The organism is Nonomuraea sp. bgisy101, from assembly GCF_057708945.1.
Genome location: NZ_JBYITD010000016.1, coordinates 1 through 111049, shown reverse-complemented (window position 1 = coordinate 111049; position 111049 = coordinate 1). Strand labels below are relative to the sequence as shown.

Genomic DNA, 111049 nt, shown 5'->3' with positions numbered 1-111049 from the left:
CGCTCTCCGCCTGGGCGATCACCTCGGGCGGGTAGCCCAGCAGCACCTGGTGGTCGGCGAACTCGTCCTCGTCGTCGACGAACACCCGCCCCTCCCGCGTGCGGACCACGTCGAGGTCCAGGTCGACCATCGTCACCTCGCCGTCGTTCCACTCGGGGACCGTGGTGACGTCGACGTAGACGTCCAGCTTGTGGCCCTCGTCGTTGAACAGCGCGACCCACCACTCGTTCCTCGGGAACAGCATCACGAACGCGCGCTCCCACACCACCGGAGGCCCGTCGCCCTTCGCCCCCGTCGTGCCCGCCTCGCATCCCACCCACACACCGTGTACGTCCTCGCCGAGCAGCCTGGCCGGGTGGTGCCAGTGGAGGGAGCCGCCGTACTTGCGGAATACGACCTTCATGTCCCCGACCGTACAACGAGCCCGCTTTCGTACGCGGCGATGACCAGTTGGGCCCTGTCGCGGGCTCCGAGTTTGGTCAGCAGGCGGCCGATGTGCGTCTTGACGGTGGCCATGCTGAGATGCAGGTGTTCGGTGATCTCGGTGTTGGACAGGCCGCGCGCGATCAGCGTCAGAACCTCGCGTTCCCTGCCGGTGATCCCTTCGAGCCCGCGCACCGAGGGGCGCGCGTACTCCTCGATGAGCCTGCGCGTGACCGTGGGCGCCAGCAGCGCCTCCCCCGCGGCGACGACCCTGATCGCCGCCAGCAGGTCGGCGGGCGGGGTGTCCTTGAGCAGGAACCCCGACGCCCCGGCCCGCAGCGCCGCGTAGACGTAGGCGTCGAGGTCGAACATGGTCACGATCAGCACCTTGGCCGTGTCGCCGATCCTGCGGGTGGCCTCGATGCCGTCCATCTCCGGCATCCTGACGTCCATCAGCACCACGTCGGGTCGGGTGGCCATGGCGAGCTCGACCGCCCGCGCGCCCGTGCCGGCCTCGCCGACGACGCCGAGATCGGGCTCATTGTCCACCAGCACTCTGAAGCTGCCGCGCAGCAGGACCTGGTCGTCGGCGATGAGGACGCGGATCATGCGTAGGGAATCGTCGCGGCCACGCGGAAGCCGCCTTCGGGGCGCGGCCCCGCCGAGAACGCTCCGCCGTACATCATGACCCTCTCTCTCATCCCGACCAGGCCGTGACCCTGGTGATCGCCCTTCTGCGGCAGCACCCCGTGTCCGGGGCCGTCGTCGGCCACCTCGACCCGCGCCCGCGCCCCGTCGGCCGCCACCGTCACCGTGCAGCGGGCGGGGGCGGCGTGCTTGACGACGTTCGTGAGCGCCTCCTGCACGATGCGGTGGACGGCCAGCCGTACGCCGTCAGGAAGCCCTTCCAGCCCCGACGCCGCCAGCTCGACCCGCACGCCCGCGAGCCTGGCGCGCTCGGCCAGCTCGCCGAGCTCAGGCACGGGACGCAGGTCCGGCGGCTCGGTGCGCAGCACGCCCAGCAGGTGACGCATCTCCGTCAGCGCGTCGCGGCTCGCGGTCTCGATCACCTTCAGGGCGTCGTGCGCCTCCTCCGGCCTGGTGCGCATCACATGGTTGGCGACGCCCGCCTTGACCGCGATGAGGCCCATGCTGTGCGCGACGACGTCGTGCAGTTCGCGGGCGATGCGCAACCGCTCCTCGGTGACCAGCCGCTCGGCCGCGCGCGCCGCGTAGATCCGCCGCTCGCGCACCGCCCGCCCCACCGTCCACGACCCGCCCAGCGCCGCGATTCCCAGGACGACGTCCCCCGCCCCGCGCGCCCAGCCCACCGGCGCGCCCGCCACGGCCAGCGCCAGGACGGCCACCACCGTGACGACCGCGATCGCGGTCGTCGGCGCCCTGCCCGAGCGGGACAGCGCCACCATGTAGAGCGCGTACGCGGGCGCGACGTAGGCGCCGCTCACCACGCCGGAGAAGCCGGCCGCCAGCGCCACCGCGAGGACCACGACGAAGACGCCCACCGGCCACAGCCTGCGCACCGCCAGCGGGGCCCCCAGCCCGAGCGCGAAGACCGCCTTGCCCCACAGCGGCACCGGCGCGTCGGCCGCGGACGTCATGGCCACCAGCGCGACCACCCAGCCGGCCACGCAGTCGAGCGCGATGAGCTGGCCGCGGGTCAGCCGTCTGGTGAAGTCCACGCCCAGCACGCTATCCGGCGGCCCGCCCGTGCCGCGTCATACCCAGGTCCGATGCGCGGGCCGCGGGCCGTACCCGACCGTGAGGAGGTGATCGAAGTGAGAGAACTGACCAAGAAGTACGGCGGGACGCGCGCCGTCGACCGCCTGACCTTCACCGTCGAGCCCGGGCGCGTCACCGGGTTCCTCGGCCCGAACGGCGCGGGCAAGTCCACCACGATGCGGGTGCTGCTCGGCCTCGACGCGCCCACCTCCGGCGAGGCCCTCGTCAACGGCCGCCGCTACACGAGCCTGCGCAGGCCGCTGCACGAGGTGGGCGCGCTCCTGGACGCCAACGCCCTGCACCCGGGAAGGAGCGCCTACAACCACCTGCTCGGCCTGGCCCTCACCAACGGGATCGGGCCCACCCGCGTCGCCGAGGTCCTCGAACGCGTCGGGCTCGCGGGCGTGGCCCGCAAGAAGGCGGGCGGGTTCTCACTCGGCATGAAGCAGCGGCTCGGCATCGCCGCCGCGCTGCTCGGCGACCCCGGCGTGCTGATGTTCGACGAGCCGGTCAACGGACTCGACCCCGACGGCGTGCGCTGGATCCGCGACCTGATGCGCTCGCTGGCCGCCGAGGGCAGGACCGTCCTGCTGTCCAGCCACCTCATGAGCGAGATGGCGCTGACCGCCGACAGGATCGTCATCGTCGGCAGGGGCCGCCTGATCGTCGAGTCCGCGATGAAGGACCTCACCGACGCCTACGACTCCCTGGAGTCGGCCTACCTCGCCCTCACCGCGGGCAGCGTCGAGTACGGGGCCACCCGTTGATCGCCTCGGAGTGGCTGAAGCTGCGCTCGGTCGCCTCCACCTACTACGCCGTCGGCGCCGCCGCGCTCATGGTCGTCCTCGGCGCCGCGTGGAGCCTCTACGTCGGCGCGCTCGCCGACGAGCGCGGCTCTGTCAGGGCAGCGGCTCCCGAGGAGGGTTTCCTGCCCCTGGTCCAGATCAGCTTGGCCGTGATCGGCGTGCTGGCCATCACCGTCGAGTACGGCACGGGCACCATCCGTCCCTCGCTCACCGCCGTTCCGCGCCGCAGGGCGCTGCTGCTGGCCAAGGCGGCCGTGGTGACGGCCACGACGGCGGCCACGGGGTTCATCGTGATCTTCACGACCTACGCCGTGAGCCATCTCGTCGCGGGCGATCGCGCGGTCGGCTACAACGCGGGCTCGATCGCGGACGACCTGCCGTCGCTGCTCGGGTCGGTGCTGTCGGTGACGGTGCCGGCGCTGGTCGGGCTCGGCCTCGGCGTGGTCACCCGATCGACCGCCGCGGCCATCGGCTCCGTCGTCGGACTGCTGTTCGTGCTGCCCGGGATCGCTCCCTACCTGCCGCCGCCCTGGAACGTCAGGATCGGCGCGTGGATGCTGCCGAACCTGGTGCCGCAGATCGCCGGGGACCGGATCTCCACCCGGCTCGAAGGAGTACTGCCGCCCGCGGTGGCGGTGGCCGTACTCGTCGGATACGCGGCCGTCGCGCTGGCCATCGCCTTCGTCGTCTTCGACAGGAGGGACGCGTGAAGGTGCTCGCCTCGGAGTGGCTCAAGATCCGCTCGATCCGGTCCAGCCACCTGCTCGTGCTCATCGGCCTCGGCGCCATCCTGCTCGCGGTCGCGGTGGCGTTCTCCGCGATCTCCATGTACGACAACGCGTCCCCAGCGATGCGGCGCAGCGCGCGGATCGCGGAACTCGAGGAGGTGGTGCTGATCGTCCCGCAGCTGTGCATGGGGATCATGGGGGTGCTGGCGATCACCTCCGAGTACGCCACAGGACAGATCAGGACCAGCCTCGCGCTCGTGCCGCGGCGCTGGCCCGTGCTGATGGCCAAGTCGGCGGTCGTGGGCGGCCTCGGGCTCGTCGTCGGGCCCGTCGTGGTGTTCGTGACGTACGCGGTGGCCAAGCAGATGCTGGAGGGGCGCTACCCCGTGGCGTCGTTCGCCGAGCGGTTCCCGACGCTCATGACCTCGTCGCTGACGGTGGCGGTGTTCGCGCTGGTCGGCCTGGGACTCGGCACCGTCCTGCGGTCCGCGGCGGGATCGATCGCGGTGCTCGTGGGACTGGTGTACGTGATCCCGATCGTGGTGGGCAACCTGCCCGAACCATGGAGCGAGCGGTTCGGGTCCCTGATGATCGGCGCGCTGCCCCGGGAGATCACGGGGGCCGACCTGACATCATCGGTCTACGGGGCCCTCCTGCCCCCGGTGGCGGCGGGGGTGGCGCTGGCGCTCTACGCGGTCGTCCCCCTGCTGGCGGGTGCGCTGCTCCTCCGCCACCGCGACGCCTGACCGCCACCGGCCGCAGCCCGCCCCCGGACGCGACCCGAGAAGGGGCCCAACGGGAAACCCCGGCCGCGGTCCATCGCGGACGTGCGCGTGGGCGGGCCGGGGTTTCGCGGAGCGGAGGTCAGACCTCGACGACCACCGGGATGATCATCGGGCGGCGGCGGTAGGTGTCGCTCACCCAACGGCCCACCGTCCTGCGGACCACGCGGCGGATCTGCTGCATGTCGACGACGCCGTCGGCGGCGTGCTGCTCGATCGCCTTCTCGATCACCGGGATGATCTCGTCGAACCGCTCAGGGTCGATGCCCGACCCGCGCGCGTGGATCTCGGGCCCAGCGGTGATCTTGCCGGTGTTGGAGTCGACCACGACCACCACCGACACGAACCCCTCGTCGCCCAGGATGCGCCGGTCCTTCAGCGAGGTGTCGGTGATCTCACCGACCGAGATGCCGTCCACGTAGACGTATCCGGCCTGCACCGCGCCGGTGATCTTCGCGCGGCCGTCGACCAGGTCGACCACGACGCCGTCCTCGGCGATCACGATGTGGTCGCTGGGCACGCCGGTCAACTCGGCCAGCGCGGCGTGCGCCCTCAGGTGCCGCCACTCGCCGTGCACGGGCATGAAGTTCGAGGGACGCGTCAGGTTGAGCACGTACAGCAGCTCACCGGCCGCCGCGTGCCCCGACACGTGCACCTTCGCGTTGCCCTTGTGGACGACGCGGGCGCCCCACCTGGTCAGCCCGTTGATGACCTTGTTCACCGCGGTCTCGTTGCCGGGCACCAGCGAGGACGCCAGCAGCACGGTGTCGCCGGGCGCGATGCGGATGGCGTGGTCGCGGTCGGCCATGCGTGACAGCGCCGCCATCGGCTCGCCCTGCGAACCCGTGCAGATCAGCACGACGTCCTCCGGCGGCCACATCTCGATGTCGCGGGAGTCGACGATCAGGCCAGGCGGTACGCGCAGGTAGCCGAGCTCGCGGGCCACGCCCATGTTGCGCACCATCGACCGGCCGACGAGCGCGACCTTGCGGCCGTGCTTCTCGGCGGCGTCGATCACCTGCTGGACGCGGTGGACGTGGGAGGCGAAGCTCGCCACGATCACCCGCTTGGTCGAGGTGCGGATCACCTCGTCGACGACGGGGGCGATCTCCCGCTCGGACGTGACGAACCCCGGCACCTCGGCGTTGGTCGAGTCGGACATCAGCAGGTCGACGCCTTCGGAGCCGAGCCTGGCGAACCCGCCCAGGTCGGTCAGCCGTCCGTCGCTGGGCAGCTGGTCCATCTTGAAGTCGCCGGTGTGCAGGACGATGCCCGCAGGCGTCCTGACGGCGACGGCGAGCGCGTCGGGGATGGAGTGGTTGACCGCGAGGAACTCGCAGTCGAACGGCCCGAACCGGCGCCGCTCACCCTCCGTGACCTGCACCTTTTCCGGCTGGATGCGGTGCTCGGCGAGCTTGGCCTCGATGAAGGCCAGCGTCAGCTTGGACCCGACGAGCGGGATGTCGCGCCGCTCACGCAGAAGGTACGGCACGGCCCCGATGTGGTCCTCGTGGCCGTGGGTCAGGATGAGCGCCTCGATGTCGTCGAGACGGTCCCTGATGTAGTCGAAGTCGGGCAGGATCAGGTCGACGCCCGGCTGCTCGGGATCGGGGAACAGCACCCCGCAGTCGATGATCAGCAGTCGGCCTTCGTACTCGAAGACCGCCATGTTCCGGCCGATCTCACCGAGACCGCCGAGCGCCACGATGCGCAACCCGCCATCGGGTAGCCGCAGCGGGGGGCCGAGTTCCGGATGCGGGTGGCTCATACGCTGCCCCCAGGTCGGTTAAATCGTGAGCTCAATATCTCCGTTCCTCCCCGTTTCCATTAGTCAACCAACTTCACTCCGCCGGCCACGAGACACGCTCGCAGCTCGGCGATCTGCTCTTGGGTGGCCTCCACCAGCGGAGGCCGCATCGGGCCGACAGGGCGGCCCGTCAGGTTGAGCGCCGCCTTGACCATGATCGCGCCCCCGGCGCGGTTCATGACACCGTCGATGACGGGCAGCAGCTGCCGGTGGACGGCGGTCGCCTGCGCGACCTCGCCCGCCCTGTGAAGCTCGATCATCCTGGCCAGCTCGGCGCCCACCACATGGCCCACCACGCTCACGAACCCCGCCGCGCCCACCGACAGCCACGGCAGGTTCAGCGCGTCGTCGCCCGAGTAGAAGACCAGGTCGGTGGCGGTCATCACCATGGAACCCGCGAAGAAGTCGCCCTTGGCGTCCTTCACCGCCACGATCCGCTCGTGCTGCGACAGCCTGATGAGCGTATCGGTATGGATGGGGACGCCGGCGCGGCCGGGGATGTCATAGAGCATCACGGGCAGCGGCGTCACGTCGGCGACGGCCGCGAAGTGCCGGTAGATGCCCTCCTGGGGCGGCTTGTTGTAGTACGGCGTCACGACGAGCAGGCCGTGGGCGCCGGCCTTCGCGGCCTGCCTGGCCAGCTCGATGGTGTGGTGGGTGTCGTTCGTGCCGACACCGGCGACGATGGTCGCCCTGTCTCCGACGGCCTCCAGCACGACCCGCAGCAGACGCTCCTTCTCCGCGTCGCTGGTGGTCGGCGACTCCCCCGTGGTTCCGCTGACGATCAGGCCGTCGTTGCGCTGCTCGTCGACCAGATAGGTGGCCAGTTTGCGCGCGTTGTCGTAGTCGACGGCGCCGTCAGCGGTGAACGGCGTGACCATGGCGGTCAGCATGCGGCCGAAGGGGGCTTCGGAGGTGCGTGAGGGCGATGCCATAGTGCGAACGGTACCCGGATTCCCTCATGTCCCGAACCCCGCCACCCCTATAACGCCATTTCCGAGCCCTTGTCCCGCTCTGCCGCGGCCTGGCGGCTCTCCCGCCCCGGAGCCGCCGGCCCGCCCCTCCCGCGAGCACCTCACCGGCCGCGCGCACCCGTCGCCTCGGGCGAAGACCGGATCAGCGCGTGCCTCCGCTCGCCGCGGATCCCCGGCCCGGCCGGTACGGCAGGCACCCGCGAGGCCACCGTGGTCACCGCCGACCGCCTGTCCATCACGCCGCTGCGGCAGGACTCCGGCGGGCCGCCGTCACGTCGTCCGTCGCTCAGCGTGACCGTTTTCCCGTGGGGAACACCTTTCGCCGGGATGACCTCCCCTTGGGACGCCTTCCGTCGGGGCGCCCGGCCACGCGCGCTCGGTGACGCGTATCCCTGGACAGACCTCAGCCACGTGACCGGGGTGGCGGCGGGGGCGGCTTGCCGTACGAGATGGGCGTTCTGGGCGGGAAGGGCCGCGCATGGAAGAGGTCGCCGATATGTGCTCGGGGGTACACACATCGACGACCTCTACCGGAAAATCGCCGCACCTTACGCCCGCGTTACAGAGATCTCAGAATTATTTTCCGACCTCCCCAAAGTTGGAACTCCAAGTCCATTCGATGACGGTGGGTTACCTGCCGAATACGGCAACATGGGGCAACGCCTCACAGCAACCCCAGGGATGGACTAGTGGCAAGTTCCGATCCGGTCTACCTGCGCGTCGTCGAAGACATTCGACGGCAGATCAACGACGGCACCCTTCCCCCCGGCGCGCCCATCCCCTCACGGGCGCAGCTGACCCGCAAGTATCAGGTCGGCGAGACCGCCGCCCGCCACGCGCTCCGCGTCCTGGCGAGCGAAGGGCTCATCTTCGGTCGGGTGGGTTCGGGACACTACGTCAGGGAGCGCCCGGACCTCGCTCCCCTGCATCGTTGGCGCTTCCATGATCACCAGGCCCCGTTCGCGGCCGACCTGCAGAGCCAGGGCAGGCGCGTCACGTGGGACTGGCACAGCGAACCCGTGGAGGCCACCCCCGAGATCGCCCAGCGCCTCCGCGTCGACGAGTCGACCACCCTCACCAGGACCCACTACGTGTTCCGCGGCGACGGCAAACCCCTCCAGCTCGCCACCTCCTACGAACCGCTCGAGTTCGCCCCCCACTCGGACGAGGAACGGCGCAGCCTGATCGGCCGGCTCTCCTCCTACGGGATCAAGGTGACCGAGATCATCGAGAGCGTGCACACCCGGGTGCCCCGCCCGGCCGAGATCGACGCCCTCGACCTCTCGGCCGGGGTCCACGTCCTGCATCTCAAACGCACCCACTGGGCGGGCGAACGTCCCGTGGAGACGAGCGACATCGTGGTCCCCGGCGACCGCTTCGAAATCGTCTACAGCATGGCCGTGCACCTGTAGGCCCGTCGTACCCGGGCGACACCCGGGCGGTGCCTCCCTCGCGCCGCCCGGCCCGGATTTGTCGGTGCCCGTTGATAAACCTGCAGGGTGCCGATCCGGAGGTGTCGATTGCGCGTCAAGGACTTGCCCGTCACCGACCGCCCGCGCGAGCGCCTGCTCGCCAGCGGTGCCGCGGCGCTGGCCGACAGGGAGTTGCTCGCCCTCCTCCTCGGCCACGGCACCAGGGAGAGCGACGCCGTCGACCTCGCCGCCCAGCTCATCGCCCACTGCGGCGATCTCGGCGAGCTGGCCCGCTCCGACGCCCACCGCCTCCTCGCCGTCCGCGGCGTCGGCCCTGCCAAGGCGGCCCGCATCGCCGCCGCCTTCCATCTCGTACGGCGAGCGCAGCAGGGCCCCGCCCGCGCCAGGATCACCTCGTCGGGCGATCTGGCCTCCGAGGCCGCGCCGTTCCTCCGCGGGCATCCCCGCGAGCGCCTCGTGGTCGTGATCTGCGACCCACGCGGCTCCGTCCTGCGCCGCGCCCTCATGACCGAGGGCGGCGCCGACCACACACCCGCCCCCATCCGCGAGATCATCACGACGGTGCTCACGTCGAGCGGCGCCGCGTTCGGCGTGGCCCACAACCATCCGAGTGGCTCCCTCGACCCCAGCGAATCGGACCTGGCCACCACCCGACGCCTCGCGGAGGCGGCCGACACGGTGGGGCTCCGCTTCCTCGACCACGTGATCGTCACCGACACCGCCTGGCGCCGCATCCCCCTACCCCAGCAGCCGGAAGCTCGCTAGAAGGCGGAGCCGCCGGCCGAACGCCCGAGGGGCCTCCGGGGACCTCACCCGAACCCGGAAACCCATCGACCCGTTCGCCCAGCGGACGACCACATCGTGCTCGGGCCTGGTGCACCCGGGTGGTCCCGGGCGATGAGGCGCAGGACCACCCGCCCGGCGCCTCCTGCGGCGGGCCCATGCCGGCGCCCGACCCGCCGGAGCGGCCTCGGCGGGGTGGTGACAGACACCGGTGACGACACCCCCGCCGAGACCGAGCACCTCGGGCAGCGAGCGAACATCCCACCCGAGGCACGATCCGAACCAGCACCCAGGTGGCCCCGCCGTCCAACGACGGGACCACCCTCGCACTGACTCCGGCAGGCCGCGCCTGACCCACCGGAGCCGACCTCCCGCAGAGGCGAGTGAGCAAAGGGGATAACCCCCACGGGAGACCCAGCACCCCCGGCAAGAGCCGCTGACTCCTGCCTGAGGCCGTCCAGGTGGTTCCGCAGCGCAGTACGGGACCACTGCCGGCAGGCAGGAGCCCACCTGCCGGAAATGGCCTGTCGCGAGGACGTGGGATCGCGAAACCCCGCGAGAGGCCGAGCGCCTCGGGCGGACGAGAGGACCACCCGCCCGAGGCACGACTGATGCCCAGAACCTGAGGTGGTCCCGCGCGACCCGGGCGCGGGACCGACCCCTACCGTCTCCGGAGGGCCGGGCCCAGCCCTCCGAAGTGGCCTCTCGCGGAAGCGACGAACATGGGATGACCCCCGCGAGAGGCCGAGCACCTCAGGGCGGCAGGGCACCACGCCTGAGGTACGACCACGATGGCCGCGGGACCCGCTTCAGTCCCATCGGCCGCGATGAACGCCGCCCTCGGACAGGCCGAGCATGGGCATCCACCATCCCCACGACTGCGTTCCTGACCGATGGCGTCCGCGCCGGGGTCGCTGTCGCGCGCCCGCCAGGTACGCGCGCCACGCCACCACCCGCCAGAACATGATCACCGCGCCTCCCCACGAAGCAGGCGCTCCCACAACCCCTCCACCTCGGCGCAACGCATCCACGGCGACTCGTGCACCACGGTCACGTCTCCTCCTCGGCTCAGGCGTCTGATGAACATGAGTCCTGCCGCCTGACACAGTTCGTAGAACACGGGCACGCAATCGCAGGTGTAGGACTTCACTCGCACTCGATCGGCTCGTGGCACCTCTATCGCCCAGTCGATCGGCTCGTACGCGTCCGTCAGTTGGGCGACGTGCCGACTGACGCAGACGACCTCTTCCCAGCCGTCCATCTTCACGCGAGAACAATACGTCTGGTCGTATCTCAATGTCTAGTGAGACGCAATGACTTGTCTAATCAGACGTAGCGTTATGCAACACCTGGTACCCGTTCGCCTAGCTTTCGTATGTGCTCGACTACGACGGAGACACTCACCTCTATCTGCAGATCGCCGAGATCATCAGGCAGCGCATCGACGGCCTGTCGGCGGGCCACCCCGTGCCGAGCGAAACCGATATCCAGAAGGAGTTCGGGGTGGCGAGGACGACTGCCCGCCGCGCCATTCACGTACTTCGCGAGGAAGGGCTCATCTACACCGTCCAAGGCGAAGGCACATTCGTCGGCAACCCGGGCGAAGCACCACGCAGCCCCCGAAAAAGCCCATTGTTCAGGCAGATCGCCGGCGACATCGAGGAGCGCATCAGGAGCGGCCAGTTGCAGCCCCGCCGACCGATTCCCGGCGAGACCGCCTTGGTACAGGAGTACGAAGTCGCTCGCGAGACGGTACGCCGCGCCATGGCGCTCCTCCGCGAGCAGGGCTGGATCTATACGGTCCCCGCGCGCGGAAGCTTCGTATCGCCACAGGAGTCGTGGCCCCAGACCTGACTTCACTCGACTGCTTGTATCGAAGCGTCTATTCTACGTCTGTGCTTGACCGAGACGGACCCGTACCTTTGTACAGGCAGATAGCCGACAGCCTGCGCGAGCGGATCGCCAGTGGCGCACTGTGCGGTGGCGACGCCGTCCCCAGCGAGACCATGCTGCAGACCGAGTTCGGCGTCGCACGAGCGACGGCCCGACGAGTGGCCCAGCAACTCAGGGAGTGGGGCCTGGCCCACACGGTCCAAGGGGAAGGGACGTTCGTGGGTGAGCCCGGCGTCCCGCACAAGCGGAGAAACCTCCCGCTCTACGAGGCGATCGCCGTCGAGGTCGCCCGGCGGATCAGGTCCGGCGAACTGCGTCCGAACACGTCCATCCCCAGCGAGAAACAGCTGATGAGGCAGTTCGGAGTCGCGAAGGTGACCGCCAGGGAGGCGGTAGCCAGGCTCCGTGAGCAGGGCATGGTCTTCACTGTCCCGTACAGGGGGAGCTATGTCTCGCCGGCGGAATCCTGGCCGCCTCCTGACGGCGGGGCAGGGGCTTCTGAAGCACAGCCGCCGGTAGTCAGAGGACGGGACGACGTCGACTCGATCAGTCCCCGCCATGCCCGTCAGCGGCCGGTGTGACCAGGTCGCGCACCAGCCGGGCACAAGGCGCACCCTGAGCCGGTCGCTTCTGGGCCACGCCTTGGGCGTCGACGTCTGCGACACGTCAGAGACGGCGTCCTGGACGGCGTGGGACCGTCTCAGCCCCCTCTGCGCCGCGCCACCGTCGGTGAGTGAAACCCGTCCGTCCATGGCACGTGGCAGACGTTCCCGGCTACTGCGCATGATGGCTGGGGGGCATGTCCGGCTGAGATCCGCCTGCCGGCGCTCGGCTGCCTGGCCCGGGTCTGCGTATCCGTCTCCCGCGTGCGGGCCGTCTGGGGCCGCCTTCCGGCTCGCCGCCTGCGGGCGGTAGGCCTGCGGGGACGGCTCGCCGCCTTAGGGCGGGCACGGCCGGTCGGGGCGTCGCCCGGCTCGCGTGAAAGCGGGGCGGGCACGCCGGTTGGGGCGGCTACGGGATCAGGGGTGGACGTGAAACAGCCCTGACCTCGGCTGGCGCCGAGGTCAGGGCGTCTGTCCGGCGGCTTGGATGCCAGGCCTCCGGTGGTGCGGTCACCGCCGGTCGTCCAGACCTGGACCCGTCCGGCGCGGTCACCGCTGGTGTCCTTACTTGGGTGACAGCACGCGTCCGTGGAAGGTCGGGTGGACGGTCTCCCAGTACCTCCAGCCCTCGACCCTGGACGGGACGTTGGCGATACCGGTGGCGACCCTGTTCACCCTGCAGTCCTCGAACTGCCGCCAGGCGGAGAAGCCCACGCGGTAGCCGAAGACGCGGTACCACAGGTTGCCGTACTTGCCCTTGCTGACCTCGTGGGTGTAGTCGTGGCCGGCCTCGACGACGTGCTCCTCGGCAATCAGCGGGTTCACATTGTTTGCCAGAGCGCGCACCAGCTCCTGCCGGTCGAACGTCGTGGTGATGTCGCTGGCCTTGATCCGCTCGATCTCGATCTCGAAGTACACGCGGTGCTGGCGCCTGACGGTGGCCGTCATCGTGCCACCAGGGCCGTCGACGAAGCGGGTGCGAGGGATGAAGAAGTTCCTCGGCCTGAAGTTGTGGAACCTGAAGAAGGCCCTGGGCCGGCACTTCCTATGAGCCTCGCGCCTCAGCGAGGGGCGGTTGCGGGGATTGGGGTCGGACGCCTCGACCTCCGAGGAGTCGAACTGGTCCTCCGTAACCGGGGACGCGAGGGCGGCCGAGCACAGGCTGGCGCCGAGGACCACGGAGACGGATCCCGCCAGAGCCAGGTTCGCCATCCTGCGCAGCGGCCTCTGTCGCGTCGGCAGCGTAGGTGTGACGGTGACATCTGTTCGGGGATATGGCGTGAACATAGAAATACCGTTCCTCTCGGAACGCGGCCCGTGGCCGCGACTAACTCGCTGGCCGGTTTACGGCCGAATGCTCGTTCGCTGAGTGACTCAACGTAACAATAAGGATGCTTACAGTCGTCGAGGGCTGTCTTGTGACGCCACGCCACGCCGGAGTCCCCTAAAAAGGGAAAGTGCCGGTGAAAGGTGTCTACAGCGCTCCGCTGCCGTTCTGGCCAGATATGGCTTGCGCGTGCGCGAGAGTGCCTGTCGCGCCGCCCGCATCGAAGCCGCCGGCCAGGTAAAGAGCGCGTCTGCAGTACCGCCCGGGTAAAGGGCGGTCCACACCGTGACGCTTGTCGGAACATTGCCATCAGAACGTCACGCACGCCCCGAGTCGGTACAGGAGCTCCCCGCGCGGAGGCGTGGCGAAATATCACATTAAGTAGCGCCTATGTCGCTCTATATGGCGAGAGGGTAATCCGATCGGCTGAAGGCTTTGAGTTTCCCTAGGCGACCGCCGAAGCCCTCGTTCATTAGCGTGGGAATCTGGTTCAACGTTGAATCGATGCCAGGCGCGATGCCGGTTCCGCTGCTCTATCAGCCCGCGCATCGCCAGGACGCCACTGATTCACACACCATGGAGTCATCCGTCATGATCAAGATCAGGAACGCTCTCGCGGTCGGGGCGATCGGGGCCTCAGTCCTCGTCGTGCCGGTGACGATGCCGACACAGCTCGCCAGTGCCGTGAGCGTGGCCGGGACACTCTCGGCCGCGCCCGTTCTCGCCTCCTCGGCCGGTCCCTGCGAATTCGCCAGCAACCCTTCCAAGTGCCGTTCCATGCTGGGCTACAGCCACGGCAACGGCATGGGCAGCGGCGGTCTCGGCGACAGCCTCGACGACAGCATCACCAGTCGCCGAAACGGCAGGGGCAACGACTGACGCTTCGCGTCCTCGGAGGCTGACAGAAAGGCCCTCCCCGGCCCGCCCGCCTGGACAGCCAGGAGTGGACTCCGCAGGTTCGAGAACCACGGCGGCCTCGCGTGGCCGTTCGACCGCGGCGGCTCGACACCGATACCCGGACCGCACCGCCCGGTCAGCGCCTCGATCCGGAGGCGGACGGCAACCGCACCCAGAGAGGGCCCTACCACCACCTTCGGCAGGCGCGTGGCGTACTCGCACAGCGCCTGCCGAAGCCATGGCACCCGTGACAGTGGAACCATCGATCGGATGCTCACCTGATCCAGCCCTTGGCATCGGCCCAGGGCATCCTGAAGATCAGCGGCCGGTCCGGTCCCGCGTGCCTTGAGGTGCCTGTCCAACATCCTCGACATACCGGATCGCCCTCGGGCCGCACCCGCGCCACAGCGCGACGCGCGTGGAATCACAAGGGTGCCGTCCGGGGGCCGCGTCGCGTCCGGGGACCCTGACCGGCCTCAGGATCCGGAGGCCACGCCCTCCGAGGCCGGACGGCTGTCGCCGTCGATCAGGCGGAAGGACATGCAGACGACTTCGGTGGTGTCGTGGACCTCGTAACCTGCGTCGGTCCAGAAGCGGCGATGGGCCTCGCCCCAGTGGTCGACCGAACGGTAACCCTCACCCTCCGAGTCGGCGAACTCCCAGGTCACCTCGTTGAAAGGGACGACCGTGACCGCCGTGACCTCGACCTCGGCCAGCTGTCCGCCGTTGTCGTCGACGAGGGCCAGACGTTCTCCGACGTGCTCGAGCTCCTCGTTCTCCGCTCGGTAGTCGTACTCCAGCAGGCCCGCCGTGCCGGTCTTGGCTTTGGACATGACCAGGTCGTTCAGCCAGGTGCGCATGTCACCTGGGGTTCCGAGACCCAGAATCCTGAGCCCGTCGATTCGCCCCCACATGATCCGCAGCCTACCCGGGCCCGGCGACCAAGATCCCGATTCCGACACACCGGTCGCGCCGGCCCCTGGACCCCGGATGACCGGGACGACAACTCATCCGCATCGCAGCGACTTGACGGAACATTGCCATCCCGGTCCGGCGTCCGCCCGAGTGGCCGCAGGGGCTCCCGACACAAGGCCATGACCACATATCGCTCTAAGTAATGAAATATCGCTCTACGTGGCGAAAGGGTAATATGCCCGACTCAAGGCTTTGAGGTTCCTTTGGCGACCGCCGGAGCCCTCGCTGGCTAGCGTGGACATCGACGCCGAACGCGATGCGGCGCCCCTGTGACCCTGGCCTCGTCCGGGGCGCGGCTGATCCACCCCTGGAGTCGTCAATGACCAAGATCAGAAACGTTCTCGCGGCCGGGGCGATGGGAGCCTCGGTACTCATCGCGCCCGTGACGATGCCGGCCCAGTTCGCCAGTGCCGAAACCGTGACGGGGACGCCCTCGACCACGTCTCTCACGTCCGTGAACGGCCCCTGCGACGACAAGCCGAACCCGGACAAGTGCCGCGCCCGGCTCGGCGACAACCACGGCGACGGAGGCGGCGGCTACTAGGGCCAGGAGAGCAGCCCTCCCGGCCCGCGTCCCATGGACAGCCGGGAAGGGCTTTCGCGCGCCGGGGCTCAGAAGACAGGGATGATGTCCTCGGGGTCGATGAAGTCGACAGGGACGCCCTCGATGTCCAGCTCGGGAATCGCGGGGAACTCGATCCCCCACCGTTCCACGATCGCTCGCACCCTGGCCATCGCCACGCGCCAGTTCTCCGCCTGCTCCTCGTACGACAGCACGCCAAGCCCCGCCGTACGCGCGTGGTCCATCAGCACCCGGTGGTTGGCGAGGAAGTACGGCGGCAGGTCCCAGAACCCCTCGGGCGGCTCCCACAGGATCATCGACAGGAAGACGAAGCCCGCCCGTAGCTGCCGGGTGATGAGGGAGCGGACGTCGTCGGTGAGGCCCGGCCACTCGTTCTCCAGGATCGTCATGCAGATCTGCAGATGCCGGGACTCGTCCCTGCCGATGCGCTGGAACATCTCACCGAACACGGGGTGCCGCGTACCCGACGCCATCCCCCTGAACAGCGTCGAGGCCGCCATCTCCCCCATCATGAACGACGTGAACAGCACCGGGAGCGAGTACTTCCCCACCGCCGCGGTGTAGCCGTTCCAGTAGCGCCCGCCGTTGTGGTACAGCCAGCCGATGTTGTTGTGGGCGGCCTTCTCCAGGTCGGTGACGGGGGTCCAGTCGAGGGGGCCGCCGGGCCACAGCTTGGCGATGGTGCGCTGGCAGCACTCCTCGTGGTTCATCTCGTCCCTGGTGATCGAGAAGAAGCACTTGCGGACCGGGTCCTCCTCGTGTTTCTCGAACGCCTGGATGGTCGCGCGGGCGAACACCGCCGGCCCCGAGGCGTCGAAGTTGGCGAGGACGGCGAACCAGTACATGATCCCCAGACGCTGCTCGACGGTGAAGTCGTCAGGGGAGAGCCCGTCCCATGGCAGGTCGGCGGGGTTCCAGACCATGCGCTTGGACTTCTCGTAGATAGCCGCCAGCTTCTCGGTCTCGACCCGCCACTCCATCGGATAGATGTTCGGCTGGGGGATCTCGGGCGCTGGCCAGAATCCGCCTTCGGGGATCGTGAGGTCGGCCATGATTTGTGACACCTCCTGCCCCCATCCTGCGCTGAGGTGTCACGTCTTTCAAGCACTATGTACGGCTCCGCTGCGTAACCGCCACGCAGACCAGGACGGCGAGCGCGCCGAGCACGGTGGCCACGCCGTACCGCTCCCCCATGAGCAGCCACGCCCACACCAGGGTCAGCAGCGGCTGGGTGAGCTGGGTCTGTCCCGCGCGGGCGATGCCGCCCTGGGCGAGACCCGCGTACCAGGGGACGAATCCGAGGAACATCGAGATGATCCCGACGTAGAGGAACCCGCCGACCGACGCGGGAGAGAGCACGATGGGCGTGGCGAGACCCAGCGCGACGGACACGGGCAGCGTCACGGGGAGCGAGATCACCAGGGCGTAGGAGATGACCTGCCATCCGGGCGTGGTGCGGGCCAGCCGGCCGCCCTCGGTGTAGCCCATGGCCGCCGACAGCAGCGCGGCGATCAGCAGGACGTCCGCGAGGGACACGCTTCCGCCGCCCTGGGAGACGGTGAAGACGGTGATCGCGACGGCTCCGGCCGTACAGGCGGCCCAGAACAGCGGGCGCGGGCGCTCGCCCGCGCGCCAGACGGCGAACGCGGCGGTCGCGGCGGGCAGCAGGCCGATCACCACGGCGGAATGGGCGGTGCTGGCGCCCAGGTGGAGCGCCAGGCCGCTGAAGACGGGGAAGCCGAAGACCACGCCCAGAGAGATGATCGCGTAGGAGCCCCACTGGGCGCGCGGCGGCACCAGCGGCAGGCGGGCGGCCTTGAGACAGGCCATCGCGACGAGCCCGGCCAGCAGCGCTCGCCCGATCGCCACCAGCCACGGGTCGAAGCCGCGCATCGCGAACACGGTGGCGGGAAAGGAGCCGGAGAAGGCGAGCACGCCGAGAAAGGCCAGGAGGGTGCCGCGCCGCGCGTGCTGGAGAGGGGCAGGAACCGTTACTCCAGCGGCGACGATAGCGCTATTGTTATCTCTCATGAAAGACGATAGCAGTATCGCCCAGGTCGCCGCGATGCTGCGCGAGGAGATCGCGGCGAGGCAGCCGGGAGACCGCCTGCCGTCCAGCCGCGAGCTGATGCGGCGCCACGGGGTCAGTCCCGTGACCGTGTCGAGGGCGATCGGGCAGCTCGCCGCCGAGGGAAGGGTCATCACCAAGCCGGGAAGCGGCGCCTTCGTCGCCCCACGGCCGACGCCGCTGAGGGAGGTCCCCGACCTCTCCTGGCAGACGGTGGCGCTCGGCGACAGGGTGATCGACGACTCGGGCGTCACGGCGCTGCTCACCGCGCCTCCCGAGGACGTGATCCCGCTGACCGGCGGATACCTCAACGCCGCGATGCGCCCCGACAGGCAGCTGTCCGCGGCCGCGTCGCGGGCGGTCAAGCGCCTGGACGCGTGGGCGGCGCCACCACTGACGGGCGTCGCCGAGCTGCGCGGCTGGTTCGCCAGGCAGGCGGGCGGCGAGGTGACCGCGGCCGACGCGCTGATCGTCAGCGGCGGGCAGGCCGCGCTCAGCCACGCCTTCCGCGCGCTGGCCGCCCCCGGCACGACCATGCTGATGGAGACGCCCACCTATCCCGGGGCGATGGCGGCGGCCAAGGCCGCTGGGCTGCGGACGGCGGCGGTGCCGATGGACGCGGACGGGGTCCTGCCCGACCTGCTGGCCGAGGCGTTCGCGGTGACGGGCGCGCGGGTCTTCTACTGCCAGCCGACGCTGCACAATCCGACGGGCGCGACGCTCACGGGCGAGCGCAGAGAGCAGGTGCTCCAGGTCGCCAGGGCGCACAACGCGTTCGTGATCGAGGACGACTACGCCCGCTACCTGACCGATCGCGCCCCCACCCCGATGGTCGCTCTCGACCGCTACGGCACGGTCGTCCACGTCAGCTCGCTCACCAAGATCCTCGCGCCCAGCCTGCGCCTGGCCGCCGTGATCGCCAGAGGGCCCGCCGCCCAGCGGCTGAGGGCCGGACAGCTCGTGGAGTCGTTCTTCGTGGCCAGGCCCCTGCAGGAGACGGCGCTGGAGTTCGTCAGCTCGCCCGCGTGGCCCCGCCATCTGGCCGCGGTCCACGCCGAGCTGGCCACGCGGCGCGCGGCGCTCCTCGCCGCCCTGGCCGCCCTGCTGCCGGACGCCGAGCCGCACCTGCTGCCGCGCGGCGGCAAGCACGTGTGGGTACGGCTGCCGCCGCACGTCGACGAGGCCGCGCTGGTCGAGGAGGCGCGTAGGAACGGGGTCCAGGTGAGTCCTGGCCGCATCTACTACCCCGCCGAGCCGCCGGGTCCCCGCCTGCGGCTCACCCACAGCGCCGCCGTCCACGTGGCGGAGCTGACCGAGGGAGTACGGCGGCTGGCCGACGCCTACGCCCGGTTGAGCTGATCAAGCGTTTACGATGGTGTCCCGTAACCGGACGAACACCCGCGCTTATCGAGCCAGGCGTCATCGCGAGCCCCGAATCACCGATACGGTGTAACACGTGCCCTCGAGATCCTCCGGTCGCGGGCACAACGGCAGGCGAAGGAGCGGGCCGAGATGGCAGACGTAGGCGTCCGGGCGGCCCGGCGCGAGGATGTGCTCCAGGTTGCGAACACTCAGATCCGCGCCTGGCGCTACGGCTATCGGGACTTCCTGCCCGAGGGACCTCTTGAGCAGATGACGGGTCCCGCGGCCGAGAAGATGTGGCTGCGCCAGTGGGACGAGGCGATCGTCGCGCCGCCCACGCGCATGCACCGCGTCCTCGTGGCCGTGGAGACCATCCTCGACACCGAGGGCTTTCCCGCTCTCGGTCTCGGCGGCGCCAACGCCCCCGCCACCCCGCGCGGCGGCGAGCGGGTGGTCGGCCTGGCCTCCCACGCCCCCGCCGAGGACCCCGACCTCGACCCGACGGTGACGGCCGAGATGCTGACGCTGCTGGTCGACCCGGACTTCGTCCGGCGCGGCCACGGCAGCCGCCTGCTCAACGCGACCGTCGACTACCTCCGCGAGGACGGCTTCCGTCAGATCGTCACCTGGGTGTTCGCCGAGAACTACGCGATGCTCGGCTTCCTGGAGTCGGCGGGCTGGGGCGAGGACATGGCCGAACGCGTGCTGGACATGGGCCGTCCGATCCGGATGGTCAGGCTCACGACGGACATCAGCTGATGGCGACTCTCAACCAGTGGGTGGCGGGCGCACGCCCCCGAACCCTGCCCAACGCGGTCGTGCCCGTCGTGGTCGGCACGGGCGTCGCGATAGGCGAGGGCAGCCCGATCTGGTGGCGCGCCGTCGTGGCGCTGCTGGTGGCGCTGCTCCTGCAGATCGGCGTCAACTACGCCAACGACTACAGCGACGGCATCAGGGGCACCGACGACCAGCGGGTGGGCCCGATGCGCCTGATCGGCTCCGGCGTGGCGGCGCCACGCCAGGTGCTGGCCGCCGCGCTCGGCTGCTTCGCCGCGGCCGCCGTCGCCGGCCTGACGCTGGTGGTCGCCACGCAGGCCTGGTGGGTGCTGCTGGTCGGCGCGGCGGCGATCGCCGCCGCCTGGTTCTACACCGGCGGCAAGCGCCCTTACGGCTACCGCGCGCTCGGCGAGGCCGCCGTCTTCGTCTTCTTCGGCCCCGTCCCCGTGATGGGCACCGCCTTCGTCCAGACAGGGCACCTGTCGTGGGTGGCGCTGGCCGCCTCCATCCCGATCGGCCTGCTGTCGTGCTCGATGCTCGTCATCAACAACCTGCGCGACGTCGTCACCGACGGCCCCGCGGGCAAGCGCACGCTGGCCGTGGTGCTGGGCGCCGAGCGCACCAGGGTGATGTACACGGTGTGCCTGGTCGCCCCGCTCGTGATCCCGCTGCTGCTGATCCCGTTCACGCCGTTCGCCGCGCTGCCGGTGCTCGCCGCGCCGCTGGCGATCGGCCCGGTCAAGACCGTCCGGTCGGGCGCCACCGGCCCCGCGCTCATCGGCGTCCTGCAGGCCACGGGCAAGCTGCAGATGGCCTACGGCCTGCTGTTCGCCGTCGGCCTGGCGATCACCTTGTAGGCGGATACAAACCGGCGAGCCGATCTCGTATGCGCGCATAAGCGCCCTGGTCAAACCCGCCTGGTTCACTGAATCCGGATATTCAGTGACTCCGGAAGGGACCGTCCATGGAGCAACGCGGGATCGAGCTGGTTCCTGCGGCGGAACGGTACGGCCGTCCTCGCGACCTGCTCTTCCTCTGGGCAGGCACGACGACGACCGTGTTCACCGTGGTCTACGGCACGATCGTGGTCGCGATGGGGCTGAGCTTCTGGCAGGCCGTCGCGGCCATCGTCATCGGCAACCTGCTGGCCTTCCCGCTGGTCGGGTTCAGCAGCATCCAGGGGATGCAGCAGGGCACGTCCACGATGGCGATCTCCCGCGCCGCCTACGGCAACAAGGGCGCCCGCGTGCTCGGCTTCTTCGGCTGGCTGAACATGGTCGGCTTCGAGGCGGGCGGCATGGTGATGATCACCCTGGCCGGGCTGACGCTGCTGGAGCAGGCGGGCGTCCAGAGCGACGGCCTCGGGCTGAAGGTGGCCATCGTGCTGGTCGCCGCACTCATCCAGCTCATCCTGCCGCTGATCGGGCACTCCGCCGTCATGAAGGCGCAGAAGTACCTCACCTGGGTGTTCCTGGTCATGTTCGTGATCATGGCGATCCTGGTCGCGCCCAAGGCGAACCTGTCGGCCGCCGGGTCGGCGGACTTCTCGACGTTCACGCTGGCGGTCATGCTGGTGATGTCGGGCGGCGGTCTGTCGTGGGCGCCTCTCGGCGGCGACTACTCCCGCTACCTCCCCGTCGACTCCTCCAGGAAGGCGGTGTTCGGCTACGCGTTCCTGGGCGGCTTCGTGCCGTACCTGCTGCTCATGGTGCTGGGAGCGGCCGTCGCGACGGTCGTGACCAACGCCAGCGACCCGATCTCCGGCCTGCCGGGAGCGCTGCCGTCCTGGTTCGTCGTGCCGTACCTGCTGCTGACGGTCGTCACGCTCTTCGCCGCCAACACCACCGACCTCTACTCCTCGGGACTGAACCTGCAGGCCGCGGGGATCAACGTCAAGCGGTGGCTGGCGGTCGTCCTCGACCTGATCCTGTGCGTGATCATCACCTTCGTCGCGATCACCTCCGACTCGTTCAACACGATGCTGAACGCCTTCCTCGGCCTGCTGGTGATCTGGCTGGCGCCGTGGGCGGGCGTGTACGTCACCGACTGGCTGCGCCGCAGGGGCCGCTACGACGCCGCGTCGCTCTTCGACGAGCACGCGCCCGGCCAGGTCCGCTGGTCCGGCCTCGTCGCCCAGGCCTTCGGCATGGTGGCCGCCGCGCTCTGGCTGAACTCCAGCGTGTTCGTCGGCTGGGTGTCCGGCGCGACCGGCGGCTCCGACTTCAGCATCTTCGCCGGCTTCGTCGTCGCCGGAATCGTCTACGCCGCCCTGGACCGCCGTCCGGTCCCCGTCAAGGAGCTCGCCCATGCATGACCTGCTCGACGTCGCCTACGGCCGCAGGCCCGCCGACACGATCATCACCAACGGCACGCTCGTCAACGTGCTGACCGGCGAGCTCTACCCCGCCGAGATCGGCATCAGCGGCGACAGGATCGCCGCCGTGGGTCCCTCCCTCGAGCGCGGCCCGCTGACCGAGATCATCGACGCGCGCGGCGGCTTCCTCGTGCCCGGCCTCATCGACGGTCACCTGCACATCGAGTGCAGCAAGCTGTCCGTGACCAGCTTCGCCAACCTGGTCGTCCCCTTCGGCACCACCAGCGTGGTCTCGGGCCTCGACCAGATCCTCGTGGCCGAGGGCCTCGACGGGGTACGGCAGGCGCTGAACGAGGCGGCCGCCACCAGCATGCGGATCTGGTGGGGCGCCCCCGCCAAGGCCCCCTACACCGTCCCGCAGTCGACCGTCGGCCACACCTTCGGCCCCGCCGAGCACCGCGTCGCCCACGAATGGCCTGAGTGCGTGGGCATCTGGGAGACCGTGCAGGAGATGGTCGAGCACGGCGACCCCGCCGTGATGGAGGCGCTCGAACTCGCCCACAACCGGCGGCTGCCGATCTTCGGCTGCGCGCCGCTGTCGGACGCCCGCCGTATCGCCGGGCTGGCCGCCGCGGGCATCAGGCTCGACCACGAGTCCTACAGCCACGAGGAGATGCTGGAGAAGCTCCGCCAGGGCATCTACGCGATCGTCCGCGAGTCGTCCGTCGCGCACTTCCTGCAGGAGAACATCCAGGTGGTCGCCAAGGTCGGCGCGCGCCGCGTCGCGTTCTGCACCGACGACGTCCACGCGGCCGACGTGCTGGCGGGCGGGCACATGGACAAGCTGGTCAGGATGGCGATCAAGGCGGGCGTGGACCCCGTCACCGCGATCCAGATGGCCACGGTCAACTGCGCCGAGATGTACCGCATCGACGACCTGGTCGGCAGCATCGCGCCGGGCCGCTTCGCCGACGTGCTGATCGTGGACTCCCTCGAGGACTTCACGATCAGGGAGGTGGTCGCGGGAGGCCGCCTGGTGGCCAGGGGCGGGGCCATGGTCGTGCCCGCCGTACCGCCTGCCAGGGGTGAGGTGCGGCCCTTCCCCGTGCGCGAGGTCACCGCCGACGACCTGGCGCTGCGCTCGGACGCCGACGAGGTCACCGTACTCACGCTCGAGTTCACCGAGCAGGTCTTCGTGCGCAGGCGGCGCGACGTCACGCTTCCCGTCGTCGACGGCGTCGTCGAGCCGTCCGTCGAACACGACGCGCTGCTGGTCACCGTCGTCGAGCGGTACGGCAAGACGGGCAACAGGCCCGTCGCCATGGTCAGCGGGATGGGCCTGCGCAAGGGGGCCATCGCCACCAGCGCCGCGCCCGACGACAACAACATCATCTGCGTGGGCGCCTCCCGCTCCGACATGGCGCTGGCGATCAACACCGTCTCGGCGATGGGCGGCGGTCAGGTCGTCGTCGTCGACGGCGCCGTCGTGGAGTCGCTGCCGCTGCCCGTCGCGGGCATCGTGTCCGACCTCCCTGCCGCCGAGATGGCGGTGCTGGAGGAGCGGCTCGACGATGTGGCACGCTCGCTGGGGTGCGCGTTGCCGGCGCCGCTGATGTACCTGTTCTTCCTGTCCATCACCGCCATCCCCGACTACGCGGTCACCGACCTCGGTCTGGTCGACTGCGTCAACCTCGAGATCGTGGAGGTCATCCGTTGAACGACTTCATCGCCGGGCTGCCGAAGTGCGAGCTCCACCTGCACATCGAGGGCACCCTCGAGCCGGAGCTCAAGTTCGAGCTGGCCCGGCGCAACGGCATCGCGCTGCCGTACGCGTCGGTGGAGGAGATGCGCGCGGCCTACGCCTTCGACGACCTGCCGTCCTTCCTCGGCGTCTACTACGAGGGCATGGGCGTGCTCCGCACCGAGCCCGACTTCTACGACCTGGCCATGGCGTACCTGCGCAAGGCAGCCTCGCAGAACGTCCGCTACGCCGAGATCTTCTTCGATCCGCAGGCGCACACCTCTCGCGGCGTCCCGTTCGACGTGGTGATCCGCGGCCTGCGCAGGGCGCTCATGGACGGCCACGCCCAGCTCGGCGTCCGCGCCCAGCTCATCATGTGCTTCCTGCGCGACTTCCAGGCCGAGTACGCCATGGCGACGCTGCTGGAGTCGCTGCCGTACAAGGAGTGGATCGTCGGCGTCGGCCTCGACTCCGACGAGAAGGGCAACCCGCCCGTCAAGTTCGCCGAGGTGTACGCGCGGGCCAGGCAGGAGGGTTACCTGCTGACCATGCACTGCGACGTCGACCAGGAGAACTCCGTAGAGCACATCCGGCAGTGCCTCGATGAGATCGGCGTCGACAGGATCGACCACGGCGTCAACATCCTGGAGGACCCCGAGCTGGTGCAGCGGGTCATCGACAAGGGGATCGGGCTGACGTGCTGCCCGATCTCCAACTCCATCGTCACGGACTCGATGAAGGCCACGGGGATCAGGAAGCTGCTGGATCTGGGGGTGCGGGTCACGATCAACTCCGACGATCCGGCGTACTTCCCCGGATACGTGCAGGAGAACCTGCAGGCTCTGGAGCTGTCGCGGGAGGAGCTGCTGCAGGTGCAGCGGAACGCCTTCGAGATCACGTGGCTGCCCCGGCACGTGAAGGACGGATACCTCGCCGAGCTCGAGGAGTACGCCGCCCGGTCCTGACGGCGCCTCGCGGGCTCGGCATCGCGCGATGTGATCGACAACCTCGGCGGCCGCGGATAGGTTACGTCGAGTAAGAGGGTTCCTGTCCGGAACCATCGCGGTTGGAGATCACCATGGGCGTCCTCGACCACACTCCGGCGGCGTGCCGGGCTCGCGAGATCCTCGACCGGGTGGGCGGCAAGTGGTCGCTGTCCGTGATCTCCCAGCTCGGCGCGGAGACGAAGCGGTTCACCGAGCTCAGCCGCGGCATCGAAGGCGTCAGCCATCGGATGCTGACCGTCACCCTGCGCGACCTGGAGCGCGACGGCATCGTCTCCAGGAGGGTCTACCCGGTCGTGCCGCCCCGCGTCGAGTACGCGCTCACGCCGCTGGGCCGTACCCTTCTCGACCTCGTCGGCGGGCTCGTCACCTGGGCGGAGGGCCACCTCGACGAGATCGACGCGGCCCGAGCCGCCTACGACGCCCGCGCCGAGTGAGTCAGCGGCCCAGGTAGGCGCGGAAGTCGATGATGGACGGGGGCGGCACCGGCTCGCTCTCGGTGCCCGGTGCCGGGCTCCGCTCCAGCAGCCGGGTGCCGACCACGGAGCCCGCGAACACGGCGTGGAGCCGTACCGTCCCGCCTGACGTGTTCCGGAACCCGTGGGAGACGCCCGCCGGCACCAGGATCACCGCCCCCGGCCCCACCGGCTGCCACTCCCCGTCGTAGAACGCCTCGGCCTCGCCCTCGTCGACGATGAGGACCTCCTCGTTCGTGTGCACGTGCACCGGGATGATCTCGTCAGGCGCGAGGAGCTCGAAGTTCAGGACCATGTCCTTGACGTGGCGGCCGTCGGGCCGGGCCGGATCCATCACCAACGAGTGCAGCGAGTTCGGCTTGTAGTTGTGCGGATCTTCGGGAAAGGGCCTGTAGTCCAGGCGAGTGACGATGCTCATGGCAGAAGTCTGAGCCCGGACGCGCTCCGCAGGTAGATCGCACTTTTTCGGAACCTTCTCACACCGGGGTAACCGCCACGGTGCTCCAGTCGTCCTGCCCGTGCCCCTGGGCCACCGCGGCCGAGAACACCGACAGCACGCTGTCCAGGATCGGGTGCGCGCCGCTCTGACCCATGCGGGCGGCGTAGTCCAGGTCCTTGCGCGCCCACTCGGCCGAGAAGTTGATCGGCTCGGGCGGGGCGATCACGCTCTGCCACGCCATCTCGGTGATGACCCCGCCGGGCCTGTCGACCAGGGCCCTTCCCACCTGCTCACGGTCCAGGCCCACGGCCGTGGCCAGCTTGAGCGCCTCCCCGAAGGCCGCCATGTGGGTCGCCTGAAGGGCGTTGAGCACCAGTTTGAACCTGGTTCCCGCGCCGACGGGTCCGAAGTGCCTGACCTCCTTGGAGATCGCCGCCAGAGCGTCCTCCAGCGTCGCGGGCATGGCGGGGTCGCCACCCGCGAGCATGACCAGGTTTCCGGTCCTGGCACCGGCCGCACCCCCGGTGACCGGCATGTCGTAGAAGGTCAGCTCGCGCTCGGCGCATGCGGCCGCCAGTTCCGCCACCCAGTCCACGGACAGGGTCGCCGAGGAAACGAGCACCGTGCCCGGCCCGGCGCCTGCCAGGATCCCGTCAGCGCCCAGCCACACCTGCCTGGAGGAGTCGTCGTCCGCGGTGACCTCGAAGACCACCTCGGCGCTCGTGGCCGCCTCGGCGGGGGTGGCGACCTCCGTCAGCCCACCCGCGCGACCCGGAGTCCTGTTCCACACCACGACCTCGTGTCCGTGCGCGACCAGGTTGGCGGCGATGCCGCTGCCCATGATCCCCAGCCCGACCACTGCGACTTTCGTCATCACGTCTCTCCTCGTTCTTCGGTACGGCAACAGTCTGCGCCCCGCCGGCGGGACGAGGCAGACCTGCCGAAGGGGTGCCCTGGCAGGGCACCCCACACAGGACCGGCCGGGCGGCATACTCGACGGGTGAGTGGTTTGGGAGAGTTTCTGCGTTCGCGGCGGGCCAGGGTGTCGCCGCAGGAGGCCGGGCTGCCTGCGACGACGGGCCGCCGCCGTACCGAGGGGCTGCGCAGGGAGGAGGTGGCGATGCTCGCGGGGGTGAGCATCGAGTACTACACCCGGCTGGAGCAGGGCAAGCAGAACAACCCCGGCAGACCGGTGCTGGAGGCCGTCGCAGGGGTGCTGCGTCTGGACGAGGACGAACGGCGGCACCTGTTCGAGCTGGCCCGCCTGCCGGTGGAGGCGACCGCTCCGGCGAGGCCCTCACGCGGGATCCGGGCGGAGGTCCGCCGCCTCCTGGACATCATCAGGCCGTACCCGGCCTATGTCCTCAGCCGCGCCAACGATCTGCTGGCCGCCAACGAGCAGGGGATGAAGCTGCTGCCCGGCATCGAGCAGTGGCCCGCGGCGGCGAGGAACACCGCCAGGTACACCTTCCTGCACCCCGACGCCAGGCGGGTCTACGGCAACTGGGAGGAGGTCGCGGCGGCGACCGTCGCCCATCTGCGGGCCGCCGCGGGCGCGCACCCCGACGCCGAGGAGCTGACCGGGCTGATCGATGAGTTGTCGGTGAAGAGCGGCGAGTTCGCGGGGCTGTGGGAGCGGTATGACGTGCGGGCCAGGACCAACGGGCGCAAGCGCTTCCAGCATCCAGTCGTCGGGCGGATGACGTTGAGCTACGAGGTGCTGACCGTGGCCCGCAGCGAGGGGCACCGGCTCGTGGTGTACCAGGCCGAACCCGGCACGCCCGACCACGACGCGATGATGCTGCTCGGCCTCGCGACCGCGGCGCCGTCCTGAACCAGCCCGAAGGGGACCGCCCCTGAGGCACGGCCGTCTCGGAGCACGCTCCGCGCACGTCACCTGCCGGGGTCGGCCTGGGTGAACGCCTGACGGCCGTGCACGAGCAGTTCGCGGACGGCGGGGCTGTGCCCGCCCTTCCAGACCAGGGCCAGCAGGGCGGGCGCCTCGACGTCGTCGATCGTGAAGGCCGTGAGCCGGTCGCGATACCGGGCGGCCATCGAGTCGCTGAGGATCGCGACGCCGAGCCCCCGGGCTGCGAGGTCGGCGATGGCGTCCGCGGCGCTGGCCTGCAACGCGATGGCCGGCTGGAGGCCCTGTGCCGCGCAGGCCTGGTCGAAGACGGTGCGCAGGCCGGTGCCCGGTGGCATGCACACGATCGGGTGGGCGCCCAGATCGCGCAGCGTCACTCGCGGCCGTGCGGCCAGGGGATGCCCGGGCGGGACCGCCACGACGAGCCGCTCGCTGATGATCGTCATCGAGTCGAGCCCGTCGGGGGTGGCGGTCGCCGTCCCGACGAGAGCCAGGTCGAGGGCGCCGGCGCGCACCCCCTCGACGAGCCGGTCGGAGTTGTCCTCCAGCAGCGAGAGCTCCACCCCCGGGTGTGCCCGGTGGAACGCGGCCAGGGCGTCGAACAGCGGCGTGATGGTGCAGCCGATGACCATCCCGATCGTGAGCCTGCCCCGGATCAGGTCGGCCACCTCCCCCACCGACTGCCCGACGGCTCCCGCGGCGGCGAGCGCGGCGCGGGCGTGCTGGAGCGCGGCCTTCCCCGCGACGGTGAGCGTGGCGTTGCGCGCCGACCTGTCGAACAGCTCGGCGCCGAGTTCGCGTTCCAGCCGGCGGATCTGCGCGCTGACGCCGGACTGGCTGATGTGCACCCGCTCGGCCGCCCGGGTGAAGTTCTGCTCCTCGGCGACCGCGACGAAGTACTCCAGCTGCCTCAGCTCCATAACTGTTGATTCTAGTTTCCATCAGAACCAGCTGTTGGACTTCTGGACCAGAGGGTGGCGAGACTGGGAGGCGCAAGCCCACCTCAGGAGGAAGTCATGCCGGAGTACGAGAAGGCCATGCGGCCCGAGGACATCACCCGCCTGTTCGTCGAACGGTCCAACGCCGGCGACGCGGAAGGAGTCGCCGCCCTCTACGAGGAGGAGGCGGTGCTGGCCTACCCGCCCGGCAGCCAGACCGTGGGCAGGCAGGCGATCCGCGCGCTGTGGGAGAAGGTGCTGGCCGGCCGTCCCCGCTTCGAGCCTGAACAGCCGCTCCCGACGTTGGTCAGCGGCGACATCGCCCTCACCTCGACCCCGCCCAAGGACGGGGCCGGCGCCCGAGCCCAGGTCGTCAGGCGCCAGCCCGACGGAAGCTGGCTGCGCCTGCTCGACCAGCCCGAATTCGTCCCACCCGCCCGTTGACACCCGCCCGCCCCGACGATCGAGGAGTGTGATCGTGGCGACGTTCGTTCTCGTTCCCGGCATGTGCCATGGCGGCTGGAGTTACGAGCCGCTCACCGAACGGCTACGGCAGCGCGGTCACCGCGTGTACCCGCTGACACTGACCGGACTCAGCGAGCGCGGCCACCTGCTGAACGCGGGAGTGAACCTCGAAACGCACGTCCAGGACGTGGTCGGCGTGCTCGAGGTCGAGAACGTCGAGGACGCGGTGCTGGTCGGCCACAGCTACGGCGGCATGGTGATCACCGGGGCCGCGGACCGTGTCCCCGAGCGGGTCGGCTCCCTGGTCTACCTGGACGCCGTCGTGCCGCGGCACGGCGACTCCTGCTGGACCCTCGTCTCCGACCAGGAGCGCGCCTGGTACATGGACGTGACGGACAGCGGCCACGCCGTACGGCCGCTGCCGTTCTTCGACCCGCGGGCCACCCCCCACCCGCTCGCCTCGCTGCTCCAGCCGATCCAGCTCAGCGACGACCTCGGCCGGTTCCGGCGCAGGGACTACGTCTACGCGGCCGGATGGGCGGGCGAGTCGCCGTTCACCCCCGTCTACCAGCGGCTGCGCGACGACCCGACGTGGACGACACACGCGCTGGACAGCAGGCACAACCTCATGCGGGACGCGCCCGACGAGCTGCTGAAGATCCTTCTCAACGGCTAGCGCATCCGCAGGGCGAGCAGGAAGTCCACGCGTTCGTCCCACGAGTTCAGGGACCGGCCGGTCAGCTCCTCGATCCGCTTCAACCGGTAGCGCAGCGTGTTGACGTGCACGTGCAACCGGTCGGCCGTCGCCGACCACGATCCCGACTCATCGAGGAACGTCTCCAGCGTCTCCAGCAGGTCCGTCTGGTTGGTCGCGTCGTAGGCCTCCAGCCGCCCCAGCAGCCGGGCCCTGAACGAGCGGCGCAGCGGGTCGGGGATCGCCGCCAGCAGCGTCCGGTGCGAGCTGACGTCGTCGCCGGTGACCACGCTGACCCTGTCCGCGCCGAGCGAGGCGAGGGAGCGGGCGTGCCTGGCCTCCTCGATCAGCCCGCTCAGCCCGGCGGGACCCGTCGTGACGCTGCTGACGCCGAGCGCGATGCGTTCCTCTCCCAGGCCCGCTTCGAGGATCCGCGCGCCCTTCACCAGGTGCTCGGTCAGCTCGGCCGCGCTGTTGCCCGCGAGAGGGACCAGCGCGACGGCCTCCTCCCCCGAGGCGGTCACGATGCCGGGGGCCAGGGGGCGGAGCAGCTCGTCGAGTACGGCGACGCCCGTCTCGGGCCCCCCGGCCGTGAGCGCGACGACCAGCAACCCGTGCTCGGTCTCCACGTGGAGGGTGTGGAGGCGGGAGACGACTCCCGGCAGGGAGGCGTCGCCCGACTCCAGCAGCCGCAGGAGCTGGTCCAGGACGCGGCGTTCGATGCGCTGGGCGGCTTCCAGCCGCGAGCGTTCGAGCGCGACGAGGGCGGCCAGCTCGACCAGGACGTCTTCGCTGTCGCCCGGCACGCCCTCCCCTCTGTAGGCGAGGAACCAGTTGGCGATCCGGTGGGGGGCGCCCTTGCTGATCGGGAAGACCGACAGGCGATCGAGCATGCCGGGCAGGAAACGCGCGGTCAGGAACGTGTGAGCGAGGCGGGCGCGCGAGTCCTCGTCGAGCGGCTGCGAGCCGACGATCACGCGTCCGGTCGGCGACATCACCCAGCAGGGCACGTCGAGCTCACCCGCGACGGCGTCGACCAGCTTGGTGAGGCTGCCGCCGTCCACCAGGGTGCTGGCCAGGCGCCTGCGCCCGCCGTACGGCCTGCGGGGAGTGGCGCCGAGCTCGGCGATCAGCGCTCGCAGGACGTGCTCGGTGACCCGGCTGAACGGCACGTCCACCGGCAGCGTCAGCAACGGGAGCCCCGCGGCGGCGCAGGCGTCCAGAAGGTCGGACGGCGGCACCTTCAGCCCCGTGCCGCAGACGAGCGCCGCCACCTCGCCCAGCCTGTGCACGAACGCGGTGGACGAATCGGCGCCGGTGTGCCAGGTCAGCTCCGTCAGCACCAGCTCACCGGGCTTGACGAAGCGCGACGGGTCGGGCAGGTCCGTGGTGGCGACGCCGCGCACCCTGCGGTCGAGCAGGTCGTGCCCGGTCAGCACCTTCAGTGCGAGGTGGTCGTCGCGGACGAGGTCCCTCAGCCGCATGGCCAGCTCTCCTGGCGCCACGCCGCGTCCCAGAACATCCACTCGTAACGGGCGGTGGTGACCGCCCGCTCCACCAGCCGTTCGCGCTCGTCCGCGGTCAGGGAGAGGCCGTCGAGCAGGTCGAGCACCCCGGCGACGGTGTCCTGGTAGTCCTCGCCGCCGTAGGTCTCGATCCACCACGCGTAGAGCGGGTCGGGCGAGGAGTCGGCCAGCAGCTTCTCCCCCACGCGGGCATAGATCCAGTAGCAGGGCACGATCGCGCCGAGCGCCTCGGGAAACGTGCCGAGCGAGCACGTCCGCACCAGGTACGAGGCGTAGCCGACGGTGGTCGGCCCGGCGGGCGACTTCAGCGCCTCGGCCACGTCGAGCCCGAACGCGGCCAGCAGCTCGACCACCAGGCTGTGCTCCACCTCGACGGTCCTGGCCGCGTCGGCGGCGAACCTGTGCACGGCGGCCGGCTGCGGCGACCTGGCGGCACAGGCGGCCAGGGCTCTGGCGTAGTCGGGCAGGAAGTGCGCCTCCTGCATGACGTAGTGGCGGAAGGCCTCGCGCGGGAGCGACCCGTCGGTCAGTCCTTCGAGGAAGGGATGCCGCAGGATCTGGCGGTAGATGCCGTCCATCGCCCGCCACAGTTCATCGCGAAACCTCACACTACGGGACGGTACATCACTATCCGTGGTGCGAGTTCGATGCCGAGCTCACGCTCGTGCTCGACGATGGCCCTCAGCTCGGGGCCCGGGTCGTCCATGACCGCGAACCCGTGCCGCTCGTACCACGGCCCGTTCCACGGCACGTCCCTGAACGTCGTCAGCGTCACGCCCGGCGCGCCCACGGCCAGCGCGTGGTCGATCACGGCCGACATCAGCCTGCCGCCGATCCCCTGCCGCATGCTGTCGGGGTGGACGGCGAGCTGGTCCAGGTGCACGTTCCCGTCCACCATGCTGATCATGGCGAAGCCCCTGCCCTCGACAAGCACTCTGCTCGGGTCGTCGCACTCCTCGATCATCGTCGTCCCGGGCGGGAAAACGATTCCGACCTGCGCGAACAGCCCGTCGGCCGCCCTCTCCACGTCGGCCAGGCCCGACAGTTCCCCCTTGTCCGCCCAACGCACCACCGACACGCACGCACCTTTCAGAGAATGCTCGAGTTTGGCATTAGTGTGATGATCGAGCCCGGCCGTGCGGGGCCGGAATCCCCTCCACAGAATGTGCCCATGCCTCGGCATGGGCACATTCACTTCTCACAGGTCGAGAAGGGGTTCCAGGCCCACGGTGAGGCCGGGCAGTTCGGCGATCCTGCGCACGCCCAGCAGCACGCCGGGGGTGAACGAGGCGCGGTTCATCGTGTCGTGCCGCATGGTCAGGATCTCGCCGTTGCCACCGAGCAGCACCTCCTGGTGGGCGATCAGCCCGGCCAGCCGCACCGCGTGGACGTGGACGCCGTTGACGTCGGCGCCGCGCGCCCCGTCCAGCTCCGAGCTGGTCGCGTCGGGCATCGGCCCCATCCCCGCCTTCGCGCGCGCCTCGGCCACCAGCTCGGCGGTACGGCGGGCGGTGCCCGAGGGGGCGTCGGCCTTGTTCGGGTGATGCAGCTCGACGATCTCGACCGAGTCGAAGTACTTGGCCGCCTGCTGGGCGAAGTGCATCATCAGCACGGCCGCGATGCCGAAGTTCGGCGCGATGAGGCAGTTGGTGCCGGGGAAGCGCTCCAGCCAGCCGCGCACGGTGGCCAGCCGCCCCTCGTCGAACCCGGTGGTGCCGACCACCGGGTGGATGCCGTGGGAGATGGCCCACTCCAGGTTGCCCATGACCACGTCGGGATGGGTGAAGTCGACGACCACCTGCGCGCCCTGCAGCGACTCGATCGGATCGTCTCTGTCGATCGCCGCCACGAGCTCCAGGTCACCTGCCGCCTCGACGGCCTTGCACACCTCGACGCCGACCCTGCCGCGCGCCCCGAGCACACCCACTCTAATCACGCCCCCCACCATAGCGGGGTCACGCCCGGTTCATCCTGTACGGCGAGCCGGCCCCGGCGTGACGGCGGGCACCGGAGTCCCGCTGGAGTGGCGTGGAAAGCGGAAGGCCACCGGGTGACCCCGGTGGCCTCGACCCCGCCGTGCCGTACTGACGCGGGCTCCACGCCCGCCGGCACGGCGGAAGGAACGCGCGCGACCGCTACGCGATCGCCGCGGAGAAGTCCTTGTCCGCGTACGGGCCGATGACCGCCAGCGTCAGCGGGCGGCTCAGGACGTCCTTGGCCACTTCCGAGATCTCGTCGGGCGTGACCGACTCGATCCGCGACAGCACCTCGTCCACCGCCATCAGCTCGTCGTAGACCAGCTCGTTCTTACCGATCCGCGACATCCGCGACCCGGTGTCCTCCAGCCCGAGCACCAGCCCGCCGCGCATCTGGCCCTTGCCGCGCAGGATCTCCTCCTCGGTGATCCCGTCGGAGACGACCCTGGCCACCTCGTCCCTGCAGATCTGGAGCACATCGTCGATCTTCGACGGCATGCAGCCGACGTAGATCCCGAACTGGCCCGTGTCGGCGTAGGCCGAGGTGTAGCTGTAGGCGGAGTACGCCAGGCCGCGCTTCTCCCTGATCTCCTGGAAGAGCCTGGACGACATGCCGCCGCCCAGCGCCGCGTTGAGCACGCCCAGCGCGAACCGGCGGTCGTCGGTGCGCGACATGCCGGTCGTGCCCAGTACGAGGTTGGCCTGCTCGGTGGGCCGGTCGAGCACCCGGACCTCGGAGCGGGCCTCCGCTCCTGGACCGCTGGTGCGCGGCGGCGCGCACTCGCGCGGGCCCGCGAGCGCCCCTGCCCGCTCGTACGCCCGCGCCACCAGCTCCACCACGTGCTCGTGCCGGATGTTGCCCGCGACGGAGACGACCGTGCGCGGCGGCTGGTAGTAGGCGCGGTAGTACTCGACGATCCGGTCGCGCCCGAGGGCGTTGATGGACTCGACGGTGCCCAGGATCGGCCGCCCGATCGGCGAGTCGCCGTACAGGGCGGAGGAGAACTGCTCGTGCACCACGTCGGAGGGGTCGTCGTCGTGCATGGCGATCTCTTCGAGGATCACGCCACGCTCGGACTCGACGTCCTCCTCGGTGACCAGCGACGAGGTGACCACGTCGGCCAGCACGTCGACGGCCAGCGGCAGGTCCTCGTCGAGGACCCGCGCGTAGTAGCAGGTGTACTCCTTGGCGGTGAAGGCGTTGATCTCGCCGCCGATGCCCTCGATGGACGCGGAGATCTGCATGGCGTCGCGCGTGGGGGTGCCCTTGAACAGCAGGTGCTCAAGGAAGTGGGTGGCCCCCATGTGCTCGGGGGCCTCGTCACGGGAGCCGATGCCGACCCACATGCCGACCGCGACGGAACGCACGGTCGGCATGGTCTCGGTCACCACACGCAGCCCACCGGGGAGGACGGTGCGCCTGACGATCCCGGCACCGTCCTTGCCGGGATGCAGTGTGGTCGTGGTCACGAGTTCCGGTCTTCTCCGTCGCCGGCGGGCTTGCGGACCCTGGTGCGGGTGCGACGGGGCTTGTCGTCACGCGGCTTGTCCTCGCGCGGCTTGTCCTCGGTGACGGGGGCCGACTCGGCGACCGGAGCGGCCTCCTCCTCGACGCCCGAGCCGGCGGCCTCCTTGGCGGCGGCCTCCTTCTCGATCACCTCGACCGGCACCAGCGAGAGCTTGCCACGGGAGTCGATCTCGGCGATCTCCACCTGGATCTTGGCGCCGACGCTCATGACGTCCTCGACGTTCTCGATGCGCTTGCCGCCGTGCAGCTTGCGGATCTGGGAGACGTGGAGCAGGCCGTCCTTGCCCGGCATGAGCGAGACGAACGCGCCGAAGGCGGCGATCTTCACGACCGTGCCCAGGTAGCGCTCGCCCACCTCGGGCATGTGCGGGTTGGCGATGGCGTTGATCGCGCTGCGCGCGGCCTCGGCCGACGGACCGTCGGTGGCGCCGATGTAGATCGTGCCGTCGTCCTCGATGGTGATCTCGGCGCCGGACTCGTCCTGGATCTGGTTGATCATCTTGCCCTTGGGGCCGATGACCTCGCCGATCTTGTCGACGGGGACCTTGATCGTGATGATGCGCGGCGCGGTCGGGTTCATCTCCGCCGGGGAGTCGATCGCCTCCTGCATCACGTCGAGGATCGCCAGGCGGGCGCCCTTGGCCTGCTTCAGCGCGGCGGCCAGCACGGAGGCCGGGATGCCGTCGAGCTTGGTGTCGAGCTGAAGGGCGGTGATGACGTCCTTGGTGCCGGCGACCTTGAAGTCCATGTCGCCCATGGCGTCCTCGGCGCCGAGGATGTCGGTCAGGGTGACGTAGGTGTCGCCCTCGCCGATCAGGCCCATGGCGATGCCGGCGACCATCTCCTTGAGCGGGACACCCGCGTCGAGCAGGGCCATCGTGCTGGCGCAGACCGAGCCCATCGAGGTCGAGCCGTTGGAGCCGAGCGCCTCGGAGACCTGCCTGATCGCGTAGGGGAACTCCTCACGCGTCGGCAGGACCGGGATGAGCGCCCGCTCGGCCAGCGCGCCGTGACCGATCTCGCGCCGCTTGGGCGAGCCCACGCGACCGGTCTCGCCCGTGCTGTAGGGCGGGAAGTTGTAGTTGTGCATGTAGCGCTTGGTCCGCTCGGGGTTGAGCGTGTCGACGACCTGCTCCATGCGCAGCATGTTCAGCGTGGTGATGCCCAGGATCTGGGTCTCGCCGCGCTCGAACAGGGCCGAGCCGTGGACCCTCGGGACCACGTGGACCTCGGCGTTGAGCGCGCGGATGTCCTTCGGACCGCGCCCGTCGATGCGGACACCCTCCTTGATGACCCGCTCGCGCATGAGCTTCTTGGTCAGGCTGCGGAAGGCGGCGCTCAGCTCCTTCTCGCGACCCTCGAAGTCCGGCAGCAGCTTCTCGGCCACCAGGCCCTTGACCCTGTCGAGCTCGGTCTCGCGCTCCTGCTTGCCGGCGATCGTCAGCGCCGCGGCGAGCTCGGACTTGACCGCGCCCTCGACGGCCTCGAGCGCGTCCTCCTGGTAGTCGAGGAAGACGGGGAACTCGGCCGTCTCCTTGGCCGCGACCTTGGCGACCTTGGACTGCGCCTCGCACAGCACCTTGATGAACGGCTTGGCCGCCTCGAGGCCCTGCGCGACGGTCTCCTCGGTCGGGGCGACCGCGCCGTCGGCGACGAGCTTGAGCGTCTGCCTGGTGGACTCGGCCTCGACCATCATGATCGCGACGTCGCCGTCCTCGAGGACGCGACCGGCCACGACCATGTCGAACGTGGCCCGCTCCAGCTCCGGATGCGTCGGGAACGCGACCCACTGGCCGTCGATCAGCGCGACGCGGACGCCGCCGATCGGGCCGGAGAAGGGCAGCCCGGCCAGCTGGGTGGACAGCGAGGCGGCGTTGATCGCGACCACGTCGTAGAGGTGGTCGGGGTTCAGCGCCATGACGGTCGCCACGACCTGGACCTCGTTGCGCAGGCCCTTGACGAAGGACGGGCGCAGCGGCCTGTCGATCAGGCGGCAGGTGAGGATGGCGTCCTCGGAGGGACGGCCCTCACGGCGGAAGAACGAGCCGGGAATGCGGCCCGCGGCGTACATGCGCTCCTCGACGTCGACCGTCAGCGGGAAGAAGTCGAGATTGTCCTTGGGGCTCTTGGACGCGGTGGTGGCGGACAGGACCATGGTCTCGCCATCGAGGTAGGCGACGGCCGAGCCGGCCGCCTGCCGCGCGAGCCGACCGGTCTCGAACCGGATCGTGCGCGTGCCGAAGGAGCCGTTGTCTATGACGGCTTCGGCGGTGTGGACACCCTCCACGGGGGACCTCCTAGATGAGTTGGTCTCCCGCGCCCTCTTTCACCGGCACCCTTCGTAAGGTGCAGCGCCGGTCTTCGATCGAAGCGCCCGGTCACGATGACCGGAAGCCACTACCGAGGACCGGCCCGCAGGCGTCGCGGGTCGCATGGTGCTGTAGCGGACGCGGGGGCTTTCAGTGTGTCTCGGATATTCAGTTGTCCGACACTAGGCGCGCCGGGAGCTATATGAGAAGGGAGCGGCGCCTGTGCGCCGCTCCCTTCTTAGTCTATCGGCGCAGGCCGAGCCGCTCGATGAGCGAACGGTAACGCGCGATGTCGTTGTTCTGCAGGTACTTCAGCAGGCGGCGCCGGCGACCGACGAGCAGCAGCAGACCACGACGGCTGTGGTGGTCGTGCTTGTGCGTCTTCAGGTGCTCGGTGAGCTCGCTGATGCGCTTGCTGAGCAGCGCGATCTGCACCTCGGGCGACCCGGTGTCGCCCTCGGCCGTCGCGTACTCGCCGATGATTGCCTTCTTGGCAGCGGTGTCGAGGGACACGGCTCTCCTTCGATCTACGGACACGCGTCGATGAGATGAGATAGCGAACGACCGTGCGTGCCTACAGTCGCCGCGAGAAGGCACTTCAGGGCAGCGCGCAGCGCCACCGTTACAGAGCCGACATGCAAGGTTACCATCGCGGTCCGTCCCCTGACACATCGTTCATGGGCGGCCGGCCATGGCGGAAATCGTCATGATGGTGTCCTTGCCGCCAGACCCCACCTCCGACCAGCCTGAAGATGGGCGAGCCGCCGGGAACCTCCCCGGCGCCGCGACACTTCATCAGGAGGACCACATGCGCATAGGCATCCTGCTCTTCGACGACGTGGAGGAGCTCGACGCGGTCGGCCCCTGGGAGGTGTTCGGGATGTGGTCGAAGCAGCGGCCTGACGAGGCCGACCTCGTCTCCTTCGCCCGAGAACCCGGGCCGGTCCGCGCCTCGAAGGGGCTCGGCCTGCACGCGCAGTACGGCTTCGCCGACGTCGGTCACCTGGACCTGCTGCTGCATCCCGGCGGCCTCGGCACCAGGCCGCTGGTGTCGGACGAGGCGCACCTGGCGTGGGTGCGCGAGATGAGGGCGAAGGTGCCGCTGATGACCAGCGTCTGCACGGGGTCGCTGGTGTTCGCCGCGGCGGGCCTGCTGAAGGGCCGTCCGGCGACCACTCACTGGGGCTCCCTCGACCGGCTCGCCGAGCTGGACCCCAGCATCGAGGTACGGGCCGACGACAGGTTCGTCGACGACGGCGACGTGGTGACGTCCGCCGGAGTGTCGGCGGGGATCGACATGGCCCTCCACCTGGTGGCCAGGCTGGCGGGAGTCGAAAGGGCCGCCCAGGTGCGGCGGTTCATTCAGTACGACCCGATGCCACCGGTCTGACAGGCACTGCCCGCGCCGACCGAGCACCTCCGCCCCTTGGGCGGGGTCTGTCCTGGCTGTCCGGGACAGCGGGTGGAGATCACCGCTGTCGCCAGTGTCCCGGACGAGCGAACGCCGCGGGGATGCGCGTCGCCGCGTCACCCCTGGCGGCGTCGAGCTGCGACTGCGTCAGGAACAGGCAGCCCCTGAGGTCGGCGCCGCCGAGGTCGGCGTTCCTGAAGTCGGCGCCGATGACGTCGGCCTCGCGCAGGTCCGCCCCTCTGAGGTCGGCGCCGATCAGGTAGGCGCCCCGCAGGGTCGCGCGGCGCAGGTCGGCGCCCCTGAGCTTGGCGCCCATGAGGTCCATCTTCATCTTGCGCCCCACCCGGCCACCGTGGTTGCGCACCAGCTCGCCTGCCCTCAGCAGCAACGGGCTGATCCGCGCGCGCAGCGCTCCCGTGTCGACCTTGGCGACGACGTCGGCGTCACCGCCGATCAGGCCCTCGATCTCGGCGGCGGCACCCGCCAGTTCCCCGTGCACGGGCTCGGCGGCCCGCCAGCCCAGCGCCTCGGTGACGTAGTAGAGCAGCTCGTGCAGGTCCCGCATGACGGGGAACACCTCGACGGCCCTGTCGGCGAGGCCCGACTGGGTGACCTGCTGGCCCGCGCCGAAGCAGTCGTAGACCGTGCACCCGGCGAAGCCCTTCTCCCGCAGCCGGGCGTGGATCCCGCAGCGGTGGTCGGCGCGCAGGTTGGGGCACGCCTTGCCCGCCGGCTTGTCGATCGCGAAGTCGGCCGAGGCCGCGAACGCGGGCACGACGCAGCACAACCCGGCGCAGCGCTCGCAGTCGGCGCGCAGCGTCGCCAGGGCCCGACGGCCGCCGGATCCGTCCACATGACCTCCCATAGGTCCCCAACGATAGTCCCGGCCGCGGAGTGCGAGTCCACGCGGAAGGGCGGGCGGGAGGCACCCGTGGACACCCCTGTCCGACCGGCCTCTAGCTGGTCAGGCGGCGGACCTCGTCGACGTCGGCGTGGATCTGGGCGATGAGCGCCTCGATCGAGTCGAACTTCGTGTTCCCGCGCAGGCGCGCGCCGAAGTCGACGGCCACGTGCATGCCGTACAGGTCGAGGTCGTCCCTGTCGAGCGCGTACGCCTCCACCGTCCGCGGCACGCCCTCGAAGGTGGGGTTCGTACCGACCGAGATGGCCGCGGGCCAGACGCAGCCGTCGTAGCCCGCGGGCAGGTTGCCGACCGCCACGCACCGCAACCAGCCCGCGTAGACGCCGTCCGCGGGAATGGCGGTGTTCGGCGGGGTCTCGACGTTGGCCGTGGGGAAGCCGAGCTGGCGGCCGCGCTGGTAGCCGCGGACGACGACGCCCTCGACCCGGTGCGGGCGGCCGAGGGCCTCGGCGGCGGACTCGACGTCCCCCGCCGCGACGAGCTCGCGGACAAGAGTGGATGAAACACCGGACACCAGGGGGATCTCCTCCACCGTGAAGTCGTACTTGTCGCCCAGCTCGCGCAGGGTCGAGGGGTCACCGGCCGCCCTGTGGCCGAAGGTGAAGTTCGCGCCGACCACGACCACCGCGGCGCGCAGCCGATCGGCCAGCACGCTCTGCGCGAAGTCGGCGGGGCTGAGGCGCGACAGGTCCATCGTGAACGGCAGCACGCACACCTCGTCCACGCCCAGCGCGGTCAGCAGCTCCGCCCTGTGCCTCACCGTGGTCAGCCGGCGCGGCTGGGTACCCGGCCTGACGACCTCGGCGGGATGCGGCTCGAACGTGACGGCCACGCACGGCAGGCCGCGCGATCGGGCGACGGCCACGGCGCGCTCGACCACTCGTCGGTGGCCGCGGTGCACGCCGTCGAACACGCCGATCGTGACGACGGATCTTTCCGACTCCTGCACGCCCGCGCCCCATTCGTCTCGTGGCGGATCAATCACCCTCAAGCGTGCCATGCCCCGCGGGGTGGTTCGCAACGGGGTGAGTACCGTCACCGCGCTCCCGTCGGGAACAGCGCAAACGGCCGCGCGGTACCATCCGCTGCATGTCCCGATACGCGCTGCTGATCCTGCCCGCCTACAACCGGGTCTACGGCGAGAGCTCCATCCGCCTGACCCACGGTGAGCTGGAGGTGTTCGCCGCCGTCTCCGACGTGGAGGAGACGCGGATCGGCGGCGTGCCGTACGTGACGTTCCAGGCCGACGAGCCCGACCTCGCGCTCCTGTCCAACCTGTCCTCCGTCTACGCGATCTTCGGCGTCGAGGGCGACCTGCTGAGGCCCATGGAGATGCGCCCGCTCGACCGGCTCTCCAGCGACCTCATCACCATCCAGAAGTACGCGGGCAAGACCAACGAACACTTCACCAAGCTGCTGCTCAACGTCACCGTGCTCGCCTCCGACTTCCCGCTGGACGGCCACCTGTCGGTCTTCGACCCCATGTGCGGGCGCGGCACGACCCTCAACCAGGCCCTCATGTACGGCTACGACGCCTACGGGATCGACGTCGACGGCAAGGACTTCGACGCCTACAGCGGCTTCCTCAGGACGTGGCTGAAGAACAAGCGGCTCAAGCACACCGCCGAGACCGTGCCCGTCAGGCGGGAGCGAGCGCTGGTCGGGCGGCGGCTCAACGTGAGCTTCGGGCTGTCGAAGGAGGCCTACAAGGCGGGCGAGACGCAGCAGGTGGCCGTGGTCAACGCCGACACCCTGCGCAGCCGCGAGTTCTTCAAGCCGCGCTCGTTCGACGTCATCGTGACCGACGCGCCGTACGGCGTGCAGCACGGCAGCAAGGGCTCCACCGGCCTGTCGCGCAGCCCCCTCGACCTGATCGCCAAGGCGGTGCCGGTCTGGGCCGAGCTGCTGCGGCCCGGAGGGGCGATCGGGATCGCGTGGAACACCTACGGCGGCTCACGCGACGACCTGGCGGCGATCCTGACCTCGAACGGACTCGACGTGCGGGACTACCCCGACTTCGCCCATTGGGTGGACCAGGCGATCGTCCGCGACATCATGGTCGCCCGCAAGCCGTGAGCTCCGCCACCGGGCCACGGCTCGCCTGAGAACCTCGGCGGCGACGTCCCGCCCGTGCGGCGAGGAATCAGCCGACGAAGACCGCCAGGGGCTTGGCCAGGCGCCCCTGCTCCTCCACCAGCGCCAGCAACTCGCCCTCGGGCCCGAATACCCCGATCGGCCCCTTGCCGAGCCCCGCCGAAGGCAGCCGCCCCCCGTGCGAGATCACCCGCGCCTCGTCGGCGTTCACGTCCCGCCGGGGGAAGGCCGCGGACACCGCCTCCCCGATCGGCAGCACCACGCACTCCCCTGCCAGCTCGTCGATCGTCTTGGCGAGGGACAGGTCGTAGGGCCCCACCCTGGTCCTGCGCAGGTACGTCAGGTGACCGCCGACCCCGAGGGCCGACCCCAGGTCCCTGGCGAGCGCCCTGATGTAGGTCCCGCTGGAGCACCTGATCGTGGCCCTGACCTCGGGTCCGTCGATGGACGTGACGTCGAAGTCGTACACGGTGACGGGCCGGGCCGCCAGCTCGACGTCCTCGCCGGCCCTGGCCCGCTTGTAGGCGCGCTCGCCGTTCACCTTGATCGCCGAGACCTGCGGAGGCACCTGCATGATGCGCCCGGTGAGCGCCTCGATCTCCTTGCGCACGGCCTCGGCCGTCACGCCGTCGGTCGGCGCGGTGGCCGTGACCTCGCCCTCGGCGTCGTCGGTGTTGGTGGTGACGCCGAGCCTGATCGTCGCCTCGTACACCTTCTCGGTCAGCGCCAGGTGCCCGAGCAACCTGGTCGCCTTCTCCACACCGATCACCAGCACCCCGGTCGCCATGGGGTCGAGGGTGCCGGCGTGCCCGACCCGTCTGGTGCCCGCGATGCGCCGCATCTTGCCGACCACATCGTGGGAGGTCCAGTCGGCGGGCTTGTCCACGATGATCAGACCGCTCTCGGCCATCTACCTTTTCCTCAGCAGTTCTCGAAACCGGTCCATCGTCACTTCCACGCTGTCGTGCGAGGTGAACCCCGCCGCGTAGGCGTGCCCGCCGCCGCCGAGCGCCGTGCAGATCGCGCCGACGTCCGCGCCGCCCTTGGAACGCGTGGACACCTGCCACACGCCGTCGTCGTCCTGTTTCAGCACCACCGCGACATCGGCCTCGTCGGTGCGGCGGATCACGTCGATGATCCCCTCCACCTCGTCGTACGGCAGGCCGTACGCGGCCCTGTCGGTGTGGGTGACGTACGTCCACACCAGGTCGTCCTCCAGCACCACGCGCTCGAGCGCCGCCCCGAGCACCTTCAGGTAGCCGAACGGAGAGCGGTCCCACAGCTCGCGGGCGATCTCGTCGGTGCGCAGCCCCGCCGCCACCAGCCTGGCCGCCATCTCGTGCGCGGCGGGCGTGGTCGAGGAGTGCCTGAACGACCCCGTGTCGGTCACCAGCCCCACGTAGAGCAGCGTCGCCATGTCGCGGTCGAGCGGCACCCCGAGGCGGCGGATCAGCTCCTCGGTGAGGACGGCCGTCGCCGCCACACCGGGATCGATGAGGCTGACGGTGCCGAAGCCGTCGTTGGAGGCGTGATGGTCGATGACGATGACCTCGCGCGCCTTCGCGGCGTTGACCGCCAGCAGACCCAGCCTGTCGAGCGTCGAGGAGTCGAAGGTGATCATCACCTCGGGCTCGGAGGGAAAGGCGGAGGGGACCGTGAGCAGGTCCTGGGCCGGAAGGAAGCGCAGCAGCCGCGGCACCGCGAACCTGCGGTCCCCGAAGGAGGCCACGACCCGCTTGCCCATCGCCTTCAGCGCCTTGGCCGCGGCCAGCATCGAGCCGAGCGCGTCTCCGTCGGGCGAGATGTGGCAGGCCAGCGCCACCTCGTCGGCGCCGCGGATCAGGTCGAGCGCCCTGTCCCATGCCGGCTCGGGGATCGCCTTCGCCGCGCCACCGGCAGGGCCGCCACCCGCCTGCGCGCTCACGCCCGCGCGCTCGGGGTCGCGGTCCTGGGACGCGGGGCGCGCCGCACCCCCGCCCGCCGCCCCCTGGGAGGGGCCGGCGGACGGGCGGAGGGTCTCGTCGCGCACGTCCGGCGTCACGTCGCGGAGTATCCCGCGCGGTCGGAGGGCTCGTCCTCTTCCTCGTCGAGCTCCGGCTTCCTGTACGGGTCGGCCTCACCCGCGTAGGAGGCGCCCTCGGCGCGCTTGGCGACCTCCTGGTCACGCTCCTTCGCCGCCGCGAACAGCTCGTCCATCTGGCGAGCGCTGTCGGGCAACGGGTCGTGCTTGAACGTCAGCGTGGGCGTGAAGCGGACGCCCGTCTGCCTGCCCACCTCCGAGCGGATGACGCCCTTCGCGCTCTCCAGCGCCGCGGCGCTGTCGGCCCGCTCGGCCTCGGAGCCGAACACCGTGTAGAAGACCGTCGCCTCCCGCAGGTCAGCGGTGATGCGCGTGTCGGTCACGGTCACGAAGCCCAGCCGCGGGTCCTTGATCCGGCGCTCCAACATCTCGGCGACGACCTGCTGGATGCGGTCGGCGAGCTTGCGCGCTCGTGCGGCGTCCACCATCTTCGATCCCCCTAGTGCTCGGTCAATCTTCGTCGTTGTAGAGCCGCTGCCTGGCCGACAGCAACTCGATATCGGGGCGGTAGGCCACCAACCGCTCGCAGGCGTCCATCACCTCACCGCAGTTGCCCGCGGTGGCGGAGACGACGGCGATGCCGATCTCCGCCCTGCGATGCAGGTCGAGATGGCCGGTCTCGGCTACCGCGACGCTGGGGAAGCGCCGCTGCACCTCGGCGACGATGGGACGCACCACGGATCGTTTCTGTTTCAGCGAGTGAACGTCGCCGAGCAGGATGTCCAGGGTCAGGGCACCGACATACATCGTTGGCAACCACCGCGAGTCCGTTTTCCGGTCGCGTGCGAGGCCGTCCGGACGGGCCGCGGTGGAAGGCCCTACCCGGTTCCTCGCACGCCCCGCACACCCGGGCCGTCCCCCGGTATGCGGTGCGGCGCCGTCCGTGCGCACACGATCGGCACCAGTATCGACAACGCTCCCACACGACCCGTTAGTCCGGTTCGCCTGGGTGAGACTGCACACCCCACCTACCCGTACGGCTCCAGCCGACGCGAGACCCACCCGCTCCGGGGGGACCCCCGCGCACACCGGTCCGCGCCGCCCTGGAGGGATCCAGGAAGGCACGGGTCCCGGCCGGCCCAGGGGGACCAGGAAGAGTGCGGAGCCCGGCGATGCCGGGCAGGCCCTGACCTGTGTCACCGGGACGCGCCGAAGCGCGCTCCGGGACACGGGTGGGAGGTCCGAAGGGACCCGGGCGTGCGAGGGGCGCCCGGCGAACACTCCGCCAGGCGCCCTACCGCGCGTTACACGCGCGGCTTCTCCCGCATCTCGAACGTCTCGATGACGTCGTCGAGCTTGATGTCGTTGTACCCGACACCGATACCGCACTCGAAGCCCTCGCGGACCTCGGTCGCGTCGTCCTTGAAGCGACGCAGCGACGAAACGGTGAGGTTGTCGGCGATGACGACACCGTCCCGGATGATCCGGGCCTTGCTGTTGCGCACGATCGTGCCCGAGCGGACCAGCGAACCGGCGACGTTGCCGATCTTCGGCACCTTGAAGACCTCGCGGACTTCGGCGGTGCCCATCTGGACCTCTTCGAACTCGGGCTTGAGCATGCCCTTGAGCGCCGCTTCGATCTCCTCGATCGCCTGGTAGATGACCGAGTAGTAGCGGATGTCGACGCCCTCGCGCTCGGCCAGGTCGCGGGCCCGGGGTTCGGGCCTGACGTTGAAGCCGATGATGACCGCGTTGTCGTCGGCGACGGCCAGGTTGACGTCGTACTCGGTGATCGCACCGACGGCGCGGTGCAGGACACGGAGCCTGACCTCGTCGCCGACGTCGATCTTGAGCAGGGCGTCTTCCAGCGCCTCGACCGAACCGGACACGTCACCCTTGATGATGAGCTTGAGCTCGTCGACGCGGCCCTTCTCGAGGTCGCTGAACAGCTCCTCGAGGGTGCGGCGACGGCTCGACTTCGCCATGTCGGCGCTGCGCTTGCGCGCCGCGCGCTGCTGGGCGATCTGCCTGGCCATCCGGTCGTCGGAGACGACGATGAAGTTGTCTCCCGCGCTCGGGACGGCGGTCAGACCCATCACCAGGACCGGGAAGGACGGCGTGGCCTCCTCCACCGGGTCGCCGTTGTCGTCGAGCATCGCCCTGACGCGGCCGAAGGCCTCGCCACAGACGATGGAGTCGCCGACGCGCAGCGTGCCGCGCTGGACCAGGACGGTCGCCACGGGGCCGCGGCCCTTGTCCAGGCGCGCCTCGATGGTGATGCCCTGGGCGTCCATCGACGGGTTGGCCCGCAGGTCGAGCTCGGCGTCCGCGGTGAGCAGGATGGCCTCGAGGAGATTCTCGATGCCGGTCCCGTTCTTGGCGGAGATGTCGACGAACAGGGTCGAGCCGCCGTACTCCTCGGCCACCAGGCCGTACTCGGTGAGCTGGGCCCGCACCTTGTTCGGGTCCGCGCCCTCCTTGTCGACCTTGTTGACCGCGACGACGACGGGCACGTCGGCCGCCTGGGCGTGGTTGAGCGCCTCGATGGTCTGCGGCTTCACACCGTCGTCGGCCGCGACCACCAGGACGGCGATGTCCGTGGCCTTGGCACCGCGGGCACGCATGGCGGTGAACGCCTCGTGACCGGGGGTGTCGATGAAGGTGATCTTCCGGTCTTCGCCCTCGTGCTCGGTGGCGACCTGGTAGGCACCGATGTGCTGGGTGATGCCACCGGCCTCGCGCGCCACCACGTTGGTGTTGCGGATGGCGTCGAGCAGCTTCGTCTTACCGTGGTCGACGTGACCCATGACGGTCACGACCGGCGGACGCGCGGCGAGGTCGCCCTCGTCGCCCTCGTCCTCGCCGAACTCGATGTCGAAGGCCTCGAGAAGCTCGCGGTCCTCCTCCTCCGGGCTGACGACCTGGATGTTGTAGTCGAGCTCGGCGCCCAGCAGCTGCAGGGTCTCCTCGTTGACCGACTGCGTGGCGGTCACCATCTCGCCGAGGTGCAGCATGATCTGCACCAGCGAGGCGGGGTTGGCGCCGATGCGGTCGGCGAAGTCGGACAGCGACGCACCACGCGGGAGCCTGATCGTCGCGCCGTTGCCGCGAGGAACCTGCACGCCGCCGATCGCCGGCGCCGACATGTTGTCGAACTCCTGGCGCCTCTGACGCTTGGACTTGCGACCACGCGCGGGACGGCCGCCGGGACGGCCGAACGCGCCTGCCGTACCGCCGCCGCGACCACGACCGCCGCCACCGGGACGACCGGCGAAACCACCGCCGCCGCCACCGGGACCGCCGGTGCCGGTGCGCGGACCCGCGCCGCCGCCACCGCCGGGACGGCCGGCGAAGCCGCCGCCACCGCCACCGCCGGGACGACCGCCGAAGCCGCCGCCACCACCGGGACGACCACCGCCGCCACCGCCGGGACGACCACCGCCGCCACCGCCGGGACGGCCTGCGCCGCCACCGCCGCCGGGGCCGGCAGGACGACCCTGCGGCATCATCATCGGGTTGGGACGCGGCCCGCCGGGACGGGGACCACCCGCACCGGGCCCGGGACGCGGACCGCCCGCGCCAGGTCCGGGACGCGGACCACCGGCGCCGGGACCGCCCTGGCCACGGCCGGCGGGCGGACGCGGCATGGCGCCGTCACGCGGCGCGCCGGCGCCAGGACCACCGGGACGCGGACCACGGTCCTCACGAGGACGGTCCTCACGAGGACCGCCGGGACGCGGCGGACGCTGGCCCATGCCGGTCGCGTTGGACGAGAACGGGTTGTTGCCAGGACGGGGACCCGGACGCGGACCCGGCTTCGGGCCCGGACGCCCACCCTCGCGCTGGCCGCCAGGTCCGCCCTGGCCACCGGGACGCGGTGCGCCGGACTGCTGACCACCGGGGCCGGAGGGACGGCCGCCCTGCTGGGCGGGACCGGGACGCGGACCGGGACGGGCCGCGGGACCCGGACGGGGACCAGGCGTCGGGCGCGGGCCCTCGAACCTGGGAGCCTGCGGGGCCTGAGGGGCCTCGCGAGGAGCCTCCGCGGGCGCGGCCTCCGGCTGCGTCTGGTGAGGCATGGGAACCGGCGGGCGCGGAGTGCCACCGGCGGGACCGGGGCGCGGCCCCGGCTTCGGAATCGGGCCCGGACGCGGGCTCGACGAGACAGGCGCCTCCGCGGCGCCGTTACCGGCCTGGCTGTCAGCCGGCCGGGGCGCAGCCTTCGGCGGCTGCGGCTTGGACGACGAACCGCCGCCCTTCGAGGGCTTGGATACGCCCAAAGCTTCGGTGAGCCTGCGGACTACCGGCGCTTCGATGGTCGAGGACGCCGAACGGACGAACTCTCCCATCTCCTGGAGCTTGGCCATGACGACCTTGCTCTCAACGCCGAACTCCTTAGCGAGCTCGTATACCCGGACCTTCGCCACTGCACTCCCTTACTCGGCCCGGGAGGCTGGCAGTGCCGTCCGGACCGTCGTTACCTTGACGTCTTCATCGCCGCGTGCTCATCAGGCGCTCATAGCAATCTGACTCCGCCCATCAACTCGGCGTCCTACATGACATGTGGTTCTCCCTCTAGGTGCGCTCGCAGTCGCGAGACGTCAAGCGGCCCCGGCACGCGAAAAGCGCGCGGAAACGCTCGGCGACGCTCGGCAAGCTCCAGACAGCTCAGGTCGCGATGCAGCGAGGCACCTCGGCCGGGAAGCCGTCCGTGCAGGTCAGGGACCACGTGGCCCTCGACAAGCACCAGATGGAGCAGCTCGGACTTAGCCGTGCGAACCCTGCAGCCCACGCATGTTCTCAGCGGGGCCGCCTGGCCACCATATTCCAGCTTACCGCTTGGACGCATCTACGGAACCGGCGGGATCATCCGCCTGGGTGTCAGGACGGATGTCGATCCGCCACCCCGTGAGCCTCGCCGCCAGCCGGGCGTTCTGCCCCTCCTTGCCGATGGCCAGGGAGAGCTGGTAGTCGGGCACTGTGACGCGCGCCACACGGCCTTCCAGATCGAGAACCTCGACATGCGAAACACGCGCGGGGGACAGGGCATTCCCGACGAACTCCCCAGGGTCCTCCGACCAGTCGATGATGTCGATCTTCTCGCCGTGGAGTTCGGTCATCACGTTGCGCACGCGCGAGCCCATCGGCCCGATGCAGGCGCCCTTGGCGTTGACGCCCGGCTTGCGGGAGCGAACCGCGATCTTCGTACGGTGCCCCGCCTCGCGCGCGACCGCCGCGATCTCGACGGTGCCGTCGGCGATCTCGGGCACCTCCAGGGCGAAGAGCTTCTTCACCAGCCCAGGGTGGGTGCGCGACAGCGTCACCGACGGGCCCTTGTGGCCCTTCTTCACCTGCACCACGTACGCGCGGATGCGCTCACCGTGCACGTAGTCCTCGCCGGGGACCTGCTCGTTGTGGGGCAGCACGGCCTCGATCTTGCCGAGGTCGACGAGCACCACGCGGGGGTCCTGCCCCTGCTGGATCACGCCGGAGACCAGCTCGCCCTCGCGGCTGGCGAACTCGCCGAAGTTGATCTCGTCCTCGGCGTCGCGCAGCTGCTGCAGGATGACCTGCTTGGCGGTGGTGGCCGCGATGCGGCTGAAGTTGCCGGGGGTGTCGTCGAACTCCCTGACGATGTCACCCTCGTCGTCGAGCTCGGCGGCGTAGATGGTGACGTGCCCGGTGGCGCGGTCGAGCTCCGCCCTGGCCTTGGCCGCGGCGCCCTCCGTGCGGAAGTAGGCGATCAGCAACGCGTCCTCGATCGCCTTCACGACCAGGTCGAAGGAGATGTCCTTCTCCCGTTCAAGGCTGCGCAGGACGCTCATGTCGATGTCCACGAGGCTTCCCCCTTAGCCCTCGTCGCCGTCGTCGAGGTCGTCTTCCTCGTCCTCGAACCGGCGGAATTCCACCTGTACCCGTCCTCGGGTCAGGTCCTGATAGTCGATCCTGCGCAGCGCGCCGTCGACGTCGATCTCCACGCCCTCGTCGTCGGCGCCGCGGATGCGGCCCTCGACCAGGCCGCCGTCGCGCAGATCCGCCTTGACCAGGCGCTTGGCAGCGCGTCGCCAGTGGCGCGGCTCGGTGAGCGGGCGGTCGACGCCCGGCGAGGAGACCTCGAGCGTGTAGGGCGACTGGCCCATGGTGTCGTCGCCGTCGAGCGCGTCGGACACCGCCTGGCTCACCTCGGCGATGTCGTCGAGCGTCACCCCGCCGTCCTTGTCGACGACCACGCGCAGCAGGCTTCGCTTGCCCGCCCGGGTGACCGTGACGTCCTCCAGGTCGAGACCTGCGGTGGCGACGACGGGCTCCAGGAGCTTCATCAGGTGGTCGCGGGATGATGCGCTGCCCATATCGACCTCCCTATTGTGTTGCGATCCATGACCGCCCGTGATGGCGGCCGCTCAGTCGACGACTGCTCAATAACCCTATCGGTACCAAGGCACGGAAAGAGCGCCACTCGACAGGGTCGGGCGGCGGAGACTCGTTGAGAGCGAGACCATATCGCACCACGGCACGGTCGGGCGGAACGCGCCAACGGCACGTGTCAGCCCTTACGATGCTGTGTGCCTTCCTCACCCGACCGGAGGTTCTCCTTGCGTCCCCTGTCCCGGCGTGCCGTGCTCGCGGGCGGCGCGGCGATGGCGGCGCTCTCCGGCTGTACGGCGGGGTCGCCCGAGCCCGCCGCCTCGAAGGCGCCCGACCCCGAACAGCTGCTGCTGCGCGAGCTGATCGCCGAGAAGGAACGCACGATCGGCCTCTACGCCGCCCTGGTGGGCGCGGACGGCGCGAAGCTGGCGCCGTTCAAGGAGCGTCACGAGCAGCACCTGGCCGCGCTGCGCGAGCGGCTTTCCGCCGAGCCGTCGCCGCCGGCCCCCGCCACGCCCTCCGTCAAGCCCTCGCCGTCGAAGAAGCCGCCGAAGGTGTCGCTGACCAGGCTGCGCGACACCGAGCGGAAGGCCGCCGCCATGCGCGCCCGCCAGCTCGGCACCGCCTCCCCCTCGCTGGCCCAGCTGATCGCCAGCATCGGGGCCTGCGAGGCCCTGCACGCCGTCGCCCTGCCGAGGTCGCTGTGAGGGCCGCGGCGGCCGACGACCTGGTGGCCATGAACAAGGCGCTGGCCGCCGAGCACGCGGCCGTCTACGCCTACGGCCTGATGGGCGCGCGCACCACCGGCGCGCTGCGGGACAAGGTGACGGCCGCCTTCGACGCCCACAGGGCCAGACGCGACCAGTTGCGCGCGCTCATCTCGTCGGGCGGCGGCAAGCCGGCCGAGCCCGAGGCCGCCTACTCGCTGCCCGTGATGCCGGACAACGCGACGGAGGCCGTGCGGCTGGCCGTCCTCGTGGAGGCGGGCGTCACCGCGGCCTACCTGGAGCTGGCCGCTGCCGGCCAGGCCACGACGCGCCGCATGGCGGCGCTCGCCATGCAGGAGTCGGCCGTCAGGTCGTACGGCTTCCGCCCCGCGATCGCCGTCTTCCCCGGCATGCCCCCGCGCGCGCCCCAGCCGCCCTCTCCCACGCCCGGCGGCTGACCCCAGGAGGCGGCTCACCGGAAGGCCCTTGCAGGGAGCTGTGGCGCGGGGCTCCTCTCACCCTGGGGACAGGTTGGAAACGATCGTCACGGGTAGCCGGGGGTGCGTCACCTTTCCCCCGATGGAGGCATTCATGGGCTGGAGCTTCAGGAAGTCCATCAAAATAGGTCCGTTCCGACTCAACCTGTCCCGCGGCGGCGTCGGCCACAGCTGGGGCAACAGGGCCTTCCGCGTGACGAGGACGGCCGACGGGCGGCGGACGCTGTCGGTGAACCTCCCCGGCGGCCTGCACTGGCGCAAGACTCTGGGGAGCGGCTCTCGCCGCTGATCAGGGAACTCATCCGTGGTGCCCTTCGTTTTCAGGGCACCACGGACTTTTCCCCAAGGAGGCTCGATGGGCTGGCACTACCGCAAGTCGATCAAGGTGGGACCGTTCAGGATCCACCTCTCTCGTCACGGGGTCGGCCACAGCTTCGGCAACCGCAGGTTCCACGTCAGCACCACTCCCGACGGGCGCCGCCACCTCACGCTCAGGCTTCCTGGCGGCTTCCACCTCAGCAAGTCCCTCGGCGGGCGCGGACACCGCCACTACCGGTACTAGCCACCGCCCCTACCGGCCTGAGGCGCTACCGGGCGCGAGGCGGGACAGGAAGGCGCGGACGAGGGCGACGATCTCGTCCAGGTCGGTCTCCAGCGCCCAGTGCCCGCCATCCAGCAGGTGCAGCTCGGCGTCCGGCGGGTCGCGCAGGTAGGCGCGAGCGGCGCCCTCGGGCATGTAACCGTCCTGCGGACCCCAGACGACCAGCGTGGGCGGCCGGTGCTCCCTCAGGTAGGCCTGGGTAGCGGGGCAGCCAGTCGAGGTTCTCCTTGAGCCCCTCCATCAGGCCGACGGCGATCTCACGGCGGGTGGGCGTGTCCATCAGCGGCCACGACAGCCGCCACAGGTCGGGGCTGATCCGTTCGACGAGATGGTCGGCGACCTCGCCGACGAACTCGTCCATGAACCCCTCCTGGCTCACCGCCTGCCCCAGGCGAACCGGTCCAGGAACGCGGCGTACCCGTCGAAGGTGTAGGGGAAGTCCGCGGGCGTACGGGGCGATGTAACGGCGGCCCGCCGAAGTCGCGCCGCAGCGGCGTGGTGGACGGGCGGCCACCGGTGACACCGGTGGCCTGGCCCGTGCCCGCCGTAACGGACGGGTCAGCTACGGCAGGCGGCGAGCACGCGCTCGGCCGCCTCCGCGAGCGGGATCTCCTCCTTGGTCCCCGTCGCGCGGTCGCGCAGCTCGACGACGCCCTGCGTCAGACCCCGGCCGATCACCAGGATGGTGGGCAGGCCCAGCAGCTCGGCGTCCTTGAACTTCACGCCGGGCGACACCGAGGGACGGTCGTCGACGAGGATACGCAGCCCGCGCGACTCGAGCTCCTCCGCGAGCTGGACGGCCACCTCGACCTGGTTGTCCTTGCCCGTGCCGACGATGTGGACGTCGGCGGGGGCGACCTCGCGCGGCCAGACCAGGCCGAGCTCGTCGAACTTCTGCTCGGCGATCACGGCCACGGCGCGCGAGACGCCGATGCCGTAGGAGCCCATGGTGATCCTGATCGGCTTGCCGTCGGGGCCGAGGGCGTCCAGGCCCGCGGCGTCGGCGTACTTGCGGCCGAGCTGGAAGATGTGCCCGATCTCGATGCCGCGGTCGATGGACAGCCCATTGCCGCAGCGGGGGCAGGCGTCGCCCTCGCGGACCTCGGCGGCCTCGATGGTGCCGTCGGGGACGAAGTCGCGTCCCGCGACGACGTTGGCGGCGTGCTTGCCCGGCTCGTTGGCGCCGGTCACCCACGAGGTGCCGGTGACCACGCGCGGGTCGACGAGGTAGCGGATGCCGAGGTCCTTGAGCACCTGCGGGCCGATGTAGCCGCGCACCAGGCCGGGGTGCTTGGCGAAGTCCTCGGCCTCGAAGATGGCGGGCTCGCCGGGGGCGAGGGAGGCCTCCAGGCGCTTGAAGTCGACCTCGCGGTCCCCGGGCACACCGATGATCAGCGTCTCGACCTTGTCGGAGCCGGGCGTGGTGACCTTGACGACGACGTTCTTGAGGGTGTCGGCGGCGGTGATGTTCAGGCCGTGCTCGGCGTTGACCAGCGACACGAGCGTCTCGATGGTCGGGGTGTCGGGGGTGTCGAGCACCTGGAGCGCGGGCTGTCCCTCGACCGGCCTGGCGGCGGGCGCGGTGGTGACCACGGCCTCGGCGTTGGCGGCGTAGCCGCAGTGGTGGCAGTTGACGAAGGTGTCCTCGCCGGTGGGCGTGGGCGCCAGGAACTCCTCCGACGCCGAGCCGCCCATGGCGCCCGAGGTGGCGAAGCAGATCTTGTAGTCGAGACCGAGGCGGTCGAAGGTGCGGATGTAGGTCTCGCGGTGCTGCTCGTAGGAGCGCTTGAGACCGTCGTCGTCGAGGTCGAAGGAGTAGGAGTCCTTCATCAGGAACTCGCGGCCGCGCAGGATGCCCGCCCTGGGCCTCGCCTCGTCGCGGTACTTCGTCTGGATCTGGTAGAGCGTGACGGGGTAGTCCTTGTAGGAGGAGTACTCGCCCTTCACCATGTCGGTGAACAGCTCCTCATGGGTGGGGCCGAGCAGGTAGTCGCCGCCCTTGCGGTCCTTGAGGCGGAAGAGCGTGTCGCCGTACTCGGTCCAGCGGCCCGTGGACTCGTAGTACTCGCGGGGCAGCAGCGCGGGGAAGAGCACCTCCTGGCCGCCCATGCGGTTCATCTCCTCGCGGACGACGCGGGTGACGTTCTCCAGGACGATCTTGCCGAGCGGGAGCCAGGAGTAGATGCCAGGGGCCACGCGGCGGACGTATCCGGCGCGGACGAGGAGCTTGTGGCTCGGCACTTCCGCGTCCGCCGGGTCGTCCCGCAGGGTGCGAAGCAACAACGACGACATGCGCAGCAACACGGCTACTCCTAGTTAGGGCCCGGATGTGAAGACCTACAGGCTACCGACTTTCGCCCTTCACAGGGCGAGGAGCGCCGCCGCGACGGCTCCCGCGACCACGCAGGCGATCGTGGCGGCGCGCGCCCTGCCCGCCATCGTGCGCCGCAGGGCGAGGACGCCGACCACGGCCAGAGAGCCGATGGCGATGGCGGGGACGGGCCAGAAGCCGATCTCCCAGTCGACCCCGCCAGGAGTGGCGCGGTCGATGACGTCGCCGAGCAGCAGCCCCGAGATGACGCCCGCGGCGAGGTCACCCCACAGGTCGCGCCTGCGGGTGAAGTAGGCGAGCAGCCCGAACACCACCAGCTGGACGAGCAGGAGGTTGACGCCGGCGGCGCTGCCGCCGATGGCCTCGAAGCGCAGGTCGCCGCGCAGCGCGCTGCCCGCTATGGCGGCCACCAGGGTGGAGACCGAGGCGAGGAAGGTGGTCAGCAGCGCCCAGCCGAAGCCCGTCGCCGTCGCGCCGACGACGACCGCCAGCGCGAGGTAGGCGTAGGGGTCGTAGACCCCCAGGCGGAGGCCGGACATGAGCACGCCGAAAGAGCCGACCACCAGTCCCCCGACGAAGGCGGCCAGCACATGGCGCTGGATGCCTCGCTGACGCCGATCATATTCGGCAAAATCAGCGTATTCGATAGCAATCTTCTCCATAGTTCGCTTATCAGACTATGCGGACATACAGGAAAAGTAAATTTGAGTCAACCGATGGTCAGGCTGGAAAATCAAGCAATCGCTTGGTTAAATCAATCGTTGTGAGCCTTCCCGAGCTGCGGGCCGTCGTCCGGTCGTTTCTCGCCGCCCATCCGGACGCGCCGTGGGCGCGTTTCGCCGGCGAACTCGGAATCGCGGGACTCGCCGTTCCCGAGCCTTTCGGCGGAGCGGGATACGGCATGCGAGAACTGGCCGTCGTGTGCGAGGAGATCGGCAGATCACTGTCGTCCCATCCGTTTCTCCAGACCGCCGTGATGGCGGCGGCCGCCACCGACGACCCCGCCCTGCTCAGGGCGATCGCCGAGGGGACGCGCACCGCCACCGTGGTGCTGCCGTCCGAGCACTCGTGCGTCCTGGAGGGCGAGCGGCTGAGCGGAGCCGCCCCCTACGTGCTGGACGCCGAGACCGTGCTCGTCTACGCCGGGGGGCGGCTGGTCGAGGCCGAGCCTTCGGCTCGCGTGCCGTACGAGACCATGGACGCCAGCCGCCCGCTGACCGCGCTGTCCTTCGACCACGTCCGCGTACGGCAGGCCGGCGACGGCGCCGCATGGGAGCGGGTGCGCGACCTGGCGGTCATCGCGCTGGCCGCCGAGCAGGCGGGCGGCGCGGCCAGGTGCCTGGAGGAGGCGACCTCCTACGCCAAGCTGCGCCACCAGTTCGGCCGCCCCATTGGCTCCTTCCAGGCGATCAAGCACAGGCTGGCCGACCTGCTGCTCGTGGTGGAGTCCGCACGGTCGGCGGCGTGGGCGGCGGCGGAGGAGCCGACGAGGGAGAACGCCGCCGTCGCCGGGTCCTACTGCTCGGAGGCCTATCTGAGGGCGGCGGGCGAGAACATCCAGATCCACGGCGGGATCGGCATCACGTGGGAACACGACGCCCACCGCCATTTCAAGCGCGCCTCCTCGGACGCGCAGCTGTTCGGCCCGCCCCGCTCGCACAGGGCGCGGCTGGAGATCGGCTAACCGCCGAGCAGCTCCTCCCACGGCCGCCTGGCGTTGGTGCTGCGGGTGGTGTCGAGCGCCTCGGCCAACCGCCAGAACCCGGGTCGCGCGTCGGCCCTCGACCTGCCGAGCGGGTCGACCGCCTGCAGCTCGAAGCGCACGCCCATCACGTCGAGCACGGCGGAGGAGGGCGTGCCGGGGCCCACCACCGTGACCAGGCTCCCGTCGAAACCGGGATCGCGGACGTGCTCGGCCAGGAGCGTGACCACCTCGGAGGCGTAGGGCCCGTCTCGCCACGAGATGTGCCAGCTGTGGTCGGCGCCGCGCCACCAGGTGAGGTCGCGGCACGACTCGATGAACTCGGCCTCGCTCGCCAGCGCGGCCATCACTCTGCCGAACGCCTCGAACCTGCGGGCGCTGGCCAGTGCGGGCTCGTCGTGAGCCTCTCCGGCGCGACGCAATCTCATGTCTGGGAGCGTGTCATCTTTCGACCGCCTCAGCCCCTGCTTTCGCCGCTTCTCCGCGCTCACGGACACTCACTCTGATCTCCCCGCGCCCTTCCCGCAAGTCCCGGTCTGCTGCTACGCTCAACCAAGCGAGCGCTTGGTTCTCTATCGGGAGGCGTGCATGCGGATCAGCCTGGGATACGAGCTGGAGGTCCGCGGTCGGACCCGCGAGGTCGAACGGCAGGCATTCCAGAACGTGATCGACCAGGTCGTCCTCGGCGACCGTCTGGGGTTCGACACCGCGTGGTTCGTCGAGCACCACTTCACCCGCGGCTTCTCCCACTCCTCCGCGCCCGACCTGGTCCTCGCCGCGATCTCCCAGCGCACCACCCGCATCCACCTCGGACTCGGCGTGGTGCTGCTGCCCTTCCAGTCGCCGATCAGGACCGCGGAGCGCGTGGCCACCCTCGACGTGCTCAGCGGCGGCAGGGTCGAGTTCGGCACCGGACGCGGCGCCTCACCCCTGGAGTACCAGGCCTTCCAGCGGCCGTTCGAGAAGTCGCGCCAGATCTGGGAGGACAGCCTGGAGGCGACACTGGACATCTGGCGGGCCGACGGCGAGCCGATCAGCAGGTCGAACGAGTTCTTCGAGATCCCCGACGTGGCGGTCTACCCGCGGCCCGCCCAGGTGCCCCACCCGCCCGTGTGGGTGGCCTCCACCTCCCTGGAGGGATACCTGGCCGCGGCCAGGCACGGCTACAACCTGCTCGGCATGACGATGCTCAAGGGCGTCGACGACGTGGCCGCCGACATCGCCCGCTACAAGGAGTGCCTCGCCGACAGCGGCTTCGACCCCGCCACCAGGCGGATCGCGCTGATGATCCCGTGGTACGTCGGCGACGCCCGCGACGAGGCCGCCGACGCGGTCCTCTGGTACATCCGCCGCCAGGTCAACCTGGTCACCCCGCCCGACTACTACGACGCCCGCCACGCCACCCACCGGGTGCTCGGCCAGCTCGCCGCGGGCATGCCCCCGGAGGAGGCCATGGCGACCCTCCGCGAGCACCTGATGGTCGTGGTCGACGACGTGGAGGGCTCGCGCAAGGCCGTGGCGCGCATCGCGGAGGCGGGCGCGACCGATCTGATCCTGCAGTGCCAGGTCGGCGGCCTGCGCCACGACCTGGTCTGCGACTCCATGAACGTCTTCATGACCGAGGTGATGCATTGACCTCTCCCCCGCCTGAGGGCGGTGGATCCCGCCGACCGACCGCCACCGACAAGACCAGGAGAGTGAAGTGTCCGTTCGTGCCGCGTTTCCTCCCCGTCCCGAAGGACGGGACCTCCACGCTGTAGGTGATCAGTGAGCCGGTGGCTGACCCGTGACGACCTGGTGCCGGGGAGGGCCACGGGGCTGCTCCACCTGGCGCCCGACGCCTCCTTCGGCTTCCCGCTACGTCCCGAGTTGACGGCGCAGGCGCTGAGGACGGCGGGCGTGGGCGAGCGGGACAGGGTGGTGGTGGCGCTGGCCGAGCCGGCGGGAGGCCTGTGGGCAGCGGCGGCCGCCGAGGTGGCCGAGGCCGCCGCCTCGGTGGGTCCGCGCGGCAGGATGCGGCTGCACCGGGCGCTCCAGGCGGTCGGGGCCACGACGCTGGTCGCCACTCCCACGGGCGCGATGGACTTCCTGGCCAGGCTGCACCTGGAATTCCTCCTTGACCCCCTCGATCTCGGGCTGAGAACCGTCGTCCTGACCGGCGAGATCGCCAGCAAGCGGACACTCGGCCACCTGGCGGCCGAGTTCGACGCCAGGGTGAGCGAGGTCTACTCCAGCCCGTTCTCCGGCGGCGCGCTCGCCTGGCGCGCGGCCGAGGACGACCCGCTGACCCCGCTGGCCGACGGCGCGCTGGGTTTCGGCGCGCTGGCCAAGGACTCCGTGACCGACGGGGGACTCGCCGAACTGGTCGTCACGCACGGCGAGGCCACCATGCGCACCGGACACGTGACGTCCGACGGCAGGCTCGCGCACACCGTCGGCGACCACGTCCTGGTGCGCGGGGTGTGGGTCTCGCTGCCGAGAATCGAGAAGGCGCTGTCGAAGATCGACGGGGTGTCGGGCTGGGAGCTGGCCGTCAGCAGGCAGGGCACGCTCGACGCCGCCACGCTCACCGTGACCTTCGGCAGGGAGAGCCTCGTCAAGAACCCGATGTGGCGCTCACGCATCCAGCAGGCCCTCGCCGCGCTCACCCCGATCTCGATCGCCGTGGAGGTCTCGCCCGACGTGGCCGAGAACTCCTCGCCCGGGGTCGTGACCGACCACCGAGGCCACCACCTCGGCAGGGACCGCGCTCTCGTATAGGAGCACGCCATGCAGTGGGAAACGATCCCCCGGATGCTGCGCGACCAGGCGGAACGCCACCCCGACGCCCCCGTCACCCTCGAGTTCGGCATGGCGGCCCTGCGCGAGCGCGCCCAGACGGTGGCGCGCGCGCTCATCGCCCAGGGCGTGCGTCACGGGGACAGGGTGGCGATCTGGGGACCCAACGACCTGTCGTGGGTGGTCAACGCCTTCGGCGTGTGGGACGCGGGCGCGGTGCTCGTGCCGATCTCCGCCCGCGCCAAGCGGCTCGAGGCCGCCGAGCTGACCCAGAAGACGGGAACGTCGCTGCTGATCAGCGGGGAACGTCTGCCCTCCGTGCGCCCCTTCGAGGAAGCGGGGCGGGCGATGGCGAGCGTGCAGGAGGCGGAGGTCAGGGCGCTCGCCGTACGAGGGGAGGACCTGTGCGAGATCATGTCCACGTCGGGCACGACGGGGACGCCCAAGGGCGTCATGCTCGACCACACGCAGGTCCTGCGCGGCTACTGGGACTGGTCGGAGATCGTCACGCTGCGCGAGGGCGACAGGTATCCGGTGATCGCCCCCTTCGCCCACGGCTTCGGGCTCAACGCCGGGCTGCTGGCGTGCGTGCTGCGCAGGGCGACGATGATGCCGGTCGCGACGTTCAGTCCCGACGCCCTGATGACGCTCATCGAGTCGGGGAAGATCACCGTCCTGGCGGGGCCGCCCACACTCTTCGCCCGGCTCCTGGACGAGCTGGACAGGCGGCCGCACGACGTGTCGTCGCTGAGGGTCGCCATCTGCGGCGCGGCGGCCGTGCCCGCCTCGCTCGTCACCCGCCTGGTCGAGCGCGTCGGGCTCGACCGCATGATCAACGCCTACGGACTCATGGAGGGCACCGTCGTCTCGATGACCAGGCACGACGACCCCGTCGACGTGATCGCGGGCTCGGCGGGCCGGCCGGTGCCGGGCATCGAGGTGAAGATCGTGGACGCGATGGGCAAGGAGGTGCCGCAGGGCGAGCGCGGCGAGATCCTGCAGCGGGGCTACGGCGTGATGCGCGGCTACTGGGACGAGCCCGACAGGACCGCCGAGGTGATCGACGCCGACGGGTGGCTGCACACCGGCGACATCGGCGTGCTCGACCCGGTGGGCAACCTGACGATCGTCGACAGGAAGAAGGAGCTCTACATAGTCAACGGGTTCAATGTCTCGCCCGCGGAGGTCGAGTCGCTCCTGCTCAAAGAGGGGTCGCTGGCGCAGGCGGCGGTGATCGGCGTGCCGGACGACAGGTCGGGCGAGGCCGGCTGGGCCTACGTGGTGCCGAGGGCGGGCGCCGACGTGAGCGAGGAGGGGTTGCGCGCGTGGGCGAAGGCCAACATGGCCGACTACAAGGTGCCCCGGCGGGTCTTCGTCCTCGACGAGCTGCCCGTGAACGTCAACGGCAAGCTGGACAAGATCGCCCTGCGTGAGGCAGCGCGACACGGGTAGGAACTCCAGTGCGCCTTTTCGTCAGGAGCCGCCATGCTGCGCCTGCTGGCCGGGGAGGCCGCGCGCAGGTTCGGGGGGCGCGTAGCGGTCGACTCCGGCACCTCCCGCCTGTCCTTCTCCGAACTTGACCGCCTCTCCGACCAGGTGGCCGCGGGACTCGCCCACCGCGGTACGCGCATCGGCGACGTGGTCGCCCTCGTGCTGCCCGACGGCCCCCAGTTCGCCGTCTGCTACGTGGCCGCCGCCAAGATCGGCGCGGTCGCGGCGGGCGTCGACCCGCGCCATCCCCTGAGGGTGCGCCTGCTCGCCGCGCTCGACCCGATGATCGTCGTCACCATGCCGGGCCTGCTCCCCTCCCTGCCGGGGCTCGACGTCGTGACGCTGCCCGGCAGCGGGTACGGCACGCTGGCGAGGAACGAGGCCCCGCCGCCCCCGCTGCCCCCGGACCCCGGACGGCCCGTCGTGATCACCTACACCTCCGGCAGGACGGGCCCGCCCAAGGCCGCGGTCTTCGGCGAGCGGCAGCTGGAGGCGATCAGGGCGCACGGCGCGGGCGTGAGGTGGGGCAAGGGCGACTCGCGCGTGCTGTGGCATCCGATGGGTCACATGGCGTTCGCGACGCGCCTGCCGGTCTTCCTGCAGACCGGCAGGACCACTCACGTGCTGCCGCGCTGGGACCCCGAGGCGGTGCTGCGCCTGGTGTGCGAGAAGGAGCTGCGGGTGCTCCACGGCACGCCCGCCCAGCTGGCCGCCATCCTGGAGGTCAGCGGCGCGCCGCCGTCGCTGGACCTGGTCCTGTCCAGCGGAGGGCCCGCGGCGCCTGAGCTGATCAGACGGCTGCGGGAGCGGTTCGGGGTGCCCGTGTGCAACCGCTACCTGTGCACGGAGGCCGGCCTCGGCCTCGGCACCCGCCCCGGCGACCCGCCGCAGGACGCGGAGCTCACCGTCGGAAGGCCGCGCACCGGCGTGGACCTGTCCGTCCGCGATCCCGCGGGCCGACCGCTGCCCGTGGGCGCGAAGGGCGACGTGCTGCTGCGCTCCCAGGCGGTCATGAGCGGGTACGTCGGAGACGGCGAGCCTGGAGTGTTCGCCAAGGACGGGTTCGTCAGGACAGGCGACACGGGATTCCTCGACGAGCTTGGCCGCCTGCGTCTGGTAGGTACAGAATCACGGACATAGCGTCGCCACCGAGGAGGCAGCGTGTCGTTGCGCGTGGCAGTCGTCGGATCGGGCCCCGCCGGCATCTACACGGCGGAGGCGCTGGTGAAGCAGTCGGCGGATCCCGTCGATGTGGACGTGCTCGAACGGCTGCCGACGCCGTACGGGCTGGTGCGTTACGGGGTGGCACCCGACCACACCTCGATCAAGTCGATCGCCAACTACCTCAGGAAGGTGCTCGAGCTGCCTCGGGTCCGGTTTCTCGGCGGGGTGACGCTCGGTTCCGAGGTCTCCGTGGAGGACCTGCTCGCCTGCTACGACGCGGTCGTCTACTGCACGGGCGCGATGGTCGACAGGAAGATGGGCATCCCGGGGGAGGACCTGCTGAGCAGCGTCGCCGCGACGGACTTCGTGAACTGGTACTGCGGCCATCCCGACGTCTCGCCCGAGGCGTTCGAGCTCGACAGTCCCGAGGTCGCCGTGATCGGCGTGGGCAACGTGGCCGTGGACGTGGTGCGCGTGCTGGCCAAGACGGCCGAGGATCTGAGGGCCACCGACGTGCCCGACGACGTGCTGGCCCGGCTGGCCGACAGCCAGGTCAAGGCCATCCACATGATCGGGCGGCGCGGCCCCGAGCACGCCAAGTTCACGCTGAAGGAGCTGCGCGAGCTGGGCGAGGTGGCCAACGCGGACGTGTGCGTGCGCCCCGACGAGGCCGTGGTGCTGGGCGGCGACTTCCCGCGCCAGATCAAGGGCAACATCGACGTGCTGCGGTCATGGTCGGAGCGCTCCCCCGTGGGCCGCCCCCGCAGGCTGGACGTGCGCTTCTGGCTGCGCCCCGTGGAGATCCTGGGCACCACCAGGGTGGAGGGCCTGCGCCTGGAGCGGACGAGGCTGTCGGAGGACGGCAGGGTGGTGGGCACGGGCGAGTTCGAGACGCTGCCGGTCGGGATGGTGCTGCGTTCGGTGGGCTACCAGAGCGTGCCGCTGCCCGGTGTGCCGTTCTCCACCGAGACGATGACGGTGCCGAACCTGGCAGGCAGGGTCCGCGACCGCGAGTACGTGGCGGGCTGGCTCAAGCGCGGGCCGACCGGCGTGATCGGGACCAACAAGTCCGATGCCGCCGAGACCGTCCGTACGCTGCTGGCCGACGCTCCTTCGGGCGCCGTCGCCTCGATCGACGAGTTGCTGGCCGCACGTGGCGTCAGGCCCGTCACCTACGAGGACTGGCAGGCCATCGAGGCGGCCGAGGCGGACCTCGCCAGGACGCTCGGCAGGGGTGAGCGGGTCAAGCTGGTCGGGCTCGAGGCGATGCTGGCGGCCTGCGGCCGAATTGCAACATGAGTACCGTTCACCTTTAGCGGACCGGCGGGTTAGGGTCCACCATGCGCCGCTCACTCGCCCTCGTGACCCTCGCCGCTCTCCTCACCGCTCCCCTGCCCGCCGAGGCCTCCCGCACCCCCGGAAAGATCACTGCCGACGGCCGGACCTACCTCACCGACGACGACGGCCGCGTGATCAGGCTGCGCGGCTTCAACGCCGGCAAGTACCCCACCGACAGGGTCACCGAGGACGACGTCAGGGCCATGGCAGGCAAGGGGCTCACGTTCCTCCGGCTGATCGTCCAGTGGCAGTACATCGAGCCGCGGAAGGACGTCTACGACCAGGAGTACCTCGGCTACGTCGACCGCGTCCTCGGCTGGGCCGACAGGTACGGCCTGCACGTCATGATCGACATGCACCAGGACGTCTACGGGCCGAGGTTCGGCGGCCACAACGGCATCCCCGAGTGGGCGACGCGCGACGACGGCCTGCCGTTCGAGCGCAACCCCGGCGACTGGTTCCAGGACTACTTCCAGCCCGCCGTGATGGCCGCCTTCGAGCACCTCTACGAGGACGCCGACCTGCGCGCCGAGCAGGTGGAGATGTGGCAGACGCTGGTCAGGAAGGTCTCCTGGCACCGTTCCCTGCTCGGCTACGACCTCTTCAACGAGCCGTTCGGCAGGTTCCTGGAAGGCGAGGACCTGGTCACGGCCTCGGCCAGGATCGAGCGGACCCAGCTCGCCGACATGTACCGCCGCCTGATCGCGGGCATCAGGGTCCACGACAGGAAGTCATGGATCTTCGTGGAGCCGACGGTGCTGGTCGGCGAGGGCGTTCCGACGCAGCTGCCGAGGTTCGACGACCCGAAGGTGGGCTACGCCCCGCACATGTACTCCACCGGCGTCGAGGCGGGCGGCGACTGGGATCCGTCCAGCGGCTTCATCGAGCGCTACGAGGCGGCCATCGGACTCTACCCCGCCGCCAACCAGATGCCGGTGATCGTCGGCGAGTGGGGGCCGCCCAACAGCCGCCTGCCCGGCAACCGGCGGCTCGTCAGCGGTTCGGTCGCCGCGATGAACCGCTTCTCGACCGGCTGGGCGATGTTCTACTGGTGCAGGTCGGACTCCGGCGGCTACTGCCAGCTCGACGGCGGAGGCCGCACGGCTCCGGGAGCCGAGCCCGCCCTCGGCGCCTACGCGCGCCGCGTCGCGGGGCTGGCGGTCGCCGAGTCCTACGACGCGGCCGCCAGGACGCTCACGCTCACCTACACCACCAGGCGCGGCGTGCACGCGCCGACCGAGATCGCGGTGCCGCGAGAGTTCTTCCCCCGCGGCGTGCGGGTCAAGGTCTCCGGGGTCCGCTCCGCCGTGACGTCGCAGCGCGACGGCCTGCTGAAGGTGGCAGTCGGCGCCCGCCCCGGCACCGCCGTGACCGTGACAGTGAGCCCTCGATAACGTGTGACGATGCGCATCACCGTCGACGGTTTCGAGGACGTCCACCGGGTCCAGCAGGCCCGCTATCCCGTGCTGGAGCCCCGCTGGCAGCCCGTGCACACGATCTACGTTCCCGCCGACCTGTTCTCGTCCTCGACGCCGTCCTCGTGGGGCGGCCAGGCGCTCGATCTGATGAAGGCGCACCTGCCCGACGCCGCGGCCATGGCGGAGGTGTTCGAGCTCCCCGCGGGCCTGGCGGCCGACGTGCACGCGCGCGTGGCCGCCAAGCTCGCCACCGAGCCCGTCGAGGACCTGCGCGTCGACTTCGAGGACGGGTACGGCGTGCGGCCCGACGCCGAGGACGGCGACGCGGTCGCGGCCGCCTCGGCGCTGGCCCGCCTGCACGCCGAAGGCGGTCTGCCACGCAGGTGGGGGCTCAGGGTCAAGTCGTTCGCCGACGGCGACCCCGGCCGTTCGGTCCGCACGCTGGAGCTGTTCCTCACCGAGGTGGTCACGCGGGCCGGCGCGCTGCCGCCGGGCTTCACGCTCACCTTCCCCAAGGTGCTGATGGAGGAGTACCTGGGACAGTTCTGCGAGGTGCTGGCCGCGCTGGAGAGTCGGCTCGCCCTGCCCTCGCCGGTGCGGTTCGAGATCCAGGTCGAGGCGCCGCAGACCGTCATGTTCCTGCGCGCCGACCTGGCCGAGTCGCTCGGCGGCCGGCTCGCGGCGGCGCACTTCGGCGTGTTCGACTACACCGCGGCGCTCGGCCTGCCGCCGCACGAGCAGCGGCTCGACCATCCCGCCTGCGACCACGCCCGCCACGTCATGCAGACCGCGTTCGCAGGGACGGGCGTCGAGCTGTCGGACGGGTCGCTGGCCGCCTCGCCCGCCTCCGCCTCGACGGAGGACGTGCACGCGCTGTGGCGCAGGCACGCCGCCCTGGTCAGGCACTCGCTGTCGCACGGCTTCTACCAGGGGTGGGACATGCATCCCTCGCACCTGGTGTCGCGCTTCGCCACCGTCTACGCCTTCCATCTGGCGCACTACGACGCCCACGCGGCCAGGGTGCGGGCGTGGGAGGAGCGGAGGGCGGCCGACGGCGGCGTGCTGGACGAGCCGGCCACGATCAAGACGCTCGTGGCCGCGCTGCACAGGGCCGACTCGGCCCTCAGCCCGGCCTCCCCGAAGGCGTAGCGGGTCCCGAAGGTGTAGCGGGTCCCGAAGGCGTAGCGGCTAGATGTCGCGGTCGATCAGCGCGCGCCACTGGGCGACGAGATGGGGGTCCACGGGGGCGGTCCACGCCGAGCGGACGGCGCTGCCCACGTGGAAGGCGCGCACGCCGTAGTCGAGCAGCGTCGGGATGTGGCGCAGCTTGAGCCCGCCGCCGGCGAGGATCAGTCCGGCGTCGCCCGCCTCGGCGCGCGCCCGCAGCACGGGGAGCCCCTCGGTGACGCCCGCGGGCGAGCCCGAGGTCAGCACCGTCGCCAGGTTGGGCAGCAGCCGGACCGCCCGCCACGAGGCCTGCACGTCCGCGGCGTGGTCGACGGCCCGGTGGAACGTCCACGGCAACGGCGAGACCGCGTGGATGAGCGTCTGCGTCGCCTCCAGGTCCACGACGCCCTCGGAGGTGAGGAAGCCGAACACGAACCCCGCCGCGCCCGCCTCTGCCAGCTCCTTCACCGCGGAGACCAGCTTGTCGAGCGACTCGGGGGTGAAGTTCGCGTCGGCGCGCAGCATGACCATCTGCGGTAGCGCGCACTCTCGCGCGATCGAGGCGACCGTCTCCGTCGCAGGGGTGAGGCCGTCGGCGGCCATGTCGGCGACGACCTCGACACGGTCGGCGCCGCCCTCTTCCGCGGCCACGGCGTCACGCGCGTCGAGCGCGATCACCTCAAGCAAGGATCCGGTCATGAAAAAGAGGTTATCGCCTAATCTGCCCTCCTCTCGGCATGGAGGAGGGCAGTGGTCATTTCTGACAATTCATGTCAGGCCAGGTCAGACGTCGACAAGATCGAGCGTGCGGAACAGACCCTCCGCGACGCAGGTGCGCACCTCGGCGGGGCGCTGGAACAGCGCGCCTGAGGCCCGGTGCGGCAGGTCGACCGTGCGGAGATGGCGGAATCCGCGGCGCCGGTAGTACTGCTGGAGCCGCGGGTTGTCTTTCGAGCAGTCGAGCCGCAGCCAGTCGAGACCCGAGGCGGCGACGGCGCCACCCGCCCAGTCGAGCAGCGCGTCTCCGAGGCCCGTGCCCGCGGCCGCGCGGGAGACGGCCAGCTTGTGGACGTAGAGGGCCGAGGCGGGCTCGTCGGCCTGCGCCCAGAACTCGGCGTCGGCGTGACCGTCGAGCGCGATGGTCGCGACGGTCTCACCGAAGTGGCCTTCGAGCAGGTAGAGGACCTGTTCCTCGATCAGCGGGACGATCCGCTCGGGGCCGAAGCCGCCGCGCGGCCACTGCCGGACGCCTTGGAGATGGAGCCATTCGGCGGTGTCGGCGAGGAGGGTGAGGACGCCGGGGAGGTCGTCGGGTACGGCCCGCCGGAGGGTCAGCGGGGGAAGGAGGATGTTGGAGTGCATGTTTCTGCCCTTCGTTCCGATGGGTGACGGAGTGAACACGGAACGTGTCCGCTCGGTGGCACACGGCTTTCATGGCGATATTTCAGGGAAAAATGCAATTTGGGGGAGTATGCACAACTCCACCGTGCCCAGCGCGGAAGAGTGACCCGCGCCGCACGGACGGGATCACCCCCAAGCGAGCCTGGTCTAGCGGAGACCCAGCTCGTATCGGATCAAGTGCTTGTCCGCCGGGAGCACCGACACCGCCACACGCACGGGCGTGTCGGCGCGGTCGTAGCCCACCCTGATGTAGACGACGACCGGGGTCCCCAGCTCCAGCTGGAGGCGCTCGGCCTCCTCCTGGTTCGGCATCCGCGCCATGATGTCGTCGACCACCCTCACCTGTCCGTGGCCGAGCTCTTCGAGCACCCTGTTCGCCCCGCGGGCGATGTCCCCGGGCCTGGCGATCTCCGAGGTCTGCACCAGGGCCAGCGGGAAGTAGGAGTCGTTGGTGTTGTACGGCTGGCCGTCGACGAACCGCAGCCTGCGCCTGACGACCGCCAGGTCGGTGTCGCCCAGCTCCAGACGGCTGGCGATCTCCTCGACCGGACTGACGATCTGCACCTCGATCGTCTGGCTCGGCTCGCGACCCTCCTGTGAGACGGCGTACGCGAATGCCTCCCGCACCTCACCGCGCGGCTGCGGAGCGAGCTCTCGCTGCGGATACATCAGCAACGGCCGGCGATCCCGCACGACCGTGCCGCGCCGGGGGGCACGCGTGACCAGACCCTCGTTCACCAGCTCGCCGAGGGCCAACCTGACGGTATTGCGGCTTACTCCGTATTTGTCCTGAAGATGGGCTTCTGTGGGCAATTGCGCCCCGGGGCCGAGGTCGCCGGAGTAGATGGCCCTTCGCAGATCCGAAGCCACCTGCTGGTACAGCGACGACCGAGCCACTTTCACCCCTTTTGTTCCAACAATTTAGACGATCTGGTTCTAGCTAGCTACAACCCCTTGACCGGAGCGCCTTGACAGCCGCATCATCCATTCGTTGGTACAAATCCATCGAAAGGTCGGGCGAGGGGGGTGACGGCCGGTGTTACCGGTCCGCGCGGGTACGCCGTACCTGCCCTGGCACGACCCCCGCGAGGCAACACGTTTACTGCGTTACGCGTTGCATCGCCAGGGGTTCACCCACACCTACCAGAGCAATGGGAACGGCATGTCGGTGTTATCCGTACTGACCGAGTTGACCGTGTGGTGCAGGGACGGCTCGTTCGAATGGAACGAGGAGGGAGAGACCGTCACCCACCCGATCGACGACCCGGTAGGAGCGGCACTCCGCATCGCCGAGCACTACCGCCACCCAACTTCAGACGGTCACTCCCCCACCCGCTCCGTGCGCGAGCACTCGGCGTAGGACCCCATCCCTCGCCGGGGTCCTGGGTCGACGCGCACGGTACGGAGACGCGTCCTGGCGGGTCCCCCACGCCCGCCAGGGCGCGTTCTCTTTGCCGACCATCCCGCCGCCTGGTCAGGCGGTCCACTCGATCAGCGGCTCGCCGGTGAGGAGCGCCCGCACCCGCTGTCCCCGCCGCGGCTCGCCCTCGCCCCGCCAGGTGCCGTACAGCACGCAACCCGGTGCCTCGGCCAGCCGCACCCGCACCACCGTGTAGGGCGCCGGCGCCCGCCAGTGGCTGACGATCCAGCTCTCCACCAGCCCTTCGGGCACGAGCGGCGCCCACGACCACCCCTCGGTACGGCAGCCCGCGCAGAACGCCCTGGCGGGAAACCTGAGCAGCCCGCACGAGGAGCACCGCTGGACCGCGAGCACCCCCTTGGCCACCAGCTGCCACCACTCGGCCGAGTCCCTGTCCACCCGCTCACCCCTTCCGCAGGATCAGCGCCGAGGTGGCCGGCAGGATGTGGCCTGGCTGGGCCGTGGACAGCGCCACCTCGGCCCCGCGCACCTGCCGCTCGCCCGCGTCACCCCGCAGCTGGGAGACGGCCTCGGCGATGTGGTTGAGCCCGTGCACGTATCCCTCGGACAGGAATCCGCCGTGGGTGTTGACCGGCGGCCCCTCTCCCGAGGCGGCGTAGGGGCCGCCCTCGCCCTTGGCGCAGAATCCGTAGTCCTCCAGCTGGACGATCACCGAGTAGGTGAAGCAGTCGTAGAGCTCGGCCACGTCGACGTCGCCCGGGCCCACGCCTGCCATGCCGTACAGGCGGGGGGCCAGGGCGGCGGCGGCGGTCACGGTCGGTTCGCCGGGGGCGAGGAAGGAGTCGCCGCCTCCCCATGCGGCGCCGGAGATCAGCACCGGCCGCCTGCGCAGGTCGCGGGCGCGCTCGGCGGTGGTGACGACCACCGCGCACGCGCCGTCGGTCTCCAGGCAGCAGTCCAGCAGGCGCAGCGGCTCGGCGATCGGGCGGCTGGCGAGGTAGTCGTCGAGGGTGATGGGGGTGCGCATCAGCGCGCGGGGGTTGGCCACGGCGTGGGCTCGCTGCCTGACCGCCACGTGCCCGAAGTGCTCGGGCCTGGTGCCGTACTCGAGCATGTGGGCGCGGGCGTACATCGCGAACTGCTGCACGGGCGCGCCGTAGCCGTAAGGGGCGAGGTACTGCGTCTCGGGGCTGGGGTTCGGCGCCGTCCCCATGCGGAACTCGGACCTGGCGTTGATCGCCCGGTAGCAGACCACCGTCTCCGCGATGCCCGCCGCCACCGCCAGCGCCGCCTGGCCGACGACGGCGTGCGAGACGCTGCCGCCGCCGAAGTGGTCGAGGTGCCAGGTGGGCGCGGTGATCCCGAGCGCGGGGCCGACCACGGAGGGCGCGGCGGAGTCGCCCACCCTGTGGGTGGCCAGGCCGTCCACGTCGCCGGCGGTGAGGCCCGCGTCCTCGAGCGCGGCGAGCACGGCCCTGCAGGCCAGGGTCAGCGTGCTGACGCCCGAGTCCTTGGAGAACGGCGTGTACCCGACTCCCGCGATCGCGGCCGCATCTCTGAAATCAAGCAAGCGCTTGGCCACGTGCTCGACGCTATGCCGCGCACGAAACGGCTGTCAACGCGTTGACAGGCTTTCGGGGAGACGCCTACCGTCCAAGCAAGCGCTTGGTAAGATACAGTGGTGGACGAGGAGGCGCCCATGAGCACACACGCTGCCCGGCTGATCGCGCCGGACGGCTGTGACGGCAGGCCGCATGGCGCGCCGTACCAGCACGGCACCACCAACGGGAACACCCCCATCGCAAGCACCTCCGTGGGAGGGCCAAACGGGGCCGCCAAGCACTTCAGGTCGGTGCTGAGCAGGTTCGCCACCGGCGTCGTCGCCATCACCGCCCTCGATCCCGAGAGCGGCAGGCCGAGCGGCCTCGCGGCCAACTCCTTCACCTCCGTCTCACTCGACCCGCCGCTGGTCGCCTTCTGCGTGGCGCACACCAGCACCAGCTGGCCCAGGCTCCGCGCGGCCAGGACGCTGACCGTCAACGTGCTCGCCGAGCACCAGCAGCCGGTGTGCGCGCAGCTCGCGACCAAGGGCGGCGACAAGTTCGCGGGCCTCTCCTGGACCCGCTCCCCCGGCGGCAACCCCTTACTCGAAGGCGCGCTGGCCTGGCTGGAGTGCTCGGTCGAGGCCGAGCACCCCGCGGGTGACCACGTGATCGTCGTGGCCAGGGTCCACCAGCTCGACACCCACGCCGACGGAGGCCCGCTGCTGTTCTTCCGCGGCGGCTACGGGCGATTCGCCTCATGACGCTCAGGCAGGAGGCCAGGGACTGGCTGGAGTCGGCGCTCTCGGCCGAGTTCGCCCACGCCCGAGGGCTCGGCGGTCCGGGCCGCGAGCACGAGGGCCACGACGTACGGCACGCGTGGGAACGCCACCTCGGCAGGGCGGGCTGGACGTGCCTGGCCTGGCCCAAGGAGTACGGCGGGCGCGAAGCCTCCCTCGAGGACCAGGTCGCCTTCCACGAGGAGTACGCCAGGGCCGACGCCCCCGCCAGGGTCGGCCACATCGGCGAGGGGCTGATCGGCCCCACGATCCTCGACTTCGGGTCGCGGGAGCAGAAGGACCGCTTCCTGCCCCCGATCCAGCGCGGCGACGAGCTGTGGTGCCAGGGCTACTCCGAGCCCGAGGCGGGCTCCGACCTGGCCAACGTCCAGACGAGGGCGGTGCTCGACGGCGGCGAGTGGGTCGTCACGGGTCAGAAGGTCTGGACGTCGCTCGCGCACGTGGCCGACTGGTGCTTCGTGCTGTGCCGTACCGAGCAGGGCTCCGCGCGGCACCACGGGCTGTCGTACCTGCTGGTCCCGATGCGGCAGGACGGTGTCGAGGTTCGCCCGATCAGGCAGCTCACCGGCACCGCCGAGTTCAACGAGGTCTTCTTCGACGGCGCCAGGACCGCGAAGGGCAACATCCTGGGCGCGCCGGGTGAGGGCTGGCGGGTGGCGATGGCCACGCTCGGCTACGAGCGCGGCGTCTCCACCCTCGGCCAGCAGATCGGCTTCCAGCGTGAGCTGGCCAAGGTCGTCGAGGCGGCGCGGCGGACCGGCGCGCTGGACGATCCGCTGATCAGGGACGAGCTCGCCCGGTCGTGGCTGGAGTTGCGGATCATGCGCTTCAACGCGCTGCGCCCCGACGCCGAGCCGTCGATCGCCAAGCTCTACTGGTCGCAGTGGCACCAGCGCCTGGGTGAGCTGGCCCAGGCGGTGCTGGGCAAGGAGGGCCTGGTGGGCGAGCTCGGCGACCTGCAGCGCCTCTACCTGTTCAGCCGCGCCGACACCATCTACGCGGGGTCGAGCGAGATCCAGCGCACCATCATCGCCGAACGCACCCTGGGGCTGCCCAAGTGAAGTCACACGGCCTGCTCGAAGGAAAGGTCACGCTGGTCACCGCCGCGGCGGGCACCGGCATCGGGTACGCCACCGCCAGGCGCTGCGCGGAGGAGGGGGCGATCGTCGTCATCTCCGACCGGCACGAGCGGCGGCTGCGGGAGGCGGCCGAGGCGCTGACCGAGCACGCGGGCGCCGAGCCGCTGGCCGTACCGTGCGATGTCACCTCGGAGGCGCAGGTGCGCGCGCTGTTCGAGGCGACGGTGGAGGCTCACGGGCGGCTGGACGTGCTCGTCAACAACGCGGGGCTCGGCGGCACCGCCGAGCTGGCCGTGATGACCGACGAGCAGTGGCACGCGGTGCTCGACGTGACGCTGACGGGCACGATGCGCTGCACGCGCGCGGCGCTGCGGCACATGATGCCGCAGGGCTTCGGCGTGGTCGTCAACAACGCCTCGGTGGTGGGCTGGAGGGCGCAGCGCGGCCAGTCGCACTACGCCGCGGCCAAGGCGGGAGTGATGGCGCTGACCAGGTGCGCGGCCGTGGAGGCCGCCGAGCACGGGATCAGGGTCAACGCGGTCGCGCCCTCACTGGCCATGCATCCGTTCCTGAGCAGGGTCACCACGGAGGAGGTGCTGGCCGAGCTGGTGGACAGGGAGGCGTTCGGCAGGGCGGCGGAACCGTGGGAGGTGGCCAACGTGATCGTCTTCCTCGCGAGCGAGTACTCCGGCTACATGACGGGAGAGGTGGTCTCGGTTTCGAGCCAGCGCGCCTGATATCTTGCCTCGCATGTTATCGTGAAGGCATGAATATGACAGAGCCCATGTTCCTGGCTCTGACGGCGCTTCTCGACGAGCCCCGCCACGGCTACGGCATCGTGCAGGAAGTGGAACGGCTGTCCGAAGGCAAGGTGCAGCTCAAGATCGGCACTCTGTACGGCGTGCTCGACAGGCTCGCCTCCGACGGCCTCGTCGAGCTCGATCACGAAGAGGTCCAGTCGGGGCGGCTGCGCCGCTACTACCGCCTCACCGACGCGGGCGAGGACGCGCTCCAGGCGGAGGTCGCCAGGCTGACCGGCACCCTCCAGGCCGCCACCGAACGGCTCAGCGCCCGCGGGCGCTCCTTCACCGCACGACCCTCGATCGCCGGAGGTTCCGCATGACCCTGCTGGAGCAGCGCTACCGCTTCGTGCTCAGGATGCTGCCCGCGTCCTACCGGGCCAAGCGCGAAGAGGAGATGGTCGACGCCTTCCTCGACAGCACCGGGCAGGTCCGCGACGAGGACAACGCCCGGCCGACGTGGCGCGAGGTCGCCTCCGTGGCCGCGCTGGCGATCCGGGTGAGGGCGGGCGGGCCCGGCGCCGCCCCCCGCTACCGGGAGATGGGAGACGCGGTCAGGCTGGTCGCCCTGCTCGGCCTGGGCTACCACGCCGTCCTGGGCTGGGAGGGCCTCATCAGCACGCTGTTCTCCTTCGGCATCGTGGGCGACCTCGACCCCGAGTACGTGATCACCGATCCGGCCGGGCAGGCGTGGGGGCTCGTGTCCGCGGCCGCGGATCTGGTGGGGGTCGCGGCCTTCGCCTCGCTCGCACTGGGCCGGGTGCGCGCGGCCAGGATCCTCACCTGGCTGAGCCTGCTGTATATCGCGGTCATGACCGGGATGGGTCTGTTCATGTGGGAGCGGACGATCACCGAGCAGGTGCTCTACCTGCTGGTCATGGCGACGCCCGGCGTGGCGCTGCTGATCGGCTACCACAACGACGCGCCGGTGCGCCGCTCGCCGCTGCTCGCGGTGCTTCCGCTGGGATTGACTGCCCTGCACGTCGCTGTCGGTTTCGCCACCACTCAGCGCCTGGCCTTCTACAACGGCGACGATCTGACCTGGATAGCCGCGTGGACCGACCTGTCCGGTCTGAGCGCGATCGCGATCGGGGTGGCCGGCGTGCACTGCCTCGTCCGGCGGGCCTCACCGCCTGCCTGGGGTCTGGCCCTGGCCGTGGTCGCGATGCTGCAGGGCGTGATGCGGGCGCCCTCGCTGCCCCTGGACGCCGAGAGCTTCGCCACGCAGCCGCTGGGGACCACGATGATCGCCCAGTTCGCGGCACTGCTGGTGCTGGCCGCCGCGCTCGCCGTCGTGAGCGTCAGGTCGCTGCCGCGCCCCACCTAGCCTGAGGGGGCGCGCGGGCCTACTGTGAGCTATGGCGACACAGAGCCGCGCGTCACACCTCCTCGAGGTCCTGACCACCGAGTTCGGCCCCTCCATCGAACGTGACCCCGCCGCGTTCCTGCGCAAGTTCAGGAAGATGGCGGGGTCGGCGTTCGCGTTCTACCGCGGCAGCGCGGCCGTCTTCTACGCCGACATGACGGGCGGCTTCGCCGACGACTCCTACCTCGACGGGCCGACAGGCCGGGTGTGGATCCACGGCGACCTGCACGCGGAGAACTTCGGCACCTACATGAACGCCTCGGGCGTCCTCGTCTTCAACGTCAACGACTTCGACGAGGCCTACGTCGGGCCCTACACCTGGGACCTGAAGCGCTTCGCGGCCAGCGTCGCCCTCCTCGGGTACGGCAAGGCCCTGTCCGACGAGGCGATCTCCCGCCTGGTCAGCGACTTCGGCGCCGCCTACCTGACCGAGCTGTCCGCCATCGCCAAGGGCGGCGACGACGCGATCGGCTCGCTGACGCTGAACACCACCAAGGGCGTGCTCCACCGGGTGCTGCTGTCGGCGCGGCTGCGCACCCGCGTGGCCATGCTCGAGGTCGAGACCGTGATCGACGACTACGACCGGCGTTTCGCGCTGATCGAAGGGCGCGAAGCGGTCTCGGAGCAGACCAGGGCGGCGGTGCTGGCCGCCTTCGCCGACTACCTCGCCACGCTGCCCGGCCACACCAACCCCGTCGAGCACGTGATCAAGGACGTGGCGCTGCGCAAGGGCGTGGGCATCGGCTCGGCGGGACTGCCCTCCTACAACCTGCTGCTGGAGGGCCACACGCAGGCGCTGGAGAACGACGTCATCCTCTACATGAAGCAGGCCCAGGTGCCGGCCGTGGCCAGGCACATCCACGACGAGAAGGTCTCGGCCTACTTCCGGCACCAGGGGCACAGGACCGCCGAGTCGCAGCGGGCCCTGCAGGCCTACGCCGATCCGTGGCTCGGCTACACCACGCTCGACGGGATCGGGCAACTGGTGGCCGAGGTCTCGCCGTACTCGGCCGATCTCGACTGGGACGACGTCAACGAGCCCCGCGAGCTGCTCTCGATCGTGGGCGACCTCGGGCGCGCGGTGGCGCGGATGCACTCGGTCGCCGACGACGAGTCCGCGCACGACCTGGTCGACTTCTCGACCGAGGAGGCGATCGTGGCCGTCATCGACGGGGACTCGGCCGGGTTCCTCCGGATGCTGGTGGACTTCGCCCACGCCTACGGCGCGCAGGCACGCCAGGACCACCAGACCTTCGTCGACCTGTTCAGGAACGGCAGGATCCCAGGGCTCTAGAAACCGACCGGTTGGTATGGCATGCTTCCAGAACATGACTCTGTTCTCGGTGGAAGGCAAGAAGGTCGTCGTCACCGGCGGCTCCAGAGGCATCGGACGGATGATCGCGGCAGGGTTCGTCGCGGCAGGGGCCACGGTTCACATCTCCGCGCGCAAGACGGCCGAGGTCGAGAAGGCCGCCGCCGAGTTGGGCTGCGTAGCGGTGCCCGCCGACCTGTCGACCCCCGAGGGCGTCGCCGCACTGGCCGAAGCGGTCGACGGTCCGCTGCACGTACTGGTCAACAACGCGGGCGCGACCTGGGGCGCGCCGCTCGAGGAGTATCCGGAGCACGCCTTCGACAAGCTGTGGGGCATCAACGTGAAGGGTGTCTTCTACCTGACGCAGCGCCTCCTTCCCCACCTGCGGGCCGCGGCGAGCGCCGACGACCCGGCCAGAGTGATCAACATCGGCTCCGTCGACGGCATCAGGGTGCCCGCGATGGAGAACTACGCCTACTCCGCGGCGAAGGCGGGCGTCCACATGCTGACCAGGCACCTGGCCAGGCAACTGGCGCCCGAGCACATCACGGTCAACGCGATCGCGCCGGGCCCGTTCGAGTCGAAGATGATGGCCTTCGCCCTGGACGATCCCGCCACCCGCGAGATGGTCGCCGCCGGTGTGCCGCTGGGCAGGATCGGCCGCCCCGACGACATGGCCGGAGCGGCGATCTTCCTGTCCTCGCGGGCGGGCGCCTACCTGACCGGCACGGTGATCCCGGTGGACGGCGGGATCACCGCCTGAGCCTAGAGACGGGCGAACCAGTCGAGAGGGAAGGGCGGCTGGGCGAGCGGGGCGACGGCCAGACGCATCAGCGTGAGCGGGTTGTCGTCACCCGCGATGCGGTTGGCGTCCAGCTCGCCGCAGAAGGTGCAGCGATGGATGATCTGCCATTCGCCGCCCTGTCTCACGTGGATGGCGATGGGCGCCATCCCCGCCGCGCAGTCGGCGGCGCGGTCGCCCGGGGTCCTGTCGACATGACGGGACCACAGGCAGGTGGGGCAGTGGTTGCGGTGGCGGGTGCCGGGGGCGTCCATGGGGACGTCGAGCCGGCAGTTGACGCAGCGGAACGAACTCTTACGAGGCAACGGAGTAGCGCTTTCGTGACGTTGAGGACGGGACATCTGTGCCGTCGCTCACCGCCATGCGGAGTCAGCCCCGCCGGCCGCTCCGGCGAGAAGGTGAGTCCGCTCGAGGGCGCGCGACGGCGACCTCGGTGCCCGCGGGCATCAACATCCCCCCTCGCGTCCGCTCGTGTGCCTGCTCGTCATCGGCAGTCAACCAATCCGCCGCCGCACCTCGCAACGGGTTTTCCGCGCGTCAGAGCAGCTCGGTGAGCGCCCTCGCAAGGTTGGCCGCCGCCCCTTCGGCGTAGCGCAGGAACAGGTAGGGCTCGGTGACCTCCAGCTCCATGAGCGCAGGGCTGCCGTCGGGGAGCCTGATGAGGTCGACCCTGGCGTAGAGGAGCTCGCCCTGCACCGCCGCGAGCACCTTCTCGGCGAGCTCGACCTGGTCGTCGGCAGGCGTGCGCGGCTCGGCACGGGAGTTGTCGGCGAGGCTCTGCCCGCCGGCGAGCATCGCGTTGCGCCGGACGGCGTGGCTGAAGGTCCTGTTGAAGTAGAGCAGTGACGTCTCGCCCTCGGCCTCGACCATGTCGAGGTACGGCTGGACCATCGGCGTGCGCCCCGAGGCCTCCAGCGCCTGCGCGTGCGCCTGCGCGACCGCCCTGTCGGTGGTCCTGATCGTGTCGCGCGCCCCCGCCGAGACCGTCGGCTTGACGACGTACTCGCTCCACTGCGGCATGCCGTCCGCCGACCAGTGCGTCGGCACGGTCGGCACGCCCAGCTCACGCAGGTAGGCCTTGTCGGTATTGGTCTCCAGGACCGCAGCCGGGTTGAGCAACCTGGTCACACCCGCCGTCGCCCTGGCCCATGCCAGGAACTCCTCGCGCCTGTCCAGGTAGTCCCACACCGAGCGCACGACGGCCGCGTCGAACGCGCTCCAGTCGGCCTCGGGATCGTCCCAGCGCACGGCCTGCCCGTCGATGCCCGCGGCACGCCACGCGGCGATGACGAGGTCACGCTCGTCGTCCCGGGAGTCGTCATCACCAAATGTCACATATGCACAGATAGTCACCCGAGGGATAGTACGCGGTAGGAAAACCGGCGCGAGCCGGGCCGTCGCCGACCCGGCTCGCACGCTTTCGGGGCCGGCTAGTCGACCCAGACCCTGATGCCCACACCGCTGCCGTTGGTGGCGGTGGCGGCGTTGCCGTTGATGTTGTTGACGTTGGTCGCGCGACGCGTGCCGATGTTGCCCGCATACACGTTGCCGAAGTTGTTGCCCGACTGCGACGCCTCGTGGTTGTGACTGCCGTTGCGGATGTAGGTGTCGGCGCTGGCAGGAGCACTCATGAGGGTGGCGCCGGCGGCCGCGACGACGATCCCGGTGACGCAGAGCTTCTTGAGCATGTCGACTTCCTTCCAGTTCAGGGGATGATGGAACGTTCCATTAGGCATGAGGAAGACGTGCCGCCTAGTAGAAGATGTATGTCACCGTGATGCTGCCGTCGGTGGCGGTGTTGGCGATACCGTTGATGTTGTTGACGTTGGTGGAATCGCTGCCGCCGTGATTGAAGGCCGCGACGTTCCCGAAGTTGTTGCCGGACTGCCAGGAGTCGCTGTTGCGGCTCCAGTTGCTGGTCCAGGTATCGGCGTGTGCGGGGGCCGCCAGCAGCGTGACGCCCGTGGCCGCTGCCAGAACGGCACCGGTTGCGCACAGCTTCTTGATCACTTCAGCTCCTTCGCCAGTGGGGGTCGTGGACCGATGCGCACCTTGGGCCCATGGTGCGCGACTGTCCGTTTGACTCCGCTTGACCGGGTGAGGTCAAAGCCAAAGCGATCATATAGCTGAGTGCATTCGATGTGTAGCTCTTAGTAATCAGAAGATTATTCTGTGGCAGACTCCTCGCCGCTCAGGCTTCTCCACCGGACGGCGGCCTCACGATCCGTAGACCGGCTCGGGCTCGGGTGCCCGCTCGAGCAGGGCGGTGACCGCCTCGCCCACCTCGGCGGGATCCCAGCGGCGACCCCCGTCCACGGCGGGTCCATGGCGCCAGCCGGTGGCAAGCCCGATCCTCCCGCCCTCCACCTCGAAGACCCGCCCCGTGACATGCCCGGAGCCGACGGAGCCGAGCCAGGTCACCAGCGGCGCGACGTTCGCCGGGTCCATGGGGTCGAAGCCCGCCTCCGGCCTCGTCATGGTGGCGGCGAACACCTCCTCGGTCATCCTCGTCCTGGCCGCGGGGGCGATGGCGTTGACGGTCACCCCGTAACGGCCGAGTTCCGCCGCGGCGACCTGGGTGAGCGTCGCGATGCCGCCCTTGGCCGCGGCGTAGTTGCCCTGCCCGACGCTGCCGAGCAGGCCCGCGCCCGACGAGGTGTTGACGACGCGGCCTTCCACCCGCTCGCCCGCCTTCGCCCGCTCCCTCCAGTGCGCGGCGGCGTGCCGCAAGGGGAGGAAGTGGCCCTTCAGGTGGACCCTGATCACCTCGTCCCACTCGTGCTCGGTCATCGAGACGAGCATGCGGTCACGCAGGAAGCCCGCGTTGCTGACCAGGACGTCCAGCCGGCCGTACGCGCTGACCGCCATCTTGACGAGCCTGGCGGCGCCGTCCCAGTCGGCCACGTCGTCGCAGTTGGCCACCGCCTGGCCGCCCGACTCGCGGATCTCCTCCACCACGTCGAGGGCGGGCGCGCCCGACCTGCCGCCGCCGTCGCGCCCGGTGCCCAGGTCGTTGACGACGACCTTGGCACCCTGCCTGGCGAACTCCAGCGCGTGCTCCCTGCCGATGCCGCGCCCCGCGCCCGTCACGATGACGACCCGGTCTTCACAGATCCTCGCCACACGCCCTCCTTGGTTATCGGGAGATTTCATCAGATGCGAGCCATTTCCAGGCAGGGGTCTCGCCGCCTCCGTGCACGAGAACCTGCGCGCCCGTGACGTAGCGGGAGGCCGCCAGCCACAGGCAGACCTCGCCGACGTCGTCCGGCTCGGCCATCCGCCCCGCGGGGATGGTCGCGTTGATGACGTCGATCCTGTCGTTGTAGTGCTCGGCGGCGTTCTCCGTCCTGGCCAGGCCGACCACGACCGTGTTCACCCTGACATCGGGAGCCCACTCGGCGGCCAGGCACGCGGCGAGGTGGTGCAGGCCCGCCTTGGCCGCGCCATAAGCGGAGGTGCCGGGGGACGGGCGGGTGCCGCTGGTGCTGCCGATCATGAGCACCGCTCCGCCCGCGGCGGCGAGCAGAGGGTGCGCGCGCTGGGCGACCAGGAGCGGCGCCGTCAGGTTCAGCTCGATGACGCGTGCGTGCAGGCGGGACGAGGTGCCCGCGACCATCGCGTACGGCGCGCCGCCCGCGTTGTTGACCACCACGTCGAGCCGGTCGAGCCCGCCGAACAGCCGCTCCAGGTCGCCGGGCTCTCGCACGTCCGCCTGGACGAACCGGGCGCCAGGCCCGAGATCCGGCGCTCCCGCGGGAGGGGTCCTGGCGCAGACGATCACGTCGGCTCCCGCGGCGGCGAAGGCGCGGGCGATCCCCAGCCCGAGGCCCTTGGTTCCGCCGGTCACCAGGACCACCTTGCCGGTGTAGTCGTAGGAGATCACGGATGCTACGGTACCAAGCAAGCGTTAGGTAACGACAGGAGCGTCATGGGAATCACGCTGCGGGCGGGACCGATCGCCGAGGTGGTCGTCGACGTCCCCCCTGTCAACGCGCTGCGGGTGCGGGACTGGCACGACCTCGCGCAGGCCGTCCAGGCCGCGGGGCAGGACCCCGGGACCAGGGTCGTGGTGCTGAGAGCGGAGGGCCGCGGGTTCAACGCGGGCGTGGACATCAGGGAGATGCAGGAAGACGAAGGTCACGCCGCGCTCGTGGGCGCCAACCGGGGGTGCTACCGGGCGTTCGCGGCCGTCTACGACTGCGAGGTGCCGGTGATCGCGGCCGTGCACGGCTTCTGCCTGGGCGGCGGCGTCGGCCTGGCGGGCAACGCCGACATCGTGCTCGCCAGCGAGGACGCCTACTTCGGACTGCCCGAGGTGGACAGGGGCGCGCTCGGCGCGGCCACCCACCTGGCCAGGCTCGTGCCGCAGCACCTCATGCGCGCGATGGTCTACACGTGCAGGAACGTCACCGCGCACGAGCTGCACGCGTTCGGCTCGGTGCTGCACGTGACGCCGCGCGACGAACTGCGCGCCACGGCCATGGAGGTGGCAGGACGGATCGCCGACAAGGACCCCTACGTGATCCGCCGCGCCAAGGAGTCGCTCAACGGCATCGACCCGGTCGACGTCAAGCGCAGCTACCGCTTCGAGCAGGGTCTCACCTTCGAGCTGAACCTGATGGGCGCGGGCGACGAGCACAGAGAGAGGTTCCTGCGGTGAGCAAGGTGATGACGGCCGACGAGGTCGCGGCCAGGATCGAGAGCGGCATGACCGTGGGCGTCGGCGGATGGGGGTCGCGCCGCAAGCCGATGGCGCTCGTCCACGCCCTGCTCCGCTCCCCCGCCACCGACCTGACGATCATCTCGTACGGCGGCGCCGACGTCGGCATGCTGTGCGCGGCGGGCAAGGTGCGCAGGGTCGTGGCCCCCTTCGTCACGCTCGACACCATCCCCCTCGAACCGCACTTCAGGACCGCCAGGCAGCGGGGCGCGATCGAGTTCACCGAGTACGACGAGGGCATGTTCATGTTCGGCCTGCTGGCCGCCGCGCACCGGCTGCCCTTCCTGCCGACGCGGGCGGGGCTCGGGTCCGACGTCATGCGGGTCAACCCCGAGCTGAGGACGGTGCGCTCGCCGTACACGGAGGAGGACCTGGTGGCGGTGCCCGCGCTGACCATGGACGTCGCGCTGGTGCACCTCAACAGGGCCGACAGGCGCGGCAACGCGCAGTACCTCGGCCCCGACCCCTACTTCGACGACCTCTACGCCAAGGCGGCCACGAGCTGCTACGTCTCATGCGAGCGGCTCGTCGACAGCGCCGACCTGCTGAAGGAGGGGCCGGTGCAGTCCCTGCTGATCAGCAGGTCGTTCGTGGCGGGCGTGGTCGAGGCCCCTGGGGGCGCGGGCTTCACCTCGTGCGAGCCCGACTACGGCAGGAACGAGGCGGAGCAGCGCAGGTACGCCACGACGCCGTGGCAGGAGTATGCGGCAGGAGCATCGCGATGAGCAGGGCTGATGTGTGCGTGGTCGCCTGTGCCGAGGCGTTCAGGGGCGACGGCGAGATCGTGGCGGCCGGGATCGGCGGGCCGATCACGTTGCTGGCCGCGCGCCTGGCCAGGATGACGTTCGAGCCCGACCTGATCACGACCGACGGCGTGTGCCTGCTGACCGGCGACGCGCCCGGCGTGGTGGAGGGCTGGCTGCCCTTCCGCGAGCACCTGTGGCTGGTGCTGAACGGCAGGCGGCACGTGTTCCTCGGCGCCTCGCAGATCGACAGGTTCGGCAACACCAACATCTCCTGCATCGGCCCGTGGGAGCGGCCCAAGGCCCAGCTCCTCGGCGTGCGGGGGGCGCCGGGCAACACCGTCTGCTGCCCGACGAGCTACTGGATCCCCAAGCACAGCCCTCGCGTGTTCGTCGAGCAGGTCGACATGGTCTCCGGCGTGGGCGGCCCGATGATCCGCAGGGTGGTGACGAACCTCGCGGTGCTCGACCTCCGCACTCCGGACGGGTCGATGCGGCTGGTGTCGGTCCACCCCGGTGTCGACGTCGCCGAGGTGGTCCAGGCGACCGGCTTCGACCTGGTCGTCCCGCCCGACGTGCCCACCACGCGGCTGCCGACCGACGACGAGCGCCGCGTCCTGGAGACGCTCGACCCCGGCAACCTGCGCGAGGCGCTATGAGAACCGCGCTCACCGACCTGGTCGGCTGCCGTTACCCGATCGTGCAGACCGGCATGGGCTACGTGGCGGGGGCCAGGCTCGCCGCCGCCACGTCGGGCGCGGGGGGCCTCGGCGTCATCGCCGCCTCCACCATGTCCGTGGCGGAGATGACGACGGCGATCCGCGAGGTGAAGGAGCGCACCGGCGCGCCCTTCGGCGTCAACATCCGCTCCGACGCCGGCGACGCCGCCGAACGGGTTGAGATCATGATCCGTGAGGGGGTCAGAGTGGCCTCCTTCGCCCTGGCGCCGCGCAGGGAGCTCATCGACAGGCTCAAGGAGGCGGGCGTCGTCACGATCCCCTCCGTCGGCGCGCGCCGCCACGCCGAGAAGGTCGCCGCGTGGGGAGTGGACGCGGTGATCGTCCAGGGCGGCGAGGGCGGCGGCCACACCGGTCCCGTCCCCACCACGCTGCTCCTGCCCCAGGTCGTCGACTCCGTCGACATCCCCGTGATCGCCGCCGGCGGCTTCTTCGACGGCCGCGGCCTGGTGGCGGCCATGGCGTACGGCGCGGCCGGCATCGCCATGGGCACCCGGTTCCTGCTCACCAAGGACTCCCCCGTGCCCGACCAGGTGAAGCGGCTCTACCTGGAGGCCACCGACACGATCGTGACCCGCAAGGTGGACGGGGTGCCGCACCGGGTGCTCGCCACGCCGTTCGTCGCCTCGCTCGAACGCACCCGCCTGCTGCGCGCGCTCGTCAACGCGGCGCGCTTCAGACGGCTGTCGGGCCTCGGCTGGGGACAGCTGGTCGGCGAGGGCCGCAGGATGCGGGCGGGCAGGGACCTGAGCTGGGCCCAGGTGCTGCAGGCGGCCAACACCCCGATGATGCTCAGGGCGGCCATGGTCGAGGGCCGCACCGATCTCGGGGTGATGGCCGCCGGCCAGGTGGTGGGCGTGCTCGACGACCTGCCCTCGTGCGAGGAGCTGGTCGAGCGGATCATGGCCGAGGCCGGCCAGGTGCTCGGGCGGCTCACACCACCGTGAGCCCGCGGGCACCGAGGATCGCGTTGGCCTGCGCCTGGTTGATGATCGCGCCGGACAGGGCGCGCAGCTTGGCGTCGTCGGGTTCGCCGAGGTCGGCTCCCCGCAGGTCGGCCTTGGCGAAGACCGTCTTCAGCACCTTCGTGCCGATCAGGCGGCAGTCGCTGAAGACGGCCTCGGTGAAGTCGCAGCCCGACAGGTCGGCGTCGTCGAACCTGATGCCCTCGAGCGTCTGACCGCGCAGTGAGCAGCCGCCCAGGTTGGCCATCGTCAGGTTCGAGCGCGCGAGAGTGAATCCCGTGCCCCTCGATCCGGTGAGCGACGCGCCGATCATGCGGCAGCCGCTGAAGGCGGCGTCGGTCAGCAGCGCACCGCCGAAGTGCGCGGAGGACAGGTCGACGTCGGTGAAGCCGGCGTCGAGCAGGTCGGCGTCGGCGAACCTGGCCCGCAGGCCTCCCCCGCCGGTGAACACCGCGCCGTCGAGGTCGGCCTTGCGGAAGTCGGTCTGCTCGAGCACGCACGACTCGAACCTGGCCCCGGCCAGCGACGCGCCCCAGAAGTCGGTCTCGGTGAGGTCGCAGTCGCGGAAGAGGTGCGTCTCGTCCGCCGTGAGACGGTCGGCCATAGAGAGGTGGGAGAGGTCCTCGCCGTCGAAGTTCACGACGTCACAGGCTACCCGTGATCACCTCGGCCGCGGCCTGCCCGCAGACGCGGGCCGAGCCGTATGTGGCGATGTGGACCGCGCCGAGGTCGGAGCGCTCGGGCAGGCCCATCTCCACCACCACGGCGTCGGCGCGGGCGCTGAGCAGGTGGCTGATCGCCTCGGACTGCCACGGGTAGCGGTGGGCGTCGCGGGCGACGATCACCAGCGGGCGGTCGGCGGCGGATCTGAGCAGGTTCTCCAGGACGGCGGCGCGCGACTCCTCGGCGGTGAGCCTGTTGACGGTGGTGCCGGGCAGGAGCTTGCTCAACGGCTCGCCCACGCCCCACGGCGTGCCCTTGTCGATGGCCAGGTTCATCTCGGGGGCGAACTCGACGACCTGTGGCGCGACGGTCAGCGGGAGGATGGGCGCGGAGGTCCTGCGGGTGACCCTGACGGCGCGGCGGGCGGCGATGAGGCCGATCTCGCCCTCGACCGCGTGGCCGTCGTCGTTCGCCCCGCCCTGGCCGTTCTGCGCGGCCCTGGTGGCCGCCGACCACGCCCCGAGTCCCGTGACCCTGCGCGCGGCATCGGCCAGGCGCTCCTCCGGCAGCCTGCCTTCCAGCACCGCGTGGGCGATCGCGTCACGCACCTCGACGGCCGTCACCTCGTCCGAGCGCTCGCCGCCTACGCAGATCGCGTCGGCGCCCGCGGCGATCGCCATGGCCGACGCCCCGCCCACGCCGTGGGCGCCGGAGACGGCCGCCATCTCGATCCCGTCAGTGATGATCATTCCGTCGAAGCCGAGTTCCTCGCGGAGCAGGGCGGTCAGCACGTGCGGGCTGAGCGTGGCGGGCCGCAGGTCGTCGTAGCGGGGCACGAGCAGGTGCCCCGTCATGATCGCTCGCACGCCTTCCTCGACGGCCGCGCGAAAGGGGAGCAGGTGCTCTTCGATGTCGCCCGCCACCACCGGCACGCTGTGGTGGGAGTCGACCGCGGTGTCGCCGTGTCCTGGGAAGTGCTTGGCGCAGGCCGCCACTCCCGTCGCCTGGAGTCCGCGGACGAAGGCCCTGGTGTGCCTGGCCACGAGCGCGGGGTCGGCGCCGAAGGCGCGCAGGCCGATGACGGGGTTGCCGGGGTTGGAGTTCACGTCCGCGGAGGGCGCGAAGTCGATCGTGATCCCCGCGGCGGCCAGGTCGCGGCCGAGGTCGCGGGCGAGCTCCTCGGTGAGCGCGACGTCGTCCACCACGCCGAGCGAGTAGTTGCCGGGCCTGCTGCTTCCCTTGGCGACCTCGAGCCTGGTCACCTCGCCCGACTCCTCGTCCACTCCGACCAGCGCAGCGGGGTTGTCCGCGTGCAGCGCCGCCGTCAGCTCGGCCACCTGGGCGGGGCCGGCGATGTTGCGGGAGAAGAGCACCACGCCCGCCAGGCCTTCGGACAGGCGGTGGCGGAGCCAGTCGGGGGGCGTCGTCCCGACGAATCCCGGGAGGACGACGGAGTCGGCAAGGCGAAGCAAGTCGCGGCCAGGCTTGGGCATGACCGAAATCTAATAGGAAAGTTTCCTATTTTCTAGAGGCATCTTCAGACGTCAACGCGTCTGATTCCACGGCCCTCCGTGACGAACTCGGCAAGTGTACGGACAGGGGCGTCCTTCCTGTCGACGAAGTCCACCCCTTTGAACGCGACGCGGAACTCGGCCTGGCTCACCGCCCCCGACAGGTAGCCGCGATGAGCGTCGAAATAGCGCAGGTGCGGGTTGGCGGCCAGCACGCCGGGACCGTCAGTGACCGGGGGGTTGCTGCTGATCGCGGAGCCGACGAACTCCGCCCCGACCGTCTGCCCCGCGGCGTCGACGACGTCACCGGCCCACGCGTTGTGCACGTCGCCGCTGAGCACCACCAGGTTCCGCGAGACGGCGGCGAGCAGGCGGGCGCGCTGCTCGGGGCGGCCGTCCCAGGCGTCCTTGCGCAGGTTCGGCGGCGGCCCGGGGACGAACCTGCGGGTGAAGAACAGCGGCTGCACCAGGACCCGCCACCTGACGGGAGTGGAGGTCAGCCTGGACAGCAGCCACGACTCCTGGGCGGCGCCCAGCATGGTGCCCGCGTCGCGGAACTGGCGCACGTCCAGGACCATGAAGTCGGCGACCAGGCCGTAGGTGCGCCTGCGGTACATCTGCAGCGCCCCCTCGCGCGGGCGCACGCGCAGCGGCATGTGCTCGTAGTAGGCCTGGTAGGCGGCGGCCCTACGTCTGAGGAAGCGGTCGGAGCCGTCGCCGCGCCCCTGATAGTTGTCCATCACCTCGTGGTCGTCCCAGGTCGGCACCCACGGGGCGGCGGCGTGGGCGGCCTGGAGGTCGGGATCGCGCTTGTAGGCGGCATAGCGGGCGCGGTACCCGGCGAGGGTGGTGGTCTCCTCGGGGGGATCGACACGGCGCACGCCCTGTGCCGGCCTGCCGTACTCGTAGATGTAGTCGCCGAGGTGGAAGACCACGTCCGGGCGCTCGGCCGCGAGGTGGCGGTAGGCGGTGAACCAGCCGTGCTCGAAGCGCTGGCAGTTGGCGGCCGCGAAGCGGACCTGCTGGGTGGAGGCGGCGTCGGGCGCGGTCCTGGTACGGCCCGCAGGACTTAGCTCCGATCCGGACCTGAACCGGTAGAAGTAGTCGGTCGCGGGACGTAATCCCTCGACCCTGACGTGGACGCTGTGGGCCCACGCGGGCAGGGCCTGCACGGTGCCCTGCTGGACGACTCTGGCGAACCGGTCGTCCTCCGCGAGCTGCCATCGCACCTCGACTGGATGGGACAGGCCGGTCAGCCTGGTCCAGAGGATCACACCGTCCGGTAACGGCTCACCCGACGCGACGCCCAGAGTGAACGGGTTGGGCATAGCCCGATGGTACGCACAGCGCTCAGGCCGCGACGGCCGCCTTGCGACGCTGCCACAGGCGGTCGGCCGCCAGCGCGCCGCCGCCGGTGAACGCCAGCGCGAGGCAGGCCGCGCCGAGGACGAGCGGGAGCTCGATGCCGCCCTTCTCGGCCAGGAACCCGTTGGGCAGGTGCACGAAGACGATCGCGCCCACCATGTCCAGCGCCAGCAGGACGCCGAACACCGGCAGCGCGGCGCCGACGATGAGCGCGATGCCGCCGACGACCTCCAGCACGGCCACGGCGGGAGCGGCGAGACCGGGCAGCGGAACGCCGATCTGCTCGAAGAACGCGGTGACGCCCGAGACGCCCATGGTGGTGAACTTCACCCAACCGTGGATCAGAAAGGTGACGCCGATGGCCAGCCTGGCGAGCAGCAGGGTGAGCGATTGAGCCATGGTTTACTCCGTCATTGTTGTTCGGATTTGAACAATCCCACTCTAGATGGTCGTTCAAATCTGAACAACTCATAGACTGGCGAACGTGACCGAGACACGATGGCTGGATGAGAGGGAGATGGCCGCGTGGCAAGCGTTCCTGATCGCCTCACACCTGCTGGAGAGGCGGATCGAGGAGCAGCTGAAGGGCGCGGCGGGCCTGACTCATCCGCAGTTCGAGGTGCTGACCCTGCTGTCGGCGGCCCCCGGGCGGAGGATGCGGATGACCGAGCTGGCCCGCGGCGTGGTGGTGTCCAAGAGCGGGCTCACCTACCAGATCTCCCAGCTGGAGAAGCGCGGCCTGGTACAGCGCACGAGCTCGCCGGGAGACGAGCGCGGGGTGCTCGCGGTGCTCACGGAGGAGGGTGCGCGGCAGCTCGCCGAGATCGCCCCAGGGCACGTCGAGGTGGTGCGCAGGTTCCTGATCGACCTGCTCACCCCCGAGGAGCTGGAGACGATGACCGCGGCCATGAGCAGGGCGCGGCAGGCCATGCGGCCATCGACCTAGCCGTCACAGGCGTTCGTGGACGGTGCCGTCACAGACGTTCGAGGATGGTCACGTTCGCCTGTCCGCCGCCTTCGCACATCGTCTGCAGGCCGTAGCGTCCGCCGACCCGCTCCAGCTCGTGCAGCAGCTTGACCGCCAGCACCGCACCCGTCGCGCCCAGCGGGTGGCCGAGGGCGATGGCGCCGCCGTTGGGGTTGACGATCGCGGGGTCGGCGCCTGTCGCCTTGAGCCAGGCCAGCACCACGGAGGCGAACGCCTCGTTGATCTCGACGGCGGCGAGGTCGGCGATGGACATCCCCGCCCTGGCCAGCGCGTGCTCGGTGGCGGGAATGGGCGCGTCGAGCATGACGATGGGGCTCGCGCCGCGCACCGACAGGTGGTGGACGCGGGCGCGCGGCGTGAGCCCGTGATCGCGTACGGCCCGCTCCGAGGCGACGAGCAGCGCCGCGGCCCCGTCGGAGATCTGCGAGGACAGCGCGGCCGTCAGCGACCCGTCGGGCAGCAGCGGGCGCAGCGCCGCCATCTTCTCCAGCGACGTGTCCCTGCGCGGTCCCTCATCCACCTCGACGCCCTCGTAGGGGATGATCTGCCGGGCGAACCTGCCCGTGTCGACGGCATGCAGGGCCCGCTCGTGCGAGGTGAGCGCGAAGGCCTCCATCTCCTGGCGGGAGATGCCCCACGAGGCGGCGATCCGTTCGGCGCCCGCGAACTGCGAGACCTCCTGCGAGCCGTACCGCGCCGCCCAGCCCTTGGAGCCGGAGAACGGCGTGTCGAAGCCGGGGAAGGACATGGCCGAGGAGATCGGGACCATGCTCATGTTCTGCACCCCGCCCGCCACGACCAGGTCCGCCGTGCCCGAGAGCACCGCTTGCGCCGCGAAGTGCAGCGCCTGCTGGGAGGAGCCGCACTGCCTGTCGACGGTCACGCCGGGCACCTCCTCCGGCAGTCCCGCGGCCAGCCAGCAGGTGCGGGCGATGTCGCCGGCCTGGGGGCCGACCGTGTCGACGCAGCCGAAGATCACGTCGTCGACCGCGGAAGGGTCGATGTCGGAGACCACCGCGCCGATGACGTGGGCGCCCAGGTCAGCGGGGTGCGCCCCGGCCAGGCCGCCGTTCCTGCGACCCACGGGGGTCCTGACCGCGCCGACGATGTAGGCCTCGCTCATGCCCGAATCCTAGCAAGCGCTTGGTTCGGTTCGGAAGTGCCGGTGAGCTGCGGGTGTTCTGTGAACAAGCGATTGCGCAAAGGCCCATAATGGAGGCGTGACAACACGAAAGAACCCGACCGCCGCGCCGCCGAAGACCAAGCGCGCCGCCGCGTCGGGATCGGCCTCGGAGCGCCGTGACCACCTCGTGAAGCTCGCCGCCGAGATCTTCGCACGCAAGGGCTTCCAGGCGACGACCGTTCGCGAGATCGCCAACGAGGCCGGCATCCTCTCAGGAAGTCTCTACCACCACTTCGACTCCAAGGAGACGATCGTCGACGAGGTGCTGTCCACCTTCCTCGACGACCTGATCGCCCGCTACCGGGCGGCCCTGGAGAGCGGCGGCGACCCGCGCACCGTGCTGTCGGAGATGGTGCGCATCGGGTTCGGCACGCTGGAGCCGCATCGCGCCGCGATCACCGTGATGCAGAACGACTGGAACTATCTGCGCCAGTTCCCCCGCTTCAACTACCTCGTCAAGGCCGAGGACGACGTGGAGCAGATGTGGGTGCGGCAGATCAAGGCGGGCCAGGCGGCCGGGCAGTTCCGCGCCGACGTCGACCCGAAGCTGACCTACCGCATGATCCGCGACACGATCTGGGTGGCGGTGCGCTGGTTCCGCCCCGGCGGCAGGCTCAACACCGCGGGCCTGGCCGAGCACTACATCACCGTGCTCTTCGACGGCCTGGCCACCGGCGAGCGGACCACCCAGCCGCAGGCATGAGCCTCCCGAAGGTGGTACGGCTGGCACTGCTGGAGGTCGCCGAGCCCGACAAGGCCCCGGCGATGCAGGCCTACATGAAGTCGCAGATGCCCTTCCTCGGCGTGCAGTCGGGGCCGCGGCGGGCCGCGCTGAAGAAGGTGTTCGCCGAGCACCGCATCGAGTCCGCGCCCGAGTGGCGGCGCTCGGTGCTGGAGCTGTGGCGGGAGGCCGAGTTCCGGGAGGAGCGCTACGCCGCGATCGAGCTGTCGGGTTTCCGCTTCTACAGGGACTTCCAGACGCTCTACACCGTCCCGATGTACGAGGAGATGGTCGTCTCGGGCGCGTGGTGGGATCTGGTCGACGAGATCGCCACGCACCGGGTGGGCGGGCTGCTGGCCGCCTACCCCGACGCCATGCGGCCGCTCCTGCTGGAGTGGGCGCACGCGGAGAACCTGTGGAAGCGACGCACCGCGATCCTGGCCCAGAACAGGTTCAAGGAGCGCACCGACACCGCGCTGCTCTACGCGTGCATCGAGCCGAGCCTGTCCGACATCGACTTCTTCGCCCGCAAGGCGATCGGCTGGGCGCTGCGCGAGTACGCCAAGACCAATCCGCGCGAGGTCGTCCGCTACGTCGAGGCCAAGGGCATCAGCGGCCTGAGCAGGCGCGAGGCGCTGAAGAACGTCACCGTGTCCACAGCGCCTGCTGCACCGTCTGGACCAGCGCCATCAGCTCGGGCGTGACCGCCTCGCCCTGCCATGCCAGCGTGTAGGTGAGGCGCAGGTCGGCGGCCTCCAGCGGGACGAACCTGATGTCGTCGCGGCGCACGGTCCTGGCGACCAGCTGCGGGATCGGCAGCAGCCCCACGCCCGCGGCGACCAGGTCGAGCGCCGCGCCGAAGTCGTCGTCGGCCACCTGCCGGTGCCTGCCGGGCAGGCCGGCCCACCGGCCGCCGGGGATCAGCACGTCACGGCCGCCGAGCTCGGCGGCCGTGACCCTGGACCGCCAGGCGTGGTCCACCGGTACGGCGAGCCTGTCCACGGTCACATGGAATCTGGCCCCCGTGACGAACCTGGGCGGCGCGGGCACGGCCACGATCGCCGCCGAGGCCTCCCCCTCGTCCAGCGCCCTGGCCGCCGCGCCCCGCCCCGCGGTGACGAGTTCGACGGCGATCCCCCGCCCCGCGAGCCTTCTGGCGACGCGGGCGACGAGCGGCCCCGCCAGCGGTGGATAAGCCAGATGAATGACCGGCCTGGCCAGTCGCGCCCCCTCAAGGCCGAAGGCGGTCACGCTGTCGAGCACCTGGTGCGCGTGGCCGAGCAGGGCCTTGCCCTCGGGAGTCAGCCGCACCGCGCGGGCGGACCTGTCGAAGAGCCGGAGACCCAGGGCCTTCTCCAGCCGGGTGACGGCCTGGCTGACCGCGGGCTGCGACATGCCGAGCTCGGCGGCCGCCCGGGAGAAGCTGAGCAGCGCGGCGACGCGCTCGAAGCACTGGATCTCCCTGAGCATAAGCAGCATCAATAGATGATGCACCGGAAGCGGCCGCGCGTGTTCGGTTGGCGCATGACTTCTTTTCCTTCGTCCACCGTGCTGGGTTACCCGCGGATCGGTCCCGACCGCGAGCTGAAGCGAGCCCTCGAGTCGTACTGGGACGGGCGCGCCACCCGCGCGGAGCTGGAGCGGGTGGGCGCTGAGCTGCGCGAGCAGACGTGGCGGCGGCTGGCCGAGCTCGGGCTCGAAGGGCTGCCGTCCAACACCTTCTCGCTCTACGACCAGGTGCTCGACACGGCGGTGATGGTCGGCGCGGTGCCGGAGCGCTACAGGGACGCCGAGGACCCCTACTTCGCGATGGCGCGCGGCACCCAGGGCCTGCCCCCGCTGCGGATGACCAAGTGGTTCGACACCAACTACCACTACATCGTTCCGGAGATCGGCCCCGGCACCGTCTTCAAGCTGGACGCCGCCAAGCCGCTCGGCGAGGTGCGGCAGGCGAGGGCGCTCGGGTTCGAGACGCGGCCCGTGGTGATCGGCCCCGTGACCTTCCTCCTGCTCTCGAACGCGCTCGACCGGCTCGACGACGTGCTCGGCTGCTACGAGGAGCTGCTGTCGGCACTGGCCGCGGAGGGGGTGGCGTGGGCGCAGTTCGACGAGCCCGCGCTGGTCGGGGATCGGACGCCGGCCGAGCTGGCGGCGGTGCGGTCCGCCTACGACCGCCTGGGCTCGACGGCGGCCAGGCCCTCGCTGCTGGTGGCGAGCTACTTCGGCGACCTCGGCGAGGCGCTGCCTGTGCTGGCGGCGACGCCGGTCGAGGCGATCGGCGTGGACCTGGTGCGGGGCCAGGCGCCCGCGCTGCCGGGCAAGACGGTGGTGGCGGGCGTGGTGTCGGGACGGGACGTCTGGCGCACCTCGCAGGCCAGGGCGCTGGCGGCGCTGCGGGCCGTACAGGCGGACGACGTGGTGGTGAGCACCTCGTGCTCGCTGCAGCACGTGCCGTACACGGTGGCGGTGGAGGACGAGCTGGAGCCGGGCCTGCGCGAGCGGCTGGCGTTCGCGGAGGAGAAGGTGGCCGAGGTGGTCACGCTCGCCCGCCTGTTCGCCGAGGGCGCGGCGCCCGGCCTGGAGGAGACGGTGACGCGGGCCCGCAGGGACGGCGTCGCGCCCGCCCGCCGCAGTCCCTATCCCGTGCGGGCCAGGGCCCAGGCCGGGCACCTCGACCTTCCGCTCCTGCCCGTCACCACGATCGGCTCCTTCCCGCAGACGAGCGAGCTGCGGGCGGCCCGCGCCGACAGGTCGCTGCCGGTGGCCGACTACGAGGCGCTGGTGGAGAAGGAGATCGAGCGCGCGATCAGGGTGCAGGAACGGCTCGGCCTCGACGTGCTCGTCCACGGTGAGCCCGAGCGCAACGACATGGTGCAGTACTTCGCCGAGCACCTCGACGGGTTCGCGGTGACCAGGCACGGCTGGGTCCAGTCGTACGGCTCGCGCTGCACCAGGCCGCCGCTGCTGCACGGCGACGTCAGCCGCCCTGCCCCCATCACCGTGCGATGGGCGACGTACGCGAGCTCGCTGACGGCCAAGCCGGTCAAGGGCATGCTGACCGGCCCCGTCACGATCGTCGCCTGGTCGTTCGTCCGCGACGACCTGCCGTTGCGCGAGGTGACGTTCCAGGTCGCCGACGCCATCGCGGAGGAGGTGCGCGACCTGGAGGCGGCGGGCATCTCGATCATCCAGGTGGACGAGCCGGCGCTGCGCGAGCTGCTCCCCCTGCGGGCCGGCGCCCAGGAGGACTACCTGGAGTGGGCGGTGGCCGCCTACCGCAGGGCGACCTCGGTGGCCGCCGACCGCACCCAGATCCACACGCACCTCTGCTACTCCGACGCCGACCAGATCCTGGCGGCCATCGACGGCCTCGACGCCGACGTGACCACGATCGAGTCGGCCAGGTCGGGGGCGCGGATCCTGAAGAACGTCGGCGGCTACTCCCGCGGCCTCGGCCCCGGCGTGTACGACATCCACTCCCCTCGCGTGCCGGCGGAGGCCGAGGTGGAGGCGCTGCTGAAGGAGGCGCTCGGCGTGCTGCCCGCCGATCGGCTCTGGGTCAACCCTGACTGCGGCCTGAAGACCCGCACCTACGAGCAGGTCGAGGCGTCGCTGGCCAACCTGGTCAGCGCGGCCCGCTCGCTCCGCGGGTCCGTGTGAGCGGCAGCGGGCCCACCACGTCGAGCCGCGAGACCGCCCTGGTGAGCGCCACGTAGAGGCGGTTCATGCCGCGCGGCTCGGCGGCGACGATGGCCTCCGGGTCGACGACCACCACATGGTCGTACTCCAGCCCCTTGGCCATGCTCGCCGGCACCGCGGTCACCCTCGCGCCGGGCTCGTCCACCGGCGCGAGGTCCACGCCCGCGGCCCGCAGCCGCGCCACCAGTCCGGGCAGCTCGTGGTCGGCCGCGATCACGCCGACCGAGCCCTCGAAGGCCATGGCCTCGGTGACGGCCGCCGCCGCCTCGCCGTCGGCCCGCATCAGCAGCCGTCCCTCCGACCGGAACGAGCGGGTGCGCGGCACGTTGGCGCCCAGGTCGTCGAGCAGCCCGTTGGCCAGCTCGACGACCGCGGCGGGCACTCTGAACCCGGTCGTCAGCGCGATCACGGTGGCGTCCGGCTTGCCCAGGCTCTTCAGCTGGTCGGCCCAGTCGGCCGCCGCCCACGGGGTGGTGCCCTGGGCCAGGTCGCCGAGCACCGTCAGCGAGCCGTACTCGCTCCTGCGGGCGATGGCCCTGCACTGCATCGGCGACAGGTCCTGCGCCTCGTCCACGATCACGTGCCCGTAGCCCTTCGGGTGGTCGAGCAGCCCCTCCAACTCGTCGATCAGCACGTTGTCCGCCGCCGTCCACGTCTTGCGCGCGCGGGTGATCGCCCGCCGTTCCTCGGGGGCGAGGATCCCCTCGGCGGGCCCGGTCGGGTCGGCGAGCAGCTCGGTCAGTACTTCCTCCGCCTTCACGTTCGGCCAGACGGCGTCGATCGCGGGCGTCGCTCCTCTGGTCATCGCGCGCATCCACGCCGCGGTCGCGGTGCGGCCGCGCAGCTCGGCCTGGCGTCTGATCAGTGCGACGGTCTGCGAAAGCACCCGCTCCCTCCCGATCCGGTACGGCAGCGCCGCCCGTCTCGCGTCGTCGACGATGCGCCGCAGGTCCTCCTGCTGGACCCGCCACACGAAGGCCCCGTCGCGCACGGTCACCGGCTCGGCCGGCTTGGCGATCCTCCCGTACAGCGCTTTTCTGAGCACCGCGGCCATGCGCTCGTCGTGTTTGACGACCGCGGCCTCGGCGGAGTCGGTGCCCTTCACCTGGACCCGCCGGAGCAGATCGTCCACGGTCGTCTGCTCGACGTCGACCTCGCCCAGCGCGGGCAGGACGGCGCCGATGTAGCCGAGGAAGGCGCGGTTGGGGCCGAGGATGAGCACGCCGTGCCGGTCGAGCCGCTGCCGGTGGGCGTAGAGCAGGTAGGCCGCCCTGTGCAGGCCGACGGCGGTCTTGCCGGTGCCGGGCGCGCCCTGCACGCAGATCGACTCCTCCAGCTCGGCCCTGACCAGCTCGTCCTGCTCGGGCTGGATGGTGGCGACGATGTCGCGCATGGGGCCGACCCTGGGCCGCTCGATCTCGGCGGCGAGGATCCTGCTGGCGACCTGCGCGCCGCCGTCGAGGTGCTCGTCCTCGAAGCCGGTGAGGGTCAGGTCGGCCCAGCCGTACCTGCGGCGCATGAGGATCCCGCGTCTGTCGCCCGCGTGGGCGCGGTAGAAGGCGGTCGAGACCGGGGCCCGCCAGTCGATCACGACGGGCGGGTGCCCGGTCTCTCCGGAGATGTGCCGGCGGCCGATGTAGTAGCGGTGGCCCTCCTCGACGTCGAGGCGGCCGAAGAACGGCGGTCCGTCCGGGGCCTCGCTGAGCTCCTTGGCCAGGCTCTTGAGGTGGCGGCCGAGCCGTTCGGCGCTGTAGCGGTCGCCCGCGACGGTCTCTCCCACGATGACGTTCTCGCGGGCTCCGTCGAGCATCCGCTGGAGCCCTTTTCTGCACTCGGTGACGTAGGCGCGCTCGCTCTCGAGTTCGGTCATGGAGATAGTGTAACCCGGTTAAGTTTTTAACCGGGTTACATCGGGAGGTGGCCGCCGCCCTGCGGGAGGGAGAGCAGCATGAAGGCCTGCGTGCTGGACAGCCCGAACGTGCGGAAGAAGCGGAGGAACATGCCACAAGGCTCCCGCCGAACCGGACATTGCGTCCAACACCATAACTTTCCGGATTAACGCTCTTTTGTTGTTAATCTCGGGAGGTGGACATCAACCCCCGGCTCCTGCGGGTGTTCGTCGCCGTGGCAGAGGAACTCCACTTCGGCCGGGCGGCCGCCCGGCTCTACCTGGCCCAGCAGGCACTGAGCCGCGACATCCGCCGCCTGGAGGAGCAGCTCGGCGTCGTGCTGTTCAGGCGGTCCACGCGCCAGGTCGAACTGACCGAGGCAGGCGTCAGGCTGGTGCCCGCGGCCAGGCGGCTGCTAGCCGTCCACGACGAGCTGGTCGCCGAGACGCGAGGCGCCGCGGGGCCGCTGCTCGTCGACCTCAACAGCCCCGGCACGCGGCTGCCCCGCCACCTGGTCAGGGCACGCGAGCTGGCGCCCGAAGCGGAGATCGTCGCGCGCTTCCACGGCGGGCTCTCGGCGGGTGCCGCGGCGATCGTGGCCGGAGACGTGGACGTGTCCTTCGGCCGCTTCGCAGGGCTGGCCGCCGAGACGCGGGCGCGCCTGGCACAGGTTCCCGTCAGGCTGCACCCGATGGCGGTGATCCTCCCCGAGGAGCACCCGCTGGCCCGGCTGAAGGAGGTGCCGCTCAGCGCGCTGGCCGGCTTCCGCCTCGACGTCATGGGCGGCAACCCCAACACCACCGAGTGGACCGATCTCGGAAAACAGCTGGCCGAGGAGTTCGGACTCACGCTCGCCGACCCGCACGCGTGCCCGATCGGGCTGGAGGAACTTCGCGTCTACGTGCGGCGGCACGGCGAGCCCGTGCTGTCCAGCGTCGGCTGGGGCGAGACGCGGGGAGTCGTCGTGCGGCCGCTGGTGGATCCCGTGCCGCTGTCGCTTGTCAGCCTGGTTCACCGGCCCGGGCTGCGGCATCCGGGACTGACCGCGCTCTTCCAGGCGGTGGCCGAGGAGGAGGGCTGGATGGACCGCCCCGCCGGCTCCTGGCTGCCCGCCGCGGACGAGGCGCTGCTCGGTCCGTGAACGCTCGCCGGGAACCGGCGGAATGGATCACACTGGAGACCGGCTCCCGATCAGGGACCTTCCGGCCACAGGAGAGCGACCGATCATGGAATTCAAGCTCGAGCTGATCCCCGTCCCCGTCTCCGACGTCGACCGCGCCAAGAAGTTCTACGTCGAGAAGGCCGGGTTCACCTGCGACCTCGACTTCTCACCCGGAGAGGAGTTCCGGGTCGTGCAGCTCACCCCGCCCGGCTCGGCCTGCTCCATCGCGATCGGCATCGGCGTCGTCGACACCGCGCCGGGCTCGGTGCGCGGCCTGCACCTGGTTGTCCCCGACATCCACGAGGCCAGAGCCGCGCTGGTGGAGAGGGGAATGGAGATCGGCGAGGTCGAGGACATGAGCGCGCCGGGCAAGCCGACCATCTCCTACGCGTGGTTCAGCGACCCCGACGGCAACACCTGGACGCTGCAGCAGCTCCCCTCCTGAATCCACGGCGGCGATATGGGTGTTTCGCCGGACTCCTGGGTAGCTGGCCGAGCATGAGTGAGACACCTGATGCCAGGTACACGGGGGAAGAAGCGGCCGAGCGCGTCGACAGGGCACTGAACGACGACGGGACACCGGACGAGGTGGACCAGCGCGACGCCCATGTGGTCGCGGAGGCGGAGGCGGCGCCGCTGCGCCAAGGACGTCCCGAGCAGGACGACGACGGGGACCCCGAGGAGGCCGCGCGCCGGGAGGCACTGTGGAAGGGATCCCCGTCGGAGCCCGGCGGGGGCGAGGTGCCCGAACCGCCGGACTGAGCGAGGCTACTTGAGCGCGCCGGCGGTCAGGCCCGTCTGGATCTGCCGTTGGAAGACGGTGTAGACGACGAGCATCGGCAGGATGGCGAGGGTCAGCGCGGCGAACAGCGCCGACCAGTCCTGGTCGTAGCCCGCGGCCGTGGAGATGTCGGCGATGCCCTGGGTGAGCACCCACTTGTCGCGCTCCTGCAGCAGGACCAGCGGGAGCTGGTACTGGTTCCACTGGCCGAGCACGTTGAAGATCGTGATGCTCACGATGCCAGGCCTGGCCATCGGCAGCATGATCTGGAAGAAGACGCGTGTGTGCGAGGCGCCGTCCACCAGGGCCGCCTCCGCCACCGCGGTCGGCAGGGTGCGGAAGAAGGCGGCGAGGAAGAACACCGTGAAGGGCAGGGAGTAGGCGATGTACACCAGCACCAGACCCGCGTGGGTGTTCAGGCCGATGAAGGGGATGACCCGCCCCATGTTCTGCACCACGAAGAACAGCGGGGTCAGCGCCAGGTAGACGGGGAAGGCCAGGCCGGAGACGAACAGCAGGTAGAAGCCGCGGTTGCCGCGGAAGGGATAGCGTGCCAGCACGTACGCCGCCATGGAGCCCAGCAGCATCGTGCCGAGCGTGCTGAACGACACGACGATGACGCTGTTGAGCATGTACTGGCCGATGTGGGCCTGCTCCCACGCCCTGGCGAAGTTGTCCCACCGGATCGAGGCGGGAAGCGACCACGCGTCACCGAAGATCTCGTCCTCGCTCTTGACCGACGCGAGGAAGGTCCACAGGATCGGGACGACCACGAGGACGGTCCAGACCAGCAGCGCCACGTGCGTGAGCGCCGACAGCGGCCCGAGTCGCCGCCGCCGTTCCACCTGGAGGCGCTTGCGCGATAGGTACATCAGTACTCGATTCGTTCCCGACGCGAGAGGCGCAGGGCCAGGATCGCGAAGCCGATGGTGAAGAAGAACATGACGACGCCGAGGGCGGAGGCGTAGCCGAAGCGGAAGTACTGGAAGGCGTTGCGGTAGATCTCGGCGGCCATGACGGTGGTGGAGAAGTCGGGACCGCCGTGCTGGTCGGTCATCACCCACACGATCGCGAAGACGTCGAGGGCGAGGATGCCGAGGTAGACCCAGGCGACCTGGACGGTGTCCCAGAGCAGCGGGAGCGTGATGCGGAAGAACAGCGAGAAGCGTCCCGCCCCGTCGATCTGCGCGGCCTCGAACATGTCTCCGGGGATCGAGGCGAGGCCGGCTGAGAAGAGCACGACGTAGAAGCCGACGGCCTGCCAGATCATCACGCCCAGCACGGACCAGAACGCGATCGACGGATCGGACAGGAAGCCGACCGGCGACAGGCCGAGTGACATGAGCGGGCCGTTGAGCATGCCGCTGCCGTCAGGCCTGAAGACCTGCTGGAACAGCACGGCGACCACGGCCACGGCAAGCACCTGAGGGAAGAAGAACACCACCCGGTAGAACTTCGAGCCCGCCACGCCCGCGATGCCGTTGCCCCCCACGTTCAGCAGGAACGCGAAGAACAGCGCGACGACGATGGTGATCAGGGGCAGCAGCACCAGCAGCAGCCCGTTGTGCCACACCGCCTTCCAGAAGATCCCGTCGTCGAACAGGCGCCGGAAGTTGTCGAAGCCGACGAACCGCGGCGCGGCGGAGACGCCGCGCCAGTCGGTCATCGCGATGTAGAACGCCTGCAGATACGGCGCGATCACGTAGACGAGGTAGAGCGTGACCGGCGCCGCGAGGAAGGAGGCGATGAAGAGACGGCGTCGCAGCATGTCAGCGCGTGTACTTCTTGATCGAGGAATCCTTCTTGATCTCGTCGGCCTTCTTCTGGATGCGCTCCAGGTACTTGTCAGGGGTCAGCCCGCCGCTCATCAGCTGTCCCGTGGCGGCGATCGCCTCGTCCTTGAGCTGGGCGTACCAGGTCTGCCAGCGGTAGTAGACGGTGTTCGCGCCGGCGGCGGCCACGGCGTCGGACGCGCTCTTGGCGCCGGGCGACAGCGCCCTGCCGTCACCCGCGCCCTTGACCACCGAGACGGTCCTGACCAGCTCGCTGAAGTCGCCCGACGCCTTCTTCGACAGCATGGCCCGCAGGTACTCCAGGCCCGCCTGCGGGTTGGCGCCCTTGGCGGGCACGATGAAGTTCTCGCCGGGGGAGGTGTGCAGCGTGCCGTAGGGCAGCTTGTCGGAGCCCGTGACGTCGGGGACGACGAACATCTGGTACGCGAAGTCGGCGGGGGTGGTGTCCTTCTGCTCGTTCTCCAGCCAGGAGCCCGAAGGCAGCATGGCGACCTCGTACTTGTTCTGAGCCGTCTGCGTCTGCACGTGGTCGAGGCCGGCGGTGCCCTGCATCAGGTACTTCGAGCCGACCTCGGCCCACCGGGTGGCGGACTGCTTCATGGCGTCGGTGGTCCAGGCGCCGTCCTCGAGGTTGTCGATGTTGACCAGCACCTCGTTCCCGCCGATCTTGGCGGCCATGGTCAGCAGGACCTCGTACAGGTACTGGGGGAACTTGCCCGCGTAGGTGAAGGGGGCCATCTTGCCGGACTTCTTGATGGCCTCGCACAGCGCGATGAACTCCTCCCACGTCTTGGGCGCCTGCCAGCCGTTCTCGTCGAAGGCCTTCTTGGAGTACCAGATGCCGAAGATGTAGTTCACATAGCCGAGCACGCTGAACTTGCCGTCATAGGTGCCGATGTCGATCACGGCGGGGTCGATGGCGTCCCGCACCTTGATCGCGGGGTCGTCCCAGGTGGGCGCGTCGAGCAGAGGAGTCAGGTCGAGGAGCTGGCCGTCCTGGGCGAGGGCGCCGAAGTCCATGGCGTTCGCGCCCGAGTTGTCGATGACGTCGGGCGGGTTGCCGCCGGCGAAGCGCGGCTGCAGGACCTTGGTGATCTCCTTGGTGGTGTTGTGCTTGATCTCCACCTTCGGGTACTTCGAGGCGAAGAGCGGCTGGTGGATGTCCTTGGCGTACGCGTTGCCGAAGCCGCCGTCGAAGATCCAGATCTCCAGCGGTTTGTCGGCGGCCACCCCGAAGGGGTTGGCCGCGCTGGTCGGCGCCGCCGCGGCAGGGGCCGAGGTGGCGGGTGGGGCGGCCGGCGTGGCACAGGCCGCGAGCGCGCCCGCCGCGGGAACGAGGACGGCGCTGCGGAGAAGCTGACGTCGGGTGATCTGGGGGGTGTTCGGCATGGCTACTCCAGTCGATGACTCTCCACGGCCTTGATCGTCAGTTCGAAGGCCTGATTGGTGCGTTCGTAGGTCTGCTGGGCGACCGCCACGTAGACGGCGTCCAGCACGAACAACTGCGAGTGCACGGCGGCCAGGCCGCCGAGACGGAACGTGGTCTCCCTGCTGGCCGTGGTGAGCACCAGGTCGGCCAGCTCGGCCAGCGGCGAGCGGGCGAAGGAGGTGACGGCGACGCAGATCGCGCCGTGGGTGCGGGCCTCGGCCAGCGCCTCCATGACCTCGCGGGTGCGGCCCCTGTGCGAGATGCCGATCGCGACGTCGCCCCGCGCGAGCAGCGCCGCGTCCGACAGGGACACGTGCGCGTCGCCCGAGCTCCAGCACGGCACGCCGATCCGGCGCAGCCGCCCCTCGAACATCGTGGCCACCGCGCCGCTGGTGGACACGCCCACCAGCAGCACCCTGCGGGCCGAGACGATCGCGTCGGCGACCCGGCTGACGGCGGCGAGGTCGAGCTGCGCGGCGGTGTCCTGGATCAGCCGGGCGTCGGCGGCGGCCATGACCTCGACGGCGGCGTCCAGCGGGTCGTCAGGGCCGATGTCCTGGCCCACTCCCGCGCCCCAACCGGCCTGTGCCGCCCTTCCGGTCTCCGTCGCCAGCGCCACGCGGAGCTCGGCGTAACCGGAGAAGCCGAACGCGCGGCAGAACCTCGTCACGGTGGCGGGCGAGCTACCCGCCCGCTCGGCCAGCGCGATGATCGTGGAACGGGCGGCCTCCGCAGGATCGCCCAGAATCACCTCACCCACCCTGCGGAGAGCTTCCGGCAGACCGGGGAGTTCGGTTTCGACGCGGCCGAGGGCACCAGATGGCACGAATATTCCTTCCGAATATCGGACCTTGCGGCGAAAATTATTCTTGCAATTGGGTCGAGTCAAGACCCAGGATGTGACACGTGCATAACGGCTTCTTTTTGCGAAGTCATGGCCGGTACGGTGGCCTCCACCAAGGGTGGGCGAGAGCGAGTAGGTGGGTGACCCCGTGAAACGCGCAGACGTGGTGGTCGGTGTCGACGCCGGCGCGACCTCCTCCAGAGTCGCCGTGCACGCCCTCGACGGCACCAGGCTCGGTTACGGCAAGGCCGGCGGCGGCAACCCCAGCGCCCACGGTGTCGAGGCGGCGGCCTCCGCGATCGGCGAGGCGCTCGGCCATGCCCTCGAGGGAGTCGACCCCTCGCGGGTGTCGCGCTCGGTGGCGGGCGTGGCGGGCAACACCGTCGACTTCGGCGTCGCCCTCGACAAGCTGTGGGCGGACCACGGCATCGCCTCGGGCCCCCGCCTGACGAACGACGTGCCGATCGCCTACGCGGCCGGCTCCGCGGCGCCGTCCGGCACGCTTCTGCTGTCCGGCACCGGGGCGGTCGCCGCGCGCGTCACCGAGCACGAGCTCGCCCTGCTGTCCGACGGGCTCGGCTGGCTGCTGGGCGACGCGGGCTCCGGCTTCTGGATCGGCAGGCAGGCCGCCAAGGCCGTCGTCCACGCCCTCGACCGCGGCGAGCGGGGAGGGCTCCTGTCCGACCTGGTCGTGACCCGCTTCCTCGGCGACGACCGCGGCCCCACCCCCCGCAGGGAGGCCGAGCGCATCGTCAGGCTCGCCCAGGCCGACCGCACCACGCTCGGCCCGCTGTCGGCCCTGGTCAGCCAGGCCGCGGCCGCGGGCGACCCGATGGCCGCCGAGATCGCCGAGCGCGCCGCCGCCCACCTGGCCGACACCGTGGCCAGGGTCTACGACGGCGGGCCCATCGTGCTGGCCGGCTCCGTGCTGACCAACGAAGGCCCGGTACGGCAGGCCGTACGGGCGCTGCTGGAGCGGCGATGGGAGGCCGAGGTCAGCACCGCGCGCGACGGGGCGGGGGCGGCGGCGTGGCTGGCCGCCCTGGCCCTGCTGCCGGACGGCGAGGCCGAGCGGTTGCACGCCGCCTTCACCGGCTGATCAACCTTTCACCGCGCCCGCCATCATGCCCGTGCCCACCCGGCGCTGCAGGAACAGGAAGACGACCAGCACCGGCAGCGCGAACAGCGTGGCGGCGGCCATGGTGGCGCCCCAGTCGGTGCCGTAGACGTCGCGGAAGGTCGACAGCCAGACCGGCAGCGTCCGCTTGTCCTGGTCCTTGATGATGAGCACGTTGACGAAGGAGAACTCGTTCCAGGCGGTGATGAACCCGAACAGCGAGGTGGCCATCAGACCCGGCGCCAGCAGCGGGAAGATCACCCGCCGGAAGGCGGTGAACCTGCTCGCCCCGTCGACCAGCGCCGCCTCCTCCACCTCCGCCGGCACCGCGTCGAGGAAGCCGCGCAGGGTGACGATCGTGAACGGCAGCGTCACCATGAAGTAGACACCGGACAGCATCGCCAGCGAGTCGAGCAGATCGCTGTCGCGGGCGATGATGAACATCGGCACGAGCAGCGCCTCCCACGGCGCCATCTGCGCGGCGAAGACCGCCACGACGAACACGCCCCTGCCCCTCCAGCGCAGCCGCGCGACCGCGAACGCGGACAACAGCGACACCACCAGGGCCAGCAGGACGGCCGCGCCGGTCACCACCAGGCTGTTGCGCCAGTAGGACCAGAAGCCTTCGGCGCTCATGGCGGTGGTGAAGTGGTCGAGCGTCGGGTGGAGCGGCAGCAGCGAGGGCGACTCGGCCTGGATGTCCCTGGTCGGTTTGAACGCGGTGACGACCATCCAGTAGACGGGGAAGACGGTCAGCGCGAGCGTGACGAGCGCCGCGCCGTTCAGCAGTGCCCTGCGCATCACGACTCCTGCCTGAGCATCCGCCGCAGGTTCGTGACCAGTGCGACAGCGAGGATGACGACGGTGACGACCGCCACGGCCGAACCCAGGTCGTACCTGTGCAGGACCCTGGCGACCTTGAAGGCGTAGACGGGGAGCGTGGTCGTCGCACCGTCGGGCCCGCCCTGGCTGAGCACCCAGATCTGCGGGAAGCACTTGAAGACCCAGATCACCTCCAGCGACGTGACCAGCGCGAACATCGGGCGCAGGATCGGGAAGACCACCTTGGCGAAGATCTGCCTGCCGGTGCCGCCGTCGATCCGCGCCGACTCGAACAGCTCGACGGGGATCGTGGTCAGCCCGGCGTACAGGGTGAGCGCGGCGAACGGCACCGACTGCCAGACGACGAGGACCACCAGGACGGCGAACATGGCGGTGCCGTTGGCGAACCAGGAGTAGCCGCGCATGTCCAGCAACCAGTTGACGATGCCGAGCTCCGACTGGAACAACCACTGGAAGACGGTCGTGGCGGCGATGATCGGCGTGGCCCAGGCGAGGGCCAGCGCGCTCATCAGCGCCACCCGCATGCGGCGGCCCAGGCGCAGCAGCATGACGGCGACGCCGGTGGACAGGCCGACGATGAGGACGACGTTGACGGCCGTCCACCCCGCGGTCCTGAGCAGGACGGTCCAGAACTCGTGGCCGGCGAGCAGCTCGCCGTAGTTGTCGAGACCGACGAACGTGGCGCCGCCCCTGATGAGCTCGCCCATCCTGAAGTGCTGGAAGGAGATCACACCTGCTCGGAACAGCGGGTACAGCAGGAGCAGGACCCCGCTCACGACCGCGGGGGCGATCAGCAGGTACGGCCAGGCGCTTCCGCGGCGGCGGCCGCTGCCGCGCGGTGGCCGCGGCACGCGGGTGAGTGGCGGAGCCGGCGCTCGGGTGGCGGCGGGCATGCGCTCCCTCCTGAGGCGAGGATCGTGGACAGGTGGACGGCGACGCGGCCATGGGCGCGTCCCCTGGGATGACGGCGCTCGCCGGAAGACCGTCACCCCCGGGGCGGCGGCGCGGCCATGGCCGCGTCCCCGGGGGACGGCCCGGTCGGGAGCAGCTCCGGCGGACCGGCCTAGGTCAGGAGCCGCTGTTGAGGGTCGTGGTGATGGACTCCGACGCCTTACGGGCCTCGGCCGCCGCGTCCTTCCCCGTCAGCACCGCGGTCATGTACTGCTTGATGACCGACGTCGCCTCCACCGCCGCCCAGTTGGGCGTGTTCGGGGTGGCCTTGCCGTACGCCGCCCCCACCGCCATCGCGGCCGTGCCCTCGTCCCCGCTCAGCACTCCCGCCAGCGAGGCCCTGTTCGGCACGAAGCTCATCGCCTTGGCCAGCTCGGTCTGGAACTTCTCCCCCGCCAGCGCCTTGACCACCTCGTAGGCGGCCTCCTGGTTCTTCGACGCCTCAGGGATGATCAGGTCAGAGCCACCGGTGAACACCGCGCCCGGCTTTCCGGCGGTCTTCCCCGGGATGGGGAAGAACCCCATCTTGTCCTTCATCCCTGGCTCGACCTCCAGCACGCGGGCGGCGATGCCGGGAACGGCGATGATCTGGCCGACCCTGCCCTGCGCGAACACCTCGTGCTGCGGCGGGTTGGCCTCATCGGCGTCCTTGGGCCCCTTGCCTAAGGCCTGGAGCCGCCGGTAGAAGTCCATGCCCGCCAGGGCCTGCGGGCTGTCGAGCGCGCCCTTCCACCTGTCGCCGTCCTTGACCGCCAGGTCGCCGCCCTCGTCCCAGATGAACCCGGCCAGGGCGTACCACGTCTGGCCTGTGAGGTAGATGCCCTGGTTGCCGCGCTTGCCCAGCTTGGCGGTGACCTCCAGCCACTCCTCCCGCGTCCTGGGCGGCGCCGTGATGCCCGCCGCCGCCCACAGGTCCTTGTTGTAGACGACGACGCGGTTGGCGGCGTACCAGGGCACGCCGTACTGCTTGCCGTCGATCCTGCCCGGCTCGGCCAGGCCGGGGATCCAGTCCTCGCCCTTCAGGTCGGCCACCTTGGCGGTGAGGTCGACGACGCCGCCGCTGGCGGAGTACTGCGCGACCTGGGTGTTGCCCACTTCGATCACGTCGGGGGCGTCGGTGCTGGCCAGCGCGGCGGTGACGCGCTCGCCGATGCCGTCCCACGCCTGGATCTGGATGTCGAGGTCGACGTTGGCGTGCACGGCCTCGTAGTCGGTCTCGAACTGCTTGAGCAGTTCCTTCGTGACGCTGCCGTCCATGATCCAGACGGTCAGCTTGGCGGGGCCCGCGCTCGCGGCGGGCTCGGGGTCCGCGGAACCGCACGCGGTCACCGCGAACAGGGCGGCGAGGGCCAGAAGGCGGTACGTCATGGGGGGTCACCTTCGGGTGAGGAGAGGTTGGCCGGACGGATGTCAGGAGACGGTGTCCTGGAAGGCCGTCCCCGCGGTGCGCAGGGCGGCGACCCTGCCCAGCACGTCGGCGGGCGAGACGACCTCGTTCTTGGTGTAGTAGACCCAGTCGACCTGCTGCTGGTAGGCCCGCCTGGAGGAGCCTGCCTGCAGGTCGATGAACCACTGGTTGAACATGATCCACATCGGCGTCTCGGGGTAGTAGATGCCGCCGTGGTCGGCGAACAGGCGTCCGTCGAGGTAGTACCTGATGTGCCCGCCCGAGACCTGGATGACCAGGTCGTGCCAGCCGGCGAAGCTCGCGCGCTCCTCCGTGTGGGTGTTGACCGCCTGCCACGGGTCGGCCTGGTAGGTCTCCCAGCTGGTGGTGTAGAGGATGTTGCCCGGCTCGCCCCAGCCGCCGTTGGGCAGGTACTCGAAGTCGAGCTCGCCGTAGTCGGGGTCCATGTTCTGGAGCAGCGGGGTGATGGTGAAGAACGTCTGCACCACGTGCTCGCCGTCGGGCCCCGTCACGGGGGCGTCGCTGAAGCGCACGCGTGCGGCGTAGGTGCCCTCGAAGAACTTGCGCCCGGCCGTCGAGAACTCGGTCTGGACGGTGCCGCCGCCGGTGCCGTCGGTGGAGGACTCCAGCTGCAGCACGCCGTTCGGGAAGGTGACCGCCGCGGGCGACCAGGTCGCCCCGGGAACACCTGGGCCGCCCGAGCTGGACCTGACGGTCCAGCCGCGCTGGGCCAGGCGGGGATCGCTCGAGCCCGTATAGGAGAAGTCGTCGAACAGGACGCCGGCCGAGCCCGTCGGGGTCGGGGTCGGCGTCGGCTCGCCCCCGCCCGGCGGCCTGCCCCAGGCCAGCAGGCCGTCCAGGTAGACGGCGGCCCTGTCCCAGTCGGCGTAGCTCGTCTGGGCGCCGAAGGAGTAGTCGTCGGACTGGTCGAAGCTCTGCCAGTCGGCACGGTAGAAGCGCAGTTGCAGGTCACGGGTGCTGCCGCCGGGCGGCAACGTCCCCGAGGTGAAGCCCACCTCCAGGTAGCCGGGCCCGAACGTGCCCGTCACGGTCGAACACCCCACCACCGCCCATGAGCAGGCGAATCTGTAGGTCTCCGTGCCGGTGAGGTAGTAGCGGATCTTCACCTGGTTCAGAGGTACGGCGGCCGGCCCGTCGTTCAGCAGCTGGAACCACGGCTCGGCCTGCGCGGTGGTGGGGGTGGTCGAGGAGTTCTTGTACTGCAGGCGCAGTCCCTGCGCGGCGTTCGCGGGGGCTGCCAGCAGTGCGGCGAGGATGGCGAAGGGAAGGGCTAAAGCGAGGAGGATCTTCACGGCTGGATCTCCTTGGTGTCAGCCGCCTCTTCTGATGCGGCCTTCGTAACGGGCCTCGAGTGCCAGGTTGTGCGCGTCGCCCTCGGGAACGTTCGCCGACAGGTACACCGGCGGCGTCCGCCCCGCCTCCACCAGTTCCCTGACCGCCTCCGCGACGACGAGCTGGACCAGCAGCGCCGAGGTGATCGAGGAGACGGCGCCGACCGCGCCGCCTCCTGGCATGGGGAGGAAGGCGTCGCCGCGCGGCGCCCTGTTGTCGAGGACCACGTCGGCGAGTTCGAGCAGCTTGCGCCCTGACGGGTGCCTGGACGGCACGCTGGAGCTGTGGGCGAGGGAGGTGATGGCGATCAGGTCGTGACCGCGCTCCTTGACCAGGGTGGCCAGCTCGACGACGACGCCGTTGACGCCCGAGTTGGAGATGATCACGAAGAGGTCCTCGTCCCTGACGGGCGCGAGGTCGAGGATGCGCCGGGCGAGGCCGGGGTCGCGTTCCAGGTCATAGCGTTCGAGCTCGGCAGGGTCGGCGCCGCCGTACAGGACGATGTCCCTGAGCGCGAGCCTGTTGGTGGCCACCAGGCCTCCCGCGCGGCCCGAGATCTCCATCGCGGTGGCCTCGGAGTGCCCCGAGCCGAACGCCTGGATCACCCCGTCCCTGTCGAGTGTCCGGACGACGAGGGCGGCGGCCTTGCCGATCTCGGGATCCTGTGGGATGACGGCGACGAGGTCGGCGATGTGCCTGGCGTAGTCGGCCGGGTTCACGATTCTCCTTCTGGTAGGCGGTGGCCTTCGACGGCCCTGACGGTCAGGTCGAACGCCTCGCGGGTGCGTTCGTAGGTGCGCTGCGCGACCGAGACGTAGACCACGTCGAGGACGAGCAGCTGGGAGTGGATGGCGGCGAAGCCGTGGGCGCGGAAGGTGGTCTCGCGGCTGGCCGTCGTGAGCACCAGCTCGGCCACCTCGGCGAGAGGCGAGCCGGGGTGGGAGGTGACAGCGACGGTGATGGCGCCGTGGCTGCCCGCCTCCGCCAGCACCTCGATGACCTCGCGGGTCCTGCCGCTGTGCGAGATGCCCACCGCCACGTCGCCGTGGCCGAGCAGTGCGGCGTCGCTGAGGGCGGAGTGCGCGTCGGACCTGCTCCAGGTGGGGATGCGGATCCGCTGCAGGCGGTGCTCCATCTCGCTGGAGACGGCCGCGCTGCTCGAGACGCCGAACAGCAGCACCCTGCCCGCGTGGGCGATCGCCTCGGCGACCTTCTCCACCATGGCCAGGTCGAGCTGGGCCGCCGTCTCCTGGATGAGCCTGGTGTCGTTGCCCGAGACCACGCCGAGCACCCTGTCCAGCCCGTCGGTGGGGAGGATCTCCTGCCCGATGTCGGTCTCCCAGCGCTGCCTGGCCGTCCTGCCGGTCTCGGTGGCGATGGCCACGCGCAGCTCGGCGTAGCCGCCGAAGCCGAGCGCGCGGCAGAACCTGGTGATCGTGGCGGTCGAGGTCCCGCTGCGCTCGGCCAGGTCGACGATCGTCGATCGGGCCGCGTCGGCGGGGTTGGCGAGGATCACCTCGGCGACCTTGCGCAACGCCTCCGGCTGGTCGGCCTGTTCGGCTCTGATGCGGCTCAGCAGTTCCACGCGATGAAAATTATGCTCAGCTACTGGCCTCGTCAAGGGTTCGGGAGAATAATTTTTGACATGACGATGGTGTTAGGCGTGGACGCGGGCGGGACCTCGACCCGCGCCGTGGTGATGTCCCTCGACGGAAAGCTCGTGGGCAGGGGACTCGCGGGATGCGGCAACCCGATGGCAGCAGGCACCGCGACGGCCTTCGGGAACATGAGACAAGCCGTCGAGTCGGCCCTGAGCTCGACGGATCCCGCTTCGATCAAAGGCGGAGTCGTGGGGTTCGCGGGCTCGGGCATCCTGCGCGAACCATCCGCGTCCGCGGCTTTCGCCGACGTGTTCGCCGGCCTGCCCGCGCCGCCCATCCCGGTGGGAGACGTGGTCGTGACGTTCGCGGCGGGCACCCCCGCCGCCGACGGCACCGTCCTCGTGTCAGGTACCGGGGCCATCGCGGCAAAAATTATTGACCGCTGCCAGGACAGGGTGGCCGACGGGTTCGGCTGGCTGCTGGGCGACGAGGGGTCGGGGTTCTGGCTCGGCAGGGCCGCCGCCAGGGTGGCGGTACGCGAGCTCACCGCGGGAACGGCGGGCCCGCTCACCCTGCTCGTCCTCGACGCGCTCGCGCCTCAGGCCGAACGCGCTGAAGGGCCGCATCCCACGGGCGAGCGGGCCGGCACTCCGCCGGATCTCACGGTCGCGTGGGCCGATCCTCGGCCGGATCTCACGGTCGGGTGGGCGGGCGGTTCAGGGCCGGCGGCCGGGAAGGCGGAAGGTGCCGGGCGGCCGGGTTCCGGGGGCAGGGCCGGGCTCGGAGGGGAGCTGGTGGACATGATCGCGGCCACCGTGCAGTCCCGGCCGCCGCTCGCGCTGGCCGAACTGGCGCCGCTGGTCAGCCTGGCCGCCGCCGAAGGCGACCCCGCCGCGCTGTCCATCGTCGAGGCCGCCGCCACCAGGCTCGCCCGCACCGCCGCCGAGGTGCGCGAGCCTGGCGACGGCTCCCCGATCGTGCTGGCCGGGAGCGTGCTGACCTCCGCGGGTCCCGTCCGGCGTGCCGTACGGGCCCTGCTCGAACAGCGATGGGCGGCGGCCCCCGTCACGGTGGCGGCGGACGGAGCGGGAGCGGCGGCGTGGCTGGCCGCGCTGGACCTGCTCGGGACCGCGAGGGCCGCGCCGCTCCACTCCCGCTTCGTCGGCTATTCGGTGTCCGGCGGCTTGGGGCCGTCGTAGACCGGGTTCTTGGCCAGCCGCTTCTCCGTCACCAGCAGCTTGACGGTGTCGGCCGACAGCACCTCGGCGTCCCACACGATCCAGTCGTCGCCGACGTCGTCCGGCTGCCGCTTCGGGTTGTAGCCGAATCCGCCGCCTTCGGAGGGCTCGATCACCCAGACCTCGGTCTTGACGCCGCGCTCGGCGGCCGCCTTCCTGACCTCGCCGACCGTGCGCTCGTCCACCTCGAGGCCGTGCAGCGGCTCACCCTTCCTGGTGGCCGACGCCGCGTTCCCGTACCGCTCCCCCGGCTTGGCGGGCCGTCCGAGAGAGACCACCCCCGTACCGGTGAAACCCACCGACACGGTGACCGCCAGCGCGCAGCCGGGAGAGCCCATCTCGCAGCCCTCCGGCTCGAAACCACCGCCGATGCCCTTGTTGGGAGAGGTGTTCCCGCTGAAGCCCATCCTCACGACCTTCCCGACCCCGCTCGGCGAGGCCGGCAGCAGGTTGAGGCTGACGTCCAGGCCCACCGCCCTGAACGCCTCCGCATACCTTGCGTGGTCGGCGTACGGGTCCTTGACCCTGGCCACCCACTGGTCCCCGCGCCGCTCGATCTCGATGGCGGCGTTGGCGTAGGAGGTGGGCACCCCCTTCCCGCCCTCGATCAGCCCCGGACCGATCACCACGGCGGCGGCAAGCGCCGACACCGCCATCGCGGCCACCGCCAACCTGCGCGCGGGGCGTGGCCCGCGCCGCCGTACGGCAGGCTCGTGCGCCCCATCGGCAGCCGTGATCGACTCCAGCAGCGTCCGCGCCCCCGCGCCGGACCCCTGCCCCCTGAGATCCTCGTCCCGGACCCTGGCCAGGCCGCCGACCTGCTCCTCGATGCTCTTCACAGTTCCCTCCCCGCGAGAACGACACGGTCGACCGAGATGCCCGCCGCCTGCAGGGCGCGGGCCAGACGCTTGCGCGCACGATGAAGCCTGATCCGTACGGCGTTGCGCGAACAGCCGAGCACGGCCGCTATCTCGCTCCGTTCCAGCCCCTCCCACGCGACCAGGCCGAGCAGCTCGCGGTCGTCGTCCCCCAAGCTCCGGAAGGCCCTGCCGATGGCGCCGAGCTCGAGCGTGGTGTCGGGAGCGGCGGCGTAGAGGTCGGCCAGGTCGGCGTCGAGCTCGACCGTGCGGGCGTGATGCCTGGCGGTACTCCTTCGATGGTTGGCCAGCACGTTGCGGGCCACGCCGTACAGCCACAGCCGGGCTTCCGCGCCGGGCGGCAGCTCGTCGATCTTTCGCCACGCGATGGCGAAGGTCTCCGCGACCACGTCTGCGGCGTCGTCAGGCGAGGGGCATCGGCGGACGACGTAGCCGACGATCTGTTCGTAGGTTCCGGCGTAGACGGCCTCGAACCTGGCCCTCCTGTGGTCAGCCACGGGCGGTTCCCATGGTCGGCCTCCTTGGTCGGGAATGTCTGACACCCTCTCCATGTCGGAAGGCGCCCCTGCATTTCAAACCCGCATGACGAGCCCAGGAACCCGGAAAGCCCAGGGTTCCGGGAAGGCCGAGAAGTCCGGGAGGGCGCGAACCCAGGGCATCCGCCAACGTGATCGACCTCACTGATCGGGGTGTCACATACCGGACGGATCCGGAGTCCTTTGTTCAGAGGACGAGTTTCG

Annotated in this window: 118 protein-coding genes (1 of these 118 cut by a window edge); 54 read left to right on the top strand and 64 right to left on the bottom strand. The window is 70.5% G+C overall.

The genetic code is table 11. The features are described 5' to 3' along the window. The 3 genes in view from AC3EO4_RS28705 to AC3EO4_RS28695 are tightly spaced (each overlapping or abutting the next) and all read right to left on the bottom strand, a layout consistent with a single transcriptional unit that may run on beyond the window. Positions 1-403, bottom strand: partial view of a DUF402 domain-containing protein gene (locus tag AC3EO4_RS28705; RefSeq protein ID WP_379581098.1) — the 5' portion only. 89 nt of this gene lie to the left of the window's left edge; 403 of the gene's 492 nt are visible here — the first part of the coding sequence; it begins with the start codon at positions 401-403; the stop codon falls past the left edge of the window. Then, positions 400-1032: a response regulator gene (locus AC3EO4_RS28700; protein ID WP_379581097.1), complete on the bottom strand. Its 633-nt coding sequence runs from the start codon at positions 1030-1032 to the stop codon at positions 400-402. The genes AC3EO4_RS28705 and AC3EO4_RS28700 overlap by 4 nt, the downstream gene beginning before the upstream one ends. Further along, the gene (locus AC3EO4_RS28695; RefSeq protein WP_431898619.1) at positions 1029-2123 is read right to left on the bottom strand and encodes a sensor histidine kinase; all 1095 of its coding nucleotides are present in this window, start codon (positions 2121-2123) and stop codon (positions 1029-1031) included. The genes AC3EO4_RS28700 and AC3EO4_RS28695 overlap by 4 nt, the downstream gene beginning before the upstream one ends. Before the next feature lie 96 nt (positions 2124-2219). On the opposite strand from AC3EO4_RS28695, the gene AC3EO4_RS28690 reads away from it, so the two are divergent. Genes AC3EO4_RS28690 through AC3EO4_RS28680 form a run of 3 tightly spaced genes read left to right on the top strand, consistent with a single transcriptional unit; the run spans position 2220 to position 4443 of the window. Beyond that, entirely contained in the window at positions 2220-2930 is a 711-nt protein-coding gene (locus AC3EO4_RS28690) for an ABC transporter ATP-binding protein (RefSeq protein WP_431898618.1), read from the top strand. Continuing rightward, on the top strand, positions 2927-3679 hold the full coding sequence (locus tag AC3EO4_RS28685) for an ABC transporter permease (protein ID WP_379581094.1): 753 nt from the start codon (positions 2927-2929) through the stop codon (positions 3677-3679). The genes AC3EO4_RS28690 and AC3EO4_RS28685 overlap by 4 nt, the downstream gene beginning before the upstream one ends. Beyond that, a complete protein-coding gene (locus tag AC3EO4_RS28680) occupies positions 3676-4443 on the top strand; it encodes an ABC transporter permease (protein ID WP_431898617.1) in 768 nt (255 codons plus the stop codon). The genes AC3EO4_RS28685 and AC3EO4_RS28680 overlap by 4 nt, the downstream gene beginning before the upstream one ends. Before the next feature lie 118 nt (positions 4444-4561). Here the strand turns inward: AC3EO4_RS28680 and AC3EO4_RS28675 are convergent, their stop codons facing one another. Together AC3EO4_RS28675 and dapA are read right to left on the bottom strand one after the other, a co-directional pair. Next, entirely contained in the window at positions 4562-6247 is a 1686-nt protein-coding gene (locus AC3EO4_RS28675; RefSeq protein ID WP_379581092.1) for a ribonuclease J, read from the bottom strand. Between the two features lie 59 nt (positions 6248-6306). Further along, positions 6307-7221, bottom strand: a complete 915-nt coding sequence (gene dapA / locus AC3EO4_RS28670) for a 4-hydroxy-tetrahydrodipicolinate synthase (protein WP_379581091.1) — start codon at positions 7219-7221, stop codon at positions 6307-6309. Between the two features lie 728 nt (positions 7222-7949). Here dapA and AC3EO4_RS28665 point away from each other — a divergent pair. Both AC3EO4_RS28665 and AC3EO4_RS28660 read left to right on the top strand, forming a co-directional pair. After that, positions 7950-8672, top strand: coding sequence for a GntR family transcriptional regulator (locus tag AC3EO4_RS28665; RefSeq protein ID WP_379581090.1), 723 nt, complete (start codon positions 7950-7952; stop codon positions 8670-8672). Between the two features lie 108 nt (positions 8673-8780). After that, the gene (locus AC3EO4_RS28660; protein ID WP_379581089.1) at positions 8781-9458 is read left to right on the top strand and encodes a JAB domain-containing protein; all 678 of its coding nucleotides are present in this window, start codon (positions 8781-8783) and stop codon (positions 9456-9458) included. A 985-nt stretch (positions 9459-10443) separates the two neighbouring features. Here AC3EO4_RS28660 and AC3EO4_RS28655 read toward each other — a convergent pair. Then, on the bottom strand, positions 10444-10737 hold the full coding sequence (locus AC3EO4_RS28655; protein ID WP_431898674.1) for a hypothetical protein: 294 nt from the start codon (positions 10735-10737) through the stop codon (positions 10444-10446). A 116-nt stretch (positions 10738-10853) separates the two neighbouring features. Between AC3EO4_RS28655 and AC3EO4_RS28650 the strand changes: the two genes are divergently transcribed. Next, a complete protein-coding gene (locus AC3EO4_RS28650) occupies positions 10854-11330 on the top strand; it encodes a GntR family transcriptional regulator (RefSeq protein ID WP_431898616.1) in 477 nt (158 codons plus the stop codon). A gap of 68 nt (positions 11331-11398) precedes the next feature. After that, positions 11399-11950 (top strand): winged helix-turn-helix domain-containing protein, encoded by a 552-nt coding sequence (locus AC3EO4_RS28645; RefSeq protein ID WP_431898615.1) that lies wholly within the window; start codon positions 11399-11401, stop codon positions 11948-11950. Between the two features lie 585 nt (positions 11951-12535). Here the strand turns inward: AC3EO4_RS28645 and AC3EO4_RS28640 are convergent. After that, complete coding sequence (locus AC3EO4_RS28640) at positions 12536-13183, bottom strand: hypothetical protein (RefSeq protein WP_431898614.1); 648 nt, start codon at positions 13181-13183, stop codon at positions 12536-12538. Positions 13184-13775: 592 nt separating this feature from the next. Here AC3EO4_RS28640 and AC3EO4_RS28635 point away from each other — a divergent pair. Then, positions 13776-14177, top strand: coding sequence for a hypothetical protein (locus tag AC3EO4_RS28635; RefSeq protein WP_379581084.1), 402 nt, complete (start codon positions 13776-13778; stop codon positions 14175-14177). Positions 14178-14671: 494 nt separating this feature from the next. Here the strand turns inward: AC3EO4_RS28635 and AC3EO4_RS28630 are convergent, their stop codons facing one another. Further along, complete coding sequence (locus AC3EO4_RS28630; RefSeq protein ID WP_431898613.1) at positions 14672-15055, bottom strand: ASCH domain-containing protein; 384 nt, start codon at positions 15053-15055, stop codon at positions 14672-14674. Positions 15056-15489: 434 nt separating this feature from the next. On the opposite strand from AC3EO4_RS28630, the gene AC3EO4_RS28625 reads away from it, so the two are divergent. Then, complete coding sequence (locus tag AC3EO4_RS28625) at positions 15490-15714, top strand: hypothetical protein (RefSeq protein WP_379581082.1); 225 nt, start codon at positions 15490-15492, stop codon at positions 15712-15714. A 68-nt stretch (positions 15715-15782) separates the two neighbouring features. Here AC3EO4_RS28625 and AC3EO4_RS28620 read toward each other — a convergent pair whose 3' ends face one another. Continuing rightward, complete coding sequence (locus AC3EO4_RS28620) at positions 15783-16805, bottom strand: hypothetical protein (protein ID WP_379581081.1); 1023 nt, start codon at positions 16803-16805, stop codon at positions 15783-15785. A gap of 55 nt (positions 16806-16860) precedes the next feature. Further along, positions 16861-17784 (bottom strand): DMT family transporter, encoded by a 924-nt coding sequence (locus AC3EO4_RS28615; RefSeq protein ID WP_379581080.1) that lies wholly within the window; start codon positions 17782-17784, stop codon positions 16861-16863. On the opposite strand from AC3EO4_RS28615, the gene AC3EO4_RS28610 reads away from it, so the two are divergent. The 7 genes from AC3EO4_RS28610 to AC3EO4_RS28580 all read left to right on the top strand — a co-directional run bounded on the left by AC3EO4_RS28610 (position 17783) and on the right by AC3EO4_RS28580 (position 25456). Further along, complete coding sequence (locus AC3EO4_RS28610; RefSeq protein ID WP_431898612.1) at positions 17783-19180, top strand: aminotransferase-like domain-containing protein; 1398 nt, start codon at positions 17783-17785, stop codon at positions 19178-19180. The two genes, AC3EO4_RS28615 and AC3EO4_RS28610, sit on opposite strands and share 2 nt — an antisense overlap. A 153-nt stretch (positions 19181-19333) precedes the next feature. Beyond that, positions 19334-19942, top strand: coding sequence for a GNAT family N-acetyltransferase (locus AC3EO4_RS28605; protein ID WP_379581078.1), 609 nt, complete (start codon positions 19334-19336; stop codon positions 19940-19942). Continuing rightward, complete coding sequence (locus AC3EO4_RS28600) at positions 19942-20817, top strand: 1,4-dihydroxy-2-naphthoate polyprenyltransferase (RefSeq protein ID WP_431898611.1); 876 nt, start codon at positions 19942-19944, stop codon at positions 20815-20817. The genes AC3EO4_RS28605 and AC3EO4_RS28600 overlap by 1 nt, the downstream gene beginning before the upstream one ends. 107 nt (positions 20818-20924) lie before the next feature. Further along, a complete protein-coding gene (locus tag AC3EO4_RS28595) occupies positions 20925-22274 on the top strand; it encodes a purine-cytosine permease family protein (protein ID WP_379581076.1) in 1350 nt (449 codons plus the stop codon). After that, positions 22267-23991 (top strand): adenine deaminase C-terminal domain-containing protein, encoded by a 1725-nt coding sequence (locus AC3EO4_RS28590; protein WP_431898610.1) that lies wholly within the window; start codon positions 22267-22269, stop codon positions 23989-23991. Before AC3EO4_RS28595 ends, AC3EO4_RS28590 begins: the two co-directional genes overlap by 8 nt. After that, positions 23988-24980 carry an adenosine deaminase gene (locus AC3EO4_RS28585; protein ID WP_431898609.1) on the top strand — a complete coding sequence of 331 codons (993 nt, stop codon included), beginning with the start codon at positions 23988-23990 and terminating at the stop codon, positions 24978-24980. The genes AC3EO4_RS28590 and AC3EO4_RS28585 overlap by 4 nt, the downstream gene beginning before the upstream one ends. A 113-nt stretch (positions 24981-25093) precedes the next feature. Beyond that, entirely contained in the window at positions 25094-25456 is a 363-nt protein-coding gene (locus AC3EO4_RS28580; RefSeq protein ID WP_431898608.1) for a winged helix-turn-helix transcriptional regulator, read from the top strand. A gap of 1 nt (position 25457) precedes the next feature. On the opposite strand, the gene AC3EO4_RS28575 is transcribed toward AC3EO4_RS28580, so the two are convergent. Continuing rightward, a complete protein-coding gene (locus tag AC3EO4_RS28575; RefSeq protein WP_379581072.1) occupies positions 25458-25913 on the bottom strand; it encodes a cupin domain-containing protein in 456 nt (151 codons plus the stop codon). 58 nt (positions 25914-25971) lie between these two features. Next, a complete protein-coding gene (locus AC3EO4_RS28570; protein WP_431898607.1) occupies positions 25972-26808 on the bottom strand; it encodes an NAD(P)-dependent oxidoreductase in 837 nt (278 codons plus the stop codon). Between the two features lie 126 nt (positions 26809-26934). On the opposite strand from AC3EO4_RS28570, the gene AC3EO4_RS28565 reads away from it, so the two are divergent. After that, positions 26935-27768 (top strand): helix-turn-helix transcriptional regulator, encoded by an 834-nt coding sequence (locus AC3EO4_RS28565; protein WP_431898606.1) that lies wholly within the window; start codon positions 26935-26937, stop codon positions 27766-27768. 59 nt (positions 27769-27827) lie between these two features. Here AC3EO4_RS28565 and AC3EO4_RS28560 read toward each other — a convergent pair whose 3' ends face one another. Continuing rightward, a complete protein-coding gene (locus AC3EO4_RS28560) occupies positions 27828-28721 on the bottom strand; it encodes a LysR family transcriptional regulator (protein WP_379581069.1) in 894 nt (297 codons plus the stop codon). 96 nt (positions 28722-28817) lie between these two features. Between AC3EO4_RS28560 and AC3EO4_RS28555 the strand changes: the two genes are divergently transcribed. After that, positions 28818-29183 carry a YybH family protein gene (locus AC3EO4_RS28555; RefSeq protein WP_431898605.1) on the top strand — a complete coding sequence of 122 codons (366 nt, stop codon included), beginning with the start codon at positions 28818-28820 and terminating at the stop codon, positions 29181-29183. Positions 29184-29217: 34 nt separating this feature from the next. Then, on the top strand, positions 29218-29880 hold the full coding sequence (locus AC3EO4_RS28550) for an alpha/beta fold hydrolase (RefSeq protein WP_431898604.1): 663 nt from the start codon (positions 29218-29220) through the stop codon (positions 29878-29880). Here AC3EO4_RS28550 and AC3EO4_RS28545 read toward each other — a convergent pair. The 7 genes from AC3EO4_RS28545 to rpsO form a co-directional block, all read right to left on the bottom strand. Continuing rightward, complete coding sequence (locus AC3EO4_RS28545) at positions 29877-31382, bottom strand: PucR family transcriptional regulator (protein ID WP_431898603.1); 1506 nt, start codon at positions 31380-31382, stop codon at positions 29877-29879. The two genes, AC3EO4_RS28550 and AC3EO4_RS28545, sit on opposite strands and share 4 nt — an antisense overlap. Beyond that, entirely contained in the window at positions 31373-32032 is a 660-nt protein-coding gene (locus AC3EO4_RS28540) for a TenA family protein (protein ID WP_379581065.1), read from the bottom strand. Before AC3EO4_RS28540 ends, AC3EO4_RS28545 begins: the two co-directional genes overlap by 10 nt. Further along, positions 32029-32502, bottom strand: coding sequence for a GNAT family N-acetyltransferase (locus AC3EO4_RS28535; protein ID WP_379581064.1), 474 nt, complete (start codon positions 32500-32502; stop codon positions 32029-32031). The genes AC3EO4_RS28540 and AC3EO4_RS28535 overlap by 4 nt, the downstream gene beginning before the upstream one ends. 120 nt (positions 32503-32622) lie before the next feature. After that, positions 32623-33360, bottom strand: a complete 738-nt coding sequence (dapB, locus tag AC3EO4_RS28530; protein WP_379581063.1) for a 4-hydroxy-tetrahydrodipicolinate reductase — start codon at positions 33358-33360, stop codon at positions 32623-32625. A gap of 199 nt (positions 33361-33559) precedes the next feature. Next, positions 33560-34870 (bottom strand): M16 family metallopeptidase, encoded by a 1311-nt coding sequence (locus tag AC3EO4_RS28525; RefSeq protein ID WP_431898602.1) that lies wholly within the window; start codon positions 34868-34870, stop codon positions 33560-33562. Next, the gene (locus AC3EO4_RS28520) at positions 34867-37215 is read right to left on the bottom strand and encodes a polyribonucleotide nucleotidyltransferase (RefSeq protein ID WP_431898601.1); all 2349 of its coding nucleotides are present in this window, start codon (positions 37213-37215) and stop codon (positions 34867-34869) included. Before AC3EO4_RS28520 ends, AC3EO4_RS28525 begins: the two co-directional genes overlap by 4 nt. 265 nt (positions 37216-37480) lie before the next feature. Next, entirely contained in the window at positions 37481-37750 is a 270-nt protein-coding gene (gene rpsO, locus AC3EO4_RS28515) for a 30S ribosomal protein S15 (protein WP_379581060.1), read from the bottom strand. A gap of 295 nt (positions 37751-38045) precedes the next feature. On the opposite strand from rpsO, the gene AC3EO4_RS28510 reads away from it, so the two are divergent. Then, entirely contained in the window at positions 38046-38627 is a 582-nt protein-coding gene (locus AC3EO4_RS28510; RefSeq protein WP_379581059.1) for a DJ-1/PfpI family protein, read from the top strand. A gap of 79 nt (positions 38628-38706) precedes the next feature. Here AC3EO4_RS28510 and AC3EO4_RS28505 read toward each other — a convergent pair whose 3' ends face one another. Continuing rightward, complete coding sequence (locus tag AC3EO4_RS28505; protein ID WP_431898600.1) at positions 38707-39501, bottom strand: pentapeptide repeat-containing protein; 795 nt, start codon at positions 39499-39501, stop codon at positions 38707-38709. Between the two features lie 103 nt (positions 39502-39604). Then, the gene (locus tag AC3EO4_RS28500; RefSeq protein WP_379581057.1) at positions 39605-40570 is read right to left on the bottom strand and encodes a bifunctional riboflavin kinase/FAD synthetase; all 966 of its coding nucleotides are present in this window, start codon (positions 40568-40570) and stop codon (positions 39605-39607) included. A gap of 89 nt (positions 40571-40659) precedes the next feature. Here AC3EO4_RS28500 and AC3EO4_RS28495 point away from each other — a divergent pair, with 89 nt between their 5' ends. After that, on the top strand, positions 40660-41646 hold the full coding sequence (locus AC3EO4_RS28495) for a TRM11 family SAM-dependent methyltransferase (RefSeq protein ID WP_431898599.1): 987 nt from the start codon (positions 40660-40662) through the stop codon (positions 41644-41646). Positions 41647-41713: 67 nt separating this feature from the next. Here AC3EO4_RS28495 and truB read toward each other — a convergent pair whose 3' ends face one another. The 8 genes from truB to rimP form a co-directional block, all read right to left on the bottom strand. Next, positions 41714-42574: a tRNA pseudouridine(55) synthase TruB gene (gene truB, locus AC3EO4_RS28490; protein ID WP_431898598.1), complete on the bottom strand. Its 861-nt coding sequence runs from the start codon at positions 42572-42574 to the stop codon at positions 41714-41716. After that, entirely contained in the window at positions 42575-43705 is a 1131-nt protein-coding gene (locus AC3EO4_RS28485; protein WP_431898597.1) for a DHH family phosphoesterase, read from the bottom strand. Beyond that, positions 43702-44172 carry a 30S ribosome-binding factor RbfA gene (gene rbfA, locus AC3EO4_RS28480; protein WP_379581053.1) on the bottom strand — a complete coding sequence of 157 codons (471 nt, stop codon included), beginning with the start codon at positions 44170-44172 and terminating at the stop codon, positions 43702-43704. The genes AC3EO4_RS28485 and rbfA overlap by 4 nt, the downstream gene beginning before the upstream one ends. A 22-nt stretch (positions 44173-44194) precedes the next feature. Continuing rightward, on the bottom strand, positions 44195-44491 hold the full coding sequence (locus tag AC3EO4_RS28475) for a DUF503 domain-containing protein (RefSeq protein WP_354906737.1): 297 nt from the start codon (positions 44489-44491) through the stop codon (positions 44195-44197). A 497-nt stretch (positions 44492-44988) separates the two neighbouring features. Further along, positions 44989-48111, bottom strand: a complete 3123-nt coding sequence (gene infB / locus AC3EO4_RS28470; protein WP_379581052.1) for a translation initiation factor IF-2 — start codon at positions 48109-48111, stop codon at positions 44989-44991. 125 nt (positions 48112-48236) lie between these two features. Further along, positions 48237-48533, bottom strand: a complete 297-nt coding sequence (locus AC3EO4_RS28465) for a YlxR family protein (RefSeq protein ID WP_379581051.1) — start codon at positions 48531-48533, stop codon at positions 48237-48239. Then, positions 48517-49521 carry a transcription termination factor NusA gene (gene nusA, locus AC3EO4_RS28460; protein WP_379581050.1) on the bottom strand — a complete coding sequence of 335 codons (1005 nt, stop codon included), beginning with the start codon at positions 49519-49521 and terminating at the stop codon, positions 48517-48519. The genes AC3EO4_RS28465 and nusA overlap by 17 nt, the downstream gene beginning before the upstream one ends. A gap of 12 nt (positions 49522-49533) precedes the next feature. After that, positions 49534-50034 (bottom strand): ribosome maturation factor RimP, encoded by a 501-nt coding sequence (rimP, locus tag AC3EO4_RS28455; RefSeq protein WP_379581049.1) that lies wholly within the window; start codon positions 50032-50034, stop codon positions 49534-49536. A gap of 243 nt (positions 50035-50277) precedes the next feature. Here rimP and AC3EO4_RS28450 point away from each other — a divergent pair, with 243 nt between their 5' ends. The 4 genes from AC3EO4_RS28450 to AC3EO4_RS28435 all read left to right on the top strand — a co-directional run bounded on the left by AC3EO4_RS28450 (position 50278) and on the right by AC3EO4_RS28435 (position 51816). Continuing rightward, the gene (locus AC3EO4_RS28450; protein ID WP_431898596.1) at positions 50278-50757 is read left to right on the top strand and encodes a hypothetical protein; all 480 of its coding nucleotides are present in this window, start codon (positions 50278-50280) and stop codon (positions 50755-50757) included. Next, positions 50754-51215, top strand: a complete 462-nt coding sequence (locus AC3EO4_RS28445) for a ferritin-like domain-containing protein (RefSeq protein WP_431898595.1) — start codon at positions 50754-50756, stop codon at positions 51213-51215. Before AC3EO4_RS28450 ends, AC3EO4_RS28445 begins: the two co-directional genes overlap by 4 nt. A 121-nt stretch (positions 51216-51336) precedes the next feature. Further along, on the top strand, positions 51337-51543 hold the full coding sequence (locus AC3EO4_RS28440) for a DUF4236 domain-containing protein (protein WP_379581046.1): 207 nt from the start codon (positions 51337-51339) through the stop codon (positions 51541-51543). 66 nt (positions 51544-51609) lie between these two features. Further along, positions 51610-51816 (top strand): DUF4236 domain-containing protein, encoded by a 207-nt coding sequence (locus tag AC3EO4_RS28435; RefSeq protein WP_379581045.1) that lies wholly within the window; start codon positions 51610-51612, stop codon positions 51814-51816. Positions 51817-51825: 9 nt separating this feature from the next. Here AC3EO4_RS28435 and AC3EO4_RS28430 read toward each other — a convergent pair whose 3' ends face one another. The 3 genes from AC3EO4_RS28430 to AC3EO4_RS28420 form a co-directional block, all read right to left on the bottom strand. Beyond that, the gene (locus AC3EO4_RS28430; RefSeq protein ID WP_379581044.1) at positions 51826-51990 is read right to left on the bottom strand and encodes an alpha/beta fold hydrolase; all 165 of its coding nucleotides are present in this window, start codon (positions 51988-51990) and stop codon (positions 51826-51828) included. Positions 51991-52413: 423 nt separating this feature from the next. Further along, positions 52414-54159: a proline--tRNA ligase gene (locus tag AC3EO4_RS28425; protein ID WP_431898594.1), complete on the bottom strand. Its 1746-nt coding sequence runs from the start codon at positions 54157-54159 to the stop codon at positions 52414-52416. A gap of 57 nt (positions 54160-54216) precedes the next feature. Continuing rightward, positions 54217-54777 carry a hypothetical protein gene (locus AC3EO4_RS28420; RefSeq protein WP_431898593.1) on the bottom strand — a complete coding sequence of 187 codons (561 nt, stop codon included), beginning with the start codon at positions 54775-54777 and terminating at the stop codon, positions 54217-54219. Positions 54778-54950: 173 nt separating this feature from the next. On the opposite strand from AC3EO4_RS28420, the gene AC3EO4_RS28415 reads away from it, so the two are divergent. Continuing rightward, a complete protein-coding gene (locus tag AC3EO4_RS28415) occupies positions 54951-55871 on the top strand; it encodes an acyl-CoA dehydrogenase family protein (protein ID WP_431898592.1) in 921 nt (306 codons plus the stop codon). On the opposite strand, the gene AC3EO4_RS28410 is transcribed toward AC3EO4_RS28415, so the two are convergent. Beyond that, positions 55868-56317: a hypothetical protein gene (locus AC3EO4_RS28410; RefSeq protein WP_379581039.1), complete on the bottom strand. Its 450-nt coding sequence runs from the start codon at positions 56315-56317 to the stop codon at positions 55868-55870. The genes AC3EO4_RS28415 and AC3EO4_RS28410 overlap by 4 nt on opposite strands. A gap of 160 nt (positions 56318-56477) precedes the next feature. Here AC3EO4_RS28410 and AC3EO4_RS28405 point away from each other — a divergent pair, with 160 nt between their 5' ends. From AC3EO4_RS28405 to AC3EO4_RS28375, 7 genes are all read left to right on the top strand, one after another. Further along, complete coding sequence (locus AC3EO4_RS28405; RefSeq protein ID WP_379581038.1) at positions 56478-57524, top strand: LLM class flavin-dependent oxidoreductase; 1047 nt, start codon at positions 56478-56480, stop codon at positions 57522-57524. Between the two features lie 132 nt (positions 57525-57656). Then, positions 57657-58649 carry a phenylacetate--CoA ligase family protein gene (locus AC3EO4_RS28400; RefSeq protein ID WP_431898591.1) on the top strand — a complete coding sequence of 331 codons (993 nt, stop codon included), beginning with the start codon at positions 57657-57659 and terminating at the stop codon, positions 58647-58649. Positions 58650-58658: 9 nt separating this feature from the next. After that, positions 58659-60119 carry an AMP-binding protein gene (locus tag AC3EO4_RS28395; protein WP_431898590.1) on the top strand — a complete coding sequence of 487 codons (1461 nt, stop codon included), beginning with the start codon at positions 58659-58661 and terminating at the stop codon, positions 60117-60119. A gap of 33 nt (positions 60120-60152) precedes the next feature. Further along, on the top strand, positions 60153-61298 hold the full coding sequence (locus AC3EO4_RS28390; protein WP_379581035.1) for a class I adenylate-forming enzyme family protein: 1146 nt from the start codon (positions 60153-60155) through the stop codon (positions 61296-61298). A 21-nt stretch (positions 61299-61319) separates the two neighbouring features. Further along, positions 61320-62621, top strand: a complete 1302-nt coding sequence (locus tag AC3EO4_RS28385) for an FAD-dependent oxidoreductase (protein ID WP_431898589.1) — start codon at positions 61320-61322, stop codon at positions 62619-62621. A gap of 41 nt (positions 62622-62662) precedes the next feature. Continuing rightward, complete coding sequence (locus tag AC3EO4_RS28380; RefSeq protein WP_431898588.1) at positions 62663-64054, top strand: cellulase family glycosylhydrolase; 1392 nt, start codon at positions 62663-62665, stop codon at positions 64052-64054. 9 nt (positions 64055-64063) lie between these two features. Continuing rightward, entirely contained in the window at positions 64064-65227 is a 1164-nt protein-coding gene (locus AC3EO4_RS28375; RefSeq protein WP_431898587.1) for a DUF6986 family protein, read from the top strand. 39 nt (positions 65228-65266) lie between these two features. Here the strand turns inward: AC3EO4_RS28375 and AC3EO4_RS28370 are convergent, their stop codons facing one another. From AC3EO4_RS28370 to AC3EO4_RS28360, 3 genes are all read right to left on the bottom strand, one after another. Next, positions 65267-65944, bottom strand: a complete 678-nt coding sequence (locus tag AC3EO4_RS28370) for a copper homeostasis protein CutC (protein WP_379581031.1) — start codon at positions 65942-65944, stop codon at positions 65267-65269. 84 nt (positions 65945-66028) lie between these two features. Further along, a complete protein-coding gene (locus tag AC3EO4_RS28365) occupies positions 66029-66607 on the bottom strand; it encodes a GNAT family N-acetyltransferase (protein ID WP_431898586.1) in 579 nt (192 codons plus the stop codon). A gap of 186 nt (positions 66608-66793) precedes the next feature. Further along, positions 66794-67516, bottom strand: coding sequence for a GntR family transcriptional regulator (locus AC3EO4_RS28360; protein WP_379581207.1), 723 nt, complete (start codon positions 67514-67516; stop codon positions 66794-66796). Positions 67517-67808: 292 nt separating this feature from the next. Here AC3EO4_RS28360 and AC3EO4_RS28355 point away from each other — a divergent pair, with 292 nt between their 5' ends. Next, on the top strand, positions 67809-68006 hold the full coding sequence (locus tag AC3EO4_RS28355) for a hypothetical protein (protein WP_379581029.1): 198 nt from the start codon (positions 67809-67811) through the stop codon (positions 68004-68006). Between the two features lie 114 nt (positions 68007-68120). On the opposite strand, the gene AC3EO4_RS28350 is transcribed toward AC3EO4_RS28355, so the two are convergent. Together AC3EO4_RS28350 and AC3EO4_RS28345 are read right to left on the bottom strand one after the other, a co-directional pair. Next, entirely contained in the window at positions 68121-68465 is a 345-nt protein-coding gene (locus tag AC3EO4_RS28350; RefSeq protein WP_431898585.1) for a Zn-ribbon domain-containing OB-fold protein, read from the bottom strand. Between the two features lie 4 nt (positions 68466-68469). Next, positions 68470-69609 carry a thiolase C-terminal domain-containing protein gene (locus AC3EO4_RS28345; protein WP_379581027.1) on the bottom strand — a complete coding sequence of 380 codons (1140 nt, stop codon included), beginning with the start codon at positions 69607-69609 and terminating at the stop codon, positions 68470-68472. Positions 69610-69726: 117 nt separating this feature from the next. Between AC3EO4_RS28345 and AC3EO4_RS28340 the strand changes: the two genes are divergently transcribed. From AC3EO4_RS28340 to AC3EO4_RS28310, 7 genes are read left to right on the top strand one after another with little or no spacing between them, the layout of a single operon-like run. Next, positions 69727-70332: a flavin reductase family protein gene (locus AC3EO4_RS28340; protein ID WP_431898584.1), complete on the top strand. Its 606-nt coding sequence runs from the start codon at positions 69727-69729 to the stop codon at positions 70330-70332. After that, a complete protein-coding gene (locus AC3EO4_RS28335) occupies positions 70329-71429 on the top strand; it encodes an acyl-CoA dehydrogenase family protein (protein WP_431898583.1) in 1101 nt (366 codons plus the stop codon). The genes AC3EO4_RS28340 and AC3EO4_RS28335 overlap by 4 nt, the downstream gene beginning before the upstream one ends. Continuing rightward, a complete protein-coding gene (locus AC3EO4_RS28330; RefSeq protein ID WP_379581024.1) occupies positions 71426-72184 on the top strand; it encodes an SDR family oxidoreductase in 759 nt (252 codons plus the stop codon). Before AC3EO4_RS28335 ends, AC3EO4_RS28330 begins: the two co-directional genes overlap by 4 nt. Before the next feature lie 29 nt (positions 72185-72213). Beyond that, positions 72214-72570, top strand: coding sequence for a PadR family transcriptional regulator (locus AC3EO4_RS28325; protein WP_379581023.1), 357 nt, complete (start codon positions 72214-72216; stop codon positions 72568-72570). Continuing rightward, positions 72567-73574, top strand: a complete 1008-nt coding sequence (locus AC3EO4_RS28320; protein WP_431898582.1) for a hypothetical protein — start codon at positions 72567-72569, stop codon at positions 73572-73574. The genes AC3EO4_RS28325 and AC3EO4_RS28320 overlap by 4 nt, the downstream gene beginning before the upstream one ends. A gap of 31 nt (positions 73575-73605) precedes the next feature. After that, positions 73606-74907, top strand: a complete 1302-nt coding sequence (locus AC3EO4_RS28315) for a DUF2252 domain-containing protein (RefSeq protein ID WP_431898581.1) — start codon at positions 73606-73608, stop codon at positions 74905-74907. A gap of 34 nt (positions 74908-74941) precedes the next feature. Then, the gene (locus AC3EO4_RS28310) at positions 74942-75688 is read left to right on the top strand and encodes an SDR family oxidoreductase (RefSeq protein ID WP_431898580.1); all 747 of its coding nucleotides are present in this window, start codon (positions 74942-74944) and stop codon (positions 75686-75688) included. Positions 75689-75690: 2 nt separating this feature from the next. On the opposite strand, the gene AC3EO4_RS28305 is transcribed toward AC3EO4_RS28310, so the two are convergent. The 6 genes from AC3EO4_RS28305 to AC3EO4_RS28280 form a co-directional block, all read right to left on the bottom strand. Continuing rightward, positions 75691-76032 (bottom strand): RNHCP domain-containing protein, encoded by a 342-nt coding sequence (locus AC3EO4_RS28305; RefSeq protein ID WP_354906770.1) that lies wholly within the window; start codon positions 76030-76032, stop codon positions 75691-75693. 232 nt (positions 76033-76264) lie between these two features. Continuing rightward, positions 76265-77080 carry an ATP-grasp domain-containing protein gene (locus AC3EO4_RS28300; RefSeq protein ID WP_431898579.1) on the bottom strand — a complete coding sequence of 272 codons (816 nt, stop codon included), beginning with the start codon at positions 77078-77080 and terminating at the stop codon, positions 76265-76267. A gap of 77 nt (positions 77081-77157) precedes the next feature. Beyond that, positions 77158-77415 (bottom strand): hypothetical protein, encoded by a 258-nt coding sequence (locus tag AC3EO4_RS28295; RefSeq protein WP_379581018.1) that lies wholly within the window; start codon positions 77413-77415, stop codon positions 77158-77160. A gap of 64 nt (positions 77416-77479) precedes the next feature. Next, on the bottom strand, positions 77480-77737 hold the full coding sequence (locus AC3EO4_RS28290) for a hypothetical protein (protein ID WP_379581017.1): 258 nt from the start codon (positions 77735-77737) through the stop codon (positions 77480-77482). A gap of 207 nt (positions 77738-77944) precedes the next feature. Continuing rightward, positions 77945-78880, bottom strand: a complete 936-nt coding sequence (locus AC3EO4_RS28285) for an SDR family oxidoreductase (protein ID WP_379581016.1) — start codon at positions 78878-78880, stop codon at positions 77945-77947. Then, positions 78864-79610, bottom strand: coding sequence for an SDR family oxidoreductase (locus AC3EO4_RS28280; protein ID WP_431898578.1), 747 nt, complete (start codon positions 79608-79610; stop codon positions 78864-78866). The genes AC3EO4_RS28285 and AC3EO4_RS28280 overlap by 17 nt, the downstream gene beginning before the upstream one ends. A 45-nt stretch (positions 79611-79655) precedes the next feature. Between AC3EO4_RS28280 and AC3EO4_RS28275 the strand changes: the two genes are divergently transcribed. From AC3EO4_RS28275 to AC3EO4_RS28260, 4 genes are read left to right on the top strand one after another with little or no spacing between them, the layout of a single operon-like run. Then, positions 79656-80387: an enoyl-CoA hydratase family protein gene (locus tag AC3EO4_RS28275; RefSeq protein WP_431898577.1), complete on the top strand. Its 732-nt coding sequence runs from the start codon at positions 79656-79658 to the stop codon at positions 80385-80387. Between the two features lie 8 nt (positions 80388-80395). Then, positions 80396-81172, top strand: a complete 777-nt coding sequence (locus tag AC3EO4_RS28270; RefSeq protein WP_379581206.1) for a CoA transferase subunit A — start codon at positions 80396-80398, stop codon at positions 81170-81172. Next, complete coding sequence (locus AC3EO4_RS28265; RefSeq protein ID WP_379581013.1) at positions 81169-81849, top strand: CoA-transferase subunit beta; 681 nt, start codon at positions 81169-81171, stop codon at positions 81847-81849. Before AC3EO4_RS28270 ends, AC3EO4_RS28265 begins: the two co-directional genes overlap by 4 nt. Next, positions 81846-82874: an NAD(P)H-dependent flavin oxidoreductase gene (locus tag AC3EO4_RS28260; protein ID WP_431898576.1), complete on the top strand. Its 1029-nt coding sequence runs from the start codon at positions 81846-81848 to the stop codon at positions 82872-82874. Before AC3EO4_RS28265 ends, AC3EO4_RS28260 begins: the two co-directional genes overlap by 4 nt. Here the strand turns inward: AC3EO4_RS28260 and AC3EO4_RS28255 are convergent. The 4 genes from AC3EO4_RS28255 to AC3EO4_RS28240 are packed head-to-tail and all read right to left on the bottom strand — an operon-like array spanning position 82861 to position 86830. After that, positions 82861-83532, bottom strand: coding sequence for a pentapeptide repeat-containing protein (locus AC3EO4_RS28255; RefSeq protein WP_379581011.1), 672 nt, complete (start codon positions 83530-83532; stop codon positions 82861-82863). The two genes, AC3EO4_RS28260 and AC3EO4_RS28255, sit on opposite strands and share 14 nt — an antisense overlap. 4 nt (positions 83533-83536) lie before the next feature. Next, positions 83537-85048, bottom strand: a complete 1512-nt coding sequence (locus AC3EO4_RS28250; protein ID WP_431898575.1) for a glycoside hydrolase family 3 protein — start codon at positions 85046-85048, stop codon at positions 83537-83539. A 44-nt stretch (positions 85049-85092) separates the two neighbouring features. Beyond that, positions 85093-86394, bottom strand: a complete 1302-nt coding sequence (locus tag AC3EO4_RS28245; RefSeq protein ID WP_379581009.1) for an alkaline phosphatase D family protein — start codon at positions 86392-86394, stop codon at positions 85093-85095. A gap of 22 nt (positions 86395-86416) precedes the next feature. Beyond that, the gene (locus AC3EO4_RS28240; protein WP_379581008.1) at positions 86417-86830 is read right to left on the bottom strand and encodes a DoxX family protein; all 414 of its coding nucleotides are present in this window, start codon (positions 86828-86830) and stop codon (positions 86417-86419) included. Positions 86831-86915: 85 nt separating this feature from the next. Between AC3EO4_RS28240 and AC3EO4_RS28235 the strand changes: the two genes are divergently transcribed. Continuing rightward, a complete protein-coding gene (locus AC3EO4_RS28235; protein WP_379581007.1) occupies positions 86916-87377 on the top strand; it encodes a MarR family winged helix-turn-helix transcriptional regulator in 462 nt (153 codons plus the stop codon). 28 nt (positions 87378-87405) lie between these two features. On the opposite strand, the gene AC3EO4_RS28230 is transcribed toward AC3EO4_RS28235, so the two are convergent. Then, the gene (locus AC3EO4_RS28230) at positions 87406-88542 is read right to left on the bottom strand and encodes an acetyl-CoA C-acetyltransferase (protein ID WP_431898574.1); all 1137 of its coding nucleotides are present in this window, start codon (positions 88540-88542) and stop codon (positions 87406-87408) included. A 97-nt stretch (positions 88543-88639) separates the two neighbouring features. On the opposite strand from AC3EO4_RS28230, the gene AC3EO4_RS28225 reads away from it, so the two are divergent. Both AC3EO4_RS28225 and AC3EO4_RS28220 read left to right on the top strand, forming a co-directional pair. Further along, positions 88640-89305 (top strand): TetR/AcrR family transcriptional regulator, encoded by a 666-nt coding sequence (locus tag AC3EO4_RS28225; RefSeq protein WP_379581005.1) that lies wholly within the window; start codon positions 88640-88642, stop codon positions 89303-89305. Then, positions 89302-90027, top strand: coding sequence for a DNA alkylation repair protein (locus AC3EO4_RS28220; protein ID WP_431898573.1), 726 nt, complete (start codon positions 89302-89304; stop codon positions 90025-90027). The genes AC3EO4_RS28225 and AC3EO4_RS28220 overlap by 4 nt, the downstream gene beginning before the upstream one ends. On the opposite strand, the gene AC3EO4_RS28215 is transcribed toward AC3EO4_RS28220, so the two are convergent. Continuing rightward, complete coding sequence (locus AC3EO4_RS28215; protein ID WP_431898572.1) at positions 89969-90802, bottom strand: LysR family transcriptional regulator; 834 nt, start codon at positions 90800-90802, stop codon at positions 89969-89971. The genes AC3EO4_RS28220 and AC3EO4_RS28215 overlap by 59 nt on opposite strands. A 45-nt stretch (positions 90803-90847) precedes the next feature. Here AC3EO4_RS28215 and metE point away from each other — a divergent pair, with 45 nt between their 5' ends. Then, complete coding sequence (gene metE / locus AC3EO4_RS28210) at positions 90848-92983, top strand: 5-methyltetrahydropteroyltriglutamate--homocysteine S-methyltransferase (RefSeq protein ID WP_379581002.1); 2136 nt, start codon at positions 90848-90850, stop codon at positions 92981-92983. On the opposite strand, the gene AC3EO4_RS28205 is transcribed toward metE, so the two are convergent. Continuing rightward, the gene (locus AC3EO4_RS28205; RefSeq protein ID WP_431898571.1) at positions 92949-94892 is read right to left on the bottom strand and encodes a HelD family protein; all 1944 of its coding nucleotides are present in this window, start codon (positions 94890-94892) and stop codon (positions 92949-92951) included. The genes metE and AC3EO4_RS28205 overlap by 35 nt on opposite strands. Positions 94893-95107: 215 nt before the next feature. Between AC3EO4_RS28205 and AC3EO4_RS28200 the strand changes: the two genes are divergently transcribed. The 3 genes from AC3EO4_RS28200 to AC3EO4_RS28190 all read left to right on the top strand — a co-directional run bounded on the left by AC3EO4_RS28200 (position 95108) and on the right by AC3EO4_RS28190 (position 96835). Further along, positions 95108-96052, top strand: a complete 945-nt coding sequence (locus AC3EO4_RS28200) for a LysR family transcriptional regulator (RefSeq protein ID WP_431898570.1) — start codon at positions 95108-95110, stop codon at positions 96050-96052. Positions 96053-96137: 85 nt separating this feature from the next. Then, positions 96138-96518, top strand: coding sequence for a VOC family protein (locus tag AC3EO4_RS28195; protein WP_431898569.1), 381 nt, complete (start codon positions 96138-96140; stop codon positions 96516-96518). Between the two features lie 53 nt (positions 96519-96571). Beyond that, positions 96572-96835 carry a hypothetical protein gene (locus tag AC3EO4_RS28190; protein ID WP_431898568.1) on the top strand — a complete coding sequence of 88 codons (264 nt, stop codon included), beginning with the start codon at positions 96572-96574 and terminating at the stop codon, positions 96833-96835. 6 nt (positions 96836-96841) lie between these two features. Here AC3EO4_RS28190 and AC3EO4_RS28185 read toward each other — a convergent pair whose 3' ends face one another. From AC3EO4_RS28185 to AC3EO4_RS28170, 4 genes are read right to left on the bottom strand one after another with little or no spacing between them, the layout of a single operon-like run. Continuing rightward, positions 96842-97726 carry a carbohydrate ABC transporter permease gene (locus AC3EO4_RS28185; protein WP_379580997.1) on the bottom strand — a complete coding sequence of 295 codons (885 nt, stop codon included), beginning with the start codon at positions 97724-97726 and terminating at the stop codon, positions 96842-96844. Continuing rightward, a complete protein-coding gene (locus AC3EO4_RS28180; RefSeq protein ID WP_379580996.1) occupies positions 97726-98622 on the bottom strand; it encodes a carbohydrate ABC transporter permease in 897 nt (298 codons plus the stop codon). The genes AC3EO4_RS28185 and AC3EO4_RS28180 overlap by 1 nt, the downstream gene beginning before the upstream one ends. A gap of 1 nt (position 98623) precedes the next feature. Next, positions 98624-100036: an N-acetylglucosamine/diacetylchitobiose ABC transporter substrate-binding protein gene (gene ngcE, locus AC3EO4_RS28175; RefSeq protein WP_379580995.1), complete on the bottom strand. Its 1413-nt coding sequence runs from the start codon at positions 100034-100036 to the stop codon at positions 98624-98626. A gap of 2 nt (positions 100037-100038) precedes the next feature. Then, entirely contained in the window at positions 100039-100902 is an 864-nt protein-coding gene (locus AC3EO4_RS28170) for a MurR/RpiR family transcriptional regulator (protein ID WP_379580994.1), read from the bottom strand. Between the two features lie 166 nt (positions 100903-101068). Here AC3EO4_RS28170 and AC3EO4_RS28165 point away from each other — a divergent pair, with 166 nt between their 5' ends. Next, on the top strand, positions 101069-102019 hold the full coding sequence (locus tag AC3EO4_RS28165; protein ID WP_379580993.1) for an N-acetylglucosamine kinase: 951 nt from the start codon (positions 101069-101071) through the stop codon (positions 102017-102019). Here AC3EO4_RS28165 and AC3EO4_RS28160 read toward each other — a convergent pair whose 3' ends face one another. The 6 genes from AC3EO4_RS28160 to AC3EO4_RS28135 form a co-directional block, all read right to left on the bottom strand. Then, positions 102020-102838, bottom strand: coding sequence for a carbohydrate ABC transporter permease (locus AC3EO4_RS28160; protein ID WP_379580992.1), 819 nt, complete (start codon positions 102836-102838; stop codon positions 102020-102022). Continuing rightward, complete coding sequence (locus tag AC3EO4_RS28155; protein ID WP_431898567.1) at positions 102838-103773, bottom strand: carbohydrate ABC transporter permease; 936 nt, start codon at positions 103771-103773, stop codon at positions 102838-102840. Before AC3EO4_RS28155 ends, AC3EO4_RS28160 begins: the two co-directional genes overlap by 1 nt. Positions 103774-103948: 175 nt before the next feature. After that, entirely contained in the window at positions 103949-105199 is a 1251-nt protein-coding gene (locus AC3EO4_RS28150) for an extracellular solute-binding protein (protein WP_431898566.1), read from the bottom strand. Between the two features lie 42 nt (positions 105200-105241). Beyond that, positions 105242-106552 carry a cellulose binding domain-containing protein gene (locus AC3EO4_RS28145; RefSeq protein ID WP_431898565.1) on the bottom strand — a complete coding sequence of 437 codons (1311 nt, stop codon included), beginning with the start codon at positions 106550-106552 and terminating at the stop codon, positions 105242-105244. Between the two features lie 18 nt (positions 106553-106570). Next, positions 106571-107311, bottom strand: coding sequence for a sugar isomerase domain-containing protein (locus tag AC3EO4_RS28140; protein ID WP_379580988.1), 741 nt, complete (start codon positions 107309-107311; stop codon positions 106571-106573). After that, positions 107308-108177 carry a MurR/RpiR family transcriptional regulator gene (locus AC3EO4_RS28135; protein ID WP_379580987.1) on the bottom strand — a complete coding sequence of 290 codons (870 nt, stop codon included), beginning with the start codon at positions 108175-108177 and terminating at the stop codon, positions 107308-107310. The genes AC3EO4_RS28140 and AC3EO4_RS28135 overlap by 4 nt, the downstream gene beginning before the upstream one ends. 60 nt (positions 108178-108237) lie before the next feature. Between AC3EO4_RS28135 and AC3EO4_RS28130 the strand changes: the two genes are divergently transcribed. After that, entirely contained in the window at positions 108238-109392 is a 1155-nt protein-coding gene (locus tag AC3EO4_RS28130) for an N-acetylglucosamine kinase (RefSeq protein ID WP_431898564.1), read from the top strand. Here AC3EO4_RS28130 and AC3EO4_RS28125 read toward each other — a convergent pair. Both AC3EO4_RS28125 and AC3EO4_RS28120 read right to left on the bottom strand, forming a co-directional pair. Continuing rightward, on the bottom strand, positions 109359-110270 hold the full coding sequence (locus tag AC3EO4_RS28125) for a hypothetical protein (RefSeq protein WP_379580985.1): 912 nt from the start codon (positions 110268-110270) through the stop codon (positions 109359-109361). The genes AC3EO4_RS28130 and AC3EO4_RS28125 overlap by 34 nt on opposite strands. Further along, positions 110267-110806 carry an RNA polymerase sigma factor gene (locus AC3EO4_RS28120; protein ID WP_379580984.1) on the bottom strand — a complete coding sequence of 180 codons (540 nt, stop codon included), beginning with the start codon at positions 110804-110806 and terminating at the stop codon, positions 110267-110269. Before AC3EO4_RS28120 ends, AC3EO4_RS28125 begins: the two co-directional genes overlap by 4 nt. Between the last annotated feature and the right edge of the window lie 243 nt (positions 110807-111049).

Excerpts from the sequence above, each read along its gene's own strand:
- AC3EO4_RS28700 (WP_379581097.1), bottom strand. The coding sequence starts at position 1,032 with ATGATCCGCGTCCTCATCGCCGACGACCAGGTCCTGCTGCGCGGCAGC.
- AC3EO4_RS28675 (WP_379581092.1), bottom strand. The coding sequence starts at position 6,247 with ATGAGCCACCCGCATCCGGAACTCGGCCCCCCGCTGCGGCTACCCGAT.
- dapA (WP_379581091.1), bottom strand. The coding sequence starts at position 7,221 with ATGGCATCGCCCTCACGCACCTCCGAAGCCCCCTTCGGCCGCATGCTG.
- AC3EO4_RS28655 (WP_431898674.1), bottom strand. The coding sequence starts at position 10,737 with ATGGACGGCTGGGAAGAGGTCGTCTGCGTCAGTCGGCACGTCGCCCAA.
- AC3EO4_RS28640 (WP_431898614.1), bottom strand. The coding sequence starts at position 13,183 with ATGGCGAACCTGGCTCTGGCGGGATCCGTCTCCGTGGTCCTCGGCGCC.
- AC3EO4_RS28630 (WP_431898613.1), bottom strand. The coding sequence starts at position 15,055 with ATGCGCACCTGGCTGAACGACCTGGTCATGTCCAAAGCCAAGACCGGC.
- AC3EO4_RS28625 (WP_379581082.1), top strand. The coding sequence starts at position 15,490 with ATGACCAAGATCAGAAACGTTCTCGCGGCCGGGGCGATGGGAGCCTCG.
- AC3EO4_RS28620 (WP_379581081.1), bottom strand. The coding sequence starts at position 16,805 with ATGGCCGACCTCACGATCCCCGAAGGCGGATTCTGGCCAGCGCCCGAG.
- AC3EO4_RS28610 (WP_431898612.1), top strand. The coding sequence starts at position 17,783 with ATGAAAGACGATAGCAGTATCGCCCAGGTCGCCGCGATGCTGCGCGAG.
- AC3EO4_RS28615 (WP_379581080.1), bottom strand. The coding sequence starts at position 17,784 with ATGAGAGATAACAATAGCGCTATCGTCGCCGCTGGAGTAACGGTTCCT.
- AC3EO4_RS28605 (WP_379581078.1), top strand. The coding sequence starts at position 19,334 with ATGGCAGACGTAGGCGTCCGGGCGGCCCGGCGCGAGGATGTGCTCCAG.
- AC3EO4_RS28600 (WP_431898611.1), top strand. The coding sequence starts at position 19,942 with ATGGCGACTCTCAACCAGTGGGTGGCGGGCGCACGCCCCCGAACCCTG.
- AC3EO4_RS28595 (WP_379581076.1), top strand. The coding sequence starts at position 20,925 with ATGGAGCAACGCGGGATCGAGCTGGTTCCTGCGGCGGAACGGTACGGC.
- AC3EO4_RS28590 (WP_431898610.1), top strand. The coding sequence starts at position 22,267 with ATGCATGACCTGCTCGACGTCGCCTACGGCCGCAGGCCCGCCGACACG.
- AC3EO4_RS28580 (WP_431898608.1), top strand. The coding sequence starts at position 25,094 with ATGGGCGTCCTCGACCACACTCCGGCGGCGTGCCGGGCTCGCGAGATC.
- AC3EO4_RS28575 (WP_379581072.1), bottom strand. The coding sequence starts at position 25,913 with ATGAGCATCGTCACTCGCCTGGACTACAGGCCCTTTCCCGAAGATCCG.
- AC3EO4_RS28570 (WP_431898607.1), bottom strand. The coding sequence starts at position 26,808 with ATGACGAAAGTCGCAGTGGTCGGGCTGGGGATCATGGGCAGCGGCATC.
- AC3EO4_RS28560 (WP_379581069.1), bottom strand. The coding sequence starts at position 28,721 with ATGGAGCTGAGGCAGCTGGAGTACTTCGTCGCGGTCGCCGAGGAGCAG.
- AC3EO4_RS28555 (WP_431898605.1), top strand. The coding sequence starts at position 28,818 with ATGCCGGAGTACGAGAAGGCCATGCGGCCCGAGGACATCACCCGCCTG.
- AC3EO4_RS28545 (WP_431898603.1), bottom strand. The coding sequence starts at position 31,382 with ATGCGGCTGAGGGACCTCGTCCGCGACGACCACCTCGCACTGAAGGTG.
- AC3EO4_RS28510 (WP_379581059.1), top strand. The coding sequence starts at position 38,046 with ATGCGCATAGGCATCCTGCTCTTCGACGACGTGGAGGAGCTCGACGCG.
- AC3EO4_RS28500 (WP_379581057.1), bottom strand. The coding sequence starts at position 40,570 with ATGGCACGCTTGAGGGTGATTGATCCGCCACGAGACGAATGGGGCGCG.
- AC3EO4_RS28495 (WP_431898599.1), top strand. The coding sequence starts at position 40,660 with ATGTCCCGATACGCGCTGCTGATCCTGCCCGCCTACAACCGGGTCTAC.
- truB (WP_431898598.1), bottom strand. The coding sequence starts at position 42,574 with ATGGCCGAGAGCGGTCTGATCATCGTGGACAAGCCCGCCGACTGGACC.
- rbfA (WP_379581053.1), bottom strand. The coding sequence starts at position 44,172 with ATGGTGGACGCCGCACGAGCGCGCAAGCTCGCCGACCGCATCCAGCAG.
- AC3EO4_RS28475 (WP_354906737.1), bottom strand. The coding sequence starts at position 44,491 with ATGTATGTCGGTGCCCTGACCCTGGACATCCTGCTCGGCGACGTTCAC.
- AC3EO4_RS28465 (WP_379581051.1), bottom strand. The coding sequence starts at position 48,533 with ATGCGTCCAAGCGGTAAGCTGGAATATGGTGGCCAGGCGGCCCCGCTG.
- rimP (WP_379581049.1), bottom strand. The coding sequence starts at position 50,034 with ATGGGCAGCGCATCATCCCGCGACCACCTGATGAAGCTCCTGGAGCCC.
- AC3EO4_RS28440 (WP_379581046.1), top strand. The coding sequence starts at position 51,337 with ATGGAGGCATTCATGGGCTGGAGCTTCAGGAAGTCCATCAAAATAGGT.
- AC3EO4_RS28435 (WP_379581045.1), top strand. The coding sequence starts at position 51,610 with ATGGGCTGGCACTACCGCAAGTCGATCAAGGTGGGACCGTTCAGGATC.
- AC3EO4_RS28430 (WP_379581044.1), bottom strand. The coding sequence starts at position 51,990 with ATGCCCGAGGGCGCCGCTCGCGCCTACCTGCGCGACCCGCCGGACGCC.
- AC3EO4_RS28410 (WP_379581039.1), bottom strand. The coding sequence starts at position 56,317 with ATGAGATTGCGTCGCGCCGGAGAGGCTCACGACGAGCCCGCACTGGCC.
- AC3EO4_RS28405 (WP_379581038.1), top strand. The coding sequence starts at position 56,478 with ATGCGGATCAGCCTGGGATACGAGCTGGAGGTCCGCGGTCGGACCCGC.
- AC3EO4_RS28395 (WP_431898590.1), top strand. The coding sequence starts at position 58,659 with ATGCAGTGGGAAACGATCCCCCGGATGCTGCGCGACCAGGCGGAACGC.
- AC3EO4_RS28390 (WP_379581035.1), top strand. The coding sequence starts at position 60,153 with ATGCTGCGCCTGCTGGCCGGGGAGGCCGCGCGCAGGTTCGGGGGGCGC.
- AC3EO4_RS28380 (WP_431898588.1), top strand. The coding sequence starts at position 62,663 with ATGCGCCGCTCACTCGCCCTCGTGACCCTCGCCGCTCTCCTCACCGCT.
- AC3EO4_RS28375 (WP_431898587.1), top strand. The coding sequence starts at position 64,064 with ATGCGCATCACCGTCGACGGTTTCGAGGACGTCCACCGGGTCCAGCAG.
- AC3EO4_RS28370 (WP_379581031.1), bottom strand. The coding sequence starts at position 65,944 with ATGACCGGATCCTTGCTTGAGGTGATCGCGCTCGACGCGCGTGACGCC.
- AC3EO4_RS28365 (WP_431898586.1), bottom strand. The coding sequence starts at position 66,607 with ATGCACTCCAACATCCTCCTTCCCCCGCTGACCCTCCGGCGGGCCGTA.
- AC3EO4_RS28355 (WP_379581029.1), top strand. The coding sequence starts at position 67,809 with ATGTCGGTGTTATCCGTACTGACCGAGTTGACCGTGTGGTGCAGGGAC.
- AC3EO4_RS28340 (WP_431898584.1), top strand. The coding sequence starts at position 69,727 with ATGAGCACACACGCTGCCCGGCTGATCGCGCCGGACGGCTGTGACGGC.
- AC3EO4_RS28335 (WP_431898583.1), top strand. The coding sequence starts at position 70,329 with ATGACGCTCAGGCAGGAGGCCAGGGACTGGCTGGAGTCGGCGCTCTCG.
- AC3EO4_RS28325 (WP_379581023.1), top strand. The coding sequence starts at position 72,214 with ATGAATATGACAGAGCCCATGTTCCTGGCTCTGACGGCGCTTCTCGAC.
- AC3EO4_RS28320 (WP_431898582.1), top strand. The coding sequence starts at position 72,567 with ATGACCCTGCTGGAGCAGCGCTACCGCTTCGTGCTCAGGATGCTGCCC.
- AC3EO4_RS28315 (WP_431898581.1), top strand. The coding sequence starts at position 73,606 with ATGGCGACACAGAGCCGCGCGTCACACCTCCTCGAGGTCCTGACCACC.
- AC3EO4_RS28310 (WP_431898580.1), top strand. The coding sequence starts at position 74,942 with ATGACTCTGTTCTCGGTGGAAGGCAAGAAGGTCGTCGTCACCGGCGGC.
- AC3EO4_RS28295 (WP_379581018.1), bottom strand. The coding sequence starts at position 77,415 with ATGCTCAAGAAGCTCTGCGTCACCGGGATCGTCGTCGCGGCCGCCGGC.
- AC3EO4_RS28285 (WP_379581016.1), bottom strand. The coding sequence starts at position 78,880 with ATGAAATCTCCCGATAACCAAGGAGGGCGTGTGGCGAGGATCTGTGAA.
- AC3EO4_RS28275 (WP_431898577.1), top strand. The coding sequence starts at position 79,656 with ATGGGAATCACGCTGCGGGCGGGACCGATCGCCGAGGTGGTCGTCGAC.
- AC3EO4_RS28270 (WP_379581206.1), top strand. The coding sequence starts at position 80,396 with ATGACGGCCGACGAGGTCGCGGCCAGGATCGAGAGCGGCATGACCGTG.
- AC3EO4_RS28265 (WP_379581013.1), top strand. The coding sequence starts at position 81,169 with ATGAGCAGGGCTGATGTGTGCGTGGTCGCCTGTGCCGAGGCGTTCAGG.
- AC3EO4_RS28260 (WP_431898576.1), top strand. The coding sequence starts at position 81,846 with ATGAGAACCGCGCTCACCGACCTGGTCGGCTGCCGTTACCCGATCGTG.
- AC3EO4_RS28250 (WP_431898575.1), bottom strand. The coding sequence starts at position 85,048 with ATGCCCAAGCCTGGCCGCGACTTGCTTCGCCTTGCCGACTCCGTCGTC.
- AC3EO4_RS28245 (WP_379581009.1), bottom strand. The coding sequence starts at position 86,394 with ATGCCCAACCCGTTCACTCTGGGCGTCGCGTCGGGTGAGCCGTTACCG.
- AC3EO4_RS28240 (WP_379581008.1), bottom strand. The coding sequence starts at position 86,830 with ATGGCTCAATCGCTCACCCTGCTGCTCGCCAGGCTGGCCATCGGCGTC.
- AC3EO4_RS28230 (WP_431898574.1), bottom strand. The coding sequence starts at position 88,542 with ATGAGCGAGGCCTACATCGTCGGCGCGGTCAGGACCCCCGTGGGTCGC.
- AC3EO4_RS28220 (WP_431898573.1), top strand. The coding sequence starts at position 89,302 with ATGAGCCTCCCGAAGGTGGTACGGCTGGCACTGCTGGAGGTCGCCGAG.
- AC3EO4_RS28215 (WP_431898572.1), bottom strand. The coding sequence starts at position 90,802 with ATGCTGCTTATGCTCAGGGAGATCCAGTGCTTCGAGCGCGTCGCCGCG.
- metE (WP_379581002.1), top strand. The coding sequence starts at position 90,848 with ATGACTTCTTTTCCTTCGTCCACCGTGCTGGGTTACCCGCGGATCGGT.
- AC3EO4_RS28205 (WP_431898571.1), bottom strand. The coding sequence starts at position 94,892 with ATGACCGAACTCGAGAGCGAGCGCGCCTACGTCACCGAGTGCAGAAAA.
- AC3EO4_RS28195 (WP_431898569.1), top strand. The coding sequence starts at position 96,138 with ATGGAATTCAAGCTCGAGCTGATCCCCGTCCCCGTCTCCGACGTCGAC.
- AC3EO4_RS28190 (WP_431898568.1), top strand. The coding sequence starts at position 96,572 with ATGAGTGAGACACCTGATGCCAGGTACACGGGGGAAGAAGCGGCCGAG.
- AC3EO4_RS28185 (WP_379580997.1), bottom strand. The coding sequence starts at position 97,726 with ATGTACCTATCGCGCAAGCGCCTCCAGGTGGAACGGCGGCGGCGACTC.
- AC3EO4_RS28180 (WP_379580996.1), bottom strand. The coding sequence starts at position 98,622 with ATGCTGCGACGCCGTCTCTTCATCGCCTCCTTCCTCGCGGCGCCGGTC.
- ngcE (WP_379580995.1), bottom strand. The coding sequence starts at position 100,036 with ATGCCGAACACCCCCCAGATCACCCGACGTCAGCTTCTCCGCAGCGCC.
- AC3EO4_RS28160 (WP_379580992.1), bottom strand. The coding sequence starts at position 102,838 with ATGCGCAGGGCACTGCTGAACGGCGCGGCGCTCGTCACGCTCGCGCTG.
- AC3EO4_RS28155 (WP_431898567.1), bottom strand. The coding sequence starts at position 103,773 with ATGCCCGCCGCCACCCGAGCGCCGGCTCCGCCACTCACCCGCGTGCCG.
- AC3EO4_RS28150 (WP_431898566.1), bottom strand. The coding sequence starts at position 105,199 with ATGACGTACCGCCTTCTGGCCCTCGCCGCCCTGTTCGCGGTGACCGCG.
- AC3EO4_RS28130 (WP_431898564.1), top strand. The coding sequence starts at position 108,238 with ATGACGATGGTGTTAGGCGTGGACGCGGGCGGGACCTCGACCCGCGCC.